Source organism: Vibrio kagoshimensis (genome assembly GCF_050337535.1).
Taxonomy (GTDB): domain Bacteria; phylum Pseudomonadota; class Gammaproteobacteria; order Enterobacterales; family Vibrionaceae; genus Vibrio; species Vibrio gallaecicus.
The window spans coordinates 230,686-316,517 of sequence record NZ_JAKJSZ010000004.1; the positions used below are offsets into that span (position 1 = coordinate 230,686).

At 41.2% G+C, this 85,832-nt stretch carries 68 protein-coding genes, 1 tRNA gene, 2 rRNA genes and 4 pseudogenes (1 of these 75 running past the window's edge); 35 read left to right on the top strand and 40 right to left on the bottom strand.

Going from position 1 to position 85,832, the window contains the following annotated elements; all coding sequences use genetic code 11:
* The 3 genes and pseudogenes from L4C37_RS04570 to L4C37_RS04580 all read left to right on the top strand — a co-directional run.
* Positions 1-609, top strand: the 3' portion of a protein-coding gene (locus L4C37_RS04570; RefSeq protein ID WP_429768001.1) for a GrxB family glutaredoxin. 21 nt of this gene lie to the left of the window's left edge; only the last 609 of its 630 coding nucleotides appear in the window; its start codon lies off the left edge, out of view; its stop codon occupies positions 607-609.
* 10 nt (positions 610-619) lie between these two features.
* Positions 620-1,006 (top strand): annotated as a pseudogene (locus tag L4C37_RS04575) (oxidoreductase); the annotation flags it as partial.
* 37 nt (positions 1,007-1,043) lie between these two features.
* Positions 1,044-1,361 (top strand): annotated as a pseudogene (locus L4C37_RS04580) (IS5/IS1182 family transposase); the annotation flags it as partial.
* Between the two features lie 133 nt (positions 1,362-1,494).
* Here L4C37_RS04580 and L4C37_RS04585 read toward each other — a convergent pair.
* The 7 genes from L4C37_RS04585 to L4C37_RS04615 form a co-directional block, all read right to left on the bottom strand.
* Positions 1,495-2,100: a deoxynucleoside kinase gene (locus L4C37_RS04585; RefSeq protein WP_429768002.1), complete on the bottom strand. Its 606-nt coding sequence runs from the start codon at positions 2,098-2,100 to the stop codon at positions 1,495-1,497.
* 43 nt (positions 2,101-2,143) lie between these two features.
* Complete coding sequence (locus L4C37_RS04590) at positions 2,144-2,470, bottom strand: ParE family toxin-like protein (protein ID WP_429768003.1); 327 nt, start codon at positions 2,468-2,470, stop codon at positions 2,144-2,146.
* Positions 2,439-3,308, bottom strand: coding sequence for a viperin family antiviral radical SAM protein (locus L4C37_RS04595; protein WP_429768004.1), 870 nt, complete (start codon positions 3,306-3,308; stop codon positions 2,439-2,441). The genes L4C37_RS04590 and L4C37_RS04595 overlap by 32 nt, the downstream gene beginning before the upstream one ends.
* Positions 3,309-3,370: 62 nt before the next feature.
* Positions 3,371-4,072, bottom strand: a complete 702-nt coding sequence (locus L4C37_RS04600; protein WP_429768005.1) for a hypothetical protein — start codon at positions 4,070-4,072, stop codon at positions 3,371-3,373.
* On the bottom strand, positions 4,063-4,410 hold the full coding sequence (locus L4C37_RS04605; protein WP_429768006.1) for a hypothetical protein: 348 nt from the start codon (positions 4,408-4,410) through the stop codon (positions 4,063-4,065). Before L4C37_RS04605 ends, L4C37_RS04600 begins: the two co-directional genes overlap by 10 nt.
* 1,214 nt (positions 4,411-5,624) lie before the next feature.
* Complete coding sequence (locus L4C37_RS04610; RefSeq protein WP_137373677.1) at positions 5,625-7,022, bottom strand: tryptophanase; 1,398 nt, start codon at positions 7,020-7,022, stop codon at positions 5,625-5,627.
* A gap of 530 nt (positions 7,023-7,552) precedes the next feature.
* Positions 7,553-8,830 (bottom strand): HD-GYP domain-containing protein, encoded by a 1,278-nt coding sequence (locus L4C37_RS04615; RefSeq protein WP_137373676.1) that lies wholly within the window; start codon positions 8,828-8,830, stop codon positions 7,553-7,555.
* Positions 8,831-9,049: 219 nt separating this feature from the next.
* Between L4C37_RS04615 and L4C37_RS04620 the strand changes: the two genes are divergently transcribed.
* A complete protein-coding gene (locus L4C37_RS04620; RefSeq protein WP_137373675.1) occupies positions 9,050-9,595 on the top strand; it encodes a GNAT family N-acetyltransferase in 546 nt (181 codons plus the stop codon).
* A 255-nt stretch (positions 9,596-9,850) separates the two neighbouring features.
* On the opposite strand, the pseudogene L4C37_RS04625 reads toward L4C37_RS04620, so the two are convergent.
* The 13 genes and pseudogenes from L4C37_RS04625 to L4C37_RS04685 form a co-directional block, all read right to left on the bottom strand.
* Positions 9,851-11,152, bottom strand: a pseudogene (locus tag L4C37_RS04625) (sensor histidine kinase); the annotation flags it as partial.
* A 31-nt stretch (positions 11,153-11,183) separates the two neighbouring features.
* Positions 11,184-11,903: a response regulator transcription factor gene (locus L4C37_RS04630; RefSeq protein ID WP_429768007.1), complete on the bottom strand. Its 720-nt coding sequence runs from the start codon at positions 11,901-11,903 to the stop codon at positions 11,184-11,186.
* Between the two features lie 284 nt (positions 11,904-12,187).
* Positions 12,188-14,059 (bottom strand): methyl-accepting chemotaxis protein, encoded by a 1,872-nt coding sequence (locus L4C37_RS04635; protein ID WP_429768008.1) that lies wholly within the window; start codon positions 14,057-14,059, stop codon positions 12,188-12,190.
* Between the two features lie 238 nt (positions 14,060-14,297).
* A complete protein-coding gene (locus L4C37_RS04640; protein WP_429768009.1) occupies positions 14,298-15,533 on the bottom strand; it encodes a BatD family protein in 1,236 nt (411 codons plus the stop codon).
* A 70-nt stretch (positions 15,534-15,603) separates the two neighbouring features.
* Positions 15,604-17,211: a vWA domain-containing protein gene (locus tag L4C37_RS04645; RefSeq protein ID WP_429768010.1), complete on the bottom strand. Its 1,608-nt coding sequence runs from the start codon at positions 17,209-17,211 to the stop codon at positions 15,604-15,606.
* Complete coding sequence (locus L4C37_RS04650) at positions 17,208-18,314, bottom strand: VWA domain-containing protein (RefSeq protein ID WP_429768011.1); 1,107 nt, start codon at positions 18,312-18,314, stop codon at positions 17,208-17,210. The genes L4C37_RS04645 and L4C37_RS04650 overlap by 4 nt, the downstream gene beginning before the upstream one ends.
* Entirely contained in the window at positions 18,268-18,789 is a 522-nt protein-coding gene (locus L4C37_RS04655) for a DUF4381 domain-containing protein (RefSeq protein WP_429768012.1), read from the bottom strand. The genes L4C37_RS04650 and L4C37_RS04655 overlap by 47 nt, the downstream gene beginning before the upstream one ends.
* 4 nt (positions 18,790-18,793) lie before the next feature.
* Positions 18,794-19,789 (bottom strand): DUF58 domain-containing protein, encoded by a 996-nt coding sequence (locus L4C37_RS04660; RefSeq protein ID WP_429768013.1) that lies wholly within the window; start codon positions 19,787-19,789, stop codon positions 18,794-18,796.
* 9 nt (positions 19,790-19,798) lie between these two features.
* Positions 19,799-20,782, bottom strand: coding sequence for an AAA family ATPase (locus L4C37_RS04665; RefSeq protein WP_429768014.1), 984 nt, complete (start codon positions 20,780-20,782; stop codon positions 19,799-19,801).
* A gap of 190 nt (positions 20,783-20,972) precedes the next feature.
* The gene (locus L4C37_RS04670) at positions 20,973-21,926 is read right to left on the bottom strand and encodes a tetratricopeptide repeat protein (RefSeq protein ID WP_429768015.1); all 954 of its coding nucleotides are present in this window, start codon (positions 21,924-21,926) and stop codon (positions 20,973-20,975) included.
* A gap of 77 nt (positions 21,927-22,003) precedes the next feature.
* Positions 22,004-22,615, bottom strand: coding sequence for a hypothetical protein (locus tag L4C37_RS04675; RefSeq protein ID WP_429768016.1), 612 nt, complete (start codon positions 22,613-22,615; stop codon positions 22,004-22,006).
* A gap of 11 nt (positions 22,616-22,626) precedes the next feature.
* On the bottom strand, positions 22,627-23,937 hold the full coding sequence (locus tag L4C37_RS04680) for an anaerobic sulfatase maturase (protein WP_429768043.1): 1,311 nt from the start codon (positions 23,935-23,937) through the stop codon (positions 22,627-22,629).
* 263 nt (positions 23,938-24,200) lie between these two features.
* Positions 24,201-25,781 (bottom strand): arylsulfatase, encoded by a 1,581-nt coding sequence (locus tag L4C37_RS04685; protein WP_137373664.1) that lies wholly within the window; start codon positions 25,779-25,781, stop codon positions 24,201-24,203.
* 217 nt (positions 25,782-25,998) lie between these two features.
* Here L4C37_RS04685 and L4C37_RS04690 point away from each other — a divergent pair, with 217 nt between their 5' ends.
* The 4 genes from L4C37_RS04690 to L4C37_RS04705 all read left to right on the top strand — a co-directional run bounded on the left by L4C37_RS04690 (position 25,999) and on the right by L4C37_RS04705 (position 30,134).
* A complete protein-coding gene (locus L4C37_RS04690) occupies positions 25,999-26,778 on the top strand; it encodes a response regulator transcription factor (protein ID WP_137373663.1) in 780 nt (259 codons plus the stop codon).
* A 415-nt stretch (positions 26,779-27,193) separates the two neighbouring features.
* Positions 27,194-27,517: an MFS transporter gene (locus L4C37_RS04695; protein ID WP_171736528.1), complete on the top strand. Its 324-nt coding sequence runs from the start codon at positions 27,194-27,196 to the stop codon at positions 27,515-27,517.
* A 2-nt stretch (positions 27,518-27,519) separates the two neighbouring features.
* On the top strand, positions 27,520-28,743 hold the full coding sequence (locus L4C37_RS04700) for an HlyD family secretion protein (RefSeq protein ID WP_429768017.1): 1,224 nt from the start codon (positions 27,520-27,522) through the stop codon (positions 28,741-28,743).
* A 200-nt stretch (positions 28,744-28,943) separates the two neighbouring features.
* Positions 28,944-30,134, top strand: coding sequence for an OmpP1/FadL family transporter (locus L4C37_RS04705; RefSeq protein ID WP_429768018.1), 1,191 nt, complete (start codon positions 28,944-28,946; stop codon positions 30,132-30,134).
* Between the two features lie 110 nt (positions 30,135-30,244).
* Here L4C37_RS04705 and L4C37_RS04710 read toward each other — a convergent pair whose 3' ends face one another.
* Complete coding sequence (locus tag L4C37_RS04710) at positions 30,245-31,033, bottom strand: hypothetical protein (RefSeq protein ID WP_137373659.1); 789 nt, start codon at positions 31,031-31,033, stop codon at positions 30,245-30,247.
* Between the two features lie 147 nt (positions 31,034-31,180).
* Here L4C37_RS04710 and L4C37_RS04715 point away from each other — a divergent pair, with 147 nt between their 5' ends.
* The 6 genes from L4C37_RS04715 (at position 31,181) to L4C37_RS04740 (ending at position 36,158) form a co-directional block, all read left to right on the top strand.
* Entirely contained in the window at positions 31,181-32,134 is a 954-nt protein-coding gene (locus L4C37_RS04715) for a LysR family transcriptional regulator (RefSeq protein WP_137373658.1), read from the top strand.
* A gap of 129 nt (positions 32,135-32,263) precedes the next feature.
* Positions 32,264-32,932 carry a YiaD family glycine zipper/OmpA-like lipoprotein gene (locus L4C37_RS04720; RefSeq protein WP_429768019.1) on the top strand — a complete coding sequence of 223 codons (669 nt, stop codon included), beginning with the start codon at positions 32,264-32,266 and terminating at the stop codon, positions 32,930-32,932.
* 521 nt (positions 32,933-33,453) lie between these two features.
* On the top strand, positions 33,454-33,954 hold the full coding sequence (locus tag L4C37_RS04725) for a prepilin-type N-terminal cleavage/methylation domain-containing protein (RefSeq protein WP_137373656.1): 501 nt from the start codon (positions 33,454-33,456) through the stop codon (positions 33,952-33,954).
* A 124-nt stretch (positions 33,955-34,078) separates the two neighbouring features.
* Positions 34,079-34,447, top strand: coding sequence for a GntR family transcriptional regulator (locus tag L4C37_RS04730; RefSeq protein WP_137373655.1), 369 nt, complete (start codon positions 34,079-34,081; stop codon positions 34,445-34,447).
* The gene (locus L4C37_RS04735) at positions 34,447-35,301 is read left to right on the top strand and encodes an ABC transporter ATP-binding protein (protein ID WP_273294662.1); all 855 of its coding nucleotides are present in this window, start codon (positions 34,447-34,449) and stop codon (positions 35,299-35,301) included. Before L4C37_RS04730 ends, L4C37_RS04735 begins: the two co-directional genes overlap by 1 nt.
* Entirely contained in the window at positions 35,301-36,158 is an 858-nt protein-coding gene (locus L4C37_RS04740) for a hypothetical protein (protein ID WP_429768020.1), read from the top strand. The genes L4C37_RS04735 and L4C37_RS04740 overlap by 1 nt, the downstream gene beginning before the upstream one ends.
* Positions 36,159-36,823: 665 nt before the next feature.
* Here the strand turns inward: L4C37_RS04740 and L4C37_RS04745 are convergent.
* Complete coding sequence (locus tag L4C37_RS04745; protein ID WP_429768021.1) at positions 36,824-37,696, bottom strand: LysR family transcriptional regulator; 873 nt, start codon at positions 37,694-37,696, stop codon at positions 36,824-36,826.
* Positions 37,697-37,793: 97 nt separating this feature from the next.
* On the opposite strand from L4C37_RS04745, the gene L4C37_RS04750 reads away from it, so the two are divergent.
* A complete protein-coding gene (locus L4C37_RS04750; RefSeq protein WP_429768022.1) occupies positions 37,794-38,168 on the top strand; it encodes a YybH family protein in 375 nt (124 codons plus the stop codon).
* 194 nt (positions 38,169-38,362) lie between these two features.
* Here L4C37_RS04750 and L4C37_RS04755 read toward each other — a convergent pair whose 3' ends face one another.
* A complete protein-coding gene (locus L4C37_RS04755) occupies positions 38,363-39,964 on the bottom strand; it encodes an ATP-binding cassette domain-containing protein (protein WP_429768023.1) in 1,602 nt (533 codons plus the stop codon).
* 538 nt (positions 39,965-40,502) lie between these two features.
* On the opposite strand from L4C37_RS04755, the gene L4C37_RS04760 reads away from it, so the two are divergent.
* Entirely contained in the window at positions 40,503-42,230 is a 1,728-nt protein-coding gene (locus L4C37_RS04760) for an RluA family pseudouridine synthase (protein ID WP_429768024.1), read from the top strand.
* A gap of 187 nt (positions 42,231-42,417) precedes the next feature.
* Positions 42,418-42,765 (top strand): hypothetical protein, encoded by a 348-nt coding sequence (locus tag L4C37_RS04765; protein WP_429768025.1) that lies wholly within the window; start codon positions 42,418-42,420, stop codon positions 42,763-42,765.
* 23 nt (positions 42,766-42,788) lie between these two features.
* On the opposite strand, the gene L4C37_RS04770 is transcribed toward L4C37_RS04765, so the two are convergent.
* Entirely contained in the window at positions 42,789-44,585 is a 1,797-nt protein-coding gene (locus L4C37_RS04770; RefSeq protein WP_429768026.1) for an SgrR family transcriptional regulator, read from the bottom strand.
* 184 nt (positions 44,586-44,769) lie between these two features.
* Here L4C37_RS04770 and L4C37_RS04775 point away from each other — a divergent pair, with 184 nt between their 5' ends.
* The 3 genes from L4C37_RS04775 (at position 44,770) to L4C37_RS04785 (ending at position 46,657) form a co-directional block, all read left to right on the top strand.
* The gene (locus L4C37_RS04775; RefSeq protein ID WP_257217113.1) at positions 44,770-44,895 is read left to right on the top strand and encodes a hypothetical protein; all 126 of its coding nucleotides are present in this window, start codon (positions 44,770-44,772) and stop codon (positions 44,893-44,895) included.
* A 389-nt stretch (positions 44,896-45,284) separates the two neighbouring features.
* Positions 45,285-46,190: a 30S ribosomal protein S6--L-glutamate ligase gene (gene rimK, locus L4C37_RS04780; protein WP_019824669.1), complete on the top strand. Its 906-nt coding sequence runs from the start codon at positions 45,285-45,287 to the stop codon at positions 46,188-46,190.
* 32 nt (positions 46,191-46,222) lie between these two features.
* Positions 46,223-46,657: an ATP-dependent zinc protease family protein gene (locus L4C37_RS04785; RefSeq protein WP_137373646.1), complete on the top strand. Its 435-nt coding sequence runs from the start codon at positions 46,223-46,225 to the stop codon at positions 46,655-46,657.
* A gap of 134 nt (positions 46,658-46,791) precedes the next feature.
* Here the strand turns inward: L4C37_RS04785 and L4C37_RS04790 are convergent, their stop codons facing one another.
* Both L4C37_RS04790 and L4C37_RS04795 read right to left on the bottom strand, forming a co-directional pair.
* Entirely contained in the window at positions 46,792-47,565 is a 774-nt protein-coding gene (locus L4C37_RS04790) for an MBL fold metallo-hydrolase (protein ID WP_429768027.1), read from the bottom strand.
* 182 nt (positions 47,566-47,747) lie between these two features.
* Positions 47,748-54,044, bottom strand: a complete 6,297-nt coding sequence (locus L4C37_RS04795; RefSeq protein WP_429768028.1) for a response regulator — start codon at positions 54,042-54,044, stop codon at positions 47,748-47,750.
* Between the two features lie 367 nt (positions 54,045-54,411).
* Here L4C37_RS04795 and L4C37_RS04800 point away from each other — a divergent pair, with 367 nt between their 5' ends.
* The 6 genes from L4C37_RS04800 (at position 54,412) to L4C37_RS04825 (ending at position 61,907) form a co-directional block, all read left to right on the top strand.
* Entirely contained in the window at positions 54,412-55,977 is a 1,566-nt protein-coding gene (locus L4C37_RS04800; RefSeq protein ID WP_429768029.1) for an ATP-binding response regulator, read from the top strand.
* Positions 55,978-56,296: 319 nt separating this feature from the next.
* Positions 56,297-57,226, top strand: a complete 930-nt coding sequence (locus tag L4C37_RS04805) for a TAXI family TRAP transporter solute-binding subunit (RefSeq protein WP_429768030.1) — start codon at positions 56,297-56,299, stop codon at positions 57,224-57,226.
* Positions 57,227-57,237: 11 nt separating this feature from the next.
* Entirely contained in the window at positions 57,238-59,133 is a 1,896-nt protein-coding gene (locus L4C37_RS04810; protein WP_429768031.1) for a TRAP transporter permease, read from the top strand.
* Between the two features lie 305 nt (positions 59,134-59,438).
* Positions 59,439-60,041: a 2OG-Fe(II) oxygenase gene (locus L4C37_RS04815; protein ID WP_137373640.1), complete on the top strand. Its 603-nt coding sequence runs from the start codon at positions 59,439-59,441 to the stop codon at positions 60,039-60,041.
* Between the two features lie 294 nt (positions 60,042-60,335).
* Positions 60,336-61,052: a glycerophosphodiester phosphodiesterase family protein gene (locus tag L4C37_RS04820; protein ID WP_273296641.1), complete on the top strand. Its 717-nt coding sequence runs from the start codon at positions 60,336-60,338 to the stop codon at positions 61,050-61,052.
* 120 nt (positions 61,053-61,172) lie between these two features.
* The gene (locus tag L4C37_RS04825) at positions 61,173-61,907 is read left to right on the top strand and encodes a sulfite exporter TauE/SafE family protein (RefSeq protein ID WP_137373638.1); all 735 of its coding nucleotides are present in this window, start codon (positions 61,173-61,175) and stop codon (positions 61,905-61,907) included.
* Between the two features lie 201 nt (positions 61,908-62,108).
* On the opposite strand, the gene L4C37_RS04830 is transcribed toward L4C37_RS04825, so the two are convergent.
* The 3 genes from L4C37_RS04830 to L4C37_RS04840 all read right to left on the bottom strand — a co-directional run bounded on the left by L4C37_RS04830 (position 62,109) and on the right by L4C37_RS04840 (position 63,970).
* Entirely contained in the window at positions 62,109-62,381 is a 273-nt protein-coding gene (locus L4C37_RS04830; protein ID WP_429768032.1) for a hypothetical protein, read from the bottom strand.
* 363 nt (positions 62,382-62,744) lie between these two features.
* Positions 62,745-63,191 (bottom strand): L,D-transpeptidase family protein, encoded by a 447-nt coding sequence (locus L4C37_RS04835; protein ID WP_429768044.1) that lies wholly within the window; start codon positions 63,189-63,191, stop codon positions 62,745-62,747.
* Positions 63,192-63,490: 299 nt separating this feature from the next.
* Positions 63,491-63,970 carry a GNAT family N-acetyltransferase gene (locus tag L4C37_RS04840; protein WP_137373635.1) on the bottom strand — a complete coding sequence of 160 codons (480 nt, stop codon included), beginning with the start codon at positions 63,968-63,970 and terminating at the stop codon, positions 63,491-63,493.
* 220 nt (positions 63,971-64,190) lie between these two features.
* Here L4C37_RS04840 and L4C37_RS04845 point away from each other — a divergent pair, with 220 nt between their 5' ends.
* Entirely contained in the window at positions 64,191-65,177 is a 987-nt protein-coding gene (locus L4C37_RS04845; protein ID WP_429768033.1) for a Gfo/Idh/MocA family protein, read from the top strand.
* 163 nt (positions 65,178-65,340) lie between these two features.
* Here L4C37_RS04845 and L4C37_RS04850 read toward each other — a convergent pair whose 3' ends face one another.
* The 4 genes and pseudogenes from L4C37_RS04850 to L4C37_RS04865 all read right to left on the bottom strand — a co-directional run bounded on the left by L4C37_RS04850 (position 65,341) and on the right by L4C37_RS04865 (position 69,224).
* Positions 65,341-65,997, bottom strand: a complete 657-nt coding sequence (locus L4C37_RS04850) for a potassium channel family protein (protein WP_372265535.1) — start codon at positions 65,995-65,997, stop codon at positions 65,341-65,343.
* Positions 65,997-67,060 (bottom strand): annotated as a pseudogene (locus L4C37_RS04855) (AI-2E family transporter). Before L4C37_RS04855 ends, L4C37_RS04850 begins: the two are co-directional and overlap by 1 nt.
* A gap of 33 nt (positions 67,061-67,093) precedes the next feature.
* Positions 67,094-68,116: a DUF2955 domain-containing protein gene (locus L4C37_RS04860; RefSeq protein WP_372265539.1), complete on the bottom strand. Its 1,023-nt coding sequence runs from the start codon at positions 68,114-68,116 to the stop codon at positions 67,094-67,096.
* Positions 68,106-69,224 carry an HlyD family secretion protein gene (locus tag L4C37_RS04865; protein WP_372265540.1) on the bottom strand — a complete coding sequence of 373 codons (1,119 nt, stop codon included), beginning with the start codon at positions 69,222-69,224 and terminating at the stop codon, positions 68,106-68,108. The genes L4C37_RS04860 and L4C37_RS04865 overlap by 11 nt, the downstream gene beginning before the upstream one ends.
* A 160-nt stretch (positions 69,225-69,384) precedes the next feature.
* On the opposite strand from L4C37_RS04865, the gene L4C37_RS04870 reads away from it, so the two are divergent.
* Together L4C37_RS04870 and L4C37_RS04875 are read left to right on the top strand one after the other, a co-directional pair.
* Entirely contained in the window at positions 69,385-70,395 is a 1,011-nt protein-coding gene (locus tag L4C37_RS04870) for a helix-turn-helix domain-containing protein (protein WP_429768034.1), read from the top strand.
* Positions 70,396-70,783: 388 nt separating this feature from the next.
* Positions 70,784-71,257, top strand: a complete 474-nt coding sequence (locus L4C37_RS04875) for a hypothetical protein (protein ID WP_429768035.1) — start codon at positions 70,784-70,786, stop codon at positions 71,255-71,257.
* Between the two features lie 286 nt (positions 71,258-71,543).
* Here the strand turns inward: L4C37_RS04875 and L4C37_RS04880 are convergent, their stop codons facing one another.
* The 4 genes from L4C37_RS04880 to ppsR form a co-directional block, all read right to left on the bottom strand.
* Positions 71,544-72,356 carry a crotonase/enoyl-CoA hydratase family protein gene (locus L4C37_RS04880; RefSeq protein WP_429768036.1) on the bottom strand — a complete coding sequence of 271 codons (813 nt, stop codon included), beginning with the start codon at positions 72,354-72,356 and terminating at the stop codon, positions 71,544-71,546.
* A 188-nt stretch (positions 72,357-72,544) separates the two neighbouring features.
* On the bottom strand, positions 72,545-73,474 hold the full coding sequence (speB, locus tag L4C37_RS04885; RefSeq protein WP_429768037.1) for an agmatinase: 930 nt from the start codon (positions 73,472-73,474) through the stop codon (positions 72,545-72,547).
* Positions 73,475-75,385 carry an arginine decarboxylase gene (speA, locus tag L4C37_RS04890; protein ID WP_273295067.1) on the bottom strand — a complete coding sequence of 637 codons (1,911 nt, stop codon included), beginning with the start codon at positions 75,383-75,385 and terminating at the stop codon, positions 73,475-73,477.
* Positions 75,386-75,722: 337 nt separating this feature from the next.
* Positions 75,723-76,556 carry a posphoenolpyruvate synthetase regulatory kinase/phosphorylase PpsR gene (gene ppsR / locus L4C37_RS04895; RefSeq protein ID WP_429768038.1) on the bottom strand — a complete coding sequence of 278 codons (834 nt, stop codon included), beginning with the start codon at positions 76,554-76,556 and terminating at the stop codon, positions 75,723-75,725.
* 169 nt (positions 76,557-76,725) lie between these two features.
* On the opposite strand from ppsR, the gene ppsA reads away from it, so the two are divergent.
* The 6 genes from ppsA to L4C37_RS04925 all read left to right on the top strand — a co-directional run bounded on the left by ppsA (position 76,726) and on the right by L4C37_RS04925 (position 85,126).
* The gene (ppsA, locus tag L4C37_RS04900) at positions 76,726-79,098 is read left to right on the top strand and encodes a phosphoenolpyruvate synthase (RefSeq protein ID WP_137373629.1); all 2,373 of its coding nucleotides are present in this window, start codon (positions 76,726-76,728) and stop codon (positions 79,096-79,098) included.
* Positions 79,099-79,359: 261 nt separating this feature from the next.
* Positions 79,360-80,694, top strand: coding sequence for an MATE family efflux transporter (locus tag L4C37_RS04905; RefSeq protein WP_429768039.1), 1,335 nt, complete (start codon positions 79,360-79,362; stop codon positions 80,692-80,694).
* A 515-nt stretch (positions 80,695-81,209) separates the two neighbouring features.
* On the top strand, positions 81,210-81,875 hold the full coding sequence (locus L4C37_RS04910) for a helix-turn-helix transcriptional regulator (protein ID WP_180033712.1): 666 nt from the start codon (positions 81,210-81,212) through the stop codon (positions 81,873-81,875).
* 24 nt (positions 81,876-81,899) lie between these two features.
* Positions 81,900-82,283 carry a RidA family protein gene (locus L4C37_RS04915; RefSeq protein ID WP_137373625.1) on the top strand — a complete coding sequence of 128 codons (384 nt, stop codon included), beginning with the start codon at positions 81,900-81,902 and terminating at the stop codon, positions 82,281-82,283.
* Positions 82,284-82,320: 37 nt separating this feature from the next.
* Positions 82,321-83,727 (top strand): cation:dicarboxylate symporter family transporter, encoded by a 1,407-nt coding sequence (locus L4C37_RS04920; protein ID WP_429768040.1) that lies wholly within the window; start codon positions 82,321-82,323, stop codon positions 83,725-83,727.
* Positions 83,728-83,803: 76 nt separating this feature from the next.
* Positions 83,804-85,126: a CoA-disulfide reductase gene (locus tag L4C37_RS04925; protein ID WP_273297200.1), complete on the top strand. Its 1,323-nt coding sequence runs from the start codon at positions 83,804-83,806 to the stop codon at positions 85,124-85,126.
* A gap of 194 nt (positions 85,127-85,320) precedes the next feature.
* On the opposite strand, the gene L4C37_RS04930 is transcribed toward L4C37_RS04925, so the two are convergent.
* From L4C37_RS04930 to L4C37_RS04940, 3 genes are all read right to left on the bottom strand, one after another.
* Positions 85,321-85,411: transfer RNA gene (locus L4C37_RS04930), tRNA-Ser, on the bottom strand.
* Between the two features lie 86 nt (positions 85,412-85,497).
* Positions 85,498-85,613: ribosomal RNA gene (gene rrf, locus L4C37_RS04935) — 5S ribosomal RNA — on the bottom strand.
* A 94-nt stretch (positions 85,614-85,707) separates the two neighbouring features.
* Positions 85,708-85,832, bottom strand: a 23S ribosomal RNA gene (locus tag L4C37_RS04940); the annotation flags it as partial.

Genomic DNA, 85,832 nt, shown 5'->3' on the forward strand with positions numbered 1-85,832 from the left:
CATTGCCCATTCAGTGCTCGCGTCCGCTATGTTGCTGGCATGCTGAACATCCAACTCGACGTCATCAATATCACTTATGACGATGACAAAACCACAACGGACCTGATTGGAACCAAGCAAGTGCCACTTCTTATCAAAGACAACGATGACGTGATGGCAGAAAGTCTAGAGATCATCGCTTACTTCCTTGAACTGGCAACATCAAGTGAAACAAGCCAACCGTCGCAACCAGTGCTGGATTGGCAAAAAATCGCGTTCCTTCCATTACAAAAAGTGGGTTACCCACGTTGGTCAAACATGGATTTGCCAGAGTTTGCCACTCAGTCTGCACAACAAGCTTGGCGCGCAAAAAAGGAAACTGACGCACTCAATTTTGATGCACTTCTGCAAGACACACCAAACATTGCCAAAGAGGTAGAAGCGCTTATCAAACGTGCGAAAAACGTGTTGAATGTCGATTCCTACCAGCATGTAACTTTGGTAGACGAAGCGATCTTATTTTCTGTTTTGCGCGGGTTTTTCAGTGCCGCAGAAATCCAATGGGACAACACCGTGAAAAATTGGATGGAATCTGTAAGCAACAAAACCCAAGTACCGCTACTTAAATAAGGAACCGATCATGAGCAAACTATTTGAACCAGCCCAGCTGAAACAACTGAATCTACAAAACCGTGTAGTCATGGCACCAATGACCCGAGCACGCACTAGCCAGCCGGGGAATATTCCAAACCAAATGATGGCAACTTACTACAAACAGCGCGCAACCTCAGGCTTGATTATCTCTGAAGCTACCCAGATTTCAGATGATTCGCAGGGTTACTCATTTACACCAGGCGTCTACACTGATGAGCAAGTGGCAGGCTGGAAAGCAGTCACTCAAGCAGCAAAAGAGCAAGGCGCAGCTATGTTTTGTCAGTTGTGGCATGTCGGTCGTGTATCACACCCGACATTCCAAAAAGGCGAACAACCTATTGCCCCATCAGCACTAAAACCAGTAGAAAGCCAAAGTCTAATCATTTTAAGGTGCATTACTATCAACAAGACTAGTGCATGCCGAAAGTTTTGTTGAGCAACTCGATGAAGTTAATACCATCGTTTGTGATCAAGGATGTGCTCCGTTGTTCTGTTAAGTAACGTGACGGAAAAATGGTAATTGCTAAACGAAATTACGGATAAGATATAAACAAAATCAGTATGGACTGGTGTTTATACAACTCAACTATCGTCATTTGGTCGAAATACCTTTGCAAAAATTAGGCATTGTCAATGCTATCTTAAGTAAATACGGCAAGCTAGAATGGAATGATGCCAGCATGTTATCGCTGACATTCGTGCTTATGTGCGTACCGATATATTTCTGAACATGAAATGTTCAGCAAAGATCAACACGCCCTAGTAGACGTAACAATAAATATTTATCAGTCTCTAGCAAACTTTGGAAAAAATCTATGTAGAGCAATCGGTCATATCTGATTGTGAAGCCATTGATGACCATTAAGCGACTTCTTCTTTAAGTGCGTTAGCTATCAACCCTTTCATATGTTGATAATTATCTTCCACAGTCAGTCCTGTCTTGTCAGAGGTGTCAATTTCTACAATAGGCGTATCAAACCATTTAAAAATTGTTTGGTACGCTGTTTCCACAGAGTGCTTTTGGGTAACTTTATCTCCATACCATTGCAACTTTCCACCACGGCGCTCTATTCTGTCATCAATTGTCTTTTTGTCAGCCTTAACAAAGACGATAACATCAGGGAGTAAAATTTTATTTGCTACGTCTAGTGCACCAAACACACCTTTAACCGTATCTTCACCAAGTAGAATGGTCTGATATGCTAGAGTTGAAAATATATACCTGTCTAATATCACACCTTCCGTACTGAGCGTATTGGCAACTTCATTACTCTTCAAAAAGTTGTTTAGCATAAAGAAAAGAAAGGCGCTCTCTTTTGACTCATATGCATCAATGATTTCTTTAAGGTCATCAGCTTCATTAACCACAGCAGCATGCACAACAGTGTTTGTATCTTTGCCATACATTTGGCTCAACGTAGATTTCCCACAGGCGTCTAGCCCTTCAAATACGATAAAATTGTTCATTTTCTGCTTTCCTAGTATGTACTTTGTTTAGTATTTAATTGTGTTAATGGTTATTTATCCAGTGGTCGAACTCAGTATGATTGAAACAATAATAGGGACCAACACGACACGATTTTCTCAAAACCACAATCCTATATTTTCTATTTACCCTGTAACTCATCCAGCGCCTATCTCGCTTAAGCACTTTGGGATACATTCCATTCACGATATCGTTTTTTACGACCCTAACGATCAAGTTCTTCACTTTTGAAATTATTTTTATTGGCGCCTTTGTAACGATTAACTCAACGATGACTTTGTCTTGAACAATGACTTTGTAACGTTCCATTTCACCAACCTCAGGAGTAACGTAAAGCGAACTTTTCAGCATCGAATCCTGTTTCTGCAAGTGCAATCTCAACTGGGGTTGTCAGCAAAGACCGACTCTTGAAATAGCCTTGATCTCCATTACCATTTTGGAAAAAAGATCCATCGGGGCTTAGCATTAGATAAGAATTTGTCATCGAGCTATTGTTCTCAACAGACATAAACTGCGCGACCGACTGATGACGTTCAACAAAGCGCTCAAACTGTTGATCGCTTATGGTCTTGATTTGCTCAAATACAGGAAGTACTCGAAGAACCTTCCATTTATTTGGCTGAAGTTCAGCGATTAAATTTGAGAGGTTCTCTTCTGTATTATATTGATTGATTACAGTATTAATCTTGAGTTCAGTGTTTGGGGAAAGTTGTTTTATTTGTTGAAAAATTGACTTTAATCGTGTGGATGTCAGGTTTTTACCAGAAGGTGTACCTCGCCCAATATTACGCTGGCTGACGCTGTCTTCAGAGTCGTAGCTAATTCCCAACAACTGCAACTTATGAATATGTTCAGCTATGAACTCATCCGTAATTAAATGTCCGTTAGTAATTAAGGAAACGTCGAAACCAAGTACGATTGCATGATCTAAAGCATCAAAAAATCGTTGTTTCAGTAGTAACGGCTCCCCTCCTGCAAAGTTGAGCCTTACACTCTGATACTTAAGCTTTTTCTGAATTGGATTTTGTGATAAGAAATAAGCAGCAAGGTTGTCTAAGACCTGCTTCATATCGTTAAGGTTATGATGCAACTCGTTAGTTTTCTCCCACTTAGCATAGCAATAGTGGCAGTCGTAGTTGCATTTTTCGGTGATGTGGTAATTGATTACTAATTGATGAACTGGTGTCATAACACTACTCCTTTTGGTTACAGGATTAGTGTCAGTTTGTGCAGTGCACAAAAAAGCTTTTTTTATTCAGGAAGACCATTTAGTAGCGATTGGAAACTTTTTGCTTGTTTGTACTCCAAACGAACCTTGCGAACGATCTCTTTTAACATTACATCGTCTTCGACCAAGGAAGGCTCTACTTGGTCTACCAGTTTGACTGTAGTAAATAGGTCTTGCTCTAACCAGCTTAGTAAGATTTTATCTTTCCAAGAAAGTGAGAGCCTCTGTGACCTAAGCAAGTGAAACAGCAACCCTGTGTTTTGATACGCCATATCCATTTGCGGCAAGCGCTGAGAGTCAAATGGACACGCCAAGCGCCGTTCCTGCATATTAAATGAAGTATCTAGAAGCTGATCTAAAAACTGCTGCGCGACGATTGTCAGTTGAGATTTAGCTGCCACAGACTGTGCCTTGAGCAAGATTTCCTCACACAAAATTCCATGAGTAGTACGTGATTTTTGGTCATCAAACATAGCTTTGACAATTTTAGGCTCGTTAAAAAATGCATCTAATACCAACGCGTTAAATAGGCTATTTATCGCTTGGGAATTAAGTCGCTTTTTACCACGTTTACCCATACTCTTATCACTAAAGCCTTCTTCAATCACCGCACTAGGAGGTATAACCTTATTGCGTAGGTAACTGTTTGCCTTGGAACGAAGTGGTTCGCTTCCTTCAACTCCAAACAGCTCTTTTACTGCCTCATTCGTGGTCTTTAGTAACATGTGGCTTTTTCTATTACGTCCGATTCAGAGTAGCCTTGAATTCGCCCTACCGTCGCAATAGCCTGCGCTATCTTAAAAGTCGAATTTATAAAAGAACATCCGTCATTTGTATTAAAAATCGCCCCTAAGCAATAGCCTGCGCGAAAGCTCTCTTCTTTAGAAGTAGAGAAAAAAGCACCCAAACGAGGGTCGTCCTTTTTATTATATAGCTCGACATACTCTTGACATGCCGAAATTAAAAACTCTGCACTACCCGCCTTAGCGTCTGAATGGATAGATCCATGACTGTAAGGAGAGAACAAAATAATAATGCAACCTAAGTATTGGATAGGCTTCATTCTGTTACTCCTTCCATGTTTGTTTCTACAATAGGGCTCTGTGATTGGGTACCAACTACATCTATTCTGTAATAACTATACAAAAGTGTTCCCGCCAATAAAAAGTTCCTCATAATTTCACCCATTGGTAGAGTACTAGTGCTATTAAGATCCAAGTCAAAAGCTAACGTTGAAACCAAGCTGACCGAACAAAAAAGCAGAAGCATATGACCTTGGTGCACAAAGGGGGTCATAATTTTTCGAACCAAAGCGACTTTATTTCTCTTACATAGTTTTATGTAGTAGTAGGTGAATACCAATATGAATACGATCATGGCGGTTTCCATCAAGTCCACCTCGAAGAAGGAAAACGAGTATTCAAATATAGTGAAAGGCATTCCTAGAAAAATTAAGCACCCTAATATGAACATTGTAATTAGCCAAAGCCATTTAAAAAACAGCTTAATTCCTTGCCAAATTTTTGAGGCAATTGTAATTTTGTTTTGCATATAATTAGCCTACGTAGTTAGTTGCATATTTTACGATTAGGTGAAAATATACAACTTACCCTAATTTTCAATAGTTTGAGTTTGGTTTTGCTACGTCACATGGAAAATTAAAACAATTCGCCTCAAGTTCTTCCGTATAGTAACGGACCAATTAAGTCACATCTGCATCAAAAATTATCTGCATCCTTTTTTGACTGAAGTGGCGTAAAAGCGGTCAACTATTGCGTACTAAGGATTGATATCATGGATACAACGAGTCATACCAATCCGTAAAATTAGGTGATAAATCATTTTCCACTGCTCCATTTCTAGCCTTCAAATGGAGGTACGAGGAAAGTATGCTCGTCGAAGCTATTTCCATTTAGTAATGTGAGATCTAAATATCTACGGAACAATGCTCTCGTCCAGTTTACAAAACTCAAAGTCTGGAACGTTTTGGGGCAAAAATGAGTTTGGCATCATCGCCACTATTTGATGGATATAAGAACTATGCTTGCTTTCAGTTTACCCAGATGAACTTAGATATTAACCATCATAATGAGTGCTATACCTTTAGGGATTCATAGCAAATTTTTATTGTTAATGATCAGAATTTATTGGATCTGACAAACTATATTGCCTTCCGGTAGTAAACCAAGAAGAAATACTCTTTGAAGCTTCATACGCATTAATAATGAAGCCGCCACATCAAGTGGCGGCTAAAGTTACAAATTTTAGGGTTGTTAACTATAGCGAAGTAAAGCGAGCGGTGAAATGACGCAGCACTTCCGGCTCATATTCAAAGGTTAAACCCACTAACTCATGAGCTCTGTCTCGAAGCTCAATAATCGCATCCGCAATGTAGTCCATGTGATCGTTGGTATACACTCGGCGCGGAATCGTGAGTCGCATCAACTCTAATTCAGAGGCTTTTTGTTCACCCGTTTCAGGATCTCGCCCGAGCAACAGTGATCCAATTTCCACAGCGCGGATCCCCGCTTCTAAATAAAGTGCATTACACAGTACTTGAGCAGGGAATTGCTCTGCCGGAATATGTGGCAGAATCTTCGCAGCATCCACAAATACTGCGTGTCCACCAGTTGGGTACTGAATTGGAATGCCCGCTTGGTGTAGCCTATCGCCTAAATACTCAACCTGACTAATTCTGTAATGTAAAAAGTCTTCATCTGCCCCTTCATACAAACCTCTCGCCAGTGCTTCCATATCTCGACCTGCCATTCCGCCATAGGTCACGAAACCTTCCATTGGCACACAACGCGTTCTTACTGCTTGGAACAATTCTTGGTGATCTCGAATGCAGCATAAGCCACCAATATTCACCATAGGGTCTTTTTTAGCCGACATCGTCAACATGTCGCCATACTGATACATTTCGCGGATGATCTCTAAAATCGAGCTATTTTTATACGCCTCTTCACGCTGTTTAATAAAGTAAGCATTCTCACAATAACGTGCAGAATCAATCACAACAGGAATATCGTGCTTAGTCGCAATCTCATAAACTGCTCGCATATTCGCCATTGAAACCGGCTGCCCACCAGAGCTGTTACATGTAATGGTAGTAATAATGCCCGCAATGTTATGAGAACCATGTTGTTCTATGGTTGCTTCCAGCTTCTCTAGATCAAAGTTACCTTTCCAGTCATATGGGGTCGTGGTATCAAATGCCTCTTCTGTCACGACATTGATCGCTTTACCGCCATTAAGTTCAATATGGCCGGCTGTGGTGTCAAAGTGGTAGTTCGAAATGAAGACTGGTGTTTCACCGCCACGAACATTTCTCATTCTTTCAATCAAGCACGGAAACAGAATTTGCTCGGCTCCACGCCCTTGGTGAGCGGGCACTGTTAGGTTATAACCAAAGAAGTGTTTAACGGCGTCACATAGGTTGTAATAGTTACGGCTGCCTGCGTAAGACTCATCTCCCATCATGATCCCTGCCCATTGATTGTCACTCATGGCGCCGGTACCGGAATCCGTCAATAGATCAATATAGACATCATCACTGCGTAATAAGAAAGGGTTGAGCCCTGCTTCTGCTAATGCAATTTCGCGATCAGCAAGTGTGGTCATTTTAATTGGTTCTACCATTTTGATGCGAAAAGGTTCTGGAATGCGTTTCATCTTAATTTCCTTTAGATAGATCTAAGCCGCCTGAGTTCAGGCATAGTGAATTAATTTATTGCTTAATTTTTCTAGTGGCGAAATTCAATTCGAGTTAAATGATGAAAACTATTAACTCATTGAAATAGCGCTATAAGTGCGGGTGCACTAAGGAAATTAATCTGTGGCTTTACTGAGTAACGAGAGGCAGTAGTCAAGGTTATACCAAGGTGACAACACTAACGTGCTGTCGAGCTGATCTAATTGGCTCATAGCGTTATCCTCCTCCTTGATGAATGATTCTGATATTAACAATAACCGTGAAAGCACATTATGCGGTTCGAAACCAATCTAACTGCTACTCACTTATTAACTTATTAACTTATTAACTTATTAACTTATTAACTTATTAACTTACTATAGCTGAATTCCATGATGCATGACTGTGACACATGGCTATTTTATGGTCGCTGTCTTCTTAAGTAGCTATCTCCCAATAGTAAATGCCTACTCAAGCAAACACCGACTTTTCATCCAAATACGACTTGTCTTTATAGTGCCTTGCAAACTGTCATCGACACTCTATCTGTCGATAAATCAAAGCAGTATTGCGCATGTTTTCTAAGGCATGAGAAAACAACTTTGTCTAACTTATTACTGCTAACTAAATCAGACATTATCGCCATGGTTTGTTCAAGACTCATTCCATCACGGTATGGTCGCGACTGGCTCAAGGCTTGAAACACGTCCACTACCGCAACAATTCGGCTTGGCTGATCCAACTGCTCAGCAGTTTTTCCTAATGGGTAGCCTGACCCATCTAAACGTTCATGATGGTTAGATGCCCACTCACAAATTTGTGGCGAGTGAAACAGCTCTTGCAGTGAAAAGCGCGTATCAGTAGCGTGCCGTTTAATGCAACAAAACTCTTCATCGGTAAGAGAACCTGGCTTATGCAGTACATCTCTTGGCGTTTGTAGTTTTCCAATATCATGAACTAAGCCAGCCAAATACAACTTTCTCTGAGTTGTTTGCGAATACCCAAGTTTCTTGGCGAGGTATTCCGTTAACTGCCCCACCTTTAATGAATGCTGGAAAGTAAATGCGCTTTTTGCGTCTACCAGCTTTGCAATAAACTCACCAAATGCAATGGTCTCATCAAGCGTCATTTTTTGAGAAAAGAATGGAACGGCTGAAAACTTACTGCTCATAATCTCAATGTATGAAATATCCATCGAAAACCAAAAGTCATCATTATCGACCAATTCACACATGTGCTGAACTAAATTACTCTCAAACAATGTGCCTGCAGAATCGGTTAAACATTCAATAATGCTCGCTTTACCTGCCGGCGTGAGATTACCAAAGCGATCTGAGGATGTTTCACCATATAGATAGTCTACTCGATCAGCTAACATGATAATTGCAGCTAACTCTTTCTCAAGCATACCCATTGGTAAAAATTGCAGCTCTTCCCATGCTGTATGATGATATAAAACGGGTTTGGCAAAGATAGAAAGTACTGGGCATTCTTTTAATATTTCGTGCCCTTTTTGACAATGATGGTGGGTGCCCTCTGGCACTAAGCTCGTCAACAAACTTCGATGTTCATCCATCTGGGTAATGCCACAGTCATGAATCAACCCAAGCGAAAATGCCAACTGTGCTTGTTCTTCTTCCCAACCAACACTTTGTGCGCATCGATAAGCAATATAGCCCACTCTTTGCCCATGATTTTTACTTTCAAACCCCACATTATCCAGTGCTCTCGCAATGCCTAGTAGTGCCCGCCTTAAATCTACAGTCACTTCTTCGCAACACAAATCCATTTCTTCAACCTAGTTTTTAACGCTTTATATATGACACACGAATACTAATCCAAAATAGGTATAAATAGACATATAAATACTAAGGTTTTTATCATTTAGTGATATTGGTTGCGTATAACGTGATCTACGTGCCACAAAATAGGGTTAAGTTTTCCTGTACAGCACCAATGAGCAACATTAATCTGTTTTATACGCAACTAATTTTCCATAAGGATAGCTATGTTTAAAATTGATATTGATGAGGAACTCTCCATTGCTTTAGTCCAAGAAAGCTTCGCTCCCCTTTATGCTGAAATATCTCAATCTCAAAATGAGTATTTAGCACAATGGCTTGCGTGGCCGCCTCATTGTCAAAGCGAACAAGATTTCAGAATATTCGTACAACGTAGCTTAAATGATTATGCCGAGGGAAAAAGCATGACTTGCGCCATTGTTTTAAATGGAAAACTAGTCGGGAACTGCAGTTTCAACAGCATTAACCACGACACTAAAAAAGCTACAATTGGATACTGGGTGTCTCAAGCAGAACAAGGAAAAGGTATTATTACCCGAGTTGTGCAAAAACTTATTGATATTGGGTTTAATGAACTTGATATGGAGAAGATTGAAATTTCCGCGGCAGTGGGCAATATACCTAGCCGTAAAGTGTGCGAACGATTAGGGTTTGAACTGGAAGGGATCATTACTCGTAATGAGAACTTAAATGGTCGGGTCATTGATCATGCTATATATGGGCTATTACGTATTAATAGTAAATACAGCTAACCCACCTCATCAAGGTATTGTGAAGACGAGCTCTGAAAGCGATTAACTAAACCAATCAAACACAAAACATTAAAAAATAAGGGCAACATATGTTGCCCTTATTAATATCTGTAGAAATATTTATAGCACCCCTCCTAATGAAAGGTAGTGGCATCATTCAATAGGAAGGTACCCATTGTAGTTTGAGGTATTAGAATCCGAAATAGGCTGTGAGCTCGAAATAGACAGGGAGCTTGAAATAGACAAGGAGTTCGACTTAGGCATTGAAATAATGAACTTTGCACCACCATGATTGCTGCCTTGAATCCTAATTTCCCAGCCAAGTTTTTTTGCCGCAGAGTTAGCAATCGCTAAACCTAAACCAAACCCACCTGTTTTTGAGGTTCGGCTTTGATCCAAACGAGAAAACGGCAGCAGTACTTCATTTCGTTTTTCAACAGGGATGCCTTTCCCGTTATCTTCAATCGATATTAACCAATTCTCTGAATTTTCATCCAAGGTAACCCACACCTTATCTTTGGTATAATTCCCTGCATTCTTCAGAATATTATCTAATACTAAACGAGCCATCGTGCAGTCACATTTAGTTTTAATACCATGAAGTAATAGAGACTCAAATTCTACATTCGAGAGCTTTGAATAACGTACTCTTTCTAAACAATATTCAGATAAATCTGTATTGATTTTTACTAGCTCAAAGAATGAATCATCCGCGACATTAAGCTTAGAAAGCATAATGATATCTGATGTCAGCTCGTTAATATCATCAATATAATTATCAATATCATCAAATAGAACTTGGTGCTTTTCGGGGGCTTCACGCCTTAATAAGTCGGCAGCCAATTGAATTCGGCTAAGTGGGGTTCGCACTTCGTGGGGAATAGCCTGTGCAAATATGTGGCTTTGCTTAACCTTGCTTTCTATTTCCTCAGCCATAGAGTTGAAGCTACTTGCAAGATCAGAAATAGGGTGAAGTTCTTTTGTGTTAGAGCGAGTGCTGAGTTTTCCTTTCCCAAACTGTTCTTGCTTAGCAACCAGTAACTCTATGCGCTCTTGTAAGCGACGAATAGGTAAATAAATACTGGCTCCAATAGCAAACACGACCGCAATTAATAGCGCCAGTAGAAAGTGTCGCTCAGAGTCTTCATACCATTCAATGTCAGGGCTGAAAAACTCTTCGATTTCGCTGAATACGAAACTGTACTTAGAATTAGGAAGAGGGAAAACGGCAGAGTAGAGGTTAGTGTCCGTCAGGTAAACGGGAATAGTATTTAACGTGGTATGGAGTTCGCAATTGCGACATGGAGGCTCCCCATCCCAATTTTCAATTAACCTTAAGTTAAAAATATAAAACTGCTGGTACCCCGTTCTATCCAGTTCCCCATACAATGATTTCGGCTGATTATGTTGATTAACATACTGCTCTGCAAAGTAACTGCCATCATTCAGAAAGGTTTCTATTTCTGACCTTCTCATATGCCCATCACCGAGTGTGATGAACAGGAAGATAGTAGAAACTAAGCCAACAACAATCCCAATATATAAACGAGCAAACATTGAAGTGTTCTTCAGCTTCTTCGGTATAAAGCTAAGCAACAAGCATATACCCCTTATTTCTAACCGTTCTTATCCATTGTTTTTCGTTGGCGTGAATACGAAGTTTTTTGCGTAAACCAGACACCCGCATATCGATTGAGCGGTCATTGAATGAGTAGTCGATACCACGGAAAAGCTGACAGCACTGATCTCTCGTAACAACTTCACTCATGTTTGTGACTAACAAATTTAGAATATCGAATTCAGCAGATGTGAGTTTTAGATTTTGACCATTTAAATATGCAGACTGATCACCAACATCGATGAAAATTCCGTTTGGGTTAGGAACATTTTCTTGGCTTTCAATAGAGTGGCTAGTGGAAGAAGGCGAATTGTTAGCGGCTAAAGAAGCACGACGCAGCAAAGCCTCAATTCTAGCTAATAAGGCATGACCTCGAATAGGCTTAGTCACATAATCATCAGCACCAAACTTAAACAGGCTGACTTCACTGACTTCATCTTCAGATGCCGTCAAAACTAAAATGATACCGTGATAAAACTCTCGCGCTTGGCGACATATTTGAGTACCACTCATACCTGGTAACATCAAATCAAGTAATACGAGATCCGGTTCAAAACTGCGTATCTTGTCTAGTGCGAGGTTACCATCATGAACAGCGCTCACAACGTAACCCTCGGCTTCTAAATAAAGAGTAGTTAAGCGGGCTATTTCTAGATCATCTTCTACAATGAGTACTTTAGCTTTAAACATCAATATCATCCGTATTTATAAATGCGGGCGTATTATATATGCCATACTGATTCATTCAACAGTGTGATGCTTGTCATTGTTTTACCGTATGACAATTAATTTGCATCAATAATGTACACCTAGTTTTACATAGTTGTTTGCATATAACACTTTGGGATTCACGGATGTATTGCCCTAACTCGATTCATGGCAAGTTACCTCACTCATCATCGCTTTCTGCTCCAATGAAACGAGCGTTACACTTTAATAGTGTAATAAATGTAACGCTGAATAAGTCAAAGGTGTCAGACAATAAAACGGTTTAGTACATGGTCCTGCTCCAATATTTTACTTTGTTGGTTATCGAGTGACTTACTCGCATTTTCCGCAATATTTGTAGCATCAGTAGACAACTCTTTAATTCGAAGCGTATTCCCATTGATTTCTTCGGACACTAAACTCTGTTCTTCAGCCGCAGAAGCTATTTGAATACTGACTTCGGTAATTCTATCTATTTCTTGTTTAATTTCTTCAAGTACCAACTCCGCTAACTTCGCTTTGCTTACGGCATCTGTCGTTGATTGCTTACTTTGGTCCATAGCACTAGAAACCGTTCGCGCTCCACTTTGTAAGTGCTCAATCAAACTTCCGATTTCAGAAGTAGAATCCTGCGTACGCTGGGCTAACGTCCTAACTTCATCGGCTACTACAGCAAAACCACGACCAGAATCACCAGCTCTTGCTGCTTCTATCGCTGCATTTAATGCCAACAAGTTCGTTTGACTAGCAATATCGTTGATAACATTTAGTACGGTTTCAATGTTTGCTGTCGCAGCTTCTAGGTTTTGCATTTCTATCAAAGCTTGCTCAATCTGTGAAGCAAGAAAATCAATCGAGGTTCCAGTTTCACTCATTGCATTTGAACCTCTCTCCGTTGCATCTCCTGCGTCTTTGGCTGCTGATGCAGCACCTTGGGCATTATTGGCCACTTCAGATGCAGTAACGGACATCTCATTCATCGCCGAAGCTAACTGCTCAAGTTCCTGAAGTTGCTGGTTCATCGTTCCAACTGACTTTTTAGATCCCGCCACCGTGACTTCTGTTACTTCCAATATCTCCTGGCCTAACTGTTTAGATTCGATAATCTGGGTTTGAATTTTGTCTGCAAATGCGTTGAAACCCTCTGCTAATGTTACGAATTCACGGTCTGTATTTGTATCAAGTCGTTTTGTTAAATCTCCCTCACCAGAGGCAACATTTTCGATGGCATCATTTAAAATATGAATTGGTCTAATCAAGTATTTAATCAACAGACTTAAGATAACTACACTGACTAATGCTGCTACCAAACCATAAAGTAGAGAGGTATTACGCATTTTGTAGACACTCTGATACGCTTTTTCTTCATCAACAATCGCCCCAATTAACCAATTTTGCCCCGGAATTTCGGCTATACGAATTTGGTATAATCTTTCGTTTAATTCTATTTTTTGATCTTTCAAATGAAGGTTAATATCCGGTATATAGCTCGTTACCTCTTCTCCATTTTTTGATGTATCAGGGTGAGCAATAGTGATCCCTTTATCTGTCATAATGAAAAAATCACTCGCGTTAAATAGGTGTACCTCACCGACCAAATCAGACAAACCACTCAGATCGACATCAAAAAACATTGATCCAACAAATTGTTTATTTTGAAATACTGGGGTACCGATTGAGATGACAGTTGTCCTTGTAGAAACATCGATATACGGCTCTGTAACGATCAATTGCTGTTTTGATGCACTTTGTTGATACCAAGGACGAGTTCTCGGATCGTAATCAGAGCCAGCCTGCCAGTTATCATCATTCTCGACAAACGACCCACTTCTTTCTTCACCAAAACCTACGGCAATAAAGTTCTCTTTTAAGATAGAGGTTTCAATAACATTCTGGACTTCTTGAAGCGTATCACCGTAATACTGAACAGTTTCAGTAGTGAAGCGAGCTAAGTTTTTTTTACTTTGCAGTTCTAGAGCAATGACATTTGTCATTTCTTTTACCATTTGGTTTAGACTTGTATGCTCTATGACTTCTAGCTCTTTTCGTACCGTGTAAGCTTGCATGGCAGTAAGTAAAGCGATGGAAGAAAGCAGCAGTAATGACGATGCAAGCAATATTTTTTGACTAAATTTCAATTTCTAATTCTCTGTGTAAACGGATTTAGCCCATTTCGAAATTGATCTTCCTTGCAGTCTCGATATGAACAGTAGAGTCATGCACTCAATATTCTGCAACTGAGAAAATTAGAGCATTACTTAGGATTCGACTTAAACCTAAGCTAATTATCTATGACCGTTATAGCGAGGTAATCAGTATTTTTACGGTAAATAAATGCTGACTAATTACCCTGTCAGTAAGCTGCTATGTTCATTTTCATCGGGTGATTCGACACCAAAGATTTATTAAATATCGCCTATTAAATAAAGTTACTTTTGATAGCTCCTTATAACGTCTATGTATTGACGTATCGTCTAGCTCTTTACCTTGTGTAAACAATCTGTATTGACCGTATTTGGTCAGAAATCTTTCATAAACAATATTCTCAGAGTCAACCACCTCTTTTTTCACCAACGACAGTAAAAACCTGAATAATAATGGCGATTTACGCGAAGAATAATAAACAACCAATTTCTTCATCATGATGAGAATAAGCAAAACACAGGCAACAGCCACCAACAACTCATGAAGATAAGCCTTAACCCATGATCCTAACGTGTACTTTATTCTGTAGTTAGCTGAATCCAATTTTAGGCTTTTTATCTCCTGATTTTCAGGCTCCCAAACAAAGAGAACGACTTCTGGCAAGGTAAACTCTCCGGCTTCTTTTACAACGTAGGTTATCGCTTCTACTTTTGTAGTTTTATTCACCCCACGAATACGCGTCTCATTAATTTGAGAAGATTGAACGAAGCACTTCACATAATCAGTTGTATAAGGAAAATCATCGCAATTCACTAGTTCCGGTAAAAGCATCGAGTTCGTGTTACTCGCGGTTAAAGTGATGGTTCTTGATATCGAGTCACCAACATTAATGTGTAATTGTTCTCTATCTTCACTTCTACTGACCACCGTTATTTGTTGTGAAACATCCACATTATCAGCAGTCAACCAAAGGTGCGGTTCAAACATAAAAGCGCTCTGCTTATTCGCACTAAATCGAATGGGCTCAGTCTGAATAAAGCCACTTACATTGCTATTTTTTTCCTTATTGTTTTTATTTTCATGGGCATTTTTACCGCTACTCCCGCTGATGTTTTTGATTTCTAGCTCAATGGTGATACTTGGAATTAAAAACTCGCCGCTTTGTAATGGATAAACCACAACCTCCCATATTTGCTGGGAATAAGTCTTCCCATTTAAACGTTTAGTTGAGTTTATAGAATGAAGTTGGTTAGAAAGAACCACTGCATTATCAACTTCAAATCGATGTATGTGAGTTCCTTTGGTGAACCAAGTGTCAGACAGTATTTCAATATTAACTGTCACTTGTTCATGAACAGAAAAAGCGCGACTGTAGTTATTGCTATGTGTACTATTTCCACCGTGAGCATCATCCACCCACGCATTAACCTGAAGACTTCCTCGATGAGATAAGTCGCTAATTTCCATGCTGAAGCTATTGCTCGTCACTAATAACAGCAAAAGCAGACAGGATGATAATAGAGTTCTGCATGTAAAGTTAGTGCTCACTTTCAAACTCCTTACTTATCCCTATGCCCGCCTCGAATTGAATGTAAAACTTGGAAGTTAAAAAATCAGAGAGATCACTTTGCACCGCTCTCATCCATTTATCATTTGCTGATGCGTTTGATAATATTTGCTCAGCAGTAAGTACTTCTTTGATTAGCAGCTTTGATTCTACTTCTTGCTCAAGCCCTTCTGACGTTTGAGGTTTATCCCCTAAATCTCGACTACTTTGCTGCTCATTATTATTGGCTTGGCTCTTGGTGAATTGGTCGATGTCCTTAATGATTTTTTCCACAATTATTAGGTTAGTTTTGGCTGCAATACTGCTGGGGTATACCTCTAGCAACGAGATATAAAAACGCTTAGCCGCTAAATACTCTTTTTGATGAGTCAATGACGCCGCGACACCCAACTGAGAGTGAAGATCATCATTTCTCATGAAGTACTGTTGAGCAATTTCGTATTCACCAGCTTGAAAATAGGCTGTCGCTTTCCATTGGTCATTATCGAATAACTCGGCGGAAAGCTTGTATTCACCTTGTTGATAATAATACTGACCCTGCTGATCTTTGGTTAACCACAGATCGACAAAAGACCACTCACTTGCGGTGACATTTGGTGAATAGAATGAAAAGCTACTTAAACATAAAATAATTCCCCAATGAACGAGCCACCCTTTGCGGAACCACATTAGATAAACAACTAAGATGAACCACACAAGTGAATACCCAGAATCAAACCAAGGCTCAGACGAACCCATATTCATTTTAGCATTTTGGGTAATAATGCGTTCAAGCCTACCGACATCATTATTAGCTGGTGAAAACTGGACATAATCACCATTTACCGACTCACTTAAGCTCTCCAACTTTCCACTTTGTAGAGGGAAATTAGAAGGACGATCAGGGTGACCGATTCCATAAGTTAATAATCGATGAGGTCGGTGCTTAAAATATTGAGTGTAAGAAGTAATTGATTGTTGATTTAAAGCATCTGTCACTAGCATAACGGTTGCTGAGTCGCTTAAACTTAATAGTCTCTCAATCACTGGCACGGTATATTCCGCAAACTTACCTTGCCTTGGCATTATCTCTGGCTTAATTGACTCTAATAGCGGTTTGAAAATTGCTATATCTTGTGTAAAAGGCATCGCGACATGTGCACTCCCTGAATATACGATTAACGCTGTTTCTCCAGAGTTTCTTGCTTCTATCGTCTCCAAGATTTTTTGTTTTGCCATGATCAATCGGCTTGGTGCAACGTCTGTTTGATTCATCGTATCAGACACATCCAGCACCACGACCAATTGAGAGTTGTCTTCTCCAAATAACGAAGATTGGCGATACCAACTTGGACCTGCAGCAACGAAAATGGCAGCAAGACCAATCACAAAAAGTAGTTTTTTGGGTAACTGCTTTCCCCAAGAAGGTTGCTCTACCCGCATCGCTTTCGCTAGATGTGTCGGTAACGCTTTTAACCACTGTTGTCCACTAGCTTCACGCTTCGAATGGATCAGCAAAAGCCCAATAAAAGGCACAATTAATAAAAGCCACTCAACTCGAAGAAAATGAAACTCAGAAAGAAATATAGGTACAGTCATTTGATTTCCTCCCCTATATTGGGACACTGTCTCGTTCTAAATAAGCTCACAGCCATGAACAAAAGATGGTGCAATACAAGCAAGATTACTGGCACAAAATGTAGGCTAACTTTGGGTTGAAAGGTAAAACTCTTGTAAACCGTAGGCTCTAAGTCTGCAATCACTTGATAAACCAATTGAAGTTCTTGGTATGACATCGCTAAAAATGACTGACCACCAGTGATGCTGGCAATACTGTTTAGCGTTTCAACTTCCAAAGCTTGTTCACCTGCAGTATTAGGGTTACCCATCGCTATGGTATGAATCCTAATGTTGTTTGCCGCAGCAACTTTAGCCGCGTCTATAGGAGGAACAAGGCTGTTGGTATCATTTCCATCGGTGAGGACAATCATCACTCTTTGCTTGTCATTTTCCCTAGTATCTTTGCCATCTCTACTCTTACCTTTATTTTTGTCTTTATTACCCTCGCTATTATCAATAGCTTCCTCTGAAAGGTAAGTTTTAATCCCCAGACCTATTGCGTCCCCTAGGTGAGTACTTGGTCCAGCCATTGCAACTTGGCTTTCTTTCAATAAAGACAACCAAGCTTTATGGTCAGCTGTAAATGGCGATTGCATGTACGCAAAATCACCAAAAACAATTAACCCTAGCCGATCTCCCTTACGCTGTTCACTGAACTCACTCAAAACTTGCTTCGCAGCTTGTAACCTTGATTCTTCAACACCATTCACACTATAGAAATCGGTGGTCGACATAGAACCCGACAAATCAACCAGTACCATCAAGTCTCGTCCGTCTAAATTTCTAGTTTCTTCGTCACCTAGCCATACTGGTTTTGCTGCTGAAATAACTAACAGTATCCAACCGAAGACCAATGAAAATCGTTGCCAGCGCCCAGGTTTTATATCTGAACTTCCGTTATTCACATTTAGCTGCAGGTCTTCGACCAATCGCGTAAAAAATGGAACACGAATGGCGACTCTTTGAGTCTCATATTGAGGTGCAAGGAGGTAGATAAAAAGAGGAATCGGCAATAAAGCAAATACCCACGAATATTCAAACTCCATAAGCAGCATCTCGCTTGTGGCACTTGATCCATTCAATCGTGTCACTTTTCACTTGGGTAAGCTCAGTGCTCGTCCATACTCGAGCCGAATTAGGTCGATAAATCGACTTTTGCCAATGTTCGTGAACCTCTGAAACAAAAAGAGAGTCTTGCGAAGTTATAGATAAAAAACGAAGCCATTCTTTACCTGTAAGGTGGGCAATATTGTGATTAGGGAATGCATAACATGCCGTGTTTTTCAGCACATTGTTTAGGCTGCGTAATTCAGTGGCAGCATCGCCTGTAAAACATGCTTGAGCCCATAATTCATCACGTTGTTGCACAAAAGATAATGCTTTTTTTCGATAACGTTCCTCTTTATATTTTTTAATAAATCGAATACCAAGCCATGCCAAACCAAGGCCGATAACGACAAACAGAGCTTTCCAACCAAAAGTTTGAGGATAAAAGGCGATGCTGATTGGGAGTTCTGGATCAACAAAGTTTTTTAGTAGAATATTATTGGATGGCATCACTTCACCCTCTTACTTTATTAAGGAAATGATTAATGTGATGACCAGAAGTATCAAGCTCAATAAGAGGGAAACCCGCAGAGCCAAATAAGGTTTGCCGAGCAGATTTTTCTTGCCCAAGCCATTTATTGTAGTCACCAAGCTTGGTGTTCATACTTTGGCTCACAGGAAGTTGATGGTTTCCATCGCTGATCAGCATTGGGTCACTGAACATCAAATTCACTTCCATAGGGTCATTAATAGCAATACCTAAAACATCATTATGACGCTTTAACCATTTAATCCTTTCAACATCGTCAGGCTTCATACCAGAGAAGTCACTAATAAATATAAGCAAGCTGCCTTTTAATTTCAGCTTCATTAATTTCGTTAATCCAAGACTCAGAGATGGTTGCTCAGTCACAGCCTTATCAGGGGAGTTTATCTTTGACTTCTTCGAAATTGATTGGGAGAGCATTGGTTTAAATGACTGAAATTTAGAAGCAGTTGTGACTAAGCTTTGGTTCATTGACGTCAGTGTTTTTAAAACTCGTGAAACATGTGCCATGTTTCTTTGTGGTTTGTACCACTTAGCTTCAAAATCATTGAACAACAACGCGCCAATTCGATCATTACTTTTGATTACCGACCAAGCGCAACAGGCGCTGATATGAGCCGCAACAACAGACTTCATTGTATCAACAGAAGAAAAAAACATACTGGTTCGTTGATCAACGACTAAGATCACCGGTTTATCTTTTTCTTCACTGTAAACTCTTATATGAGGCTCTCCGGTTCGCAGTGTCACTTTCCAATCAAGGCTCCTCACATCGTCAGCTATCTGATAATGACGGAATTCCTCAAAGTTAATCCCCCGACCACGGTACTTAGATTGATGACGACCTGACATTTTACTTCCTGCCTTTTGGGAAGGAGGTAGAATGAGTTTTGACGCTGACATTTTCATGGACATTAGCGTACTCAACTCTGCAGAGATTCTAGGGTCTTGTGCAATATTCATAAGATACCTTTAAGTCAAAGGAACAGTGAGAAGAAGCTCATCAATAATTTGTTTGGTCGTCACAGAGTCTGAAAGGGCTTCAAAGCTTGGCGAGATACGATGGCCAAGTACAGCCGTCACAACACTTCGAACATCATCAGGCGTTACATGATCTCGCCCTTCTATCCAAGCATGAGCCCTACTGCATTTGTCTAATGCTATCGACGCTCTTGGGCTCACACCAACATCTATCCACTCCGACAATTTAGAGTGTTGATATTGCTCAGGTTGCCTTGTCGCAATAACCAAATCGACAAAGTATTGATCGATAGGAGGCGAGCAATAAATACGTTTGATTTCTTCCTTGGCTTGAATCAGATCCTCTTGTGTAAAAGCACATGTCTCTGCGCTTTTATAAAGGTCTGAATCTTCGCCTAGCTCTTCTTTTCGCATTAAATGAATAATGTCCATTTCAGCTTCCCGTTTTGGATAGCCAACTTCAATTTTCATGATAAAACGGTCCATCTGTGCTTCAGGTAACGGGTATGTGCCTTCTTGTTCAATCGGATTTTGCGTAGCCATCACCATAAATGGAACCGGAAGCATTAAAGACTCACCTCCAACCGTCACCGTATTTTCAGCCATAGCCTCTAATAAAGCAGCCTGAACTTTCGCAGGAGCACGGTTAATTTCATCGGCTAAAACGATGGAGTTAAAAATAGGACCCGGCTGGAATACCAAAGAAGCACTTTCTTGCTGATACATTTGCGTGCCAGTGACATCGGAAGGCAATAAATCTGGAGTAAATTGAACACGGCCAAATGCCAAGCCTAATGCATCAGAAAGCATTTTAACTGCTCGCGTTTTTGCGGTACCAGGTAGACCTTCAAGCAAAATGTGTCCACCAGTCAATAACGCAATGACCATCGCTTTTGTCACATGTTCCTGTCCAACAATTCGTTGGTTAACATGTTCAAACAGTGAAATGATCGAAGAATTGGGTTTCTGAGACATAAAAGACCTATCGGAGCACTGCTCCGCCGTAATTAGAAATATTCACAAAGGATTGGATATGGCTACTGCAGCTATGTTTTTACTGCTACATGTTATTAGCTGCATATTTTTTAACTGAATAGTGTTAAATACTTCATTTAATTCACTGCTCTGGTTTTTATTAATAGCTTAGGTTTTAACTATTCTGTGTTCAGTAGCGTTTTTTAAGTTCGGTGACCACACTTTCAGGCGCAACCCGTTTTAACGAATCCAGGCAAGGCTTAGCGTTCTGCTTCGACTCCAATAGCGCATCGCATAATGCATAGAGGTACACAGGTTCTTGGTTTAGTTGATACGCTTTACCGAACAGTCTCGCTGCTTGATGGACATCAGAATCCCGAACGGTAGAGGCATATACATAAGCATATTTGGAGTTCGCGGGAGCGAGAGCCACAGCTTGGCTAAGTGACTGTTTTGATTTCATCAAATCACCAGACCGATGATAGCTTAACCCTAAGCTGTATTGTAAATACGCATCATTAGGGTACTTGCCTGCTGCTTTTTCTAGCACTTCTCTTGATTGAGCCGTTTTACCAATATCACGTAAATACCCAGCATGGAGTACCGCAATTCTTGGATCATCATAAAGGGTATACATACGTTCATATTGCTCTTCAATGAGCGCTTCTTTTCGTTGAATTCGATAGAACCAAGTTTTCTTTAGATCACCCTCTAAGGTTAATGGCAGTTTTTCCAGGTACTTCCCTACATACTTGTCTAAATATTCTTGATGCGAAGGAGACAATATTTGCCAGATTTGGATCAGTACTTGTACGGCTTCTTCACTAACATCTTGATTATTGTCATTCAACATCGGAGATATTACATCCCACTTTGCTCGACCTTCCCACTGTTTAGCCGCCTGAATGGCAGCTAAACGCATTTCTGTATGTTCCGAACGTGAGGCTCTTGCAACTGCAATAATGGCATTAGGACCGTAATACAGACCTAAATTATTTGTTGCCTCAACTCTCAATTCCATACTCAACAATTCATTCTGAGAATATTCAGCTAGGAGTGACTCTTCCCTTTCTACAGGCGGCACAGGAAAATCTGCAGGCTGTACTGCACTCGCACCAACATAAAATGGGCATAAAAAAGACATGATGCAAACGAACCACAACTTAAGTGTCATTTTGCTTAATTCAAGTTGGTTTAGTTTTAATTTTATGCAGCGATAACTCATGCGCCTTCCTGTTCGTTCAATAACCGTTGAGACAGTTCTTCTGCTCGAACTAGCAGGGCATGTAGTAAATAGATATCGCGTGTTTCTCGCATTCTGTTCGCACTTAACCAATGATTCAATGCTGTTAAAGTATCTTCGTAGCTCACATCTTCTCCTGATCGGCTATTTAGATACCCTAAGCTCTGCAATGAAACCACTAGTTCAGGGGAGTTTACCTCAGGCATAAGCAGGTATTTGAACTCATCTTTATATACCATTTGAAGTACTGCATGATTGGCTTTGGCAATCTCATACTGAGTGCGTTTAGCTGTATAAGAATCACCGCAATCAGGATGATTAGGTTGTTTTTGACACCGGTTGAATAGACGAGCAAATTCTGTATAGCGATTACTCTTTGTTTCGAATGCCAATGAAATAATCGCGTTCACTTGTTCCTCATTATACAAACCATCTAAATCACTATTAGCTGATTGGTTTACTTTGTATTTATCACTCTCAGATTTTTGCTCGACCTGCTGTTCTGTTTTTATTGTTGTCTCTGCTATCGAAGTACCGACAAAAGACATAACGAGAGATGCGATCAATATTCTTGATATAATCAATTTCATTTTTTCACCCTCTATTTAAATTTAATTCTCATCGCGTCTGCATTAATACCCTTGTTCACTGGGTACCCCATGGTCGATACAACCATTGATATATAAGGATCAATATGTGAAAAGAACTGTTTCCAGCCTGCACACAAATAGTTCAGCCCTGTTTCACCATCGAGGGTTTTGATAAAGCGATTTTTCGGGCACTCACCAAAACAAGCAAACTGATAAGTACACTCTCGGCATTGTTTAGGTAACGTTGACTCTTTTGCTCGACCAAATTCTTCTTGGCCTTTTGAAAATTGCAGGTCTTCAAGCTTGGCATCATTGATGTTGCCGAGCTTGTATTCTGGGTAAACATAGTGGTCACACGCGAATACATCACCGTTGTGCTCAATAGCTAATCCTTTGCCACACATAGGAGCCAGTGTACAAAGCGGGTTTACTCGACCCATCCAAGTTTCAACACAAGATTCAAAATACGGAACATTCACTTTGCCGATGTCATTTTCCAACCACTCATCAAAAATGGTGCACAGGAAATCTCCCCATTGATGAGCAGAAACACACCAAGACTCTACAATTGAGTTCGGGTGGCTAGGCTCAGTTTCAGGCATGCCTTGAAAAAGAATCTCTTCTTCAGACCATTTCTGTGGCGCTGTCTCTCGGAATGATTTCGGTTCGACGATAGGGATGAATTGCATCTGTGGCGAACGAATCTCATCGCGTAAAAAGCGGTAGACTTCGAGTGGGTTTGAACCAGTGAGGTTGTTTACACAAGTCAGCGTTGCAAAATTCACGTTGTGTTTATGAAGAACCGCAACACCTTTCATAGTTTGCTTAAAAGTGCCTCGTCCCGAGCGGTTGGTGCGATAAGCGTTGTGGATCATTTCAGGTCCATCAATGCTTAAGCCGACCATAAAATTGTTTTTACTTAAGAACTTGCCCCAATCATCATTAAGTAACGTCCCGTTAGTCTGCAGATTGTTCTCAATTTTCACGCCTTTCGGGCAATATTTTTTTTGCAGGCGAACTACGTCACGAAAGAAATTAACACCTAGTAACGTCGGTTCTCCGCCTTGCCAATGGAAAACAATCTCAGGAAAATTTTGCTGCTCAATATAGGTCTTGATGTAGGTGTCGAGCATATCTTCGCTCACTTGAGTCGCGCAACCACGCTCATGGCCTAGCAACTCTTCTTTACTTAGGTAGTAACAGTAAGTGCAATCAATATTACATGCTGACCCAATGGGCTTAGTCATAATATTCATACGTTTCGCGGGTGCTGCTTTTGGCAACATAATGGTGTTGTGTTGAGCTGATTGGGTCATTGTTATTCCTCTTCTCGTTCACTCACATTCACTGTGCGATTACTTCCCTAAGATGGAAACCGATAACGGTTATCTATGACCATTATTCAACAACACTTGTCAGCCGTAATCAGTAGTATTACTGATTCTGTTTTATGGCTTCTTCAACAAACAAGCGAAAACAAAAAGAGCGATCACAAGGATCGCTCTTTTAAGTAGTTCGTCAGCTTTTCAGCGGGGGCTGATTTGACTCGCCAGTTAACTCAATAATATGGATTTGTTACTCAGTACTATTGGTATTGAGCACGCTGCCAAATACTCATCTTCTCAACAATTTTGTCGATAGAGAACGAACCAGGAACTTGGCGTGGCGGGAACTCTTGGAATGTTTTCAAGAATTGGAATGTGTAAGCTGCGCCCAAGTACATGTATGGAACATGCTCAACACGCCATTGAGAGTAACCAATGCCATCTTTATGCGCATTTTCATACGGGTCTTGACGCAGGTTAAAGATGTACGGGAAACGCAGTTCTTCGAACTGACACTGCCAAGTTTCAATGCCGTGACATTGGTTTGCCGTAAACATCACTTTAAAGTCGCCCATACGAACGGCTGAAATATGACCGTCATCAGCCGCATAAACGAAGCCCTTACGAGGCCAATCAGCAGAGTTGTCTGCCGTTGTATTATTGCCTTTCTTAAGTGCAGGCATTAAGTCAAAGCCATCTAGGTGAACTTTGTACTCTTTACCATTAAGCTCTTTGCCTTTCTTCAAGTCAGCGACAATGTTTTTCTCGCCAGCGGCACCTAAGAATGTTGGAGCCCAGTCATTGTGCGCCGCAATTTCGTTTGCAACAGAGCCTGCAGGGATCTTGTTCGGCCAACGCATCATTGCTGGTACACGGAAGCCGCCTTCCCACGTTGAGTTCTTCTCACCGTAGTAACGCGATGTTGCGCCATCTGGCCAAGACCATTTCTCTGCACCATTATCGGTCGTGTACGAAACAATCGTGTTATCAGCAATCTTCAGTTCGTCCAGCTTATCAAGTAATTGACCGACCATGTTGTCGTGCTCAACTAGACCATCACCGTAAAGACCACCACGTTGTGACAAACCTTTTGATTCTTCTTTTAGATGAGTCCAAACATGCATACGCGTTGAGTTAAACCAAACGAAGAATGGCTTTTTCTCTTTATGAGCACGGTCAATAAAGTCTAAAGCGCCTTCTAGGAATTCTTCATCCACCGTTTCCATACGTTTAATCGTTAGAGCACCTGTATCTTCGATACGGCCATCAGCGTATGAATGGATAACGCCACGCGGCCCAAATTTTTTCTTAAAGCCAGGCGCTTGTGGGTAATCCGGATGCTCTGGTTCTTCTTCAGCGTTCAGGTGGTAAAGGCTACCCATGAACTCATCAAAACCATTAGCGGTTGGTAGATGCTCATCACGGTCACCGAGGTGGTTCTTACCGAACTGACCTGTCATGTAACCTTTAGCCTTGAGCATGGTTGCAATGGTTGGGTCCTCTTGACGAATACCTTCAGCAGCGCCTGGCATGCCTACTTTTGTCAAACCAGTACGCATTGGATGCTGACCAGTAATGAATGCACTACGACCAGCAGTACAAGAGTTTTCTCCGTAAAAGTCAGTAAATAGCACGCCTTCGTTCGCGATACGATCGATATTCGGAGTCCAGTGACCCGCTTGGCCTCGTGTGTACGCCGAAATATTATCGATGCCAATATCATCGCCCCAAATGGCTAGGATATTAGGACGGCTTGTATCCGTCGTCGCGTAACTCGCCATTGCAGTCGATGCTAGTACAGCACCTATCGCAAGTTGTAGGAAGGTTTTCTTTTTGAACATAGCTCAAGACCTTTTGTAATTTTAAAAGTAATTTCTTTCCGGGAGCTATTATTTAAGAAACGTAAAACGTGGTAATCAGTAGTATTACTGATTTGAATAATAATGGGATACCTAAGCGAGTAATAATCACCCGTTATTTAGGCAAAAAATTGACTTATAACCCAATAAAAAGCTAGCTTATACATAGAATTATTGTTGATAAGGTTGACTGTATAAGATGAGAAATACCACTGAAATGTCTTTTGAAGATTTGGTAACACAGCAGTCCGACGCCTTAATTGGATCGCCGCCTAAAGACTTTGATGAAACTTGGCAAAGAATTGCTCACACAGTTTTAGATTGGTTCGAAATAGACAGAGTTACACTGTTTCCCAACTCAATGATTATGCTGAACGACGGTAAAACCGTCACTATCTCTCGTGACAACATTCCTAAGCTCAACCCACAAAGCTTTATCAGCGGTAATTATTTAGATTACTTGAAACAGCTCAGAACCAAGAAACGTTGGCTCACTTTTGACGAACATGACATGAGCAATCATAAAATCTCGGTAATCACTACCTTGTATCAAGAAGGTGGACGATGGCATGGCATTATTCCACTGAAGCTATTTGGGCAAGATTGGGGGGCTTTATCATTCTCTAGGTTCCACAGCAATGTAGAACCTCTCTCCGACCAAGATATGAAACGCCTCAAGCTTATTTGCGACATTTGGCTCTGCTATTGGCAACACTCAACAATGGCTAGAAATTTAAAACAAGATCAGCCTACTAATGCAAATGAAGGTGAAAAGCTTCTTTTGTTATCGCCCAAGCAGTGCTCGGTTCTAACTCTACTTGCTCAAGGTTTTACGGCAAAACAATGCGCAGAAAAGCTCTTTTTAAGCCCTCGAACCATCGAATCGCACAAGTACCGCATGATCGACATCCTCGAGCTTGAAAACAATACCGAGCTTATCCAATTTGCATTGCGCAATGGTCTTGGTATTGATCAATAGCCCTCTCATATACACAAATATCACTCCTGCTTTGTCCAACTAACACAAACCACTACAGTAGTGGTTTGTGTTATTGCAGTAATACTACAGCTTACAAAATCAAGACCATAAATTAATTAAAAGCATCAAGTAAACCTGCTTCACTTAAAGCATTGTCACCTAAACCAATATCGTTTGAAGCAATGCCATCTAAAACAATAAAACCGAAACCAACTTGAAACGCACTTATCCATAAATAAGTAGTAGCCTCGACCTTCTTTGGCTCATCCAGATCATGCTTTTATTATTCTTCCAGAGTTATCCGTATTTTTACTGATTCCCTCATCCCACTCTCCCCGTAACATTTCGATACATGTCCACTATCAGTGGATTCTCTCTAGCTCAATTTTTTAATTACCCCCTTTTAGGAAGCTTTATGAGTTTAATTAGCATGCCGTTTGTTGAAACAGGATTCGACACAGGCTTACACGTTGTCGCAGGGATTGTGCTCATTGGTACCGTAATTGGTGCTTTGTATGCATTTTGGAAGTTTCATGAACTGCCTATTCACCATGCAGATAAAAAGAAACACGGTCAGTTAGGGCTCGTTACTATTTTGACTTGGATTGGTTTTATCTGGCATTGGGTATGGGTAATTGCGGTCATTATTGCTTTTGTCGATGTAGAACAAAGTATTCGCCGTGTCCGCCATATTTGGCATGACGCTTCACCTATTAAAGCGGAAAGCACTGGAGAATAAAAATGTTAGAAGGTTTGGCTATTTGGGCTTTATTTATATATCTACTTAGATTGATTGGTGTGCCTTGGGGGGCTCCTTTTAAAACGTTCGCTTATGGCGGCGGAAGCATTTGGCTGCTTTTTGTTTGGGTTGGCTTAATTACATGGGCACCGATGGATCTGTCCGGTGGCTCCGTTGTTCAATCACCTCATATTCAATTACGCCCGGGGTCTACTCGCGTTACAGGGAATATTGAACATCTGTATATATCCCCTAACCAAGAGATCAAAAGCGGTGAGCTGATCTATGACATTGTTGATGACTCATATGAAATTGCGGTTGAGAAAGCTGAATCTCAAGTATCTATCGCACAAACTGCATATCAACTGGCTGTGCAAGACACCAATATCGCTAATACAAATTTCCGCTCATCTCTTGAAGATATAAAAATCATCAAGAACCAAATATCGGCTGCTAATCAAGACCTCACATTAAAGGTACGTACTTTAAAGCGCTATGTAGACCAAAACACTAAGGTCAAAAATACGGTTACTGAGAGTAATCTTGATCAACAAAGAACCATTGTAGAAGTCGCTCACAGCCAAGTTTTTATCTTAGAGTCGCAGTATGACAAAGCTTTAATCACGGCCGAAAAAAATAAAAACCTAATGGAAAAATCTAAGCTGACAGTGATCAGCAAAGAATCGGATTACCAAAATAAACAAGCTTCTTTAGCTCAAGCTAAGTGGGACCTGTCACAAACCAAGATTTATGCACCAACCGATGGATATGTCACCAACTTTATGGCTCGTGAAGGTCAGTTTGTTGGGGCAATGCCTCGCTTGAAAATGTACAGCAATGAAAAATTCGTGTTGATGCGAATTAACCATCAAGCATTTCGAAACATCAAAGTGGGACAGGAAGCTGAATTCGCGACTGCTATTTACCCAGGCAAGATCTTCAATGCTGAAGTAGAAGGTATTGTCGAAGCAACTGGTGAGTCACAAGGTTCATTACTCGCAAGAGAAACTAATGTACGAGCGACAACGGGTAAGAATGTAATGAACAAACACCATTTTGTTCGACTGCGTATATCAGAACCAGAAGGCTACGACATTCCTGTTGGAGCGGTCGGTCTTGCTTGGGTCAATGCAGAAAAGCCAATTCCTTTCCTTAATTTCTTGAATGTTATTCGCGGCATCATCATCCGAATGAAAGCTCAGATTTACTTCTTATATAGCATGTAGGTATGCCATGAACACTTTTCACAAACTATGCGACTTTATTGATGTATCCCACAGAAGAAAAAGTCAGGCAGTACTCTTCATCGTATTTCTATGCCTGCTTAGTACTCACCTATAGCGGCACTTTTATCCAATAAAATTTCCTACTATTCACGCTCCCAAAGGAGCGTGTTGGGCTTAATTCAAACCTAAGTGATACAAATATGAAAAAACTAATTTTACCGCTGCTCATCTGCTCATCATTTGCTAATGCAAGTGGACTACTGTTGCAAGAAGCTGTCACTGCTAATGCAGGAACTGCAGGAGCTGGAGACGGGGTATACACCGGAACTGCAACGGCTAGTTGGACAAACCCTGCAACAATGAGCCACATGGGTGAGAGCAAGACGACGGTTAATATCATGGCACTTTATCTGCAGATGGATTATACCGACTATCAAGCCGATACGAGCGTTATTAATACGCCAGATGGAAATGCGAGTGCCAATACCCTGATGCCATCTATCGGTATATTTCATGTTCAGCAAGTCAGCGAAAAAACACATGTAGGTGTTAATTTTGGTGCGGTTGGTGGGTCATCTATTGAATATGGTGACAACTGGGATGGCGCAAATCACCTAGACAAAGCTTTTATGTCGGCGTTACAACTCAACCCAAATATCAGCTACCAGTTAGATGATAACTGGTCTGTTGCTGCTGGCGTGCAAGTCAACTATGGCATGATCGAAGTAAGTACGACAGGTTTCCAATCAGACATGGGGACAGGTTGGGCATTTGGCTATAACTTCGGCGCAATGTATAAAGCTCAAAAATGGTCACTTGGTCTAAGCTACCGTTCGAAGTTGGCACACGATTTTGATGATATTTCAGCCGATCTATCCAATGGCAGTAGCGCTGTGGTTGGCACTGAGCTTGTGGTTCCAGCCATTATTGATTTAAGTGTTAGCTATGATCTTAATACTGATCTCACGTTGCTCTCATCTGTACAATTCCACCAGTGGAGTGAATTTTCAGACACTCCGGTTTACAACGACACACTCAACTCACAACCTAATCTACCTCAGTCAATCGACCGAGATTGGGATGACGTTTGGAAGTTTTCAGTAGGTGCCGATTATCAAGTTAACTCCGACTGGGCTCTAAAAGCTGGTTTCTCTTACGAAACATCACCTCAAGACGATCCAACCAAACAGTGGGTCGATTTACCAGTGGGTGAACAGTACCGTTACTCGATGGGTGCAAGTACTCATTGGGGCACCACTCGTATCGATATTTTCTATGAATATGCTGATTTCGGCACGATGGAAATCGATCGCACAGAAAAAGCCTATACACAAATATACGGAAACTTCGAAGGCAGCATTCACTTTATTGGAATCAACGCCACCTATTAATAAATATATCTTTTTTAAGTGCAGCCCCCGTATAAGCATATTTGTATCACTTTGCTTTAGGTTTTATCGCATCCGTGCAATGAAGACCATTGGGGGCTAGAAGTTAAAAGCTAGAAGCGGTAATCAATACCTACAGATGCGGTCACTTCTTCAGAATTAATGTCGCCCGCTGTCGTGTTTTTGATTTCAATGACGTCGTATTTGAACTCAAACATAATATTTATGTCTTTGTCTGCCACTTTGGTTTTAATTCCTTGAAGCCACATCAGGTTTGCAACGTTCATGTCGACACCACCATACGAAGAGCCAAGGTTTACATTAAACACTGAAAAATGTGTGTCGTTCCATGGGTGCAATGCATACAGATTAACTGATCCTAAGTGTGCATCTTTACCCCCTAAAGCCTGAGTAACTTGATTCGACGTAATTGAAGGAATTGGAGAGCCAGGCATACCGTTAGCTAAGTTGGCAATGTCATCAGTTTTAAAGTCTACATAGGTGTAATTCAATGACGGAAAAAATAAAGTACCATCATCGCTGGAAAGAGGAAGCATGTAACCGGTTGTGTACATACCAGCTGCTTCATCTAAATGATAAACATCAACATAAACACCACCAAACCGGTCGAAATGAGCAGCTCGAAGCCTTGCATTGTGTGACTGTGTGTAATATTCAGCAAACCCTACAGTTTGTGAAATATCACTGGTTAATCCACCAGCACCGCCACCAGCTAGAAGCTTGAGTTCACCTTGTTCATCTGAGAAAACAGCGGCTCTTGCTGAGCTATTCCTTGGATCTGCATCGTGATACTGCTGCTCGTTGTCACTGGCAAATGAAGCTGACGAAACAACCGTTGATGCCATAATCACTGCCGCTGTAATGATATTAAGTCTATTCATTGGAAACCTTAAGAGATGTTCTAAAAACCGATGAGAAGAACTTTAAATAAACTCAGTTTTAGACACTACTTATTTGAATTATTAGCAATGCTAATTCACCAAACCTAGCATTCTCAGTTTCACTAATTTCCTTTAGTTGGTATTTACATGTACAGAAAATATAACGAACAGTTAAATTTAAATTACCTTCGAATTTTTAATGCCATTTATATTTATAGAAGCACTAAAAAAGCAGCTCAAGCTCTTGGAATAACTCAATCAGCGGTAAGTCAGACATTGGCTAAATTACGGGAGTTCACAAACGACAGGCTATTCTATATGTCGGGGAATGAATTAATTTCAACTCACAGGGCAGATGAAATAGGAACCGATCTCAATGAGCATATTGAAATTTTAGATAACCGCCTTTCATCACACCTATTCTCAGACCCTCATCAATTCGACGGAGAGCTGACAATCGCAGTATCAAGTGTATTTCTTGAAGCTATTGCAACGGAACTCACCAGCTCGGTAGTCTTTGATTTGTTCCCTAATGCAAAACTCAATATCACGACTTGGAGCGACAAAACATTTGAGGCAATGCAAAATGGAGAAGTTCACATTGGCCTTAACTTTTATCCAATTGAAGCGCCAAAATCAATCCGCTCAGTCCCGCTAACCAGAAGTGAGCCGGTCATCATAGCGAGAAAAGATCATCCTTGGAGCCTATCTAACCTCAAAAAAGAACAGTTCGGCTCTTACCCTACGGGCGGCATTCTCGTACCTGGGCTCACCGATTTTAATGCGATCCTAGAAAAACAGCACCCCAAATTATTCAACTTTAAATATCGTTCAGCAAGTATGTCTGTCTTAAGTATTCTTGCTGAACATTCGGATATTTTGGCGATAACTGAAACACTTGCCGCATCTATGTGTAGCGAGTCGCTACAATGTTTCCGACCAGAATGGTTAAATGAATTACTGCCTAAACAAATCAGCCACGCCGTATATTACCTTGAGCGAAACCACTCTCACCCACTTTATCAATACGCAAGTGAAGTAGTAAAAAAATCCCTTCAGCAAAAACTTAATGAACTGTCTACGAAGGTCATTGATTGCTAAAAAATACCGTATTTATACTGATGTAGGGTGCTGTTATTCCTATTAATATTCTCAATATAGATTTTTCTGGCTTTATTTATGACTCCTTTACAAGGTTTTGTCATCGCCCCTACTCTAAGACGATAATTAATGAAAAAATTGATTCTAGCCGTTTGTTTAACAAGCCTACTTACGGGTTGCCAAACAACACAAAGACAAAACGCAACCACAGGTGAAATGGAAACCAATTCTGCGACTAAAGGCGTAATGGTAGGTGTGTTAGCTGGAGCTGCCATTGGAGCAGCAACTGGCGATAGCTCTAGTGAACGTAAGAAACGAGCGCTCCGAGGTGCTGCTGCTGGTGGTCTTATTGGCGGTAGCGCAGGTTATTACATGGACAAGCAAGAAGAAGCACTGAGAAATCAGTTAGTTCACTCAGGCGTTCAAGTGAAACGGGTGAGTGAAAATGAACTTCAACTCATAATGGAAAATGAGATCGGGTTTGACTCAGGCTCCTATTACCTATCTTCAGACATCTATTCAACTTTAAATAGTGTGGCACTGATTCTTGGGGAATACCCTGAAACTCGGTTAGATATCAAAGGACATACAGACAGTTCAGGTAGTGATGCAACAAATCAAAAACTATCCGAGCAGCGTGCGCGTTCTGTTGGCGAATACTTAGTAAATCAAAAAGTGGCTTCAGGGCGAGTAGCCACTCAAGGGTTTGGGGAGAGATACCCGATTTGTGATAACAATACTCAGCAAGGTCGTGCATGTAACCGACGTGTTGAAATCAATATTCTATCACTACAGTAATTCTATTTTTTCGAGATGAGTTCTGTGTTTTTTAACCGTTTTCTAAAGCCATTCCTGCTTATTGGGGGGCATCACTATGTACGCTGGCATCTATGCACTCAACCCAGAAACACACACCTCAACGCAAGTTTTATCCCCTTTGCAATTACTGACATTACCATCGTGACTTACACATTGAGGGACTGGTATGAGAATTACAAACAACGTTCAGTATCGGAAAATTAACCATTTCTCATACCATTTTTCATAAGTGGAATGCTTATTTTAAAGAGCTTACACAGCCTTACAAAGCTAAGTTCTTTAAGTATTAGTTTCAAATCATTGATAAATATAAATAATAAGTTACAAACACTTAACCTTCATCATCTCACGAGGCATTCATACCTACTGAATGTCTCGCCTTTGTTTTATTCTTCCTCCCGCATCACTTTTCAAAAAATTGAACTATGGGCGTCCACGAACTTAGTTTTGATGCCTGCTTATTTTGATGATCACTTAGCATAAACTCGCCGGCGATTAACATGCGATTAAAACAACCTAGTAAATTCAGACATCAACGCGGGTTTACCCTCATCGAACTTATTGCTTGCCTTATTATTTTGGCAATAGTCTCCGCCGTAGCTACGGTAAAAATCAGAAACCTTCAAAGTGATGCACGTATCAGTAAAATACGCGGGATTGCCGGCAACCTGCGTACAGGCATCGATATGATTTACGCAAGATCCGTTATTGAAGCTGTTGAAAATGAATGCAATGTTGAGGAGGGTAAAAAAACGGAAGTCGAAGGTTTTTTTGTCTGCCATGGCTACCCTATTGCCTACATTGATTCGGTTGTTCGCCTAATGAACATCGACAATAAAGAAACCTTGTACGTCCGAAACAAAACCATTGATGGGCACCGTGTCGCCTCTATTTCCTTCAGTGGTACTCCTTACACATACGAGCCACAGGGCGATTTTTGCCAAGTCCTTTATCAGCCAGAAAAACAGCCCCAAGTCGTGACCCTGCTTGATGCATGCTAAACATTATTGTCACTGGCTTCTGATCCTTTCTATAAGCATTCCTACTTTTAAGTCATAAAACACTTGAAATATTCTGCATAAAGCATACTGTTATAGTCATGTATAACACCATAAGTTAATAATCATGACTCAATGGAACGATAATCAACCCATATTCAGACAGCTTGCCGATCAAATCATCGCTCAGATCCAGCAAGGGATATGGCAAGAAGAACAGGCTTTGCCTTCCATTCGTTCAGTCGCGGCTGATCTCAAGATCAACCACTTAACTGTGATGAAGAGCTATCAGCTTCTAGTAGATGATGGCTTGGTAGAAAAAAGGCGTGGGCAAGGTATGTTTGTTGCGAAAGGAGCGGTAGAGCAATTGAAACAAGTTTCGAGAGAAGCCTTCCTCAATGAACGTATTCCTGAAATCGCCACCACCTTACAAAATATTGATATGAGTATTGATGACTTCGTTCAGCAACTGACTCTGTGCATGAAGGACAAATAATGACGGCTTTATTATCTGTAGAAAAAGTGACTAAAACCTATTCAAATCATGTAGGTGTGAAAGACATTAGCTTCGAATTAAAAGCAGGCCAAGTACTTGGTTTACTTGGGCATAATGGCGCGGGGAAATCGACACTTATTAAAGCACTACTAGGTGGTCACCATTATAGCGGTGACATCTCAGTCAATGGCTGCCACCCTATTAAACAGCATACAGAAATGATGAAGCACCTGTCTTACATTTCAGATGTGAACGTTTTACCTGAGTGGATGACGGTTAAGCAAATCATCAAATACACAGCCGGCGTTCACCCAAGCTTTAATAAAGAAAAAGCACTCAAAACATTAGAAAGCACCAACATAAAATTGTCCTCTAAGATCAAGCAACTTTCTAAAGGAATGAAAGTTCAGCTACATCTTGCCATCATTATCGCGACAGACACTAAAGTGTTAATTTTGGATGAGCCAACGCTCGGGCTTGACCTCATTTATCGCGACACTTTCTACCGACACTTGCTGGAATGGTTCCATGACGGCGAACGCACTTTAATCATTGCCAGCCATGAAGTCTCTGAGATTGAGCATTTACTGACAGATGTTCTCATCCTTAAACAAGGTGAATGTGTATTGCAGCAAAGTATGGAAACCATAGATCAAGATTACTTTATTCTTGATGCCGCCACTTCCCATTCAAATGACATAGAAGCACTTAATCCGCTTTCAAGCCAACAAGGGCTAGGCACAACAAAATGGTTACTGAAAGGTCAATATAGAACTCAAGTTGAAAACCTTGGTCAATGCTATCAAGTCAAACTTGCTGATTTGTTTCTTGCCACTCAAACGGGGAAAGCATAATGCATCCAACTCTACATATGCTTGAAAAAGAACTTATCGAGCACAAAATCGTTACGCGCTTACCTTTGTTTGTTGTGCTATGCGGCGTGTTGCTTTTCGTCAGTTTAATCACGAGCAATACAGCCCAACACAGCTTCTTTTTTGAGATGAACGTCACCGGTGATGTGAGCGATATTCATATGGACTTTGCTCGTGACCTTAACATGGTGATCACCTTTGGAGCAGGGGTTATTGCCCTTCTTCTTACCACGCTATACATACCTAAAACGTTGCGTAAAGAGCGCCAAGAAGGCAGTTCTATGTTTTGGCGCAGCATGCCGGTGTCTAACACCATCACTCACTTAGTGAAGCTTGGTTTTGGTTTAGTCGCTATTCCTGCTATATGTGCGCTTCTAGTTCTGAGTGCCGACCTACTGCTGTGGGCACTGAACATGACCAATGACAAACAGCTAGCACTCTTAGTTCACCAAGAATCATTGTTTTATGTATTAACCAATTGGATAGTCTTTTTTGCGCGTATGCTTGTGGTTGGTATAGCTTTGCTTCCTCTCGCAGCAATAACGCTGGCAATATCTCAGCTAGTCAGCTCGCCTATTTTAGTCATCTTAGTATCAGGCTATGCCATTAAGTGGCTGACTATTGGCTTATTCGGCTTTTATGGCATTAGTGAGTTTTTCTCTGAAATACTGTCTCTGCCCCTTAACCTTCTTCTTGCCAGCAATCTGCTTAACGTTTTTGCCAACGTTCATATTTTGTCACTGGTGATATATATCGCTTTGGGTGTAGTGGGTTTTATTGCAAGCCGTAAGCTATATCAAACAGATGATGTGAGCTTAAAAAGCTTATTCAATCGTTAACAACGACTAACTAATTCTAGCTTCTAGCTTCTAGCTTCTAGCTTCTAGCAAGAGAATCAAAGCTCCTGAGAAATCGGGAGTTTTTTTATATGTGAGATAAAAAGTATGAGTGATTAAAGTATGTAAGGAGTACAAAAGGGAGGGTTTTAAAGAGCTGACATAAGATGCAAAGGATTATGCGATGTCAGCTCGATGGTGTGTAACGTAATACTTCAAATTTCGATAATGAATCCATTACTTTACGTTTTGACCAAACTTAGCTTTTGATAGCGTGGTGTTTGGCTTATTTCTTTGCTACTTCTTTCGCTGTATCTTTCCAGTATTGGATGCGAACGCGATGTAGTTGTGCTCTTCTCATTTTTTTCATTTTCATTTCCTTTTCATTTATCAGCAGCTCTTCATGAGCTTTTGTTTGCCGACTAATCGAATCTAGCCGTGTTTCACCTTGAAAGCAATGATTCACATCACAAAATATAAAGAGTGATGAGTACCATATACATGACGATATGATCTAGTTATCAATATTCGTCTTTGCATACTTGTTTGTATACTTAGAAGATTAACGAGCCTAAATGACAAAATCATTTCAATCCTACGACAATTCAATGAACGAAAAAGTTCAAACTAGCGTGCATAACTTCATACAAGCATTACCACAAAGCTTATTACTTAACGTCATTTAAATAACGTGTAATTGCCTCTATCGCCATTTTTACGCTGCTAGGAATTGCCCCTGAATATGGATGCAAAACATATACCGGAGTGGGCTCTAATTGGTATTCAGGTAACCACTCAATGAAAGAATCAGCGTATTCATTAAAGATAAAGTCAGGAAGAATACCCACACCAAGCCCTTGTTTTATCATGGATATACAACCATAAACGGTATTTGATCTATGCACCATATTGGGCTTCCACACCAAAGATTCTTTGGTATGTTTGTTAAATAACTTGTGCTCAATATTTTTAGGTTGCCAATTATTTGCCACATAAGGAAGCAGCTCTCTGCTTAATAATGCTTCTTTCTCATTTTTGCTGCAGCAAAGCACATCAACAAAACTTCCAATGCGTCTTTGTTTTAAGTTGCTTACTGGTGATTCACCAATTCTAATCGCAAGGTCGATATCCTCTTGCATTAAGTCCAACTGAGTATCATGCCCAATGAATTCAAGACTAAGGTTCGGGTAGCCTTTAAATACATTAGATAGTGCAGGCACAACAATCGAGTCCATCAATGCATGAGAAGCGGTGATCTTCAGCTTGCCTCGTGGTTCAATTTGCTGCTGTTTCACTTCATCCCAAGCTTGTTCCGCGACTTGGTGAATAGCGCAGCAGTGTTCATAAAACCGTTCCCCTTCGGAGGTGAGACTCTGTTTGCGTGTGGTGCGCTTTAGCAAGGTGACGTCTAAGTCAGACTCAAGCTGCTTAATGTGCTGGCTGACTACCGACTTTGACAGTTCCAACTTTTCTGCCGCTTTCGTGATCGATCCAGACTCCACTACTTTCATGAATACCATCATCTGTCTTAGTTTTTTCATTGTTCTATTTTTCCAAACAGTCTTTTATTTTTACTTTGTTTTTCCAAGCCAATCATAACGGTAAAGTAAGCGACATACACGGTTTAGGAGAAACAAAATGACAAACGAACAAGTATTAGACGCATGTAAAGCCGCTATTTCAGCATGGCAACAAGCATTCAACTCTCAAGACGCTGCTGGCTGTTCTGCACAATATGCAGAAGGAACAGTAATGGAAGCGCGCCCATTTGGTACATTTACTGGCCGTGAAGAGATTCAAGCATTCTGGCAAAACATTATCGGCCAAGGCTTTGCTGACGTAGATTACACTGAAGTAAAATGGGATCCAATTGAAGACGATGGCTTCATTTTGACTGCAAACTGGACGATGAATAAAGCATTTGGTGTGGTTCACCGTGAACATTGGAAAATCCAAGATGATGGCAAAGCACGCCTAGTTTTTGATGATTTCGAAGTACAAGGTGAGCGATAAGCTCAACCAAGGTTCAGTTCCTTTAGCCTTAACACGATGTGCCAGAACTGAATTCGAAACTAGAAACTAGAAACTAGAAACTAGAAACTAGAAACTAGAAAACCTGCCTGAAATGGTTTCCAACTGAAACCGCAGGCAGGTTTTGTTATTTCAGAGTGATGTTTCTGCTGTTAGCTTGTTAGCTTGTTAGCTTGTTAGCTTAAAGATATTCGTTTATTTACCCCAACCTCTTCAACAAAGTCCTCATCATGACTCACCAAAATAAAACTGCCTTTGTATTGGTTCAACGCTTCAGCAAGGATTTGCTTAGATTCTATATCCAGATGGTTATCAGGCTCATCAAGCAGTAAAAGTGGCGCATCTTCAATGTGGCTCACCATCAACATAGACAGTTTCATTTTCTCACCACCACTCAAGTGCTTAACTTCTCGATGAACACTGTCTCTGCGAAAGCCGATACCAGCCAATAACGTTCGAGCTTCACTTTCAATCAACCCTCGGCAAGTGTGCATAAGGCTATCAAGCATCGAATCATCATTTTCAAACAAGCCAAAGTGCTGGTCTAAATACATGGTTTTAGTCATGACTTTAAGCTCACCACGGTATTGATTGTGCAGCCCTTGAATTGCTTTCAGCAATGTAGATTTCCCACACCCATTACTCCCATGAAGATAACAGCGATCTGATTGTGAAATAGCCATAGATATAGGGATATCCGAACCAAAATCTAATCGACATTCTTCAAGGTTAACTAAGGTTCGCTTCTTTACTTCACTTGATGATTGGAGGTACATGGCTTGAGGTTTAAGGATCTCTTTCTGTTTCATCAGTGATTGCAGCTTTTCTTGGTTACGTCCCATCTGGTTGTGCTGGTTCGTTAGCAAAGCCGAACGTGTTTTCTCGGCTTTCCCTTTCATGGCATCCATTAAAATCTTCGGCTGACTACCAGATTTTCGGATGCGATTACCATGCGCTTCACGCTGCTCCGCTTTTTCTCGGTTAATCTGCGCTTGGCGTTCTATCTTTTTCTTTTCCGTTTCTAAGTGATCAATCTGGCGATTAAGCGCAATACTTTGTTGAGTCGTTTGCTCCACGAAGTGATCGTAATTTCCTTTAAAGTATCGCAAACCTAGCTTAGTGAGTTGGTAAATGCCGCCAACTTGTCTAAGTAAGCTTCTATCATGGCTAACCAAAAGCACGCTTCGATGTGACCCTGAATTTGAACTCTCTTGAGAGAAGGTCTGTAAACGCTGAGCTAGCCAAGCTTTACCTACAGAATCCAAATGGTTAGAAGGTTCATCCAACAATAAAATATCGGTGTCAGACTCAAACAATTTATACAATTGCAGCAAAGCTAACTGGCCACCACTTAGCGTTGAGCACTGAGTGTCTAAATCACAAGGCACTCTTAAACCTGCAAGTATGGACTGAGTTCGAGATTCAATATCCCAATCTTCACCAATCAGATCGAAATATTGATCATCACAGTGCCCTTTTTCTATTGCTCGCAAAGCCAAACGGATTTCAGTTAGCCCTAAATAGTCCGAGATGGTGGTATCACTTGATAAAAGCTCAGAGGGAAGTTGCGAATAGAACCCAACTTTTCCTTGGCGTTGAACGTAACCTTCTGTCGCCACTTGGCTACCATTTAAAAGTGATACCAATACAGATTTCCCAGAGCCATTACGCCCAACTAAACCCGTGAGCCCTGGCTCTAAATTGAAATTAATGTCTTTAAACAACCATTCACCAGTAGAAAGTTGAAAAGACAATTGATGTGAAATTAATGCAGGCATGTGAATACCTCCTTTTACGAAAAAAATGCAAAAGGGGTTATTCCTTTATTCGAATAGTTCGAATATAAAAGGCAGAGCGTCGGATATTTGTGTGCAGATCTAGTCTTGCTGCTGAAAAGCTCTTACTGTTAGTTCTTAGCTTTTTACATATAGCTTTCAATTGCTAGCTGAAGAACTGGCTAAAAGCCGAATGCTGAATTCACTCATACTAATAAATTAGCTTATGAGTAAGCCAACTCGAATGAGAAAATCTACAGCGATATACAAGATAGGTATGACGAAAAGCAACGCCCACTAACCCCGAGAGTCTAAAATTTGATTTAAAAATGACTGTCAGGACGTTAGTACTTCATTATGGCGTTAGCTCCGAAAGATATGATGGCGAGATTATAAGCAATGATGCTGAGTAATTTCAAGGAGAGTTCACCTTAGATGAAATTTTTGATGAATAGCCCTCAAACCAGTAGAATCAACGCCCAATAATACCCTAGCGCGACTTGCTAGCATGATTTACCTTTTCACGAGTTGACGTACCCATATGCCTTCATCAAACACGCTGTTTACCCGCTTTAATCAATCTATCGAGGCATATTCGCTCCCTGAAAAATTCACCTTCCCTTTTTACTACGAGCCGCACCCTTTATGTGAACTCGCCGCCCAACAGCTGCAAGATCATTTGCTTGAGCAAACAGAGTGGGTTCATGACTTTGGCCTAGAAGAACGCACAGCTTCTGCTAAACAAGAAACGTCAGCTAAACATGAAACGAAAGCCACTAAAGAGCGTGGCAAAATGTTTGGCGTCTTGATTGTGAAAAATGAGCAAGGTGAACTCGGGTTTCTTTCGGCTTTCTCAGGTAAAATTGCTGACCAAAATTTACTTCCAGGCTTTGTGCCACCAGTCTTTGATATGCTAGCTGAAGGCAGTTTTTATCGAGGTCAATTAGCGGGTGTAACCAAAGTCAGCGACCAATATAAAGCCCTGCTGATAGCCCCTGAATATCTCGCATTAAAAGATCAATTGGCTCAAAACGTTACGCAATCTGAGATTGAATTAGAGGCACAGCGCCAGTCCATTATTGAAGGCAGAAAAGGGCGCAAAGCACAGCGTGCAGAAGGCGAAGCTAAACTAGACAAAGACGCGTTACTTGAGCTTACTGATAAGCTGGGAAAACAAAGTGTTGCAGACAAAAACAAACTTAAGTATCTCAAACTAGATTGGGATAATAGGCTGAAAGCATTAAGTGATAAGTTAAGTATTTTCACTGATGAAATAGCACAATTCAAAGAAGAACGTGCTCGTTTGTCGAATGTATTACAACATAAGCTCTTCCAGCAATACGCTTTTTTGAACACCCACGGTGACATTAAAGATCTGAATGAGATATTTGTGAATACGCCTAATCAAGTTCCACCAGCGGGTTCTGGCGAATGCGCCGCCCCTAAGCTGTTGCAGTATGCTTTTTCACACAATTTCACCCCAATTGCGATGGCAGAATTTTGGTGGGGAGCCTCACCTAAATCTGAAGTCCGTAAACATAAAAAATATTATGCATCTTGCCAAAGCAAATGTGAGCCAATACTCGGACACATGCTGCAAGGCATTGAGATGGACAGCAACCCACTATTAGAAAACCCTGCGGAAGGCAAAGATCTCGATATCATTTATCAAGACGATCATATTGTTGTGGTGAACAAGCCTGCCGAGTTTTTATCTGTACCAGGACGTACAATTAAAGATTCAGCGGCTCTGCGTATTGAGCAGCAATTTACAGATGTGGAAGGACCCTTTGTTATCCACCGATTGGATATGTCGACCTCCGGAATCTTGATTTTTGCATTAACCAAACGCGCTAACAAAAGCCTACAAAAACAGTTCATGGCAAGAGAAGTTAAAAAACGCTATGTGGCTTTGGTAGAAGGCGTATTGAGTGATGATGAAGGTTTTATCCACTTGCCGCTTAGAGGTGACATTAACGATAGACCAAGACAGATGGTGTGTCACGAGCACGGTAAAGTAGCCGAAACCAAATGGGAAGTGGTTGAACGATATGAAGACTCAACCAAAGTTTATTTATACCCAAAAACAGGCCGGACTCATCAGCTACGCGTTCATTGTTCACATACTGAAGGTTTGCATATGCCAATTAGAGGTGACGATTTATACGGTCATAAATCTAACCGTTTGCACTTACATGCTGAAACCCTTGAAGTTGAACATCCCGTAACAAAAGAGTGGTTAGTCTTTAAGGTTGAAGAGGATTTCTGATTAATCATTAATCATTAATCATTAATCATTAATCATTAATAGTTGAAATGACTATGCCTGTCATTTCAACTTCTTTCCCACACAGCCTACCCCTTTTGGCTATTTCTGCTCTTATCTTGCACTAAATCAAACTGCGAACAGTAAACGAGACTAGGATAGCCCGCTCGTTTTCTATTGAGTTATGACCATGCTACAAGCAGTAACTATTGCGAGCTCTAATGAGCATCAAGCTGCCAACATTCACACCATTGCTGATCGTAAGCCCAACCTAAAAACTGCAATGCTGAGCTTGATAGAAGAAGTGAAGACCGAGCTCCCTCTCTATGAGTCCGAGACTTTTATTTGCGGGCCTAAAGGAAGCTGTATTGGCTGTTCTAAAAAACTGCTGGAACTAGTCGACTCTGAATTGGTGTATTGGGAACACAGCATCGCAAGGGGTGAAGCACCTAACTTTGAAGAGCTTCGCCGATTTGGCAAGCTGTGCAACAGTGTTAGACGCGGGCTTCAGCGCAATGGGTTACTCAAGAAACGTTAATCCAAAAGCAAATCGAAGCATCACTAGTCTGTTGACCATACCCCTTTAAATTCCGGCCATCCCCAATTGGTAATCGCCACATTTTTAAGGATGCCTTGAAAGCGAACCGTTTGCAGATGATGAAACATGGGCAGCAACCAGTAATCCGAAACCAGAGTTGAAGCGATAGGCTCTAACCTTTCTAAGTAGTCAGATAACTCTACTGATGCTTTATGATTGTCCAACTGTCGCTTTAACCAATCGCTGTTCAATTGCCCTAACGCCGAATGAAGCACTGGGTCATTCATGAGCCATGAAAAAAGTGACGACGGAGCATTATCGTCTAAGTTCAAATTACACAGCACCAAGTCTTCAGTTAACTCACTAGCTTGTGAACGCTGCGCTAATTCTCGATAACTGTAAGTATTCACTTCCACTTCTACTCCATATCTTTTCAAGATATCCGAAATACTTATTGCGCAGCGATATAACGCGTAATAGTCATAAACAGCAATCGACAGTTGCTTAGGAATATCGACAGCATTCGATGGAGAACGGTGTATTTTTTGCCACTTAGGAAGAATATTATCGGCATATTCAACGCTAAAGGTCCCCTTGTTCGCTTCCAATTGAGACTGAATAGCGTCGGAGCTGACAATTTGAGCGAGGTACTTTCTTTGCTCATGCGTTAAAGGTACCTTTTCCGTCGTCTGGTTAAATAAGATAAACAAGCACCCGTCTTCAACTCTACTGTATTGCTCATCACTCTCAGAAGAAGCAAGATCTGTATCCGTCTTCCCTAATTGATGAAAACAGGCTGAGTTTTGCTCAGAAGACACCTGCATTTGGCTGTCATCAAAACGGGCAGAGCCTGTCATCGATTCCTCAAATTGCCAAATGGTGACTTCATCCGTAAGCGAACGGCAGCCGTAGTAATGATCAAACGCAGCCAGTTTAAGCCTGTCGTGATTTCGCTCCACGATCCTAAATGGTCCGGTACCAATAATATGTTGGGGCGCTGTTTTATGTTGAGGTACAGCTTTCACGGCTTTGCGAGTCACTTGCTCCACTGGTTGAATGGAATACTTCACGCCTGCTAATAAACCCGCAAACCCTTTATCCGCTTTCGATAACTTAAAACATAGTTGCAGTGGTTGCTCACTGTATACCGACTCAACATGCTCAAGCTCAGCCTGATAAAAAGACAATTCCTTTAATGCATTAAAAAGAGCAACCAGCTGTTTGGCTTCTATAGTTTGCCCATCATGAAAAGTTAAGCCAGGTCTAAGGTAGAAGATCCACAAATAACGCTCAGAATCATACTGCCAATGATGCGCCAATTCAGGCTCAAGCTTCCCTTCCGAATTGCAACTGGCTAAGCAACTGAATACTTGTCTTAATAGAAAGCGTTCACTACTGCGCTGGATATGGTGAGGAAAAAGATCTTCAAATTTACGCTTGTAAGTGAGCTGGACATGCAATAATCCTTCACGCATGGTCGCGCCAGATGTTTCTTGCAATAGAGAACCAAACACGCTTCGGTCTCCATCAAGAATAGAAAGCGCCTTCTCGTACTTTCCCTCTTCAATAAATTTCGCGGCAATATGCTGTTTTAAGCCAAGCATTGAATATCGCAACGTTAAATTGGAACGCTGGTTTCGCCCAGGTTTCGGTTCCCAAAGAATCCATTCTTCTTGATGCATTTTTCCTAATAACGTTCGAGCATGCCTTAAGCTTGTAAAAAGTAACTCGGCAATTTCAGGCAGAGTCACACTCACCTTCACTTCGGCTTCTAAACTCTCCAGCCTCAGGTAGTAACGCATTAAATTTAAATCTGACAAATGGTGAACCTTCTAATAACAAGTCATTCCGCTTTATGGCTATTGTAATAGAAATTAGCCATGTATCTTTAATAAAGCCAAAAAATAGGAACAATTAATTATTTTAACCTCTGTTTTTATCATCCTATTTATTAATCATAATACTTCCATACCAAGCCACCACTCCTGATAAAGAGTAATGATTATGAAGATACGAACTGAAAAATCAGAACTGAATAAACACTATTTACTCCGTCTTAAATCGGCTAAAACGCAATTTGAGAAAGAGGCGCTTAAAGCACTCATCCAACTATGTCAGTGGAGTAATTAGTACACTGAGAGACTTAAGATTAAGTGAGGCGAGGAATACCGTTTATGCTCCTACCCCCAATATGAGTTAGGACTCGGCTCACTTTCCCTTCAAAAACCACCTTAAAACTCCCCGTACCAATAACTCAAACACTCGATAAAAAAACATTGTCGAATCGACAAAATTTATTCGTTTTCCTAAATTCAGCAAAAGCCTTAAGGTGCGCTCCTAAGCCGAGAAGGGAGCAAGAAATAACCCTCTCCTAACTTGGAAACAGATATTAATAAGCAGAGTTAAATAGGCGAAGTTCCAACCATGAACACGCCCATACACTGTTTAAACACGAATGATTTATTACAAAACATTTTTTATTTCGCAGTTACCAACCGGGTATTTACTAAGGAAACGCCATGCGTATCGCAATTCTTTCTCGTAACGAAAATCTATACTCTACTTCTCGCTTAAAAGCGGCTGGAGAAGCTCGTGGTCATCAGGTCGATGTTATCGACACGCTGCACTGTGATATAGATATCGCGAGTAACAATCCGAAGATTCGCTACATGGGTGAAGAGCTACCTCAATACGATGCAGTTATCCCACGTATTGGTGCTTCTATTACCTTTTACGGTACTGCAGTTGTACGCCAATTCGAAATGATGGGCACTTTTTGTATTAATGAATCCGTAGCAATTAGCCGTTCACGCGACAAACTACGCTCGCTACAGCTATTGTCTCGTAAAGGTATTGGCTTACCAAAAACAGGGTTCGCTAGCCGCCCAGACAAGATTCAAGACTTAATCAAAAACGTAGGTGGTGCGCCACTTGTGATTAAGCTTCTTGAAGGCACGCAAGGTATCGGCGTTGTTCTAGCAGAAACAAACAAAGCAGCTGAAAGCGTTATTGAAGCGTTCATGGGGCTTAAAGCGAACATCTTGGTTCAAGAGTTTATTGAAGAAGCAAATGGTGCTGATATCCGCTGCTTCGTAGTTGGCAACAAAGTAATCGCAGCAATGAAACGCCAAGCAGGTGAAGGTGAGTTCCGCTCTAACCTGCACCGTGGTGGTACTGCGCAACTGGTTAAACTAACCAAAGAAGAACGCGCGACGGCAATTAATGCTGCGAAGATCATGGGGTTAAACCTATGTGGTGTAGATATTCTACAATCTAAGAATGGACCAGTAGTAATGGAAGTAAACTCTTCACCTGGTTTAGAAGGCATTGAGAAAGCAACGGGCAAAGACGTTGCTGACATGATTTTCGAATTTATCGAAAAAAACGCAAAGCCAAATGCGAACCGTACTCGCGGTAAAGGCTGATTGAACACCGTTAACTCATGATTGGAAAGAAAATGAACAATAAAATGATCATAGGGAATACTGAAGCATTATGCTTACCTGAGTTAGGGATTGCTCGTTTACATACTCGTGTTGATACGGGTGCAAAAACATCTTCACTGCATGTAGACAATATTGTCTGCTTGAAAGAAGACGGTGAAAAGTACGTTGAATTCGATTTACACCCAGATATCTATCATTTAGAAGAAACGGTGCGTTGTAAAAGTAAGTTAAAGGCGAGCAGAAAGATTAAATCATCAAATGGTGAATCTGAACATCGCTGCGTGATTGAAACCATGCTAGAAATTGGCGGGAAACAGTGGCCTATCGATATTACATTGAGCAACCGTCAAGATATGACTTACATGATGCTGCTTGGCAGACAAGGGATGAGCGATAAAGTGATCGTTGATCCAAATGAGTCATTCTTGCTTCGCAGCGACAGTTAATTCGGCATAATCTGGGTAAGCTGATGCTCCACAAAAGCTTACCCCATGAGAGATGATTGCCCAATTAAAAATGGCGAGCCATTATATGGTTCGCCTTTTTTTATTCTTAATTTAACTGTCTAGCTTTTGTCTGGTTATCGAGATTTAAAAGCAAGCGACCACATATATTTCACCAAGCTTTTCGATTTTATTTTTGTCACTCGCCAGTGGGTAACAGGGCTCCGCGGAGCGCTTTCCATTAAGTGTGTAAATGCTTGTTCAGTTAATTGAATTTGCCCACCATGCGCCACAAGCAAAGTATCCACCTCTAGTTTAAAAATACGTTCTACGGATGTTCGGTACTGATTCGGATGAAAAATTGGAAATGGTGGGATCAATTTCTTCTTCACTTCAACCATTAAGTCAGCCACATAAGCAATCTTATGCGAAGGGCAATACACGGTTAAGTCACGGTCAGTATGACCTGGAGTTTCAAGTACCTGCCACTCTAAAAATTCAGGAATAGCATCACCATCTTCTAACGTGAAATCCGGCTTCAACTTGCGTGAATACCACAAGTTCGCTTTGGGTTTCCCCAATCGGTTTGCCATCCACCGAGCCAAAGCCAAGTCAGTTAAATGCATTAGAAACCCATCCCAACCTTGGTACCAATCTTTATCTCGCTTGGCTGCGACCAGTCGGCATCCAGTCAAAGCTCTCAATTTATGCGCAGCGCCCGCATGGTCAGGATGCATATGAGTAACCACCACAGTGTGTAGATCACTAAAAGGCCGCTCTAAGTTCGATTCAATGAAGTCTTTTAGGTGAGGTATATCCGCTCGACATGCTCCATCTAGAAGTAATAATTTATCGGGATATTCCACCAAATACATGACTTGGATATAGCCTTTGATCGTATGAAGTTGCAAATCACATCCTTGTAAAAAAGCTAATTTTAACAAATTAGCAACACCTGGTCTGACCAGAATATAGCAGAGATATGGAAATAATGACTTTGCAAAGGTGATTTTAGATACGTTTATTGATACTGATAACAAAAAGCGAGCACAACGCTCGCCTCTTTCCTACCACTTAAACCTATGGATTAGCATTAATCCATGGTGCTTTCCGAAACCAGTAGCTGGCTTTCTATTGACTTAAGTAACTCCAAAGCTTCGTCGAATTCATAGCCGGATATATAGCCCTCAAGCTTCATCACATCCTCGCTCACTTCTGTACCTGTTAATAATTCGACGAGTACTTCGCACGTTTCTCCAGCATTCATATCATACTCATTCATCTCAACCGCTAACTTTTTCATTAAGCTTTGAACCTGATCCATATCGCGGTTTTGTTGGTTGCTTTCAGCTTCTTCTGCACCCGAATTGACTTGCGATAAGATATTTAAGTAATCAGTAATCACATTCAACGCTTGTATTGCTGCGCTTTCAATTTGATCAAATAGAGCATTGGTTTGGGGATTCATGGTTTGAGTCGATACAAGTGCATCAGCTTGAGCTTCTGTTTCTAAGAGCGCTAATTCTAGAGCTTCAGTTGCTTCAAAAAGATCAGTACAACTTATGTTGCCTGAAACTCCCTTCAAGGTATGAGTCACAAGAACAGCTTGAGTAATGTCATCACTTTCCAGTGCTTGTTTAATCTCCTCTACAGAGTTCAGCAACGTTTCACTCACCATGCTTAAGGCTTTGTTATAGGACTTCAGTCGTCCTCCCATTCTTGCAACTGCACTTTCAACATCGAAGCCTTCTAGAATAGGTAGTTCAGCTTCGGTTTCACTTAATTCAGATTCTTCCATGCCAATAAGCTCTGGCAAGTCACGATCTTTCGGAGTAATCCATTGGTTTAACACACGGAATAAGACATTCGGATCAATCGGCTTTGCAACGTGATCATTCATACCAGCGTTCAAGCATTTCTCTTTATCGCTTGCCATTGCATTGGCTGTCATCGCGATGATCGGAAGATCGACCATTTTCAGTTCATTTCGTATTTTATCCGTAGCAAGGTAACCATCCATCACAGGCATTTGAATATCCATTAACACCACATCAAATGTGCCATTTTGCACCGCTTCTACCGCTTCTAAACCATTGTTCGCGATCGTCACATTAAATTGTGCCAGCTCAAGTAATTCAGTGGCGACTTGCTGGTTCACTTCATTATCCTCCACCAGCAATATATCCGCTCCACGTACACCTTCTGTGATGTCTACATCCATCAAGTTAGTTTGGTTAATCGCAATAGGGTTATTTGTCGCTCTATCATCAAACGCATCAGAAATCGTATCGAATAGGCTGGAGGAAGAAACCGGCTTAGCTAAAAAACCATCTAAGTGAAGCTTTTGCGCTTGTTCTCTTACTTCGTCTTCAGCATATGCCGTTACCATGATGACTTTTGGAGATAAAGAGAGCTTAAGCTTTCGAAGGGATTCAATCGTATCGATACCACTCATATGCGGCATCTTATAATCCATGATCACCAAGTCATAAGGCTGACCATTCCCATCAGCTTCGGTTAACTCAACGAGAGAAAGCATCCCCGAGCTGACGGCTTCTGCCCGCAGCCCCATAGACTGAGTCATACTAATTAAGATATCGCGAGATTCTTCTGAGTCATCCACTATCAAGGTTTTTAAGCCTTGGTAGTCATTGGATAAACGTGGCAATTTCGCATAGGCATTTACATCAACTGGCAAGTCAACCGTGAAGAAAAAGGTACTGCCAACACCTTCTGTACTCTCACAGCCAATTTCTCCATCCATCAGCTCAACTAGGTTTTTCGAAATGGTTAGTCCTAACCCTGTACCACCATATTGCCGCGTTACAGAGCTGTCCGCTTGAGAGAACGCGGTAAATAGGCGCTGCATCTGTTCATCCGTCATTCCGATTCCAGAATCTTGCACCGTAAAACGAAGCTGAACGGTATTACCCTGGCGGGCAACCAACTCAACTTTTACGACCACTTCCCCTTCTTTAGTAAACTTCACTGCGTTATTAGCTAAGTTCAGTAAGACTTGACCAATGCGAAGGGGATCACCCAATAAAACAGGCGGCACGTCAGGGTCAATCGCAATCAAAAACTCTAAGTTCTTCTCGCGTGACTTCACGGTCACAATGTTGGAAATATTATCCATTACTCCATCAACAGAAAATGGAATCACTTCTAAATCCAGTTTTCCTGCCTCAATTTTAGAGAAATCCAAAATATCGTTAATAACGCCCAATAATGAATTTGAGGCATTGAGAATTTTATTGAGATAGTCACCTTGCTTGCGCGTGAGTTCAGTTTGAAGCGCTAAATAGCTCATACCAATAATGGCATTCATCGGAGTGCGAATTTCATGGCTCATATTGGCTAAGAAATCACTCTTAGATTTGGTTGCGTCTTCCGCTGCATTTTTTGCTTGCTCTAGGGCATCTTGCGTCGCTTTACGCTGAGTAATATCACGCACTATGCACGTATAAAAAAACTGCTCGCCAATAATGGCTTTTGCTGAAGATATTTCTATCGCGACGACACTCCCATCTTTACATTTCGCCAAGTATTCCAGCTCTTTACATACGCTAGGCTCTATAACGGTATCTTCAGCAGTATCGATTGGTTTCATTAACATATTGATATTTGCATGGAGTACTTCTAATTTCTGGTAACCAAAAATGCGTTCAGCAGCGGGGCTGAATTCAACAATATCGCCATTTTCATCCAATACAATAATGCCATCTATCGCCGTTTCAATAATGCTAGTTAAGCTCAAAGTACGCTCGCGAACACTTTGCTCAAGTTCTTCATTCGATTTCATTAATACGGTTTGTGTACGCCTGCCTAGCCATAAGCTCAAGCCTGTTAAACCAATGGTTAGAAAAACGGTGAAAGACAACAAAGAAACAATCAGGTTTCGAGTAAAGATGTAGCCTTTCAGTGCTTCTTGTTCATCAATTTCCGTTACAAAGCCAAACTGGTCGTTTTCTCGCCATACCCAACTGCCCAGTACCGGAATGCCTCGATAATCTAAATAACCTTCTCCGCTACTGCCTTTCGTATCACGAATGGCTCCTACATAAGCTTTGGTGAAACGCTCATCATCGGTTAAAAACTTATCTTCCGGAATGGCACCCGACACTGCTACTTTCGGTTTCAAAAGCTGCATATTTAAAATGGCATTAGACTCTTTTCCCAATAAATTAGCGTCTTTAAGCGTCTCTTCAAACCGACTTCGAGAAAGGAACATGCCTTGCTTATCAAAAGCATAAGATTCTCCAGATAGCCCTACGCTGCCTGACGAAAAAATTTGGCTGAATTCGAAAGCAGGATCATAACGAATCGTCATAGCCGCGATCACTTCGCCTACACCATCAAAAATAGGTGCGGCGATAAACATGGTGGCATCCACATCTTCACCACCATCAGAAAGATCAGAAGCGATCGGCGTGATCAATACGGTTTCACCTAAGAAAACTCTATCCAAAAGTTCCGGTCTTTGCTGTTGAATAACATTCACTTCCCCAAGATTACTGTCTCGCATTGAAGCAATGTTGATTCTATCTTTCGAAATAATGAAGAAGCCTCGATCGCCGTGCAATGCTTGTTGAGAAGCAAAGTACACACGCAAATCAATGAGCACCGTTGAGAACTTAATTTCTTCTTTGATCGGCTCCACAAGTAATAACTCATCAACCATTGGGTGAAGTGCTGGGTCATTCGCAATAGAATTAATATAAGAGACTCGGCCATCAATCCATATATCAATACTGGTATTCAGTGCCTCGGTAATGCCTGATAACGAGATTTGGATATTGTGCCTAGTTTGTTGTTCGACTTTTTCAATCACCACATACGCCGCTACCGAAACAATCGACAATACAGCGACAATAAAAGCGCTCGCGACAAGCATCAGTTTATTGGTGTATAAATTACTGATGGTATTATTAGATAGATAGCGATTCAGCAACAGAGGAAACAAGAAAAGAGCGGCAATAACTACCACTATTCCCACTGCGATTTTTAGGATAAGGCTAGTATTAATTTGGCTGGTTGATAGCAACTCTTTTTGCTTCACTTGACCTTCATTCGGCGTTACTGCAAGTGTATTATTTTCGGCATAGATTGCCGTGTACTCATCTTCTGACAGGCGCTTCTGCGCTTTATTTAATGCAGAAATCACGCCTTTATCTACATGATTATTGAACGCCATTAAATATTGAATCTTCTTGCTTGTGACAAGAGCAATGTCCAGATCAACCCATTCATTTTTATAAATAAAATGCTCTAAATTCAACCCATCAGCAATCAAACCATCTAAGCCACCATTACGTACTTCTTCTAAGCCTGATTGTTCGTCCATGACTTTGCCAAAAAAGACATCAGGATAGAGATTATTAAGCTCGGCAATGTAACGGTTAGAGCCAACGACTCCAATGATTCGTTCTGAAGACAAATCACTTAAGGAGGTGATGGGATTTGATGTATGACGCATTGCCACCGCGTAATAAGACGTGAGAATAGGCTTTTTAATCGAATAGTCTTTGGCTGAATCAAAAAAGTCGCTGTTACCAATGATGATATCTAGATTGTCGTTACTGAATGATTCAAACCCGCCATTCAGCATTCCGTCATTATGATATTCAAACGCAACACCAACTTTTTGACCAATCGCTTCTAACACCGCTTGATGAACATCAAACCGAAGCTCACTTGAAACAAACTGGTCGCTGTCATTAATTGCGCTAACAGTAAGTGTTGGCTTTTTCATGACAGATGCTATTTCATCTCGGTTTAATCGCACTGATCCTGCGATATCAAGCGCCAGAATGTTTTGTCGCAATTCGTCCACATCATTCATATCAATGTGCTGCATCGCTTTGACCAATATGGAGTGTAATAACGGCTTTTGCTTCGGTACGCCGATATTCATGTTATCCAGCTCACTATTACCGGTGTCTAGCTCACTTTTAATTTCTAAGTCGTAAAGTGCATTTTCGTTGATCACTTGTCTGGCAATAACTACACGGGATAGAACCGCATCCACCTCACCAAATTGCAGAGCTTTAAAGGCTTGTAACGAATCAGGACGAGGCGACAGTGTGACATCATAATCCTCTAACACTTCAGCCAAAAATGATCCTTCAACGAATGAGACTGTTTTTCCTTTCAAAGAATTCAAATCAGTATAAATAGCTGATTTTTTTGTCACGATCGCATTTGGATTACGAGCATAAGGTGGTGTGTATAAAAAAGAGTTTTTTTCACGCTCAGGGGTCTTAATGAGGTCTAGAATCAGATCAAATTCATTATTTGTGGCTTGCTCGTAAACTTTGCTCCAAGGTCCTGAATAAAATTCAAATTCAACCCCTATTAGGTCAGACAGCAAACGAGCATATTCCACCGAAAACCCTTTCGATTGACCGTTGTAAGTAAAACTAAACGGCTTCCAATCTTGATCGTGACCAACTTTGATAATTGGATTGTCACTTAGCCATTTCGATTCTTGCTCGGTGAGGTCTAGCTTTTTACCTCCAGAGCCCATCGTGCTATTTTTCAGCCACTTAGACAAAATAGCTTGTTTTACGTTTGGAGGGATTTCAGATAATGTCTTCTGAAGAATTGAATGCAATAGAGGCAATGAATTGTGAATAGCCATTGCCCCATCAATTTCATTGGTGCGACCTGCAATACGAACACTGCCAATTCCCCTTTGAACTAACTCATAGGAAGCTACAGGAAAGTAATGGATCATGGCATCTGCATGACCAAACAATAACTTATCAATGGCTTCACGAGAACTACCAGCCACCAGCATCTCAATCTCGGGGTAGTTTTCTTTTATATCATGCTCAGCAGACCATTCTGATACCACAACCACTTTTCGCCCTTTTAAATCATCAAGCGAAGTGACGCCTTGGGTGTCATTCCTAACCAGAATAACACTTGGATAATCTAAGTAGCTCTCGGTAAAAAGTAACGGCTGGTCAGTACGCCCATGTGATGAAATCAAAGGCAGAATATCTACCTTACCCGTATTTAATAGCTCGACCGACTGCTTCCAACTTTGCGTTTGTTTTACCTCAAAGCTCAGCCCGGTTTGCGCACTCACATAAGATAATACGTCCGCGACAATACCAATGTAATTGCCTTGCTCATCAAAAAATTCAACAGGAGCAAAATCAGGATCAGCAGCAAATTTAATTACCGAGTTCTTGCTAATCCAGTCTTGCTCGGCTTTCGAAAATAACACCTGTTTAAGAGGTGTAGAAGTGCTGTTCTGATCTTCATTATGGATAACTCGAGGTGAGTGAGCAGAGCCTAAAGCATGGGAGTCACCCCAACTTGGTTGAGATAGAAAAAATGATGTGAAAAGTACGATCAAAAATGATCGGATCATGCTGCTCATGAAACTGTCCCTGTCAAAATAAAACTTACTTTCCTAGCCTTCGTTCCGTGAAGGTTTCATAACATTAACAGTCTTGCGAACATCATTCTATTAAAGTTAACACTTTATTATTAAGCGAGTTTTATTCTCCCTCTTTCTTAAAAAATCACATTAACCGAATAAAACCCCTGTCCTTTCTCGCTTAACAGTCCCCTAAATCACTTAATTTATAAATGGCGCGCATAAATAAGCAATTTATACTCAATTATACGGTAAAAGGTCTTTTTTTATTGCACTCTATCCCTAACTCGAATAGTTTTTAATGAAGCTTTACTTCTAGCATTGCACAATATTTAGATTCAACATGGACGCTGAAGACCCTCTAATTATGAACAGTTTACTGATAAACCAACAATCCAATGGAGCAACCTACGCATCAAAGCGGGTGCTTATTGTTGATGATTTCGAATCAATGACTCAAACTTTAGCTGCAATTTTAGAAACCCTAAAGTTCAAAAAGATTCATAGGGCCAAAGACGGACGAGAAGCCTTAATTAAGCTCAAAGATTATAAGATTGATTTGATCATCTCTGACTGGAACATGCCAAAAATGGATGGTCTTGAGCTGTTAAAAACCATACGTCGTGATGAAGATTTAGCGCATATTCCTTTAGTCATGGTGACCGGAAATATCGATCAAGATGATGTAATGAGCGCTATTCGCCATGGCGTGACTGAATATCTAGTCAAACCGTTTTCCCGCACTATGCTAATCAACCGAGTACACAAAGCATTTAAGGCTCCCACACCTCAGTTAATTAAAGATGATAACGGTTCTGCCGAAATTACCCGCCGCATCAATAACATCCCTAAACCCATGCCAAACAGCATTCTCCTAGTCGATGACGAGCCAAATAACTTAATGGTTCTTGGGGAACTATTGAAAGGTGACTACAAGCTTCAAGCATGTCGAACGGGTAAGAAAGCGCTTGAAATATGTGACAAAGACACCCCGCCAGATTTGATTCTGCTCGACATTATGATGCCTGAAATGTCTGGCTTAGAAGTCTGTGAAGCTCTAAAAAATAACCCCCTAACCGAACACATTCCCGTCATCTTCGTTTCGGCATTGACACAAACTGACGATGTTTTAAAAGGGCTCGCTTTAGGGGCAGTGGATTACATAACGAAACCGATAACACCAGAGATAGTTAAGGCGCGTGTCCGAAACCACATGAAGATCGTGCAGCAACGTATGACCATGCAACTGCAAATTGAAACCATGGTGGAAAACACACGTATTCGTGATGACATACACCGCATGTTTAAACATGATCTAAGTAACCCGCTAACTGCGATTATTACGAATATTCCAGCATTAGAAGGCAAAACGAAAAACTGCGAAGACGAGTTGGATATGATTCGCGAATCATCATTAATGATTCAAAAAATGATGAACAGCCAAGAAACTCTGATGAAGCTTGAAGAAAATAAATGTTCTGTTGAATTAAAGCTGATTGACGCTCATTCTTTAATCAAAAAGCTCTGCTTTGGCTTACAAGCTAAGTGCGAGAAGAGCAATATTTTCATCCATTACAATGTGCCACCTGCACATAAGTTTATGGGAGACTCACTGCTGAGTTACACAATGTTTTCTAACTTAATCAATAATGCAGTTGAAGCTTCACCGCCAGGCAGTAATGTGAAAATATCGAGCATTCTCGATGCTGAAGCCCGCACAGTTCGTTTCAATATCCATAATATGGGTGAAATTCCACCTTCGATTCATTCGACTTTCTTCAATAAATTTGTGACTGATGGAAAAGTAACAGGCACAGGCATTGGCACTTATTCTGCTCGCTTAGCCGCTGAAGCACAAAATGGTGAAATCAGCTTCAAGACGTCTTATGAAGAAGGCACTACGTTGATGATTGTCTTCCCGCTTTTGGAGTAAAGCCCAGCTCCACTATGAAAAACTCAAATAAGTTAATTAAAGCAAGCTGAAGTACGCTTGCTTTAATTTTTAGTAATCCTAAAACTAAAAAGCCTCTCTTTCTCTCTTCATACTAGCTCATTACTTGTGAACTAAGCCCTACAAAATAGTAACACCTGCGTTACATCATATATTTAAAATTTATGCAGCGATCTGCTCATGCCTTTGACTAAAGTCTAATAACCTTTGGTCTTAAGTTAGGATTAGGCTTGGATCAAGTTCTGCCTTTTCTTGATACTTTTATAGGCAGAGATTAACCACCGCATAGGACGCTAATATAATGAAAAATTTATCCAAAAAAGTCATTGCTGCATTTATTTCAGGCGCTGTATCTTTTTCTGCTTTTGCTGACAACTTTACGATTGGCACTGGTAGTCAAAGCGGTACCTATTATCCACTAGGGGGCACACTGGCTAAGATTTGGGGTGAAACAATTCCTGACTTTAACATGCGGGCAGAAGTAACGGCGGGCTCTGTTGAAAACAGCATTAAGGTGGCAACAAATAAACAGCTAGCGGGTATTGCAATGGGCAGCGTGGTTCAAAAAGCCCATGATGGTAAAAAGCCGTTTCCAATGAAAATGGATGTCGCTGTCGTTTCAGCACTTTATCCAAATGTGGTGCATTTCATGGTGCCAGCTGCTTCTGACATCAAAAGTATCTCTGATTTAAAAGGTAAAAAAGTATCACTTGGTGCTCCGGGGTCAGGCACACGTACTAGCGCGATTGGTATTTTAGGGGCTCTTGGCATGTCTGAAGATGACCTTAAAGCGCAAAGCTTAAACTATACGGCAACAACGTCTGCTCTTGCGAATGGTCAGATTGATGCTGGCGTTATCGTAGGTAGCTTAGGTGTTGGTGCTGTAACCGAGTTAACTTTAACGCGTGATATTCGAGTTCTATCATTCTCTGCTGATGAGCTAGCAAAAATTTCTGAAGCTATGCCTTCTTTCCAAGCTCTTGAAGTACCTGCGAACAGCTACAATAATGTGCCAGCGTTCAACACTCCTGCAGTTTGGAACGTATTAGTAGTCAACAAAAATGCGGATACAGAACTCGTCTATAACATGACTAAATCTATGTTTGAGAACATCGACCAAGTACGCCAAAGCATAAAAGTAACGAGCTACACGACCGTTGATAACATGCAAATGTTAGGTGGTGTTCCTCTACATGCTGGCGCTAAAAAATACTTAGATGAAGTAAAATAAAGGATTACTATATGCCAGATTCTAAGCCGTCTACTCTGGTTAATATTCCTCTAAAAGTAGCCGCATTTGCGGCTATTGCTTTATCTGTATTTCAAATATGGCAAGGAATAACGGCTGAAATATCAGCACCAGTCTTCAGACCCGTACATTTAAGCTGGGTCATTGTTCTCGTCTTCTTGACTTATCCATTGTTCATGCGTCATCAAGAGTCCGCTTTATTTAGATTGGGACGCATTATTGATTTTAGTTTTTCAGTCGCTCTGATATGGGCTACCTGGAGAATTGCCAATTTTGATTACGATGACATCATGTTTCTTATCGAAGGTGTCAATGGTGCCGACAAGCTTGCAGGTTGCATAACCATTGTCTTATTGCTTGAAGCTACACGTCGAACGGTTGGCCTTGTCATGGTTTCAATCGCGCTTTTGTTTTTAGCATATGCAATGTTTGGTAACTACTTGCCAGCCCAGGTAGCCAGCAATGGATTTCCATTAGAAGATATTATTCGATTCCATATTTTTTCAACGAATGGGGTATTTGGCGCACCTCTTGCGATTGCCGCAGGCGTGGTATTTATTTTCGTTTTATTCGGCGCTTTCCTACAAGTCACAGGTGCCGGCAATTTCTTCATTGATAGTGCGTTTGCGATTGCTGGGAAATACAGGGGTGGACCTGCGAAAGCCAGCGTTATTTCATCCGCTGCATTAGGATCTATCTCTGGTTCTGCCATTGCAAATACCGTAACAACTGGTTCGTTAACCATTCCAATGATGAAAAAGCTCGGCTATAAGCCCGAGCAAGCGGCAGGGATTGAAGCGGCAGCTTCAACAGGTGGGCAAATAATGCCACCGGTTATGGGCGCTGGAGCATTTGTTATGGCTCAATTCACAGGCATTCCCTACAGTGAAATATTAGTTGTTTCTATCATGCCAGCCATCCTCTACTTTGCTTGCACCCTGCTATATGTGCACATTATGGCGTGTAAGCTTGGGTTACGTGGGATGGAAACCTATGAAAAGCTTAGCGTTGTCATGGAGCGTGGCTGGCACTTCCTCGTTCCATTAATACTTATCACTGCATTACTAATGATGAGCTATTCGCCCGTATTAGTTGGTATTGCAGGGTGCGCAGCAATTCTAGTTGCGTCCATGCTGCGTAAACATAGCAGAATCACTTTAAGTCTGTTCCTAGAAGGCATGAAGCAAGGGGCGCTATTAGCGCTGCCAATTTCGGTTGCGTGCGCTACGGCTGGTATTGTGGTGGGTGTTGTTGGGCAAACAGGTATTGGTTTACAGTTTACTCAATTCTTGATTTCGCTCTCTGGCGGTCACCTGTTTACTGCCCTTGCATTAATCGCAGTGGCGGCTGTAATCCTTGGTATGGGGCTCCCTGTTACTGCCGCCTATATTGTTCTGTCGATCATGGCAGTGCCTACTCTACTTGATTTTGGGGTTGGGTTATTGGCCGCACACATGATTGTCTTTTGGCTATCACAAACTTCAAATGTTACACCACCAATAGCACTCGCAGCTTTTGCAGGAGCCGGTATTGCCAAATCATCCCCTATGAAATCTGCCGTTCAAGCTTTCAAATTAGCACAAGGGTTTTTCCTTATCCCAATGATGATGGCTTTTTCTGGCTTAATCTGGGTCGATGGCGAGGTTGGTTCATTTGCGATTGCGACCATTAGTACCATTGCTTTAATCATTGCTTTTGCAGGTAGTATTGAGGGCTATATGTTCGGCTACTTAACCAAAATCGAGCGAATTTTATGGTTATTGGTAGCGGTATGTATGGTGCTCGGATCAAACCTGATTGAGTTTGCTGCAATGGGGTTATTAGCCGTACTTATGGTATGGAACATTAAGAAAGGAAAAGCAAAAGTTACCGTAACACCAGCGACTTAACTCTTATTAGAACTTTACCTTTTGTGCACAGCGCATTAAAGTTCGACTGGAAAACTTAACGCAGGCAGCAGTGATGAACGATTACTGCTGCCTGCGCTATTATCCCCACTTTATAGTTTTTTCGCCTACCCTTATTCATTGTTTTTATTAACTTTACTCTAATTACTTCCTTTCTATTCTTGTCAATTCGTCTATCAATAACTCAACCTGAATACTCATTTATCGTAACGACAAATAAGTCGAATTGTTCACATGCACAATTAGGACTATATAAGTGCTCCTTTTTATAGTCTGGATACAAACACATGAATCAAATGATCGACTCACTAGCAACCCAAGGTTATTACCTATGGGATGGCTTCTTAACGCCCAAAGAAGTGACCGATTTGAGGGACTGCATTCCAGACGATTGGAAGAAAGCACGAATTGGGCGTAATGACGAAGTTGTGAGAGAAGCCGAGATTCGTAGCGATAAGATTCAATGGTTACGTAGAGGCATGGGGACGCCTGTTCAAGAGTTTCTAGATAAAATGGAAGCCATTCGCCTTGCTGCTAACCAAGCTTTCTTCTTGGGTTTATTTGAATATGAAGCTCACTTTGCTAAGTATGAAAAAGGTGACTTTTACCAAAAGCATTTAGATTGTTTTAAAGGAAATGAAAATCGCCGTTTGACTACAGTCTTCTATATGAATGACGAATGGTCTGAAGAAGATGCTGGAGAGTTAGTGGTGTACGACTTAAATGACAAACACATTGCAACAATTCCTCCAAAAGCTGGCCGCTTACTGATTTTCTTGTCAGAGCAATTTCCACACGAAGTTCTACCAACTAATACAGAACGCTTCAGTATTGCAGGATGGTTTCGAATTAATGGCGTAAAAGATAACCAATTGGATATTGCACATTAAGACCAAAGGTAACGGTAGGAGCTAAACACCACTGCGAGTTTACTCTGTTAAATTCTATTATTTGGGATTAGCCTAACAGTTGAGCTAGGTCTTGTAAGGTATACAGTGGTGACAGTTAGATTTTTCTTAATAGCGTACTATTCGACTTTCTGACAAACCTCTAAAAATACAATTAGATATGTCAGTTATACTTGTCTATTTTCCGATTTAGTTTCTGATCTGATCCAGTGCGAACCGATCATCTCAGCTAAAAAATAAAAGCAGTTAGCCATATTCTTCAGTTAAGGATTCAATATGTCACCTATCATTGTTGGTCATCGTGGTGTGTCAGGTACTCATCCAGAAAACACTCGAGCGAGTATCCAAAATGCGATAGATCTTGGTCTTTCATGGATTGAAGTTGATATACAACCAACTAAAGATGATGTGTTAGTCATTTGCCACGATCACAACTTAGAACGTTGTAGTGATGGTAAAGGTCGATTAGATGAACACACTTTGGCTGAATTGAAACAATTAGATTTTGGTAGTTGGTTCTCGTCTGAGTTTGCAGGGGAACAACTCTTAACGCTTTCGGAATTATTAGAGTTAGCCGAGCATTCTAAGCTCCAAGTGAATTTAGAGATTAAAATCGATACACACGATCCTGCTCATGTTGTGGCTCTGTTAGCTCAGGAACTTGCATCGACTACTTTACCAAGTAGCCAGTTACTGCTTTCCAGCTTCAGCCACGATGTTATCGAAGAACTCGCACAACATTGCTCTCAATTTCGTATTGGGCTCATCACTGAAAGCTTATCAAACCAAGATAAAGCGGCATTAATAAAAAATAAAGCATTCAGTTGTCATTTGAATTATCAAAATCTCACCAATGAACAGCTAGATTACCTAACAAATTTGGGCTTTGAAGTATGGTGCTACACAGTAAACCATAGTGATACTTTTCCATTAATGAATAAAGTAAACGCCATATTCACTGATTTCCCGACTCGCTTTACCAAAACGCAATAAATGGATAGCCCGTATTCATTGTCACAGCTTTGATAGGCACTAATGTGGCAATGAATAGATAAATACTAGTCAACCATCAATATCAATTGTTGCTTTCAATCGAACCATTTTGAGTTTCCCATGGACATTATCCTTAGCTCCACTTTTCCAGCACTCTTTGCTATTTTCATTTTCGCAGCGATGGTGAGGGGGTTTTCAGGCTTTGGTTTTACCTTAGTCGCTTTACCACTCAGCGCTTTGTTCATGCCAGTTATTGAATTGGTTCCTGTATTCATGCTGATCGACTTACTCGGTAATGTTCAATTGCTTCCTAAGGTGCGCCGTCATGTAGATTGGAAATGGGTTGCTAAAGTTTTTATACCTTGTTTAGTCTTCACACCTGTCGGTTTGCTTCTGCTGAAATCCGTAGAGCAAGACACAATAGTCTTAATTATTAGCGTATTTATATTTGCTTCTGCACTAATGATTCAAAAAGGTTTTCAATACTCTAAAGAGCCTAAATTTGCCCCCTTTATTCTCGGAAGCTTAGCGGGAGTCATGAATGGCGCCGCTTCAATGTCTGGACCTCCAGTGGGTGCCCATGCCCTGGCTAGCCCAGTTGCACCACACATCGCACGAGCAGGATTGATCGCCTTTTTCGTTCTTGCGGATTCGAGTGCCTTTGTTTCTGCTTCTATTGCGGGTTTGGTCAACAGTAATATTGTCATTCTAACTGCCGCCTTGCTACCCAGTAGCATGCTAGGAGGTTATTTAGGGAGTCAACTATTTGAAAGGTATGGCGGGGAAAAGTTTAAACCGGTTACCGTGATACTGCTAATCACCATAGCCATATTCAGTATACTGAGAGTGATCTAAAGGGCTAACAAGCTTAAGAGAAATCACTAAATATTAGATACTGGTGACAAACTAATTGTCCAATTACTCCTTCTAACGCAATTAATAAAGCATTAGTGCTCGTTATTTAACACAAATGAGTAGATTAAATTTAAGCTCGTTATCGCCAAGATCTAGTGAGTAACTGGCTAAACGAGCTTATGCTATATATTAAATCGCTTTTTATTTAACTTGAAGCACTAAACCATCATTGGTTTCAAGAAGCGTATAATTTTTATTACTGTCACATTCAACCTGATAGCCTTTTACATTCGTAGCAACTTTAAAGTCAGTAATCTGTGAACACTCAATACCGCCATCTTGAATAACTTCTAATGCAGAAATGATATTTTGTGCATCTGTACTGATGCTTGGAATTTCAATATCTGGCAGGCCAAAAGCCATAACATTAAAAGATGTGATCAAAGTTGCGGAAACAATAAATGATTTTTTCATAGTAAGCTCTTTATTATAAATTTCGAAGGAAAATATACGGAGCAATATATTTAATCAATATATATTAACTTTGACATTTCACATTCATGATCTCTATCACCCATATTACAAATGATTTGAAATACAAAATCCTTTCAGTGATCAATGTAGCAATTGTTAAATTAATCTTTATTATCATATATTTAAAAAATTAATTTTATAAATTTTGCATATACCGTTAAAACAAACATGAATTACAACGTCATTAATGAGGTTTCATCACAGGTAAGGTTGTCCATATTCTAAAATTAAGCATGTTAATCAAAATCATTTATGCCTGCTCATATAGACCACACAAGACTCAAGGCAAATTAGATCAATAGTTCACCATTCAATATATATAGGTGTCCCCATCTCAACAATATTTATAAAATCATCTAACTGTTCATTTGTAATTGCAATACAGCCATTGGTCCAATCAAAACTCTGGATAAAAAGTGGCGAACGAGATTCACCGTTCTTTAAGCCATGAATTTTTATATCACCGCCAGCTAACTCACCTCGCTTCTTTGCTTCTTGAGTGTCACTATAATTAGGGTAACTAATATGGACAGAACGATAGAAGCTTGAGTCTTCAGTGACATATTCTAAGATATACCGACCTTCAGGTGTCCGATTATCACCTTCAACTTGCTTATGCCCCTTAGGTTCATCCCCTAGTGCAATCCTATATTCACGGATGACTTCTTTACCACTCAACAGATACATACGTCTCTTTGATTTATCCACTAGAACCAAAGTGATCGTATTTTTTGTCGAGCCACCTTTCAGCGCTTGGTTGCTGTCTAAAGGGAGTGATTTGGCTAAAGGTTGCTTCTTAAACACTGTCTTCTTAAACACAGGCTTATTAACAGTTATCGGTTTGGGATGCTCATAATTAAGTGAAGATGGGTCCGGGATTTGGGATTCTGGAATATCTAATTGCGAGAAGATGTGTGAGGAAGTATTAGCTTTAGAATGAATTACTTTTGAAGACTGTGTTAGCCAGTCTTCAGATGCTTTATCTTTAGCAAAAGTATTTGCCGTTATCAGTAGTAAACATAACAAAGATAAAGCAAATTTAAATGGCATTAAGCCTCCAGATTCATCGACATGGTTCGTGATTGTGTTTCTAATCCAAGAGACTCATAGAAAGCTTGAGCCTGTTGGTTAAATTCCATCACCTCAAGTCGCATTTCAATGGCACCCTCTGATTGAGCCCATTCCTTAAACTTCAACATTAAGGCTTTACCAACCCCTTTATTTTGTATGGTATCTCGCACCACAATAGTATTCACTCTGCCAATTTTATGAGGTTGGATAAAACTCACACCGCGATTTTGAGACACTTTGCCAACAACGAAGCCGACGACTTGGTTATCACTTACGGCAACGTAAAAAACACCTTGGCGATCAATCATTAAACTTAGCCAATATTCTTCGCTGTCAACGAGACACATACTCGGTGAAGCAAACACCATTGGTGCCCCTGCATGATGCTGACGATTAATTTGGTCAGACAGTTCAAGAATAGACCGAATATCCGCCACTTTCGCAATACGTATTTGCATAACAACCACTTACAATGAATTCTCAATTACCATAGCAAAATCTCATGCAATGCCCAACCAACAAACCTACGCTTTATTCCGGTCACTTAAATTAATGAACTTAATGCCATTCTCTTTTATTTTAGAGTGTTAATATACTTTCTACATTAACCTTTGAGCCAAAAGATCGGCGCAAAGTCAGCGTGCTCTTCAATACAATACACAAATTAGGTAGCTCAACATGATTAGACTTGCCGTCATTGGTACCAACTGGATAACACAAAAATTTGTACAAGCCGCTTTAGGCACCATGAGCTTTCAACTCAGTGCGGTATATTCACGATCGCTCTCTAGTGCAAAAGATTTCGCAGATGAGTTTGTGACAGCTTCTGCCGACATTTGTCTATTTGATAATTTAGATGAGTTAGCCAAATCGGACAACGTAGATGCCGTGTATATCGCTTCTCCAAACTCTCTACATGCGGAGCAAGCGATGTTGATGATGGACAATGGTAAGCATGTCATTTGTGAAAAGCCAATCGCATCAAACCTCGAACAGGCGCTTCAAGCCGTTGAAAATGCCGAACGTAATCAAGTCGTATTTTTTGAAGCATATAAATCGGAGTTCCTACCTAACTTTAAACAAATCCAAGCAGGGGTAGCTAAAATTGGTCGTCTGCACAAAGCACACCTTAGCTACTGCCAATACTCCTCTCGCTACCAAAAGTATTTGAATGGCGAAAACCCGAATACTTTTAACCCAAAGTTTTCTAATGGATCTCTTATGGATATAGGCTTCTATTGTGTTTCCGCAGCAGTGGCTCTTTTTGGAAAGCCGACTAAAGTGCAAGCCTCAGGAGTATTGCTTAATTCAGGAGTAGATGGGCATGGTGACGCGATATTTTCATACCCAGAATTTAACGTAACCCTATCACACTCAAAAGTGTCTGATTCACACCAACCAAGTGAGATTCAAGGTGAGAATGGTTCTATCATCATTGATCACATAGCCGAATGCACTAAGGTCACGATTGAATATAGAGATGGTAGAACCGAAGAGTTAAGTGTCGAGCAAGCCGATAACTCTATGAGCTATGAAGCAGAAGAGTTTGCTCGCAGAATTAAGCAGAAAGACTTCACACGTGACAAGCGTGCCTTGATTGTTTCGGAAATTACCACAGAAATGAGAAAGCAGATTGGTGTTCAATTCCCTGCCGATGCCGAATGACACATCATCATAACCATTTACACTATGGAAACATCAAACTAGCTTGATGTGCACTCTTGTTAAAATGAAGGTCTATTAAAAAATCACCTTCAAAATATAAGCCCCTAATTAAATAATAATCAGGGGCTTTTCATATCGTAAACCTTCACAAAACACTAAAAAACTATTTATTCCCTTGAGACAAACGAATACTCACTAGGCTCGCAACCATAATGGCTAAATAAAAGCTGCCTAAAATAGCCTCTAAGAAAACAAAGAATTGAGCCACTGGCAATGTAGGTGAAATGTCGCCATATCCGACCGTTGTTAAAGTTATAAAACTAAAATACAGCACGTTGAATAAATTCGCTAACCAGGGTTTATGCTCTAAACCATTAAAACCCTGCGGATAAATTTCCAGTACCAATAAGTAGAGGAAGGTCCAAGCAAGCCCCATTAATAAATAGATGCAAATTGAACCAATAATATGGTTTTTAGTTACCTCTCTAACCAACATCACTTGCTTCAAAGCCGAGTAAATATGTGAAAAAAGGAACATCAATAAGGCTGCGAGAGTGAGAATAGATAAGTCATAATCTTCAAAAAATGACAGCATACCCGATACTGCTGCTGTCACCAGCAAGAAGCCGTACAATGAACGATAGATTGTCCGCTCACGATTGATTCCGGCAATAGATACCGCCAGCGTCACAATAATCAAACCCAGCACTGTTTTTTGCCCTTCTGGATAGTATTGCTGCATGACAGAGCAGCCAAAAAACAGCACCAATAAAGCAAAGAAAAGAAACTGAAAATTATCGTCTTTAGTGAAGCGTTTCATTACTTCACCTCTTCAGGTTCTGCCTCTAACCACGCCACAAGTAACTTATAGGTCAGGCTCAAAATAACAGCGCCAACAAATAAGCCCACAATGCCAGACATTGCCATTCCACCAAGAGCACCAAGCAGAATAACCAGCATCGGAATATCTGAACCCCGGCTAAGTAGCATCGGCTTCAAAATTGCGTCACTACCACTCACTAAAATACACCACACTAAGAACAAACCCGCGGCAACCGTTGAGTCACCGCTAAACATAAAAATAATTGGTGGTAACAGAGCAAGGATAGGTGGCAATTGAATAATCGCCACTAGGAAAACCGCTAGTGCCCAAAATGCAGCAGCAGGCACACCCGCGATGACTAAACCTATTACCGATAAAATAGACTGTATAACTGCCACGCCAAGACCCCTTGAACCACACTTCTCACAGTGGATTTAGACAGCTGGACAAGCGCTTCACCGCTTTCACCTGTTAAACGTTTCGCTAATTTAACAATCCCAACTTGGCAGCTTTCCGCGTTACTCATAAACACACCAGCAATGATGGTCGAAATAATAAATTGAACAAAGCCGCCACCAACAGAGCCAACAATGGAAGCCATTTTCGCTCCGTAGATTTTTATTTCCTCAGCGTATTTCACCATTGCCCCTTCAATATTTGAAGAAGCAAACACCAACCCAGAATACAGTTTGTCACCGACTAGCGGGATGTCTTGTAACGCCGTTCGAGGTTTTGGAATAGCAAGCGTGCCATCTTGCAGACCTGAAATCACTTCTGAAGCACTGGTGAATAGACCCGATGACAAGGCACCCAATGGGATCAGCAATAACAGCACCCCAACCAAACTGAGCATGCCACTTGCTTTGCCTTTCGATAAGCCAGTTTTGTTATGAATGACGATAACCACAGGGTACAATGCGGTAGCGATGATCCCTCCCCAAGCCACTAACAAAATGAAGGGGCGAAGTATTGAAAAACACCAATAAATAAGAACGGCAATAACAGCGATTTTTATTGCCGCATCAATCGCTTGCTGTGAAGAGTTACTTGAAAATTTCATATTACATCCTTGTAATGTATTTTAAAGCGAGCGTTATAAAAACTTCCAACGTCTAGTTTCTAAAAACATGGAAGCCAATATCATATATACACCAATAAGAAGCAGCTGAAATATCCTAACGAATGTATTGCTATCAATATCCCCAGAGCTCATTAATGTGCTGCCAATAAGTACTAATAACGTGCTGAATGCGGTAGCAAAAATAGGGGCTTTAGCTGGGACGGTATAAATTTTACGGGCAATAATAATAGCAATCAGCCCAATGAATATGGAATAAAAGATAAGATTTGGCACGACCGACAAAATAGAAAATGCCGCAATCGCCAATAACCCACCAATACCATTACTGATCACTAAAAAGGCACTGAGCTTTATCGACTTTTCTGCCGTTATCATCAAAGACAACAACGCAATGAACATCATGGTAAGCAAGGCTTCAGATATTTGGAATATGAAGAAAAAGCACACCACAGGAAAAGAAATGATCATCGCTCTAAATGCGGCATACCACCTTTCTTGTTTGGAGATTGGAGGTTTGGCAAAGCCTGCAAACCTCGCTTTAGGCTCAGGAAAGTAGATATGAACTAAGGCAAAGATCCCCACCGCCACAGCACCAGAAGTAGCAAGCCCTGAAGCAAGGAATAATGATACGCCCGGGTTTGAAATTGCCATAAACGGCAGCATCAATACTGCAATTAATAAAATGGTTCCGAAAAGATTCCACTTTGGGTCCGTAAATAGGTAATACCCCCAAAGCATCATCAACCCGACCAAAATCAACAGTGGGATTGGATAATGGGTTATACCTCTCGACAGTAATAACCCAAGCGCCATTGTGACTAACATAGCCAACAATAACTCATACACCGTTTCTTTATGGAGCGCCGGTTTATCGACTAAAAACTTTGCCGTAAATACAGGTGCAACAAAGGCTAATGGCCAGTTAATCCACGCAGCCAAAAAGACCGATAATGTCACACCTACCGTGTAACGCAGAATACGAGTTTGAGTTTGCTCGTCTACTACGTCGCTCAGCGCAGGATTATTATCTGACATAAGACAAAACACTTAGTAAGCGAATCCAAGCCTTACCAATTAAATTGAAAATGGTGTTATCGCCACTGTATACAATTACATCAGCTTGACCACCTACACGCAGCATGCCTTCCACTTCGCTTCGGTCAAATTCAATGAGAATTGGCAGCATTTGAGTTTGGCGTAACCAGCCAGTTTGTTGGTTAGCTTGAGCAAGTTTGCCAGCCTGTGAGTTTTGCCCCCAATCAACCCCCCAATCAACACTCATCACCTTACCTTTCACCACTCTGCCAGGTGCGAAATCAAGGGCAATTTCCACTTCATCGCCAGTCGTGACATTGCCTAGGCTGTTTTCACGAAAGTAAGCTTCAATCCAAATATCATCAGTTGAAACAAAAGTCATGATTGGGTTACCAGGTGATGCGTAAAAACCTTCTGACAAGCTGAAGTTAGATACGCCACCTTGTGTTGGAGCCTTGATCACCGTTCTTTCTAAGTTAAGTTGCGCTTGTTCAAGGGCCAATAAAGCCGCTTTAATTTGGCTGTTGTCTTCACCATCTTTACCCAGTTGTTGCTTAGCTTTCTCTAGATCCGCTTCTGCATTCACCACCGCAGCTTTAGATGTCGCGAGTGCCGCTCGGGCTTTATCAGCATCAGATTTCGAAACAACGCCTTTATCCGCCATGTCTAGAACTCGTTTAGCCTGAAGCTGAGTGTTTTGACGCTCAACCATCGCCGAAGTCAACCTTGCTTGCGCCGAAGCAATATTGGCAGTTTGCGCCCCGACATTTTGCCCTGCAATCTCTAGGTTTTGCTCTGCTTGATGAACCGCAATTTGATAGTCAGATGGATCTAAAATGGCAAGTACATCCCCTTCTTGAACCAATTGATTAGGCTGCACTTGAATATCTAATACTGTGCCTGCAACTTGAGGCTTGATTGGAACAATATAACTTTTTAAACGGGCATTATCGGTGATGGGGATGATACGGTCCGATACGATGCTAAAAAGTAAAACGGCGGCGACAAAAATAAGAAGATAGTTAGTTACCTTGCGTACTTTATCTTTTTTCTGAACAGCCTGAGCTTGCGCTTCTGAGCCTTGAATGTCGTCATTTACTTCTGACATACGATTCCCTTCCTATGAACTAAAATCAATAAAATTAACTAGTTAAATATATACTTAGAATGCGAAAACTCAAGAAATTAACTATAAGCTTATAGAGCATGTTATAACATTTAGTATATATACCGAATAATTGCCGGGTTGAATCAAGGAGAAACTTAATATGAAGAACAATGCCTATGAGGTTCCAGTTATTCAAACCGATTATGCCAAAATACTCGTTCAGGTTTTTTCTGAATATGGGTTCGATCTCCACCAGTTGCTTATCGACTCTGGCTTACCATCTGATTTATTCCAAATGAACAGTGATTTTGTGCCTTCGGAATCAATCAAACGTCTGATATTTTTAACCTCTAGCCAATTAGGAGTCACTCAGTTTACTGACATATTAGCGCTCTCATTTAGGCAAAGAATCATCCCAAATGTTCTTCATCAATTCGTTGCCTATGAAACAATTGGCGATGCCCTCATGAATATCGATACCATTTTTGAAAACGACTCACCTGGAAGCAAAATCGAATTCACTGAAGAACACGGGCAGCATTGGTTTACCCGAAATACACATTATGTTGATTCACCATCGTTCGCCTGGAGTGAAGCTTTTGCCATTATCTATATTAAAGAATTAATACAGATCCTCACCCGCACTCAATGGCACCCAACTAAAATAAAGTTACATACTAAGCAAATAGATATTATAAAAAGTATCGCACCATCCAATTGCCAGTTATTCATAGAGCAAGGTAAAACTTCGATTTATATTCCGGAAAAAATTCTCAACTTACCCATTCAGTTATCTTCCAAAGAATTAAGCGCAAAGCCCTCTATAATTGAATGGCATACCAGTTTTACAGACAGTGTTTTTGAATTGCTTAAGCCATACGTAAATGAACAAAACTTAACTATTGAACAAGCAGCAGAGCTCCTCAACTTCTCAGTAAGAACTCTTCAACGAAAGCTAAAAAATGAAAATACATCCTTTAGAAAATTGAAAGAGAGTTTAATGTTCTCAGTAGCCTGCGAATTAATGGAGGAAGAACACTCATTAACTTATATATCAGCACAGTTGGGCTACAGTAATATTTCTCATTTTTCCAGAGCATTTAAAAGAGTGTCAGGGTTAACTCCAAGGATTTACCAACGTTCAATCACCCCGTCACCTTTGATATCATAAATTTCGAATAAGTCTATACGACTCGATCCAATTCATTTATTCCTTAGTAATAGGATAAATTACACTTAATTCGCATAAGGTATAACTACTAAATATATTAATAACATCCTTAATTTTACTAATTTAAAAATAATTCATTTTGCAAAAAACTTGCAAGATCAATATCTAAAGAAAGCTCAGAAACATCTTTAACTAGGCAGTAAACAATCATAAACATTCTCTCTATAATTAAATTTTCAGTTAATTATCCTTTATATTTCCCATAACTACTTACCATTACGCGCCATACATAAAATAAAACTTATTATTTAAAAACAACAATTTAATGGTTGATATTATGGATATTTAAATATAAGTTTATATGAACGATTTATTAGAAGGCATGATTATGAGCAATATTGAAAAAGTATATGGATTTAATACACCTCAACGATTATTTGTTGGTTATTCTTTAGCAGTATTAGTTGATTTAACGGTTTTAAATTTCTTTGATGAATACTGGGAATTTGTAAATATTGAATCCTTCACAATATCATTTGCGGCTGCAATTTTACTTCAATTACTATTGAAGTTATCAATTGGGCTAGAGCATAAGATTGCTGACTATTTCAAATCTAAGCCAGGTACAGCTCCTAAAGTGCTTAGAGGGGTATCGACTTATATTATTTTAGTCGGGTCTAAATTCGTTATGCTAGAGGCTATCAACATAATGTTCGGTGACAAAGTCGACTTCTCAGGCCCTTGGAATGGTGTTGTCGCATTCTTCGCAGTTGTGTTCGCTATCTTAGTTTCAGAAATCATCATATCCAAAATCTACTTTGCGCTAGACGATACAGATAAAACCTCTGAGCAGGGAAGATAAATCCATACTAGTTAATCATTTACTAGAAATATAGCTTGTAGAACTAGAACTAGAACTAGAACTAGAACTAGAACTAGAACTACTAGAATTTAAGCCTTTGGTCTGAGATTAAAGGCTTTTTTGTTGTCCACACAGTTAAACAAAACTTATAAAGCAATTAGAACTAATAGTCGTTGATAGTTTTTCTTGCTAAGAAGTTCACTATGGCTAAACTGCAATGAGTATGCTGTTTCCATTTAATTTCATGAACAATTGGGTCATGTGTGTAATTGAGATAGCTCACTCTTTACTTAAACTGCCTTGGTAAATAGTCTGGTTTATCTTCAGGGCGACGTTCTCTTTTCCCAGCAATGATTCGGTTTTTACCAATTCCAACCTTAATTTGATACCAGGTTTCTAAAAATAGCGCCAAACCGGGGCTTGTCCACCATGTTTTGTGATACAGCTTTTTTGTAGCAGCTAATACATCAGGAGATCGTTCAATACATTCTTGAGCGAGTTTATAAGCTTCAGCGTACGGATCTTCAGCTATTTTAGTCACTAGCCCATAATCTTTAGCTTGTTGGCTATCGATGACTTTGGCTGTCATCGCCATTTCTAATGTGTGGTCTTGACGCATTAATTCTCGAAACGCCAACGCGCCACCCATATCCGGAATCAGCCCCCATTTGGCTTCCATAATAGAGAAGTTAGCATCTGGGCTAGCAATACGAAAATCCCCACCACTGGCAAGCTGTAAACCACCACCCCAGCACCTTCCATGAATCGCGAAGATCACAGGGCAAGGAATGTCTCGCCAGCCAACAGAAAAACGCTGGGCATCATTAGGTAAAGTAGGCCACCACTTAAATAATAATTTGAGTGCACCTGTCTTACTTGTCAGCAATGATTTTACGTCCAAGCCCGAGCAAAAATCGCTGCCATCACCTTTTACAATAACGGCGCGTACCTGCTTATTACGGCTTAACGATTTCGTGAGATGATTGACGGCTTGAAACATCGGCATATCAATCGCATTGAGTTTATCTGCTCGATTAAGGATCACGGTCGCGATTTGGTTATCATCAATGGTACAAGTCACACGAGGTTGCTCAGACATAGTCCTACTCTAATTAAGAAGTCGTACCAGTAACATATACAAAGATTTAACATTTAGAAAGGAAGCACTTTCAACGTAGAGATGGTGGTCAAAAAACAAACACTCTAGAAACAAAAAAGCCGACCCAATGGATCGGCTTCTGAATTTTGCCGCGACGTTTTTAACCGTCACTTATCAATATTTAATCGTCACTTATCAATCTGACGACCCGATGCCCAAGCGTACATCAACTCAAGTGCCACCGTCGCACCTGCCAATGCGGTAAGGTCACTGTGATCATAAGGTGGCGAGACTTCGACCACATCCATACCCACAATGTTCACACCCGCTAGACCTCGAAGTATCTTAAGCACTTTATCTGAATTCAAGCCACCGCATACTGGTGTTCCCGTACCCGGTGCAAATGCAGGATCTAGGCAATCAATATCGAACGTTACATACACAGGCTTGTCAGCAATAATTTCTCGAATACGAGCTACGATATCATCAGCATTCAGATCGTTAGCTTCCATCGCATTGATGACATTAAAACCATGATCTTGCTTGTCATATTCTGTGCGAATACCAATTTGAACTGAATGCTTAGGCGAGATAAGCCCTTCATTCGGTGCATGATAAAACATAGTGCCGTGATCATAATTACTGCCATTGGCATACGTATCAGTATGTGCATCAAAATGAATCAATGCCATTTCACCGTGATGCTTTGCGTAAGCGCGTAAGATTGGCAATGTGATAAAGTGATCGCCACCTAAAGCCAGCATGGTTTTGCCACTTTTTAGTATTTCATTGGTTGCCGCTTCTAAACGATAAGTGAAGTCTTCAGCGTCACCACAATCAAAGACTAAATCACCAGCATCAATGACCTTGGCACGATCAAATACGTTGAAATCCCAAGGGAATTTATTACCTTCCCACGCTAAATTTACCGATGCACGGCGAATAGCATCAGGTCCCATTCGAGCACCTGGTCGACCTGACGTTGCCATGTCCAGCGGTACACCTAACACAACAAGATCCGCATCTGATGATATTGGATTCCGAAGATAAGGCTGGCGCATAAAACTCATCGAATTCGAGTAAAGCGAATAATCAGTTTTAGTGAACAAATCATTCATTTAGAAATCCTCTAAATAGGTGTAACCCGCTAGGCCACCTTCTAATTCTTGTAGTATTGTTTGCTGTTCTTTTACGTCTACACGTTCCGCAACAAGCTCACGATAATTATCACGAATCTTATCTACATCAATGTGGACATAACGCATCATGTCTTCAACAGTATCGCCTTCGTCTACTCGCTCGATAACCGCTTCACCATTCTCATCAACAGTCACCACGGCACTGTGAGTGTCTCCAAATAGGTTATGCATATCACCAAGAATCTCTTGGTATGCGCCCACTAAAAAGAATCCCATTAAGTACGGCTTATCTGCGTTCCAAGCGGGCACTGGTAGAGTCGTTTCAATGCCCTGACCTTCCACGTATTGATCAATGGCACCATCTGAGTCACAAGTGATATCTAGCATCACAGCACGACGATCTTCTACTTCTTCCAAACCAGACAATGGTAAAACAGGAAATACCTGATCAATACCCCATGCATCTGGCAGGGATTGGAACAAAGAAAAGTTCACGAAAAACTTATCAGCCAACCGCTCATTCAACTCATCCAAAATTGGACGATGGAAACGATTTTTAGTACTCATCTGGCGGCTGAGTTCAAAGTAAATTCTCAGCGCTAACTGCTCTGCCCACGCTCTTTGCTGTAGGTTCAAAACTCCTGTAGCAAACTGCGAGTGCACTTCAGCCAAGTCACTTTGCGTGTCATTGTAAATTTCAATCAACGCACGAGCATCGCTGCCATCTTGAAGGTTTTCCCAGTTACGCCACATGTTTTGTAATAGCGTTGGAGAATCTTCTTCTAAAGCATGAATGTCTTCCGGATGATAAGCTTCTGTCCCGATCACATTGGTGATCAGCACGGCATGGTGCGCCGTCAAAGAGCGTCCCGATTCCGAGATAATCACAGGTACAGGCTGCTGATATTGCAGGCAGACATCACCGACTGTGCTCACAATATTACGAGCGTACTCAATCAAGCCATAGTTCATAGAGCTTGAAGACTGGCTACGTGTTCCATCGTAGTCGACCGCTAAACCGCCACCGATATCGAAGTATTTGATATCAGCCCCCATACCACGCAGTTCACAGTAAAAACGCGCTGATTCATTCACACCGTTTCGAATGTCACGAATATTCGCCATTTGTGAACCAAGATGGAAATGGACAAGCTGCATCGCTTCCAATTGGTCTTCTTGTTTAAGGCGCTCAATTACCGTAAGCACTTGCGATGCAGAAAGCCCAAACTTAGACTTTTCACCCCCGCTTGACTGCCATTTACCTGCGCCTTGAGAAGCTAAGCGAATACGAATGCCCAAACGTGGTTTTACGCCTAGGCTCTGCGCTTCCTTAAGCACTAGATCAAGCTCTGAAAGCTTCTCTAGCACGATAAAAACTTTGTGCCCGAGCTTTTCACCGATTAATGCTAAGCGAACATATTCTCTGTCTTTGTAGCCATTACATACGATAACCGAACTCGCTTTTTGAGCCAGAGCAAGCACCGCTAAGAGTTCCGGTTTGCTGCCCGCTTCTAGACCAAGTTGCTTAGTTTCTAGCTGAGCTTGGCTTTCTAAAATCTCATCAACCACTTCTTTTTGCTGGTTCACTTTAATCGGATAAACCAACAAGTAATTATTCTGATATTGGTATTCTTCAATCGCTTGGTTAAACGCCTGACACACCCCATGCACACGTTGGTGCAGTATTTGAGGGAATCGAACCAGTACCGGCAGGTTTAGCTGCTTTTGTTCAAGCTGGGAAACGATATTACTGAGAGGAACCTGGTGCGCATTGTCACTACGAGGTGATACATAAACCTCACCTTGGTTATCGATACCATAGAAGCCTTGGCTCCAGTAATGAACGTTGTAATCAGCGCGAACACGGTCTAGTTTAGAAATGTTTTCCACATCTAATCTCACATTTAGCAGGGAGAATAAAACATGAATCAGAAGGTCCTGAAATCATACCCGACACAGTGTTTTACACTTTCAAAAACTCTGTGGCGGGCACATTAACGGATAATTTGCAGATAGAATCCAACAAAACAATTTTGTCGTAACGACAAGCAATTTAAGTAACCAAGCCCCGCTTACGGTACAAGGTTATCACCTGCCAAATTTGATAGAAAATTAATACATTGAAGCCATTAATCTCAAATAAATTAAAAAATCGGAGTGTTAAAAATCAGAGCTCATAGTTAATTAGAGTTCTTATTGGATTAGAGGCATTAATGAGTAAAAAGCATCAAAGTAATCGCCTTCTTAAGCCTGTTCGCTCAAGGATTCGAGTTGAAATCTCTTCCACCGACAGTGATGACGTATTGATATAAGGCACCGCTTCTCGGCGGAACATTGCTTCTACGGTTTGTAATTCATAGGCACATTGCGAGTCACTAGCGTAGTCACTGCCCGCTAAACGGTTCTCACGGATCTCTGTCAGGCGCTCTGCATCTATGGTTAAACCAAACAATTTGTGCCTATAAATCTCAAACTCCGGTAATAACTTCAAACGCGCTAAATCATCATGAATGAATGGGTAATTCGCGACTCTCAAGCCAAACTGCATTGCCATATAGAGGCTAGTTGGTGTTTTACCACTGCGAGAGACGCCGAGCAAAATAATATCGGCTTCTTCTAACCCTTTTAATGTGATGCCATCATCATGGGCTAACGTATATTCAATAGCAGCAATCCTATCAAAATACTTATCAGAATCTTTATTCACGCTACGCGAACGTTGCAATTTTGGCTTGGGAGCCATCTGAATATCGTCTTGTACTTTTTGGACAATGCTTTCCAGTACGTCATAACAATGTGCAGGAGCTGTCAGCAACTTGGTTTTAATGTCCGGAATAACAATAGAGAAAAACACCAAAGGCTCGATACCTGTAGTGCGATAGGAAATATCGATTTCTTTTAATAAGTCAGAAAGTTTGTCTTCACTTTCGACAAACGGGAAGGTTTTTTCATTAGCTTCGAATGGAAATTGACCTAGAACAACATGCCCTAAAGTCTCACATGTTATGGCCGTTCCATCAGAAACATAGAATACATCACGACTTTGAATATCAATTTGCATATTTTATTTAATTTTTAAAATTATTTTGAGTAGGATGAACACCATAATATCGATAATAAAACCCTGCTGACTATTACGTCCCCCACAGCTTTGAAAAATATCTTCGTTTTTTTTAGCTTCTGACGTAATCGTTTGCCTTTTAAATCCCTACAATGCTTGCGAGAAACAAATGCAAAATAATACTCTTTGGTTTAATGGTCTATCCATGGAAGATGTCGACAAAGTCGGCGGTAAAAATGCTTCACTTGGCGAAATGGTTTCTAACCTAGCCAACGCTGGCGTATCTGTACCTAATGGTTTTGCTACCACATCTTATGCGTTTAATAACTTTCTTGACTACAAAGGTCTTGATGAGCGTATCCACCAACTTCTTGATGAACTTGATGTTGAAGACGTTGACGCACTGCGTAAGACAGGTGCAACGATTCGACAATGGGTTCTAGACGCGCCATTCCCAGAATCACTAGAGCAAGATATCCGAGATAACTACCGCGAACTGATTGAGGGCAACGAAGAATTGTCTGTTGCGGTTCGTTCATCGGCAACGGCTGAAGACCTTCCAGATGCTTCTTTTGCAGGTCAGCAAGAAACCTTCCTTAACGTGAAAGGTATCGATGCAGTTATAGAAGCGACTAAACACGTCTTCGCATCACTCTTTAACGACCGCGCTATCTCTTACCGAGTACACCAAGGCTTTGATCACCGAGGCATTTCATTGTCTGCGGGTATCCAGCGTATGGTTCGCTCAGACAAAGCCGCTTCAGGTGTTATGTTTACTCTTGATACTGAGTCAGGCTTCGACCAAGTAGTGTTCATCACCTCTTCTTGGGGGCTTGGTGAAATGGTCGTACAAGGAGCTGTGAACCCAGACGAGTTCTACGTCCACAAGCCAATGCTAGAAGCGGGGCATTACCCAGTCGTTAAAAAGACGTTTGGTTCTAAGTTGATCAAGATGATCTACTCAACCAATCAAGAGATCGGCAAGCAAGTTGATATCATCGACACCGATACTCAAGAACGTAACGAGTTCTCATTAAACGATGAAGAGATCAAAGAATTAGCAAAACAAGCGATGATCATCGAGAAGCACTACCAACGTCCGATGGACATTGAGTGGGCAAAAGATGGTATCGACGGCAAGCTTTACATCGTTCAAGCTCGTCCTGAGACAGTATGTTCTCAAAGTGACCAAAACGTCATTGAACGTTACGAGCTAAACAACAAAGCGGATGTCTTGGTTGAAGGTCGCGCTATCGGTCAACGTATCGGTTCTGGTCCTGTACGCTTGGTTGACTCGCTAGACCAAATGTCACTGGTTCAAGATGGTGACGTACTGGTAACCGACATGACAGACCCAGACTGGGAACCTGTGATGAAGAAAGCTTCTGCGATTGTCACTAACCGTGGTGGCCGTACTTGTCACGCAGCCATCATTGCTCGTGAACTCGGTATCCCTGCAATTGTTGGCTGTGGTACAGCAACAAGTAGCCTAAATGATGGCGACACCGTGACAGTGTCATGTTCAGAGGGTGAAACAGGCTACGTTTACAACGGCGAACTCGACTTTGAGATCAAACGTTCTGAGGTTGATGAGCTACCAATGCTGCCAACCAAAGTCATGATGAATGTCGGTAACCCAGACCGTGCCTTCGACTTTGCACAAATCCCGAATGAAGGTGTTGGTCTTGCTCGTCTGGAATTCATCATCAACAAGATGATCGGTATTCACCCGAAAGCTCTGCTGAACTTTGATGAACAAACGGAAGAGATCAAAGCGGAAATCAACGAACGTATTCGTGGCTACAAAGATCCAATCGATTTTTATGTAAGCAAGCTAACAGAAGGCATCGCGACTATCGCTTCCGCGTTCTGGCCTAAGCGAGTAATCGTGCGTATGTCTGACTTTAAGTCGAACGAATACAGCAACCTTGTTGGCGGTAAAACATTTGAACCACATGAAGAGAACCCAATGCTGGGCTTCCGTGGTGCATCTCGCTACATCTCCCCGGTATTTGAAGACTGTTTTGAGCTTGAAACTCAAGCGCTAAAACGCGTTCGTAACGAGATGGGACTGAAAAACGTTGAAATCATGATTCCATTCGTTCGTACTCCAAGCGAAGCGGCATCTGTTATCGACATTCTGGCTAAGTTCGACCTGCGTCGTGGCGACCAGGGTCTGAAAGTCATCATGATGTGTGAGCTACCATCAAATGCAATTTTAGCGGATGAGTTCTTGAAATACTTCGATGGCTTCTCTATCGGTTCAAACGACATGACTCAACTGACTCTTGGTTTAGATCGTGATTCAGGTGATGTTGCGCACCTATTTGACGAGCGTAACCCTGCGGTTAAAGCGATGCTAAAAATGGCTATCGATGCCGCGGCTAAGGCAGGTAAATACGTGGGTATTTGTGGCCAAGGTCCATCTGACCATGACGACCTAGCCGAGTGGTTGATGGAGCAAGGCATCAGCTCTGTTTCACTAAACCCAGATACGGTTATCGACACATGGTTGAAACTGGGTACTGTAGCCAGTAAATAACGCTTCAGGCGATACCTAAACCACAAAAGCCAGTCACGATGACTGGCTTTTTTAATGACGCTTCATCCATACAAAATATTATTGGCTTTCCTTTAAATACTACGTCATCAGATCAACATTAGCCGCAACCTAGTTAGACCTAAAAGATAGAACTAGTAACTATTATTGGTATCAAGCTAACCTTACGTTATCCTTGTCGCCAATCAACACTGAGTGATTCATCACAGTGATGTACCTATCTTCAATACTAATAAGAATGTTATGACTTCTATTACCGCAACTCCTGTACCTTCTCTCGGTCGACAGCTATTTACTATGACATGGCCAATGCTCTTTGGGGTGCTTTCCCTCATGAGCTTTCAACTTGTCGACAGTGCCTTCATTGGTCAATTAGGCGTGCTACCTCTCGCGGTTCAAGGTTTTACGTTACCTATACAGATGATCATCATTGGAATTCAAGTTGGTTTAGGAATCGCAACTACTGCTGTCATTGCTAGAGCCATTGGAGCAAACGAAACACGTTACGCTAAGCAGCTTGGTGGATTAGTCATCGTGATGGGAAGCGTGAGCGTTGCAGTTTTCTCTGTGATCATATACCTGCTTCGTAACCCTATTTTGCAACTATTAGATGCACCAGATACTGTATTACCAATAATTGATTCTTACTGGATATACTGGCTGGTGAGCTCTTGGATAGGTGCACTGCTGTATTTCTTTTACAGTGTTTGTCGTGCTAATGGTAATACGATGTTGCCAGGCACAATGATGATCGCAACCAGTGTCATTAACCTTATCCTAGACCCCATTTTTATTTTTACGCTCGATCTGGGTATTAACGGTGCTGCAATTGCAACGATCTTGGCCTTTGGTACTGGTATTTTGATTGTCGCGCCAAAAGTAACAAAGAAGCATTGGATGACGTTTGACTGGCACGATCTCAACATTGGTAAAAGTGTTCAATCAATCGGTCATATCATGGGACCGGCGATGATCAGCCAGTTACTTCCACCAGTATCTTCTATGTTCGCAACAAAACTGTTGGCAGGTTATGGCGCGACAGCCGTTGCAGCTTGGGCACTAGGTTCACGGTTCGAATTCTTTTCAATTGTCGCTGTACTCGCGCTTACTATGTCTATGCCTCCAATGATTGGTCGCATGTTAGGCGAAAAGAAACTGGATGACATTCGTAAGCTAGTTAAGATTGCAGTAATGTTCGTATTAGGGTTTCAAATCACCATTGCGCTAGTCACTTTACTGTTCTCAAGCGGGCTAGCTAGCCTGATGACCAGCGAAGCAGAAGTGTCTACAATTTTAAACTATCACCTACTCATCGTGCCTATCAGCTTAGGTCCTTTAGGCATATGTATGTTGATGGTTTCAGTCTCAAATGCACTAGGTAAATCTTACACTGCACTTACGATCTCAGCATTGCGCTTATTCGCCTTCTTCTTACCATGTTTATGGTTAGGTTCTCAGCTTGCTGGAATAGAAGGTCTGTTCTGGGGAGCCATGGTAGGCAACGTTCTAGCTGGGATATGTGCATGGTTCATGTATCAGCGAGTGATTCAGAAGATAGAGGCTCACTTGACCAATTAGCTATTAGCTATTGACTATTGGCTATTGGCTAATAGTTAGTCGTATCAACGATTCGTCTCGTCGGTCTAAAAAGCAGCTCATTTGAGGGCTGCTTTTTTTGTTCTACCCTATATTTATCTGACTCTCCATATTATTCATAGTGATCTGAAAATCTCCACGACTTGGCATCATCTCACCTCAATATTCCCAATCGACGCTTTTCCTTTCCCAAGGTATCGCAAATTACCGCACATTATTTTTATGACGTTTAGAAATTGTTCTAGATCATCAAAACCTCCAAAAACAAAAGCTTTGATTTTAATTATGTAAACCTTGATGGAGTTTAAGAAATTAAACTCACATCTCTGATTTTTGGTGATCACGCTCAAATAACAGTCGTCATTTAAGCCATAAATACCTTTATGGAAGATGTTTTAATCAAATTACAGTGGTTTAAAGAAGTTTACTGCACCTTGCTGAAATACCACTAAAGGAGTAGTTTTTAATCATTGAGTTCAAAAATGTAAACCGAAATCATGAATGTAAAACAAGTTCGATTCACAGATGAAGACAGAGAGTGCTTAAGTAATTACTTCCGCTTAGCAGAGACTATTGCTGATTTGATTGGTCCCTACTGCGAAGTGGTCATTCACTCATTTGAAAGCCTAGAAAACTCAGTCGTAAAGATCGTCAATGGTCACCACACGGGTCGTGAAATCGGCTCACCTATCACCGATTTAGGTTTACGTATGTGGAGTACATTCGAGAAAACTGGCGAAGTTTCTCCAAAGAGTTATTTCACTAATGCAGCAGACGGCTCCCTACTAAAATCGACGACCTGTGTGCTAGCTGGTCCACAGAAAAAGCCTATCGGCATGCTGTGTATAAACATGAACTTATCTTTCCCATTTCCAGAAATCGTCAAAACGCTGATGCCTCAGTGTAATGTGCCGCAAACCATTGTCAGCGAAACATTCAGCAACAATGCAAACGACGTGATTCAACAAGCATTGCATTCAGCCATTAAAGAAGTTGATCAAGATGAATCGGTTTCTTCCAAAGGTCGTAATAAAGCCATTATTCGCTGTTTATTCGATAACGGAGTATTTGAGCTAAAAGAGACGACAACACAAGTTTCAGAGCAACTTGGGATCAGCCGACAGGCCGTTTACAAGTTTATCCGTGAATTTAAATCAGAATAAAACCAATAATTTAGGAGTTACATCGTGAAACAGATCATTGCCACTGAACAAGCACCTGCAGCTATCGGTCCTTACTCACAAGGTACGTCTTATGGCGACATGGTTTATACATCAGGTCAATTACCTCTCGTTCCAGAAACCATGCAGTTTGTTGAGGGCGGAATTAAAGAGCAAGCTCGTCAATCTCTTGAAAATTTGAAGGCTGTTTTAGAAGCAAGCGGGGCTGGCTTAGACACAGTATTGAAGACAACCTGCTTCTTATCAGACATGGAGAACTTCGTTGCCTTTAACGAAGTGTATACCGAGGTGTTTGGGGTAGAGAACGCACCTGCACGTTCTTGTGTTGAAGCAGCAAGATTACCAAAAGACGCACTGGTTGAAGTTGAAGCCATCGCATACAGAAAATAACCGACTTAGGTATTAATGGGTATCATAGGAGATTCTCATGAGTGTTTCATTTATCGCATTAAGCGTACTGTTCTTTGGGTTCTACGCACTGCTATCGAACTTCAAAAAGCAAAAGAAAAGTTTTAACTTCCGCGTACTCAGTGCACTTGCTGCTGGCTTGCTGTTCGGTGGCGCAATTCAACTTGTTTTCGGTGTCGGCAACGTTGCGACATCTGGCTTTGCTGAACTGATTTCAGTGTTCGGTAAAGGTTACATCAAACTTCTACAAATGATCGTTATCCCACTTGTATTCGTAGCGATGATCTCTTCGATCATGAACGTTGAAGGTGGTGGCGCGCTATCTCGAATCGCACCAAAGATCATCGGTATTCTACTTTTCACTTGTGCAATCTCAGCGGCAGTTGGTATCGCAAGTATTTACCTATTTGGTATCGATGCAAACGCGCTAGTAAGCACTATCGGCACAAACAGTGCGATTGAAGCTCGCGGTGACTCACTGGTAGCAACACAAGATGCAATGGCGAGTAGTGGTCTGTCAGGCATGGCTCTGTCTATCATCCCAACCAACATCTTCGACATGCTAACGGGCTCTCAACGTACTTCTACGCTATCAACGGTACTGTTCGGTATGTTCCTCGGTTACTGTATCCTTCAAGTGAAGAATCGTAAGCCTGAGAAAGTGCAAAACTTCGTTGATTTCATCAACTCTGCAAAAGAAGTGGTACTTTCAATGGTTCGTGAAATTCTGAAGCTAACGCCTTACGGTGTATTCGCTCTGATGACCACGTTCATGATGACGAACGACCTGTTCGCACTGGCTGAAATGGGCCGCTTCCTTCTAGCAAGCTATGTAGCAATCGGCGTTATGTTCGGCATCCACTTCGTCATGATATCAATGTTCGGTCTTTCTCCGGCTAAGTTCATGAAGAAAATCTGGCCAGTATTAGTATTCGGTTTCGGTTCTCGCTCAAGCATGGCAGCTATTCCGCTAAACGTTGAAACACAAACTCAACGCCTAGGCGTTGATGAAGAAACCGCAAACATGTCAGCGACATTTGGTACCAGTATCGGTCAAAACGGTTGTGCGGGTATCTACCCAGCAATGCTCGCTATCATGGCAGCACAAGTAATGGGTATGCCTGTTGATTTAAGCTTCATCCTACAACTAATTGCTGTTATCGCGATTGCTTCATTCGGTATCGCGGGTGTCGGTGGCGGTGCAACATTCGCAGCAGTAGCGGTACTGACCATTATGGGTCTAGATATCACAGTGGTTGCGATTCTAGTATCTATCGAAGCGCTAATTGACATGGCTCGCACAGCACTAAACATCTCTGGTTCTATGCTATCTGGTGTTCTAACGGCGAAGAAAAACGGCTCACTGAATACTGAGCAATACGACGCTGATGTTACAGCGACAGTTTCAAAAGAAGCAGCAGTATAATTCCCAAAATTAATTAAGAGCACTCCACTTGAGTGCTCTTCTGTTTTCCTGAGTTCAGGTTATTTAGGTAGTAAATATGAAAGTTGTTGTTATAGGTGGTAGCGCCGCCGGTATGAGTTTCGCAGCAAAATACAAACGTAATCAGCCATCAGACGAAGTCATCGTTTTAGATAAGCGTAGCTACATCTCTTTCGGAGCATGTGGTTTACCTTATTTTGCAGGCGGCATGTTTGATGACACAGAAAGAATGATCTCACGTACACCAGAACAAGCCATCAAATCTGGCCTAGATGTACGTATAGAAACAGAAATGGTGTCGTTCGACCGTATTGAAAAGCAAATTACGGTGCGTAGCCAAGGTGAAGAAAGCATTATTGATTACGATATGCTGGTGATTGCGACAGGCGCACGCCCAATCGTACCATCATTCGGTGAATTCAATCCAAAACACGTATACACACTAACGAGCATGGAAGATGGCTTAGCAGTCAAGGAAGCGCTTAAAGATGATAACAAACAGCGCGTGTGTGTCATTGGCGCTGGATTTATAGGCTTGGAAGTATTTGACGCAGCGCATGGCTTAGATAAACACGTGACGATTATCGAGCGTGAACAGCACATCATGAGCCGTCAATTTAGCCCTGAAATTATTGAAGTAGTCGAAGATGCAATTCGTGAGTCAGGTGCAGAACTCAAGACAGGTTGCAGTGTGTCTGCGATTCGCGATGCAGAACAAGGTGGTTACATAGTAGAAACCGATAACGGCAATATAGAAGCCGATGTCGTGATCCTGTCACTCGGTTTCAAACCAAACACGGAAGCATTCGAATTACCAAAAGCTCAAAATGGCGCGTTGTTGGTGAATGAATATGGTGCCACTGAAGACGCTTACATCCATGCCGTCGGCGACTGTGCCGTTGTCCATCATATGGCACTAGGCAAACCCGTATATGTTCCTTTAGCGACCACTGCCAACAAACAAGCTCGCATGATGGCAGACAAGTTAGCAGGCAAAGACACTTACATGTCAGGCTTCTTAGGCTCGTCTTGTTTGAAGGTATTGGATTACGAGCTAGCTTGTACAGGCGTATCTGAACTTCTGGCGAAAGAACACAGCTTAGATGTGAAAGTATCAACCATTTCAGATAAGAACCAAACAGATTACTACCCAGGTCAAGAAGACATCAAGGTGAAGTTGGTTTATCACCCAGAGACTCACGTCTTGCTCGGTGGTGAGATCGTAGGAAAAAAAGGAGCCGTTGGTCGTATTAATGCACTAGCTGTTGCTATCACCGCTAATATGACGACTCAACAACTAGGCTACATGGACTTCTGCTACGCTCCGCCATTTGCACGAACTTGGGATGCTCTAAACGTCGCTGGCAACGTCGCTAAATAAACAAGCTGAGTATACAAGTTCCAAGTAATGTTCAATTAAACACCAAAGCAGAGCTATTACGCTCTGCTTTTTCATGCCTAAAGCACTATGTTTCAGCTCACCGATTGACCTTCCGTTTCAAAGCGTTTGAAATTTCTGCTACCAAATTCAAGACGCAAAAAAGCCCGCTGATTTCTCAGCGGGCTTTTTAATGGTGGTGGAGGGATAGGGATTTGAACCCTAGAACCGCTATTAACGGTTGCCGGTTTTCAAGACCGGTGCTTTCGACCACTCAGCCATCCCTCCAACAAATTGTTACTAAAATCAGTCTTACTTGTATGCTGTCTTTAGTTTTTGTTTTTAGATTTTTAAAATCTAAAAACTTAATTAAAGCCTGGCGATGTCCTACTCTCACATGGGGAAGCCCCACACTACCATCGGCGCTATTGTGTTTCACTTCTGAGTTCGGCATGGAATCAGGTGGGTCCACAATGCTATGGTCGCCAAGCAAATTTTAAAATTCGGAAAGCTGTTTTAGTTCTCTTCAAACTCATTCAAGGTCTGGTATTTCTATTGAGTCCACAAAACCCCTTGGGTGTTGTATGGTTAAGCCTCACGGGCAATTAGTACAGGTTAGCTCAATGCCTCGCAGCACTTACACACCCTGCCTATCAACGTCGTAGTCTACGACAACCCTTAAGGACGCTTAAAGCGTCAGGGAAAACTC

Coding starts and splice junctions, on each gene's coding strand:
- L4C37_RS04585 (WP_429768002.1), bottom strand. CDS start 2,100: ATGAACAATTTTATCGTATTTGAAGGGCTAGACGCCTGTGGGAAATCT.
- L4C37_RS04590 (WP_429768003.1), bottom strand. CDS start 2,470: ATGCTGAAAAGTTCGCTTTACGTTACTCCTGAGGTTGGTGAAATGGAA.
- L4C37_RS04595 (WP_429768004.1), bottom strand. CDS start 3,308: ATGACACCAGTTCATCAATTAGTAATCAATTACCACATCACCGAAAAA.
- L4C37_RS04600 (WP_429768005.1), bottom strand. CDS start 4,072: ATGTTACTAAAGACCACGAATGAGGCAGTAAAAGAGCTGTTTGGAGTT.
- L4C37_RS04605 (WP_429768006.1), bottom strand. CDS start 4,410: ATGAAGCCTATCCAATACTTAGGTTGCATTATTATTTTGTTCTCTCCT.
- L4C37_RS04610 (WP_137373677.1), bottom strand. CDS start 7,022: ATGAAACGCATTCCAGAACCTTTTCGCATCAAAATGGTAGAACCAATT.
- L4C37_RS04615 (WP_137373676.1), bottom strand. CDS start 8,830: ATGGATTTGTGTTGCGAAGAAGTGACTGTAGATTTAAGGCGGGCACTA.
- L4C37_RS04620 (WP_137373675.1), top strand. CDS start 9,050: ATGTTTAAAATTGATATTGATGAGGAACTCTCCATTGCTTTAGTCCAA.
- L4C37_RS04630 (WP_429768007.1), bottom strand. CDS start 11,903: ATGTTTAAAGCTAAAGTACTCATTGTAGAAGATGATCTAGAAATAGCC.
- L4C37_RS04640 (WP_429768009.1), bottom strand. CDS start 15,533: ATGGAAATTAGCGACTTATCTCATCGAGGAAGTCTTCAGGTTAATGCG.
- L4C37_RS04645 (WP_429768010.1), bottom strand. CDS start 17,211: ATGACTGTACCTATATTTCTTTCTGAGTTTCATTTTCTTCGAGTTGAG.
- L4C37_RS04655 (WP_429768012.1), bottom strand. CDS start 18,789: ATGCCATCCAATAATATTCTACTAAAAAACTTTGTTGATCCAGAACTC.
- L4C37_RS04660 (WP_429768013.1), bottom strand. CDS start 19,789: ATGAATATTGCACAAGACCCTAGAATCTCTGCAGAGTTGAGTACGCTA.
- L4C37_RS04665 (WP_429768014.1), bottom strand. CDS start 20,782: ATGTCTCAGAAACCCAATTCTTCGATCATTTCACTGTTTGAACATGTT.
- L4C37_RS04670 (WP_429768015.1), bottom strand. CDS start 21,926: ATGTCTTTTTTATGCCCATTTTATGTTGGTGCGAGTGCAGTACAGCCT.
- L4C37_RS04675 (WP_429768016.1), bottom strand. CDS start 22,615: ATGAAATTGATTATATCAAGAATATTGATCGCATCTCTCGTTATGTCT.
- L4C37_RS04685 (WP_137373664.1), bottom strand. CDS start 25,781: ATGTTCAAAAAGAAAACCTTCCTACAACTTGCGATAGGTGCTGTACTA.
- L4C37_RS04690 (WP_137373663.1), top strand. CDS start 25,999: ATGAGAAATACCACTGAAATGTCTTTTGAAGATTTGGTAACACAGCAG.
- L4C37_RS04695 (WP_171736528.1), top strand. CDS start 27,194: ATGAGTTTAATTAGCATGCCGTTTGTTGAAACAGGATTCGACACAGGC.
- L4C37_RS04700 (WP_429768017.1), top strand. CDS start 27,520: ATGTTAGAAGGTTTGGCTATTTGGGCTTTATTTATATATCTACTTAGA.
- L4C37_RS04705 (WP_429768018.1), top strand. CDS start 28,944: ATGAAAAAACTAATTTTACCGCTGCTCATCTGCTCATCATTTGCTAAT.
- L4C37_RS04710 (WP_137373659.1), bottom strand. CDS start 31,033: ATGAATAGACTTAATATCATTACAGCGGCAGTGATTATGGCATCAACG.
- L4C37_RS04715 (WP_137373658.1), top strand. CDS start 31,181: ATGTACAGAAAATATAACGAACAGTTAAATTTAAATTACCTTCGAATT.
- L4C37_RS04720 (WP_429768019.1), top strand. CDS start 32,264: ATGAAAAAATTGATTCTAGCCGTTTGTTTAACAAGCCTACTTACGGGT.
- L4C37_RS04725 (WP_137373656.1), top strand. CDS start 33,454: ATGCGATTAAAACAACCTAGTAAATTCAGACATCAACGCGGGTTTACC.
- L4C37_RS04730 (WP_137373655.1), top strand. CDS start 34,079: ATGACTCAATGGAACGATAATCAACCCATATTCAGACAGCTTGCCGAT.
- L4C37_RS04735 (WP_273294662.1), top strand. CDS start 34,447: ATGACGGCTTTATTATCTGTAGAAAAAGTGACTAAAACCTATTCAAAT.
- L4C37_RS04740 (WP_429768020.1), top strand. CDS start 35,301: ATGCATCCAACTCTACATATGCTTGAAAAAGAACTTATCGAGCACAAA.
- L4C37_RS04745 (WP_429768021.1), bottom strand. CDS start 37,696: ATGAAAAAACTAAGACAGATGATGGTATTCATGAAAGTAGTGGAGTCT.
- L4C37_RS04750 (WP_429768022.1), top strand. CDS start 37,794: ATGACAAACGAACAAGTATTAGACGCATGTAAAGCCGCTATTTCAGCA.
- L4C37_RS04755 (WP_429768023.1), bottom strand. CDS start 39,964: ATGCCTGCATTAATTTCACATCAATTGTCTTTTCAACTTTCTACTGGT.
- L4C37_RS04760 (WP_429768024.1), top strand. CDS start 40,503: ATGCCTTCATCAAACACGCTGTTTACCCGCTTTAATCAATCTATCGAG.
- L4C37_RS04765 (WP_429768025.1), top strand. CDS start 42,418: ATGCTACAAGCAGTAACTATTGCGAGCTCTAATGAGCATCAAGCTGCC.
- L4C37_RS04775 (WP_257217113.1), top strand. CDS start 44,770: ATGAAGATACGAACTGAAAAATCAGAACTGAATAAACACTATTTACTC.
- rimK (WP_019824669.1), top strand. CDS start 45,285: ATGCGTATCGCAATTCTTTCTCGTAACGAAAATCTATACTCTACTTCT.
- L4C37_RS04785 (WP_137373646.1), top strand. CDS start 46,223: ATGAACAATAAAATGATCATAGGGAATACTGAAGCATTATGCTTACCT.
- L4C37_RS04795 (WP_429768028.1), bottom strand. CDS start 54,044: ATGAGCAGCATGATCCGATCATTTTTGATCGTACTTTTCACATCATTT.
- L4C37_RS04800 (WP_429768029.1), top strand. CDS start 54,412: ATGAACAGTTTACTGATAAACCAACAATCCAATGGAGCAACCTACGCA.
- L4C37_RS04805 (WP_429768030.1), top strand. CDS start 56,297: ATGAAAAATTTATCCAAAAAAGTCATTGCTGCATTTATTTCAGGCGCT.
- L4C37_RS04810 (WP_429768031.1), top strand. CDS start 57,238: ATGCCAGATTCTAAGCCGTCTACTCTGGTTAATATTCCTCTAAAAGTA.
- L4C37_RS04815 (WP_137373640.1), top strand. CDS start 59,439: ATGAATCAAATGATCGACTCACTAGCAACCCAAGGTTATTACCTATGG.
- L4C37_RS04820 (WP_273296641.1), top strand. CDS start 60,336: ATGTCACCTATCATTGTTGGTCATCGTGGTGTGTCAGGTACTCATCCA.
- L4C37_RS04825 (WP_137373638.1), top strand. CDS start 61,173: ATGGACATTATCCTTAGCTCCACTTTTCCAGCACTCTTTGCTATTTTC.
- L4C37_RS04830 (WP_429768032.1), bottom strand. CDS start 62,381: ATGAAAAAATCATTTATTGTTTCCGCAACTTTGATCACATCTTTTAAT.
- L4C37_RS04840 (WP_137373635.1), bottom strand. CDS start 63,970: ATGCAAATACGTATTGCGAAAGTGGCGGATATTCGGTCTATTCTTGAA.
- L4C37_RS04845 (WP_429768033.1), top strand. CDS start 64,191: ATGATTAGACTTGCCGTCATTGGTACCAACTGGATAACACAAAAATTT.
- L4C37_RS04850 (WP_372265535.1), bottom strand. CDS start 65,997: ATGAAACGCTTCACTAAAGACGATAATTTTCAGTTTCTTTTCTTTGCT.
- L4C37_RS04860 (WP_372265539.1), bottom strand. CDS start 68,116: ATGTCAGATAATAATCCTGCGCTGAGCGACGTAGTAGACGAGCAAACT.
- L4C37_RS04865 (WP_372265540.1), bottom strand. CDS start 69,224: ATGTCAGAAGTAAATGACGACATTCAAGGCTCAGAAGCGCAAGCTCAG.
- L4C37_RS04870 (WP_429768034.1), top strand. CDS start 69,385: ATGAAGAACAATGCCTATGAGGTTCCAGTTATTCAAACCGATTATGCC.
- L4C37_RS04875 (WP_429768035.1), top strand. CDS start 70,784: ATGAGCAATATTGAAAAAGTATATGGATTTAATACACCTCAACGATTA.
- L4C37_RS04880 (WP_429768036.1), bottom strand. CDS start 72,356: ATGTCTGAGCAACCTCGTGTGACTTGTACCATTGATGATAACCAAATC.
- speB (WP_429768037.1), bottom strand. CDS start 73,474: ATGAATGATTTGTTCACTAAAACTGATTATTCGCTTTACTCGAATTCG.
- ppsR (WP_429768038.1), bottom strand. CDS start 76,556: ATGCAAATTGATATTCAAAGTCGTGATGTATTCTATGTTTCTGATGGA.
- ppsA (WP_137373629.1), top strand. CDS start 76,726: ATGCAAAATAATACTCTTTGGTTTAATGGTCTATCCATGGAAGATGTC.
- L4C37_RS04905 (WP_429768039.1), top strand. CDS start 79,360: ATGACTTCTATTACCGCAACTCCTGTACCTTCTCTCGGTCGACAGCTA.
- L4C37_RS04910 (WP_180033712.1), top strand. CDS start 81,210: ATGAATGTAAAACAAGTTCGATTCACAGATGAAGACAGAGAGTGCTTA.
- L4C37_RS04920 (WP_429768040.1), top strand. CDS start 82,321: ATGAGTGTTTCATTTATCGCATTAAGCGTACTGTTCTTTGGGTTCTAC.
- L4C37_RS04925 (WP_273297200.1), top strand. CDS start 83,804: ATGAAAGTTGTTGTTATAGGTGGTAGCGCCGCCGGTATGAGTTTCGCA.